Raw genomic sequence first — 115,343 nt, 5'->3', positions numbered from 1 at the left:
GAAATCCCAGACTCCTCACCCAACAATTAATTATTAATTTTGGCAACTATATAGGAGTTGGGACAAGAGTTAAAATGTTATGTTTTTATTATTTGATAAGTATTGCTCCTTTGATACTTCGTTAATACTGGCAAAAACGATTTCTATCCTTTTTGCGTTTGGGTGTTTCTGTTTTAGACTTCCTTTAAGATTGTCCTTTACACTTTGTTGATGGTTATTGTTATCCGATGAATGAACACCAATTTGACCGCTACCGGTTTGCACACCATCTACCAATTCTGAGTATGTAAAAATGAAATAACCCATGTTTTTTATTTAAAAGTAACAAAAAAGGCTGCAATTAGCAGCCTTTTAATATTGGATAATGTTGATTTACTTGCCGGTTAATGTGTCATAAGTTAATCTTTTTGAGTCTGCACCTTTAACGGCTGTTTCAAATTTCTCTACACCGGTGTCTTGCCTGTTATTATAGCGGTACTCAAACTCGGTTGCATAGCGTTGTAAATGCTGTGGGGAAACATAGTGGTAGATGCCAATTATCCCCCTTTTAAATGTACTCCAAAAATTCTCCATATTGTTTGTAGTAAAGCATCCGCTTGCATACTGTCCTTCACTGTGGTTTATTGAAACGTGGAAGAAATCTGCATCTAATGATTTGTGATACTGCCTCGCTTCATCTGTTACCATAATGCTACCCTTGTCAATCCATTTTTGAACAACTGGAAGTATAGTACCTATTTCAGTGTTAGGAATAACTAAAGTCTTTACTTTGCCAGTAATGCTTCGCGCACCAAATACAATAGACTTTCCTTTGCCGCCCTGTGTATTTTTATGCTTCTTATCAGCATGTCTATTTTTATTCAATCCACCTACAAGCGTTTCATCTATCTGTACAACATCAGCAAATTTTTCATTTGCACTATCTGTGAGCATAGCACGAATACGGTGATTTAAAAACCAAGCTGTTTTTTGTGTGACACCTAATTGCTCTGCAAGCTGTAAAGAACTAACACCCTTTTTAGAAGTGGATATTAAATACATAGCACCAAACCAAAGACGTAAACTGATTTTAGTATTCTCGAATATTGTTCCGCTAATAACAGTAAACTTCTTAGTACATAGCTTTTCCCCACATTTAAACCCCCTGTTAGTGCGGTATATCTTCCCGGCATTGCCGCAATGAGGACAAGCCACATTACCACCCCAACGTTGTTGCTCATACCAATCTTTACAGGTTTGTTCGTCCTTAAAGAAGTCTAATAGTTGTTGTAAGTTCTTGAATTGTGTTTCCATCTCAATTAATTGTACAGTAAACATACAATTAGTCCCAATATCTATCTAATTTAAACTAAAAATGTTTACAAGTTTTTTAAATTTCATTTGCAATTTAAAACATATTTTCTGTGTAATTAATTGAAAATCAATATTATAAGAATTTGTATAACATTTGTAAAATAATTTGTTGAATTTGTTGTTAGTATTTCCATTATCTTTATGGTGCGAAAACGTTAAAAAATGAATAATGATCAATCTCAAGTAGAACAATCTTCTACTGTCAAGCCTAAAAAAGTAATTGAAAGAAGTGCAGCATACCCTTCAATCTCCATTGAAGAAGCAGTGCAATTTGTGGAAGGTATTGCCAAAAACTTTCCTGGTTCGCCATTCATTAGTAGAGATGATATTGCTGCCGTTTTAAAAACAAAGGCAAATTACATTCATAGGGATATTGCAGCCGCCTCACAGTACGGACTATTAAATAGAAAAAAAGAGTCATACCAAGTTTCGGAATTATTTAAAACCATTTACAACCATCTCTCTGAGGCAGAAAAACGAAAATGCTTATTGGAAGCGTTTGGTTCCCCAAAGTTATATCAAGATTTAATAAACAATCACGATGGGCATGTAGTGCCTCCAGAACTAAAAACAATCTTAATTAGATTTCACAGGATTGCCGAAAAGGCAGCACCGGATGTTGCTGCCCTATTTCTTGAAAATGCAAGATTTGTAGGAGCAGCAAATGAGCACAATATTTTAAATTATAAACAACAGTTGGAAAAGGTAAGCGCTCCGGGGTTTGAGTATGCAGAAGTAATTACAGAAACTCCTGTACAACAAAATAATAACAATAATCAAATAATTGATTTACCCCCAGAAAAAGAGCACCCCAAAAAAGAGCAATTACGTCTTCCTGATTTGCCTAATTCGGAAGATATAAAAATACCATTATCGGGAAAGCAATTTGCTTTCTTACGATACCCAAGTGATATTAAGAAAAAAGATATTGAAATTTTAAGAAAACAACTTGATCTATTAGAATTATTAGCAGAATAAAATAAGGGGAAATAAAAATTCCCCCTTGTAATTCTTCGTTTGCGAAAACGTTAAGAATAAAGATATAGACCAGCAAAGTTTCGGCATCAATATATGTGCCGTTAACCCTTCAGCACCGCTCTCTCATCAGGAGTTTCTCATTAGACGTAAGGTGTGCTGCGGGGGCTTTGTTGTTATTACGAAGGTACGCATATATATGTATATAGACAAGCTAAAAATTCGTAAATTTATCACATGGCAAAGGAAATAAAAGGCGGTAAACCTGTAAAAAAAAGAGATGCTAAATACGAACCGAAAGTTACGTTCAACGGTACTTTTGAGCAAATGATAGCCATATCTACAACTGGTGCTGGTGCAAAGAAAAAAGAAGCTAACCCACCCAAAAAATAAGTATATGAACGAGGATTTAAAAAAAGAGGCAATTAGCGTTTTCAAGGAATTAACCGAAGAAACAGCGAAATATTTTAAAGAAGATAAACTGATTGACGCTTCTGTACTTCTTAATGTTATTGATATTGTTAATTCAAATGATAAAGAAAGATTAGAAAAATATATACGACTAACTAGGTTTTATATTGATAGTCTTAAAATTGATTGATTTTTTTATTTCACCTTGTCCCAACTGCTATATAGTTGCCTTAATTTTTAATTGCTAATTCTTAATTAAAAATACTGCCGGCACCGCTCTCTGCCCCTCCTTATCACTGGGCGTAATGGTTTGTTTCCCGTTCACGAGTAAACAACTGCTGCCACCGCCATCGAGGTTCAGTGCTTCTATGCAACCGATCTGCTGCAGCATCTGTGCGGTTTGTGTAAGTGTGGCACCCTCAGCTTTTCCGGGGAAACGGCCTTGTATAGCGAGAAAAATCAACTGACCATCTGCCGTATAACCCATGGCAGAGCGGGGATGTTTGTCGTTGATAGCTTTACCGGCAAATTTCAGTTCTTCGTTATTAGTGATGTTGATCGCTCCGTTCTGTACCAATACCGGGCCACCACCAACTGCCGTTTCCATTTTCCATTTGGAAAATTTACCTGACTGCAACATTTGTTGCAGACTGTGATGCGGAATAGAATCTTTCCATGGTTTAACGGGCTGCTGACTGGCATACGCATACCTGGCAGCTGAATCAGTATATAACCAGGCCACATCAGCCCTGCGTTTTTTGGAGATACCGATAGCGCTGCCGAATACATGCCGGTAAGTAAGCGTGTCTTTGCCTTTCAGCGGAAGTGTGTGTACCTGGTAAGCACGCAAACTACCGTCTTTGATCACCACATTCAGGTTGCTGTTGTGCACAAACTCAAAAAAAGTAGTATTCATTACCAGCAGCGGCTGGTTTTCCTGTTCATAGTATTGTGTGGGCGTTAATCTTTTCCCGTTTCCTGTCTGCGTAGAAAACTGCAGGGATTTTTCATGCAGGTCAGCACTTACATAGTAGGCAATATTGGGTTTGCCTTCTGTTTCATCCGTTGTTTTATACACATGCACTCCTTTCGGAAGCGGCTGGTATAATGAGTCCACATTTTTCCACTGCCATTGGGCCTGCGAAACCAGGCTGGAGAACAAAATGCTGATGTAAAAAATGATCCATCTTTTCATATTGCAATGATAAAAAGAAACGCCCGGTTAAGCCGGGCGTTCAGTATAATTAAAGAGTTACCATTTGTTTTTCTTCTTCCCATTTAGCTTTGCCATATCCGGGAATCACATGTTTTTCGCTGTGATAGGACGAACGTACCAGCGGACCGCTTTCTACATAATCAAATCCCAGCTCATAACCAATGGTCCGCAGTTCGGCAAACTCGTCCGGATGCACAAATCGTTGTACGGCTAAATGTTTTTTAGTGGGTTGCAGGTACTGTCCGAGTGTTAATACATCGGTACCTACGGCAACCAGGTCTTTCATACTCTGGATCACTTCTTCCTTGGTTTCGCCCAGTCCCAGCATAATACCCGTTTTGGTACGCATACCTCCTTTTTTCAGGGTATGCAATACTTCCAGGCTACGGCGGTATTTGGCCTGTATGCGTACCTGGCGTGTCATACGCTCAACGGTTTCCATATTATGGCTAACCACATCAGGGGCTGCGTTGATGATGCGTTGGATCTGGTCTGCCTTACCCTGAAAATCTGGGATCAGGGTTTCCAGGGTGGTTCCCGGATTCAGTCCTTTCACGGCTTCAATCGTATTGTACCAGATGATCGATCCGCCATCTTTCAGTTCATCACGGTCAACACTGGTGATCACCGCATGTTTCACTTTCATCAGGTGAATGGCTTCTGCCACACGCTGGGGTTCATCCCAATCAACGGCTTCCGGTCTGCCGGTAGCCACAGCACAGAATCCGCAGCTGCGGGTGCATATATTACCGAGTATCATAAAAGTGGCAGTACCCTCTCCCCAGCACTCGCCCATATTGGGGCAATTACCGCTTTCGCAGATGGTGTGCAGTTTATGGGTATCTACCAGACCTCGTACATGTTTATAGCTTTCGCCCAATGGCAGTTTTACACGAAGCCAATTGGGTTTTTTCAGGGCGGGTTCCGCAGCGTTCACTTTCGCTACCACAGGTAATTCTTGCATGGGCACTGATTCAGTTAGGAGTTAGGAGTTGGGGTCTGGAGTTGGAATACTACTTTATAGCACTCATCATCCCTGACGCCGGACACCTGACTTTTTTGCAAAAATAGCTTACTTTCTCTTACCAAAAACAAGGGCGATATAGGCGTTGAAAAAGAACTTCCGTTCCTTGTTCAACAGCAGGATGGGCATGGTTTTGGAGTAATATTCGGCGTTGATGCCCACTTCCATGGCAGAAAGTACTTCATTATACCTGCCATAGTCGAAACGCAGGGCCGCACGGGCATGGGCGCCGGGTACAAACTGGATCTCGTTAAAACCTTTGGTGAGGCCTCCTTTTCCGATAATAATACTGGGGTCGAGGAACAGGCTCTCGTTGCTAACATCGTATTTGATCTGTTCCCGGGCATTGGTTGAAGGGTTCTGGATTTCGATATAATAGGGCTTCAGCAAACCAGCCGAAAAACCGCCACCGTAAATGGCAGATACCGCCACACCGTTTTTATTGCCTTTACCGCCAATCAGTAATTGCTGGCCAAGGCCACCTTTGAGGTAGTAGAAATTATTCCGTTTGCCGTAAATATAACTGGAGATCACCAGGAAGCCCTGCGAAGCGCTGAGGGTGGGAACTTTCTCTTCTTTCCGGTCTTTTCTCTCGCCCAGTTCCAGCCACCAGAGATTGGTTTTGTTGATGGTTTTATACTTGCCATGTTCATAGAACATACTCCAGGCATCGGTGTTGAATTTAAAACCAAATGCACCCTGCTTCTGGAAGATCAGGGCTCCTTCTTCTTCCTGTTTGATCAACTGGTTGATCTTTTCGCGACGCTCTGCTTTTTTCAGCTGTCTGGCATCAGCATTGGCAGACTTTACATTCTGCTGTGCAGAAACAGAGAGCATACCCAGCATACCTACGATTAAAAATAGCTTCTTCACTTCCATTTGGTTTGTTACTTGTAAATTTATGGCAAAATGATTCAATGACTTCACAAATTATTTATAAAGGTGAGCTCCGTACAGCCGCTACTCACCTGCAAAGCGGCTCCGTTATCGAAACCGATGCGCCCACTGATAACCAGGGTAAAGGCGAACTCTTTTCGCCCACCGATCTGGTAGCTACCGCCCTCGGCGCCTGCATGATCACCACCATGGGCATCAAAGCCCGCACCATGGATATTGTGCTCGATGGTACCCGGCTGGATGTAACCAAAGTGATGGCCAGCGATCCCCGCCGGATCAGCAAGATCGTCGTACACCTTTTTTTCCCCAACACCCTGCAACTCGACGACAAACAAAAAGAGATCCTCGAAAGAACCGCCCGTACCTGTCCCGTTGAAAGGACATTACACCCGGATGTGGAACTGGACATGCAATTTAATTGGTGAGTAGTCAGTATTGGGGTGAGTAGTGAGTAGGGAGTAGGGAGTACCTGTTTCTCACTATATACTCACTACTCACTACTCACTACTCACTACTCACTACTCACTACTCACTACTCACTACTCACTACTCACTACTACAAGACGTCATTTCTCAGTATTCTGTTGCCTACTGCACAATCTAAACATCGCCTGTGCAGGCAATAATGGTTTGTTAATTCTATCAATGCCTGCGAATCGGTGGCGGCGCGGAGCGGGATGCCCATTCTTTGCCACTTGCGGCTGATCTGGTTTTGTTCTGCCGGTAAGGCATACATCCATTGCATCGCTCTTTCCTGGTAGCTATCGTTCCGGCTATATAAGCCATAGGCAAATAACAAAGGTAACACCGTGTTGATGAATATATTCTCTGCCATCTGTTTACCAAGGTGTTTGGGCTGGTAGGCGGTTTCTTCATCAAAACGGTAATGATAGTGCCAGTAATCATTGGCCGTAACCATGAAACAGTTCTGCAGTTTTTCCAGCCTTTCCGTTTCTTTAATGGTAGCGAACAGATGCGGAAGGGTATGTATCAGCATAGCCAACTGTGCCAGCCGCACGGTAGGAAATGAAGCGGGCCGCATCCGCAAAAAAGCGGGCGCTTTTTGTACGGGCTGCAGCCGGTATTTCTTTTTCAGAAAGCGATATTCACGCTGCAGCAACAGTGCATAATCATCCTGATACTTCCCGCTTAACAGGTTGGCCTGCCCCAGTAAAAGCGCTTCCAGTTGCTGCAGCTGGTTTTTATGTCTGGCCAGTAGCTGCACCGGAATACTCCTGGCCACCAGCTCAAACAAACTGCTGTTTACTTTGGTACCGAAATTAGCAGCCAGTAACCACCAGCAAATCTCTTCCCAATGGCGGGTGTTCCCCTCCAGCATGGCCAGTATCTGCCGTGCCTTGCGTTCCAGTCTTTCTGCCGCCAGCCTTTCCTTCCAGGCAAACCAGCCCAGTTGATCCAGTGCGGGCAAAAAACTATGACAGGGTATCACTACCATCGCTTCCATCATCTCACGGTAACGTTCCAGTAATAGTTTGGGGATCAGGGATTGCAATACCAGTGTGGGTACCCGGTTGCCAACCTCATCAAATACCGGCCTGTCGTCCACCCACACCACATGCAGAATAATATTACGATAATGATTGTCGGCACCATGCCGGTGTTTAACCCAGTCTGAAGAAGTGATATGGATCTCTACATTGCCGATCCACCGGGTATTTTCTATGCGGATAGCGGCTTCTGAGAAATCGGGACCCTGGTGGTGGTTCCAGACACCGGGTTTATCTATCTGTAATTTTTCGCCGGCAGTGGTAACCAATGCCTGTTTCTGGAAATACTGGAACTGCCAGATGAACTGTAGTAATCTTTCATTCATATACTACCGCTTTTGTTGCGGCCAAATGAAAAATTACAAAGGAAAACTACGGTATAAATACCTGATTTTCGTTCAGGAATTTATTGTATGTAATGCATGCACCACCCGACTTACCGGTAACCCCATCACGTTATAAAAATCGCCCTTAATGGAAGCAATGCCTACCACGCCGATCCATTCCTGAATAGCATAGGCGCCGGCTTTGTCGTAAGGTGCATATTTATCTACATAAAAAATGATCTCTTCTTCTGTCAGCGGATGAAAGCTTACTTCCGTACAATCGGCAAAAGTGATTTCTCCTTCTTTGTGCAGTAACACCACACCAGTGATCACCTGGTGTTGTTGTCCGGATAACGCACGCAGTATCGCAATGGCATCTTCCCTATCGGTGGGTTTGCCAATCACACAGTTGTCAAGTACCACAATAGTATCTGCTGCCAGAATGGTTTTTCCCTGGTATTCGCCATGAAAAGCATCTTTCACATGATCTTTCACCGCCAGTGCTTTGTTACGGGCAATATGAATGGCTGTATCTTCCAGACTGATCCCTTCCGGATAAGATTCATCGGTGATCTGTACGATCACTTCAAACGGAACCTCGGCCCATTCCAGTAACATTTTACGCCTGGGCGATTGGGAGGCTAGGATGATATGCTGCATATACAACGACTGATTTAGTGGGAGAAATAAATCCTGAAAAAGAACATGGAAAGAATTCCGGTGAACATGACCAGTTTTACGACGGTACTGAGTTGATGAAAGTCGTCCGGTGTTTTGGCCCTGAACAGTTTCCGTAACACCCAGAGCAGGGGAAAGATGATCAGCAACAGGCAGTACAAAGCACTATGCCACCAGCCAAACGGGATCACATACACCTGCAGAACACTCAGCACGGCTACCAATACGATGATCCATACCGCCACAAATACTTTGCTTGCATTCATTCCCCAGAGAATGGGCATGGTACGGCAGCCGTATTTGCGGTCGCCCTCCACGTCTTCCATGTCTTTTACCACTTCACGGATCAGCGAAATAATAAAGGCGAAAGATGCATACAATACCGCAAAACGGAAGAACCGGATTTCGTTATGATCTGCCAGTAACAAAGAGCGGATGTTGAGTGGATATTTTGCAAAAAAGATCACCAGTATTACCCATGCGGTTAATACCGAGATCAGCACATTGCCGATCAGCAATTGTTTTTTCAGGTTGGTGGAGTAAAACCACAATAAGATAATACTTGCAAAGTTGGCGAGTACCAGGTGCCAGTAATCGGCTATGGATAATGCAGATACGGTGAAGAAGAGTCCGAGCAAACTCAGGAACATATGCCAGAAAATAACCCAGCGGCGACTGATAATCACATTCACCACCACTTTATCCGGTTTGTTTACCTGGTCTATGTTCAGATCAAAATAATCATTGATGATATAACCTGCAGCAGCAATCAATACAGATGCTGATAGAAGAAAAATAAACTGCCTGGTTTCTCCAGGGGTATTTCCCACAGGCGCATAAATTCCCCGATAAACACAATACTCGAACAGCACCTGCGTAAGTGCAATAAAGACCAGATTAGGCCAGCGAACCAGCCGGAAGAAAGCAGCGAGTATTTTCAAAATCTGCATTTAACGATATACGATCACCGCGTAACCGCGATAGGGTTTATTGTGCTCTTACACTACTGTCTTCTCCCCAATCGCCACGCAGTTTCATTACTTTTTCTATCACATCCCTTACACAACCCGTTCCTCCCGTAAGATGGGAAATATAAACCGATTTTTCTTTGATCTCCTGTACAGCATCTGCCGGGCAGCAGGGCAGACCTGCCAGCTGTATCACCTGCAGATCAGGCATATCATCACCCATGTATAAAACAGCTTCCGCAGCCAATTCATGCTTTTGCATATATTCCTTTAATACAGCAGGTTTATCACTCACCTGCATCCAAACATTGGTTACACCCAGTTTTTCAAGCCTGTCTTTTACTTCGGGAGAATTACCACCCGAAATCACCAGTACGCGATATCCTTTTTTAACAGCAAGCTGCAACGCATAGCCATCCTTGATACTCATACTTCGTGCCATAACACCACCTGGCAAAACCAGCAGATTGCCATCGGTTAATACGCCGTCAACATCAAAAACAAAAGTGGTGATATGTTTAAATTTGTGCAGCAATCGGTTGCCTGGTTTATTAGGTTACTGGTTTTCTTGTTTATTGGTATATACTGCCACCAGTAAACTGAGAAACCGACTATTTCTGATTGTCTCTCCACTCGTACACCCAACTGCTCTGGATCATTTCCAGGTGCCCTTCGGTGCTTTGCTCGCGGGTGCCATCGAAGTTAGGGATCTCGAGGATCCACTCCAGCAGGTCGGTAAAACGGACCCGGTAAATTCTGCCTTCGTTAAACTCATCGCCGAAGCGCTCATATAATTTCATCGCAATATCTTCGTGGTCGTTCCAGTGTATCGGCGGTTCAAAATGGCTCATGTCGGGTTAGGGATTTGTGTTGGGTGTTTGGGTTTGCAATGCGCTTATTCGCCTAAGAATTGGGTCTGGTCGGGCAGGGTAATCTCCACTTCGCCGCTGCCGGCCTGTAACACACACTGGCAACCCAGCCTTGAATTGATGCGTGGATTAACGGCACGGTCTATAAAATCCTCTTCCCTGTCGCCCAGCTCTTCCAGGTAAGTCATGCCATTGTCTACATAAATATGACAGGTACTGCAGGCACAAACAGCTCCACAGTTATGGTGCAGTTCAATATTATTGTCTAAACACACTTCCAGCAGGCTCTGGTCGGGCGCGATATTGGTCAGGGTAACGGGTTCGAGCCCCTTTTCTTCAAATTTGATCTTAATCGTATACATACATCCGTGTTGGGTGGCAAAAGTATCTTAGAATCCTTATTTAACCATTCGAGTTACGGAAAAGTTTAAGGAAGGAAAGAAAACTGTAAACAATACTGCAAACAGTAAGCTAATTAACCAGCGATTATCAATATAAATAAATTTTAATGCATAGATCTCGCCTTTCTATTTTCCTCCGCCGCCTGAAAAAAGCCTTTGGCAGAAAATAGGAGCACTTTGGCAGAATGCGTTAGGGGGTATCCCCCTGACTTTTGCAATTTTACCCTGTTAATAACAAGAGCGTCTATAAAAATAGTTTTTCGGATAAAGCAGGTTGAATAATTCGGTGCCGGTTTCTACCGGCACTTCTTTTTGTGTTAACCCCGGAAGCTTTGGCGAATACTGTTGCTCAATACCTGGTACAGTTGTTTTGCCTGTGGGTACTGTTCCAGTAAAACCAGGTGTTTTTCTTCCGTTTGCCGGTCGCCGCGAAAAGCCGGTCCGGCCTGTGCCTGTGCCGGGTGCTGCTGCAACAGATTCTGTACCGTAGCTTCAATGATCGGATAAAATAAACCGAAATCAATCTTTTCTGCTGCACAGAAATCTGCCGCCAGGTGGTACAAATGGTTGCTGAAATTAGACGTAAAAGCCGCTACCAGGTGCATTTTCAAACGCATCTCATCATCTGCCCTGACAATCGTATCAGTAAAAACCGCCGCCAGTTCTTCCACCTGCCTGATCACTTCATCCGAGCTCCCATCCACTACCATCGTTACCGGCCCAAGCGCGGGCATATCTTTCCTGATCATTTTCATGGGCCAGAGTACACCATAACGGGTACTCACATGCTGTAACAGTGTTTTCGGAACCGAACCTGCTGTATGAATCACCAGCCGGTCCTGCAGTGCCAGGCGGGCCGCTATTTCCGGTAAAGCTTCATCCGTAACGGCTACCAGGTAAAGATCCGCACTGCCCTCCAATCTGCCCAGATCAGTAATAGCTTCCGCCCCCAGTTCCACTGCCAGTTTGTTGGCACTCACTGCATCTCTTGCATATACCTGCGCTACTTTGTATACTTTATTTACTTTATTTACTTTATTTACTTTATTTACTTTATCCACTTCATTTACCCTACACAACTCCCTCCCCAGCACCGTGGCAACATTACCCGCACCTATGATACTAACCTGCATATCTTTGATCTTATGAAGATGAAATTAGCACAAAGGCTGCTCATAGGGTATTATAAAAACAAACTCAAACTGATTGGCCTGGTTTCGCCGCGTAAAGCTGCCGAAACCGCTTATAAGATCTTCTGTACCCCTTTCCCCGTTAAACTCCCCAAAAAATCACCACCGGTATTTCACAAGGCGGAGAAACTGTCTTTTGAGATGGATGGCCTTACCATCCGGGGCTTTCGCTGGTTACCGGAACATCCCAACGGGAAAAAGGTCCTGATTGTACATGGTTTCAGCAGTTATAGCTACAAATTCGAGAAATACATTCAACCCTTGAAAAAAGAAGGGTTTGAAGTGCTGGCTTTCGATGCCCCCGCCCATGGTACCAGTGAGGGTAAACTGATCAATGCCTATATATATAAGTGCGCCCTGTTAGCAATAGAAAAACTGTTCGGCCCCCTGTACGGCATCATGGGACATTCGCTGGGCGGATTAGCCGCTGCTCTGGCTTTTGAGGTTTTGCCGGGTAATGAAAACCGAAAACTGGTATTGGTGGCCCCGGCTACCGAAACCAACCGGGCCATCGAAAATTTCTTTACCCTCATACCCGTAGATGATAAAGTAAAACTGGCTTTTACCGGTTTGATTGGCGAACTGACCGAACATCCTGTCAGCTACTATTCTGTGAGCCGGGCGGTAAAAGCCCTGCATGCCCCGGTTTTATGGGTACACGACCGGCAGGATACGATCTGCTCTTTTGAAGACGTAAAACCACTGCTGACGCAGGATCTGCCGCATGTACAGTTTGAAATAACCGAGCAGTTGGGCCATAGTAAAGTGTACAAAGACAACCGGATCTGCAGCCGGATCGTGCATTTTTTCAGTAACCCGGTTTCCTGATATTTTTTGTGTTTTGCCGGTTTCAACTAATATTGCAGGGTCAGACACCTTATTTTCTCCCCATCCGGGGAGACTTTTTTAGGGGGTTGGACATTTTCGAAGAACCATATAAAAGAACCGTCAGAGGCGGATGAAAAGGCTGTATGGCAAAGAACTTACTGATCGTTGAGTCACCGGCAAAAGCCAAAACCATAGAGAAGATCCTCGGAAAAGATTTTGAGGTGAAAAGCTGTTATGGCCATATCCGTGACCTGGAAAAAGATGACATGGGCATTGATGTAAACAATCATTACCAGCCCAGGTACAAAGTACCCGACGATAAAGAACGTGTGGTAAAAGAATTGCGTCAACTGGCCAAAAAAGCAGACGAAGTATGGCTGGCATCGGATGAGGACCGTGAAGGGGAAAGCATCAGCTGGCACCTGGCCGAAGTATTGGGTCTGGACCCAAAAGTAACCAAGCGGATCGTTTTTCACGAGATCACTGCACCGGCCATCCGCAAAGCGGTAGATAATCCCCGCCTTATCAATATGAACCTGGTGAATGCCCAGCAGGCAAGGCGCGTATTAGACAGGCTGGTGGGTTTTGAACTGAGTCCGGTACTCTGGCGCAAGATCGGCATGCAGCGCAGCCTCAGTGCCGGCCGTGTACAGAGTGTGGCCGTTAGACTGATCGTTGAACGCGAAAGAGAGATCAATCAGTTTATTCCCGAGAGCAGTTATAAGGTAGAAGCCTATTTTACTTCACCTGATATCAACGGCAAAACCGTTACGTTCAAAGCAGAAGGCCCCAATAAAATGCAGACCGAGACAGATGCGAAAGCTTTTCTCGAAACCTGCAAGGGTGCCCGCTATACCGTTACAGACATACAGGTAAAACCGGCCAAACGTACACCTGCTGCACCTTTTACCACTTCTACCCTTCAACAGGAAGCCTCCCGTAAAATGGGTTACAGTGTGAGTAAAACCATGTTGCTGGCGCAGAAACTATACGAAAGCGGTAAGATCACGTACATGCGTACAGACAGTATCAACCTGAGTGATACCGCACTTGATGATATCCGCAACCAGGTTACCAAAGCCTATGGCAGCGAATACCACCAGCCACGCAAATTCAAGAACAAAAACGAAAATGCGCAGGAAGCCCACGAAGCCATCCGCCCTACTTATATGAGCAATACTTCGGTGGAAGATGAAGATACCCGAAGATTATACGAACTGATCTGGAAGCGAACCATTGCTTCGCAGATGAGTGATGCCGAATTTGAGAAAACCACGGCCCGGATCAATGTTAGCAGCAATAACGAAACACTTTCTGCCAACGGCGAAGTGATGAAATTCGACGGTTTCCTGAAAGTATATCTCGAAGGTAAAGACGAAGAAGATGAAGAAAGCACCGAAGGTATGCTGCCGCCGCTGGCCGCAGGACAGGTGCTGGATTTTACCCGCATGACGGCCACTGAAAAATTTACCCGCCCGGCTGCCCGTTATACGGAAGCTTCGCTGGTGAAGAAACTGGAGGAACTGGGTATCGGACGTCCTTCAACTTACGCTCCTACGATCTCTACCATTATGAAGCGGAATTATGTAGAGAAGCGGGATAAGGAAGGTGTGAAAAGAGAGATCAGGTTACTCACCCTTACCAAAAAAGACGCGGTAGAGAAAGAGATTTTACAGGAAAACACCGGTGCGGAGAAGAACAAATTATTCCCCACCGACCTCGGTGCCGTAGTAACCGACTTCCTGAAACAATATTTTACCAAGGTGATGGATTTTGGCTTTACCGCCAAGATTGAGCAGGAGTTTGACCTGATTGCCGAGGGAAAAATTGCCTGGAGTAATATGATCGATGGCTTTTACAAGCCCTTCCACGAAACCATTGAGCATACACTCGAGAATGCGGAGCGTGCCAAGGGCGAAAGGGAGCTGGGTATGGATGAGGTCACCGGCAAAAAAGTGATCGCCCGTATGGGCCGCTATGGCCCCATGGTGCAGATCGGCGATACGGCCAATGAAGAAGAGAAACCCCGGTTTGCCAAACTGCGTCAGGATCAGAGCATTGAGACCATTACCATGGAAGAAGCCATGCAACTGTTCTCCCTGCCACGAACACTGGGCGAATATGAAGGACAGGAACTCTCTGTAAACGTAGGCCGTTTTGGTCCCTATATTAAACTGGGCGAGCAATTTATCTCAATCCCCAAAGGTGAGGACCTGCATACCATTGAACTCGACAGGGCCATCCAGCTGATCAACGAGAAGCAGCTGGCCGATGCACCGATCGCTTTCTACAATGAATTACCGGTAACCAAAGGCAAGGGACGTTTCGGGCCATTTATCAAGTGGAACGATATGTATATCAATATTCCACGGGCCTATAATTTTGATGCACTCTCGCAAAGCGATATCGATGAACTGATCAGTAAGAAAATTGATAAGGAAGCCAACCGCTTTATCAAACAATGGCCTGCTGAGAAGATCTCCATTGAAAATGGACGTTGGGGCCCCTTCATCCGCTTCAATAAAAAAATGCTGAAAATGGGCCGTAAAGCCGATGCGGGCAAATACACGCCGGAAGAACTGGCCGATGTGGAACTGGAAGAGATCAAAAAAATGATCGAGGCCCAGGTACCTAATGCATTTGCCAAAAAAAGCGCCGCCAAAAAAACGGCTACTAAAACGGTAAAAAAAGCAGCCAAAAAAGCGGCACCTAAAAAGGCGGCGAAGAAAAAATAACACTGATAAAATTCAAAAGACAAAATTAAAAAGTCAAAAGAGAGCGATTTCTTTTGACTTTTTAATTTTGTCTTTTTACTTATAAACCGTTTAGTGATTTAGTCGTATTTCCCCATCTGCCGCAGAAACCTGACGTGCGCCACTACTGCTCTGCGCATGGTAGGATACTCGATATACTGCAACTGGTATTCGCGGCATACATTTCTTACGATCTCGCTGATGGCGGGATAGTGTACGTGTGAAATCTTAGGAAACAGATGGTGTTCGATCTGGAAATTCAGTCCACCTACCAGCCAGCTAACGAGTTTGTTATTGGTAGCAAAATTGGCGGTTGTTTTGATCTGGTGAGCGGCAAATTCATCGGGCATTTTATGCGTATCCACATCTGCCACAGGAAAAGAAGTATGTTCTACCGTATGCGCCAGCTGGAATACAATACTCAGTACAAACCCGGCAAACAGGCTCATGGTTAAAAAACCTACTATCCAGCTTACCCAACCCACTGCAATGATGGGAATCACGATAAATACAGCAGCATGGTACACTTTCACGCTCCAGAATTCAAAATGATCTGCAAAGCTCATTTTCTTCAAAGGCACATTACCGATCTTTTTGGAAAAATATTTCTGGTAATCGGTGAAGAAGATCCAGAACACATATAACAACATATAGAGGAACCAGAAATAGAAATGCTGGAAACGATGCATTTTATACCGCTTCTGTGTGGGGGCCATCCGCATGAGAATGCCGATCTCGATATCATCATCCACCCCGTCGATATTGGTAAAACTGTGGTGGATCATGTTATGTTTCATGTTCCACATAAAATGGTTGGCACCGAGCAGGCTGATAGAAGAAGCCGCAATGCGGTTCATCACTTTGTTATTGCTGAAACTGCCGTGGCTACCATCGTGCATCACATTAAAGCCGATAGCGGCAACAAAACCGCCTAAAACAACACATTCCGCCAGGGCAACATACCAGACAGGTGTCCAGACGAGTAAATGAATATACACCAATACAAAACCGATCACCATGATGATGGCTTTGGTAAATAACTTAGGGTTTCCGGTAGAATCGATACCGCGTTCATCAAAATAAGCCTGTACTCTTTTTTTGAGGTCTGTGTGTAAGGATTGATTGGATTCGGTACTGGGGAATTTGGGAATGGCAAACTGTGACATAGATAACTTTACTGATAATGTGCAAAGGTACCTATTAATGAAGTATCGGGACTGTTAAACCCGCTTTTTTTTAGAGATGGGTTGCCCATAACGAAGCAAACAACTGTTTATTATGTTAAAGCTTTGCCATATTTCCACACCTGTGGGATAACTTCCTGCACACATATCCGAAAAAAATAATTTAGTTTGATGCTGAAAGCACATGGGAATCAACTGAATACCATACTGATTACCCCCATGTAGTAACATCTATGCAGGAAACCAGAGAGATCAACGCGCTGTTTACATTAATAGATGACCCGGATGAGGAAGTGTATTCCACCGTTTCGGAGAAGATTGTAGCGTACGGTAAGAATATCATTCCCAACCTCGAGCATCTCTGGGAAACCACGCTCAGTGAAGACGTACAGGAGCGGATCGAAATGATCATTCACCACCTGCATTTCACCGACCTGGAGCACGACCTGATAGAATGGCGCGACAGTGCTTATCACGATCTTTTATTCGGTGCCCTGCTGGTTGCCAAATTTCAATACCCCGATCTGCATACCACACCTGTGTTGCAGGATGTAGAAAAAATCCGCCGTAATGTATGGCTGGAACTGAACAGCTTTTTAACGCCGCTTGAACAGGCCAATGTACTCTCCAGCATCATTTATAATTATTACAATTTAAAAGGGGTGGAAGTGAATTACGAGCACCCCGACGAGTTCTTTATCCATAAAGTACTCGAAAGTAAAAAAGGGAATGCGCTGGCCAATGGCATCCTGTACCAGGTGATGTGCGATCTGCTGGATATCAATGCGAGGATCATCAATATCCCCAGGCAGTGTATCATTGCTTTTTATCATTCAGATTATGATGCGGCCACACATGTGGGTCATCCGCAGGATAAGATCCATTTTTATGTGGATGCTACTACCGGGCAGGCATTTTCCCATAAAGACGTTGAAAATTATTTCCAACGCTTATCGCTGCCCCCCTCTCCTTCCTATTTTAAACCGCAATCGCATATGCGGATCATACAGGTATTGCTGGAAGAAGTGGCCAAATGTTTCGACAGGCCATCGCATGCTTACAAACAGCAGGAATTACTGAAGCTGGCGGCTTTGTTTGATCAGTAGTGGTAATAGTAGGTAAAGAACTCTTCGTCTTTCTCCCATTTATTACGCTCATACACTCTTTGTGCGCGATGGTTATGATGGGCCGTTTGCAGTACCAGCCAGCCACTCGCTGTTTCGGCTCCCAGTTCCTGCGCCGCCTTGAGTAAAGCATCTGCAGCACCGGACCCACGTGTTTCCGGAACTACATACAGGTCGTTAAGCACCCAGGCCCGTTTCAGCCCGATAGAAGAAAAAACAGGATAGAGCTGGGTAAATCCTACCAGCTTCCCGTCCAGGAAAGCGAGGAAGATCACTGATTCGTTTTGCTGTATCCTTTCGGAAAGGAATTGTTTGGCAGCTTCCTTATCGGAAGGTTGTTGATAAAAGATCCTGTACTGGTCAAATAATCCGGCCAATGCATCAACATCTTCGAGCTGCGCTTTACGGATATTCATAAAAAGAAGTTGAGCAACATCATTTCTAACCAGCCTGAGAGTGAGAAATGATGTTGCAGGTATTCAAACTATAGTAAAATGGCTTCCAGGCTGATTTCCATATTGTATACTTTGCTCACCGGGCAATTGGCCTTGGCATCTGCCGCACATTCCTGAAATTTCTCCGGCGTTATACCAGGTACTCTGGCCTTAACAGATAGGTCGGATCTGGTGATAACACCTTCTTCCAGCGAAATGGCACAACTCGTTTCGAGTGCTTCCGGTGTAAACCCTGCGGCGCCCAGTACAAAAGAAAGTTTCATAGTAAAACAACCGGCATGGGCTGCTGCCATCAACTCTTCGGGATTGGTTCCCACACCTTCTGCAAAACGGGAATTAAAAGAGTATTGGGTTTTGTTCAGAACGGTACTTTGGGTAGAAAGGGTACCATTGCCTTCTTTGCCGGATCCGTTCCAAATGGCGGTTGCAGTACGTTTCATGTGTGTTTGATTTTAGATGAAAAAAATAATTTGAAAATGTGTTAATTTGAAAATGTATGCAGCCTATAGGTGGTCTCATTTTCAAATTTGCCTATTTTCAAATTTTCAAATTAACATATGATCAACTGGGATGATTTTGAAAAAGTAGAGATCCGCAGCGGAACCATACTGAAAGTTACTGATTTTCCGAAGGCAAAAAAACCGGCCTATCAGTTAACCATTGATTTTGGCCCCCTCGGTATCAAACAGTCTTCGGCGCAGATTACCCACCATTATACCCCGGAAGCGCTGCTGAACAGGCAGGTAGTGGCGGTGGTCAACTTCCCCCCCAAACAGATCGCCAACTTTTTTAGTGAATGTTTGGTCTTAGGTGTGTATGATGAAAATAATCAGGTAATTTTATTGCAGCCTGACAAACCGGTCCAAAACGGACAACGCATCGGCTAACCCACCCTGCCTATGAGCGAACTGCACTACACGTACTATGAGAGTCCCGTTGGGTTACTGCGGATCGGTGGTACCGAGCAGTATATCGGCGAGCTTAGTTTTGTAGACAATTCCGACCAGCTGGCCTATGGCGAGCCGGGTATTACCGAAGTGATGCACCAATGCACGGAACAGCTAATTGAATATTTCCATGGTACGCGCCGCAATTTTGATATCCCCATTCACCAGGAAGGAACAGAATTTCAGACAAGGGTATGGAGTGAGTTACTGGGAATCGCTTACGGCAAAACCATCAGTTATATGGATCTGGCCAAACGCCTCGGCGATCCCAAAGTGATCCGCGCCGCAGCCAGCACCAATGGTAAAAACAAAATAGCCATTATTGTACCCTGTCACCGCGTCATCGGCAGCGATCGATCCCTCACCGGCTACGGAGGCGGTATGTGGCGAAAAAAATGGCTGCTCGGACATGAGTTTAAGATCGCGCATGGGGTGCAGACACTGTTTTGAACAGAGGAACAGACGAACAAGGAACCGATGAACAGATGAACGGATGAAGCTTATATAAAATATTGCCTGTCTTCTGATCTTCTGTTCCTTGCTCATCTGTTCGTCTGTTCCTCTGTTCAAATTAACATTTCCTTGTCAAATCCTGCCCCAATCCAGAGGCGAATGCAATATTTTTACAGCCATGCGAGGTATTGGTAAGATCATATTTGTTGTAATAGCCCTGTTATTGTTTCATACAAAATCCTTGTCGCAGGCTTGTACGGCATTGGGACAAAATCCAACTACGGCATTCCCCGTATGTGGCGCCACTACCTTTACGCAGCGAACAGTACCGATCTGCGCCAGTGGCAATGTACCCGCCAAAGGTTGCACCAATGGCAGTTTTTCAACCGCTAATCCCTATTGGTATAAGTTCACCTGTTACCAATCCGGTACATTGGGATTTGTGATAACACCTTTAAATACTGTACCGGAAGATTATGACTGGCAGTTATTTGATATCACCGGCAAAGATCCGAATGATGTTTTTACGGACCCGAATCTGATCATAACAGCCAACTGGGTGGGAACCTATGGTCCTACGGGTGCTTCTGCAGCAGGCACATCTGTTTTTTCCTGTGCATCCTCTCCTTCGCAGAACCTGTCTGCTTTTGCCAAGATGCCGGATATCATTGCAGGGCACGAATACCTTTTATTAGTAAGCCATTTTCTGAATGCCGGCGAAACCAGTGAAGTCGGATATACGCTGGCTTTCTCAAACGGACAACCGGGAGGTGGGACTGCCAGCATAGTAAACCCCGTTGTGCCCAAAATTGCCAGCGCATACGGCATTTGCGATGGTACCCAGGTAATGATAAAATTGACCAGTAGAGTAAGTTGTAAAACTATTGCTGCCGATGGTTCTGACTTTTCTATAAGCGGACCGGTTACAAGAAATAATATTGCAGCTGCCGGTAATGGATGTGGAAGAGGCTTTGATTCGGATTCGATCCTGATAACACTCGACAATCCATTAACACCAGGTATTTATACCATTACAGCAAAAGTTGGCAATGATGGTAATACCTTAACCGATAACTGCGAAAATGCGCTGGTTCCCGGCGACAAAACCAATCTCCGTTTTATTGCCCTCGTACCAACCCCCATGGATAGCATAGTTCCGGTGGTCTGTATCAAAGATACCCTTGAGCTGGTGTTCAGCAAACCCATGGCCTGCAGTTCGATTGCCGCAGATGGAAGTGATTTTACCATTACCGGGCCCGCACCTGTAATAGTAAAAAGCGCATCAGGTATTTGCAGTAACGGGGTAAGTACCAGTATCCGCATTATTCTAACAGCCCCCATCCGAACCAACGGTACATTTACCATTCTCCTCAAAAACGGTTCGGATGGTAACCCATTGATAGATGAATGCGGACTAACCACACCAGCAGGTTCTACCCTTTCCTTCACTACTAAAAATATCACCACAGCCGATTTCACAGGTACCGTAAGTACCGGTTGCAAATCGGATACGCTTAGACTTTCGCATAATGGTTATGGTGGCACCACATCATGGCAATGGCATTTGGATAGTGTACCATTGAGCAACTTGCAGAATCCGGTTTACATTTCTAATGCATTTGGTACGTATAGTTTGCAGTTATTGGTTAGCAACGGCTTTTGTTCAGATACAGCAAGAGGCAGTTTTGTATTCGAGGATCATACGGTGAAAGCAGCTTTTGCGGTGGCAGATACACTTTGTCCCACAGATACCCTGCATTTCACAGACCTGAGTTCGGCCAATACGATCCGCTGGAACTGGATCTTTGGCAATGGCATTACAAGTAACCAACAGGTACCCGGCGCACAATCGTATCCTTTAACCGGGCGGCGAACCAATTATACCACCAAACTGATTGCCACCAACCCATACAATTGTTCCGATACGGCTTACAAGATCATAACCGTGCTCGCCAGTTGTTATATCGCCGTACCCTCCGCTTTTACACCCAACGGCGATGGATTAAATGATTATCTCTACCCGCTGAATGCATTCAAAGCAGATAATCTTGTTTTCAGAATCTATAACCGTTACGGACAAATCATCTTTGAAACCAAAGACTGGACCCGTAAATGGGATGGCCGCGTAAAAAGTCAATTGCAACCCAGCGGCACGTATGTATGGACGCTCGATTACGTAGAACGCGATGGTGGAAAACGAGTGTCTTTGAAGGGCACAACAGTATTGATCAGATAATTAGAAATTAGTAGTTAGTAATTGAATATATAGAGCCCCCTGCACTTTTATGAATAGCAACGTAAATAAAGGTGTTACAAAAGTTCAATCTTATAAAAGTAAAGCTCGCAAGTGAAGTTACAAATCCCTGAATTTTTAATTACTAATTGCTAATTACTAATTGCCTTCACCCAAGGTCATCTCCCGTAAACCCAAACGGCAATAACAAACCGGATTGCGGGATTACCCAGATCTTACCTTCTTTTCCGCCCAGTATCAAACGGATGGGGTGTTTGAAACGGGTTTCATATTCTACCAGTGTTTGCCTGCAGATACCACAGGGTGAAATAGGACGGTTACTGACAACCGATTCTCCCTGGTAACTGATAGCAATGGTATGGATGGGGATGCCGGGATATAAGGAAGAAGCGGCGGATAATAAAACACGCTCGGCACAAAGTCCGACGGGATAACTCGCATTCTCCTGGTTACTGCCGGTAACTTTTTTACCGTTGGCCAGCAGGGCCATGGCACCTACCTGAAAATGCGAATAAGGTGCATAGGCCGTTGAGGTAGCTGCCTGCGCATCGCGGAGTAATTCGGCATCGGCGGCAGATAGTTCGTTGATGGAAGGATATACTTCAAAATCGAAACTGTATTTTTCCGGGTTCATAACTGACTTATTTAGACAAAAAAGCCCTCATCGCTATTCGCCATGAGGACCCTTCCGTGTTTAAAGATAGTTATTTTATCCCATTGAACAACCGCTTCCAGCGGGGACCTTTTTCCCAGCTGAACCAGATCAGGGAAGCTTTACCTACCACATGTGTTTCGGGTACAAAACCCCAGAAACGGCTATCCTGGCTGCGATGACGGTTATCTCCCATCATCCAGTAATAATTGTATTTAATGGTGTACGTATTCGTCTCTTTTCCGTTGATGATGAATTTACCATTGACTTCCTCAAATGTATTCTGCTCGTAGTTCCCGATCAATCTTTTATAGAGGGCAATGTTCTGCGGAGTTAATGTGATCACATCTCCTTTTTTGGGAATGGTCAGCGGACCATAGTTATCAACAGTCCAAGGAAAATTGGCTTCATCATTCGGGAAAGTGGTTCCGATCTGGTTATCAGAAAAAGGAGCTACAGCTTTTACATTCGGCTGCTTTTTCACTTTCTGCACCTGTTCGGGGGTGAGGTTAAAGATCAGTGTGCCGGGTTTGTCGATAGGGCGCACCTGATCGCCGGGGTTATCAATATCAATGCCGAGCTCTTCGCGCAGAAAGTCTTCCGAAAAATTAGTACCATTGGTTTCAACGAGGTAATCAGTCTGCGAAGCCGGCGGTAATAAGGCAGGTTGGTTATTCACAAAAAGGGTTCCGTTTTTTACCTGGATAATATCACCTGCTACACCTACACAACGCTTGATATAATTGTCGGTCTTATCCATGGGATGCACCAGCAAGGGGAGACCGGATTGTGCAAAAGCTTCCCGATCGCCGCGGTACTGGAAGCGGAGTACATCATAATAGGGATTGGCACTGCCATAATCGGGCAGGTTAATAATGGTATCTCCCGCAGGAAAATTAAATACCACCACATCATTTCTTTTCACTTCTGTAAAAGCAGGCAGGCGCTTATAGGGTAACTGTACTTCTTTGATATAGGATGGAATGGTTTTGGAGAAAGGCATGATATTATGCACAAACGGGAACGACAACGGTGTTTGCGGAATACGTGCACCATAACTCATTTTGTTCACAAACAGGAAATCGTTGATGAGCAGGGTTTTTTCCATACTGCCCGTAGGAATTACATAGGCTTCAAAAACAAAAGTGCGGATAATGGTGGCCGCAACCACAGCAAATACGCCCGCATCTATCCATTCGCGCGAAGCGGGTTTGTGGTAATGTTTCAACACTTCGGCACCATACCATTTCTCTTTCTCCGAAAATCCGAGATAGGGGAAATACAAAAAGGGAAACAGAACGGTCAAAGCATGATCGATCACCGTTACCCGTTTGAAATGCATCACAAAAATGATGGTGATCCAGATGGTAATGAACTGACCCGCAATAGGGATCAGTTGTAACCAGAACCAGTATTTACGGATGGCTGTTTTCTCCACAATCAGCCAGGTATTATAAAAAGGTACCAGTGCTTTCCAGGGTTCAATGCCTGCTTTTTTAAACATACCATACATACCCGCATGCCAGCCAATGACTCCGATAATGAATAGAATTAAACCCATAGTTTGTAGTTAAGTAAGAACAAAAATATCTTTTTAGTACCGAAAAGGATCCAGGCCGTTAAAATAGTTAGCCAGTTGTTTTAACACACCCATTCACCCATTTACCCATTTACCCATTTACCTATTTACTTATTTACCTATATACTTATTTACCTCCCCCCAACACATACGCTGCCACATCTGCTGCCGAAATTTCTTTACCTGAAAGGATGATCAGCCGCTCTACCACATTGCGCAATTCACGGATATTACCCGTCCAGTTGTGTTTCTGCAGGGCATCCATGGCTTTTTTATCGATGGATTTTACAGCCTGCCCGTATTCTTCCGCAATATCTGCCAGGAATTTTTCTACCAGCAGGGGAATATCTTCTCTTCTGTCGTTGAGGGATGGTACATGTATCAGGATCACACCCAGACGGTGATACAGGTCAAGCCGGAAATTTTTTTCATTTACTTCCTGCAGCAGGTCTTTGTTCGTTGCCGCAATCACCCGTACATCAACAGCGATCTCTTTATCACCTCCTACCCTGGTGATCTTTCCTTCCTGCAGGGCACGCAGCACTTTGGCCTGTGCCGATAAACTCATGTCTCCGATCTCATCCAGAAAAAGCGTACCCCCGTTAGCCTGCTCAAATTTGCCGATACGTTGTTTGATAGCAGAGGTGAAAGAACCTTTCTCATGCCCAAACAATTCACTCTCAATCAGTTCGCCGGGAATAGCGGCACAGTTCACTTCTACAATGGATGCCCCTGAGCGGTTACTTTTTTCGTGCAGCCAGCGTGCCACCAGTTCTTTACCACTTCCATTTTCGCCCGTTACCAATACACGTGCATCGGTGGGCGCTACTTTGGTAATGGTATCTTTTACTTTGAGAATACCTTCGCTTTCGCCGATGATTTCCTGTACACGGGATACTTTCCGTTTCAGGACTTTGGTTTCTTTTACCAGCGTGGTTTTATCGAGCGCATTACGGATGGTGATCAGCAAACGGTTCAGATCCGGCGGTTTGGAGATATAATCAAATGCGCCTTTCTTTACCGCATCTACTGCCGTTTCTATATTACCATGTCCGCTGATCATGATCACCGGTGTTTCGGATTGGGTTTCCATTACTTTCTGCAGAAACTCCAGTCCATCCAGTTTGGGCATTTTGATATCACATAAAACCACATCATAGGTAGCGGCCGAGAATTTTTTCCAGCCCTCTTCTCCATCCGTAGCTTCCTCTACCACAAACCCCTCATTGGCAAGGATCTCTTTCAGCACATTGCGGATGGCTTTTTCATCGTCTATGATCAGAATATTCGGCATACTGCGTATTTATTGCTAAGATAAGTGTTCATTCCGGCTGAACTGTTACAGGAATAACTGTTAAGGTTTTGTTGCAGTCAGAACCGGTACCGGATCCCGGCAAACAAATTCCTGCCCGGTGCGGGATTATAGTACCTTCTTCCCAGTGCATTGATATCATTACCAAGGCTATAGCGCTGGTTCAACAGGTTATCTATCCCCGCAAAAAGATCCCATTGTTTTGACTGCCGCTTACTCCTGTAACCCCATTTTAGCTGACCGAGCCGGTACCCATCAGCATACACATCATTGGCATCGGTGAGGGGTAAAGCACCGGTAACATTGAGTGATACATTCAGATACCACCCTTTTTGCATCTCAAGATCCATGCCGGTTACCGAGATCTGGCGGGGCACACCCGTGAGGGCATTGCCTGTATAATCCATACTGCCCTGACGATAATCGGTAAAGCGATAGGGCTGGTAACTATAACTGCTCCAGACCTGCCAACGGGTGATGAATCTGCTGCCTGCATCTATCAGTTTGTATTTCAGCAAGGCCTCCAGTCCGTTCTGCCGGGTACTGCCAGCATTCACAAAATATTCCGCCCCTGCATTATTGGTTCTTCGTACAATCGCGTTCTGCAGGGTAAAAAAATAGGCGGCCAGGTCAAATTGCAGGCGGCTGTCTGCAGTTTCTCCCTTAATGCCCGCTTCCATATTCCATCCGTATTCGGCTTCCAGGTTACCATAATAATTTCCGTCAGAAGGTCTTAGTTCGGCTAATGCAGGGGGAGAGAATCCTTTGGCAGCCAGCAGGTATACAGAAATATCTTTGGATAGCCTGTAGGTCAGCGCTATCCGCGGAGTGAGTACCCCGCTGGTTTTCTTAGCTACAAAGTCTGTATTGGGGTCTGTGATGCGTTTGTACCGATAGGATTGGTTGTTGAGGCTGAGTCCGGCGGTGATCACCCATTTCTCTCCCAGACTCAGTTGTGCCTGCGAAAAAGCGAACCATTGAATGGCGTAGATATCATCCCTGAACTGTACCGTATCGGCTTTACCGCCGCGGTTCCCGAAATTATCGATCAGCGAATGGTTGTGTAACCATTCCACCCCATTGATCCATTGCAACCGGGTGTTGTTCTTGCGGATAGAATAAGCCAGTTGTGTACCTGCACCTATATTGGCTTCTCCCCTTTTTTCATAATTGGTAATAAAAGGATTGGCCAATAAAGTATGATTAAGACTGAGGAAATTTTTCCATACCAGTTGTTTACTGAGTTTGACTTCCTGCTGTACCGCACCCAGTATGGTTTTGTTATAAATAGCGGTTTGCTGCTGCACGGCACCGGGTAAAGCGCCTGCCGGTTGACGGGCCAGTTCCGGATTCTGTTGCATTTGTGCGAGGGTAATTCCTCCCGGCGTTTGATAAAACAAATCTGTGTACCATACCAGCCATGTCAGTTCCTGTGTATTTCCCTGCCAGCTGCCCTGCCACTTAATGTTGTCTTTCCGCGAAGCTGATTGCTGGCGGTAACCATCTGATTGCTGGTGACTTTGTTGCAGGGAAGAAGTGAAGTGTTTGGTACTGTATTCCCAGCCTGCCTGTTGCTGAAACAAACCATAAGAGCCACCCAGCAAACCAGCGGAAAATTGATGCATAGGTTGTGCAGTATACCCCATTTCTGAGCGGAACAGCACTGCCCCACCCGTACCGGCCCCATACACACTGGCTGCCGGACCTTTAATGATCTCCACCCCGCTAAGCTGGTTCAGGTCTACCAGGTTCAGGTACGTATTGCCCCCGCCATCTGTGAGGGGGATCTCATTCCAATATACTTTCACGTTACGAACACCAAAAGGCGAGCGTAACAGGCTTCCACGGATAGATAAGCGATAACTGGCAGGAGATCTTTCTTCTACTCGTATACCCGGTACCGTATTCATCACCGGTACCAGCGATGCGTTGCCATAACGGGCCAGATCAGCTCTTCCCAGTATGGCGATGGCCGCGGGTACTGCCTTCCACTGCAGATGGGATTGAAAAGCCTGTACGGCTACTTCCGGCAACAGGGTATCCGTGGTAAAGCCTTTGCCCAAACTATCCTGTTGCGAAAACAGCAAGACCGGGAACAGTACCATCAGTATCCACAAAAACAAGGGTGTCATTCTGCCCATATCGCTAAGTTAACCTGCAAACAAAAACCCGGAACTGTTGGGTCCGGGTTTTTACTATTTCGTTGAAGCTTATTTTTTCAGGTACATCACTTCTTTTACCAGTTTCACCGTGCGGGTTACATCCGGCATTGCCAGGGCCGCCAGGTTGGGTGCATAGTGCATAGGCGCATCGGCACTGTTGATGCGGCGGATAGGTGCATCCAGGTAGTCGAATCCTTCTTTCTGGATCCGGTAAGTAATCTCTGAAGAAACAGAGGCAAAAGGCCATTGCTCTTCCACAATCACCAGGCGATTGGTTTTCTTCACACTTTCCAGAATGGTCTGCCAGTCCAGCGGACGAATGGTTCTCAGATCAATCACTTCTGCACTGATCCCTTCTTTCTCCAGCTCTGCTGCTGCAGCCAGTGCTACTTTCATCATTTTATTATAGGAAACCAGGGTTACATCGCGGCCCTGCTTTTTTACATCAGCTTTACCAAGAGGGATATAATATTCCTCATCAGGTACATCACTTTTATCGCCATACATCACTTCGCTCTCCATAAACATCACCGGATCCTTTTCGTAACGGATCGCCTGTTTCAACAAACCTTTAGCATCATACCCATTGGATGGGGATACCACTTTGATACCGGGAATATTGGCATAATAGCTTTCAAAAGCGGTAGAGTGTTGTGCACCGAGCTGACCCGCACTGCCGTTGGGCCCGCGGAAAACGATGGGGCAACCGATCTGTCCGCCACTCATAGCCAGCATTTTAGAAGCAGTGTTCAGGATCTGGTCCATGGCCAGTACGGCAAAGTTCCAGGTCATGAATTCTACGATCGGGCGAAGACCGTTCTGGGCCGCACCCACTGCTACGGCTGTAAAACCAAGTTCAGCAATTGGGGTATCAATCACACGTTTACTTCCAAATTCGGCCAGCATTCCCTGGCTCACTTTATAAGCACCATTGTATTCGGCAACTTCTTCCCCCATTAAAAAGACTTTTTCGTCTCTTCTCATTTCTTCACTCATGGCTTCACGCAAAGCCTCTCTGAAAGCAATAGAACGCATCTGAACAGTTTTAAAATGAGCAGCAAAAATATAAGATTATCGGGTACAAAACCAAAAATGCTTGCTTTGAGTGGGCTGTGAGCTGTGGGTCATGAGCTGTGAGCTGCGAGCTGTGAGCCGTAAGCTATTAATTGTCCAAAATCTCAGCATTTCAGACATATATTATATAAACAACGATCCCCCGCCATTTCCGGCAGGGGATCGTTCATATTATTGAAATTGGTCTAAGCTCATCGCTCGCAGCTATCAGCTCAAAGCCTGCTCACTAAAACACATTCCAGCCATAGCTCACATAATACAATGCGCCAATCTGGGGATTGCCCCATCCTGTACGGTAGTATTTGTTGAAGATATTGGTACCGCCGATCTTAATCAGAGATTTGGTGGAAGGCAGTTTATAACTTACTGCTGCATCTACCGTACGGATCCATGGCACCATACCGGCACCGAAAGTTCCTTCATAGTAGAAGCTGTTGGCCCATCTGTACACGATGTTAAATCCGAAACGCTCGTCTTTTCCAAATCCGGAATTTGACAGGGTTGCATTGATCCTGTATTTAGGGGTATTGAAATAAGACACAAAACCGGGAGGCAGTGATCCGATCTCATCGTGGTAGATATTGGCACTTACCGAGAAGTTCTTAGGTAACATATACTCAGCAGAAGCACCCCATCCGGTCGTTTTTACATCACCCGGTGAATTTACAGAGATACTGTAGGCTATGCGCTTATTGGCATCCAGTACATCAAAGAAACTGGCAGGACCTGTAGGCGCTGTTCTTGCCTGAATAACGGTTACACCGCTCAGGAAGTCTTTATACTTGGCCCAGTATGCATACACATCAATCAATAACCTTTGTGCGATCAGGCCTTTGTAACCTACTTCGAATGACTGACTTGATTCAGGCTTGAATTCACCAAACTGCTGTTGTTGTAAAAGACCGGTGTTAGGTGCTCCGGCCGCTGCACTGGCTCCAAAAGCCTGTACACTTTCCAGGGTATAAGCCGGGTTAGTACTGAATTTATAGTAATCACGCAGTTGTGGCAAACCACCCATTAAACGGGTTCCGCCGCCCACCAGCAGGTTGATCCACTGGTTCTGGGTTGTTGGGAAACGATAGGCCTGCTGATAAGAGAACCGCAGGTTATGGTCTTTGGCCAGTTTCAATACGGCTGAAGCCCTTGGTGTAAAGCGGCCTTTGAAGTTGGAGTTTTTATCGTAACGGGTTGAAACAGTCAGTTTCAACAGGTCGTTGAACAGTTTCTGTGACAACTGTGCATAGGCCCCAAATTCATTGATTTTGATAGGAGAAGTAGTATCTGCAAACAGTGTTCCCTGTGAGTTCAGTTGGTACTGGCGTGCACTCAGACCAATCAGCAGGTCGGTTCCGCTTTTCACGAGACCGAGGTCTTCGCTGAGGTTATACTGTCCTTCAAATACATTCAGTCTGGATCTGTCTAAGAACAAACCACCGCCTTTAGAGATCGGGGTTTCTGCTACAGTTTTGAAGAGTGGGTTGGCGCCGATAAAACCAGTTGGCCTTCCCTGATCAGCTAAACCTCTGGCCGAGTTATGGGCATCTATATTTGCGAGACCTGCATCACGTAAAGTTGCGTAGGCTGCCATGTATTGAGGATACCAGGCACTACTTGCTTTCCATGCCTCGTTAAATAAACGGGTGGTAATGGTTGCGTTGAAAGAACTACCGGAATTCTCATGCGTAGTGTACGCTCTCAGATACCAGTTCTTGCTCTTCAATTCCAGTTTGAACTGGGCCATTTTCAGGTCTTTGAGAGAATAACGGTCGCTACCGGTATACACACTGTTACCGGTTCCGAAATTGGTCTGGAAGATGGCTTCTGTTCTGTCGGAGAGTTTGTAATGCAGGCTACCAGACAGTTTAAAGTTAATGGTGTTGGGATCTACCACATCAATCTCGTTGTAACCGGTTCTGCTCACAGCCTGGTTATTATACAAATTTCGGCTGGGAGATGCTCCGTAAAGAATCGGGGAAACACCTGCTGTAACCAGTGCACCTGCCCCGGCAGCATTCAGAAAGCCATTGAAGTCGGCCAGTTTAGCACCAGGGTTGGCAGCCAGCCAGCCATTAAACGCACCCAATTGGGGGCTACCTAAACCGGCAGCAGCAAACACCTGACTGGCAATGGTGCTGATATTCTGAGAAGTTTCATCACCATACACATTCACACCATCATAATTGGGATCGGATCCTCTCCAGCCTGGAATAGCATAACCATTGGCAGCGCCGGTACGGCTGTAGTTTTCTGTTTGGTTGGCCAGCCAGTCCTGCGCCTGTGTAAACTGCGCACCAATCTTGAAGGCAAATTTTTCTGACACTTTCTGTGCCCAGCGAACCGTCCAGTCGTAGAAAGGAGATTTAGGACGCTGGTAAGCATCAATATCCTTGATACCCTGTTTGATCTGGAAGCTGAGGCCCTGGTATTTAAAAGGACTTTTGCTGTTAATTAGCACAGTACCATTCATACCACCTGACCCGTACAATGCAGAAGATGCACCCGGTAGCAGTTCAATATTTTCTACATCCAGTTCAGTTAAACCGATGATGCTACCTACAGAGAAGTTCAGACCCGGAGCCTGGTTATCCATACCATCCACTATCTGGTTCAAACGCACGTTACCGCTGTTATTAAAACCACGGGTACCAACGCTGCGGAAAGTTAAGCTGGCGGCTACTACGTCTACCCCTTTCAGGTTAGTGATCATATCATAGTAGTTGGTAGCAGGTGTATTACGGATAGCAGCAGTACCGATCCTTTCAATGGATACGGGCGATTCCAGAATTCTTTCAGGAACCCTTGATGCAGCTACCACTACTTCATCACCCAGGGTGAAAGAAGCATCAATCTCTACATTCACGACCTGATTGTTGCTGTTTACAACCACTTCTTTGTTCAGGTAACCTACCGAAGAAAATACCAGTGTAAAGGGGAGTTTCTGCACTGTAGAAAACTTAAAATTACCCTTGTCATCGGTAAATGTTCCTGTAGTAGCACCTTTAACGGTAACAGAGACCGCTGAAATGGCTTCCTTGGATTTGCTGTTTTTTACACTACCGGAGACAGTAGTTGATTGCTGCGCCGTTGCAGATACACAGATCATAGCACCCACGGCCAACAACCCGTAATGGGTTAATAGTCTTCTCATATTAGGCAAGTTTTAAATGAATTGTAATTAAAAATAGCACTTGTTAGTTTTCTATAAAAATTTAATTTGTTCACAAATAACGACCGTCTGTTGAGAAAAATTATGTGCACTATCCCTTATTTATCAAGGCACTGGCTAATTTTGGGGCATGTCTTCCTTTCAATTCCCTTTTCAAACCAATGTTTACCACGGTAAAGTAAGAGATGTCTACACCATCGGAAACGATTGGCTCGTGATGATCGCCAGTAACCGGATCTCTGCTTTTGACGTCATCCTTCCCCGTCCCATCCCCTATAAAGGACAGGTTTTAAACCAAATAGCTGCCTATATGCTGGAAGCTACCCGGGATATCTGCCCTAACTGGCTGGTAGAAGTGCCTACCCCCAATTCGGCTATCGGCAAAAGGTGTACCCCTTTTAAGATAGAGATGGTAGTGAGGGGTAATGTAGTGGGCCATGCCTGGCGAACCTATAGCAGCGGCAAACGCGAATTATGCGGCGTAACCATGCCGGAAGGATTGAAAGAGAATGATTTCTTTCCAACGCCCATTATCACCCCATCCACCAAAGCAGATGCCGGGCATGATGAAGATATCTCGAAAGAAGAGATCATTGCCACCGGCCTTGCTTCCAGAGAAGACTGGGCCGTACTGGAACGATATACGTTGGCACTTTTTGCCCGCGGCAAAGAGATTGCCGCCGCGCAGGGGCTGATACTGGCCGACACCAAATATGAGTTTGGAAAAATCGGCGATACGATTTACCTGATGGATGAAGTTCATACGCCTGATTCTTCCCGTTATTTTTACGCAGATGGATTTGAAGAAAGGCAGGCCAGCGGCGAAAAACAAAAACAACTGAGTAAGGAATTTGTGAGAGAGTGGCTGATAGCTAATAATTTCATGGGTAAGGAGGGACAAACCGTTCCTGAGATGACCGATGAATGGATCCAGACCATCAGCCTGCGGTATATTGAACTCTATGAGAAAGTAATCGGCAAAAAATTTGTACCGGAAAATATCAGTGAAGCAGATACCCTCACCCGGATCTCTGCTTCTATTCACAAACTACTTAACCACTGATATAAGGGATAAAAAAACCGGGTGTTCACCCGGTTTTTTTATGTTAGAATCCTGCTTTCAAACTCACAATCACATTTCTGCCCGGTGCAGAAATACCACTGGCAAAATAACGGTAGTTCCTGTCGAACAGATTTTCTACCTGTGCCTGTAATGATACCTGTTTACCTAATTTGATCAGTCCACGGATATTCAGCGTATACCAGGCAGGCATGCCATCGGCCGTGGCATATTGCTGGTTGTCTTCTCCATCGGGATTGTAATCGCCGATTCTTTTCCAACCATTAAACAGCAGATAGGTTTCAGCCTGCCAGTTCTCTTTGCTGTGTTTCAATCCTACCCTTCCAAAAGCCGGAGGAATATGATCCAGGGGAACAGTAACACCGGCTGCGTTGGTAAATTTTCCTTTGGTGTATGTATAGGAAGCTTCCAGGTTGGTATAAGCCGCCAGTTTCCAGGATACATTCAGGTTAAATCCTGCTACATAGGCTTTGGCTTTGTTCTGCGGAGCAAATACACCACTGCGTATGTTCTGGTACATAATGCTGTCTGAACCGTTAAACTGAAATTTATCCACCACAATCGCATTGCGGAACCAGGTATAAAATACGGCTCCGCCAAAACTCAGGTTCTCTGCATACTGGTTCCAGTTAATCTCCGCATTGTAAGTGTACTCTGGTTTAAGATCCTTGTTGGGTACCACCACATAGCCGGTTTTGGTATCAAACACTTTGGTCAGATCGTCCACATTGGGCGATCGGAAGCCACTGCTTAACAGGAAAGCCAGGCGGAAGCGGTTGGTACTGGCATATACAAGCCCCAGGTTACCGGTAACCGCTGCATGGTTCTGTACCGCTTTGGTAAAAGGAAAATGCATCAAAGCCGTATCGGCAAAACGCGCATCCATGTTTACCAGGTTAAAACGCAGGCCATCGTTCAGTGTCCACTCATCGTTGATCTTATAGATATGCTGTGCGTAAATGGCATTGGAACTCATTTTGGTAGGACCATCGCTGTAGCGCGTGGTTATTCTACTGGTAGCACCACTCAGTATATTCATCCGCTCTGCGGTAGAACGAACATAGTTGGTATAAGATTCCATTCCCAGATGTAATTCATTTTTACCACTGTAATGTTTTGCGTCCAGATTGAACCCGAAAACATTCACCCGCTCCCAACGCGAATCGCGGTTATTGTTTTTGAAACGGCGGGTGATCCGGCTTTCTTCCACATCCTGGTAGCTGGCCACCAGACGGAGCTCTTTAAAGAAACCTGTCATTTGATTAACTGAATATTGATACGACAGCATATTCCTGATCTGCGGACCATAATACCATTCTGCATATACCGGTGCATTGGCCGCAAATTCAGATAACCGGTCGTAACGGTTTACATTACCCGAATTACTCAACTGGATATTGAGTATATGCTGTGTATTTTCTTTGGGTTGAAAAAGAATTTTTTGTGTGATATCAGTTTGCCAGTAATCACTACCCGTTTGTTTATCCGGATCCGGATTTACAAATGCGCTGTCTGTATTTCCATAACGGCCTACGGTAAATTTTTTCTTGCCAAAATCAGGATAAGCCGACTGGCGGTTGGCCCCCTGACGCATATTACCAAAATGCCCATAGGTTACCGATGTAAGCGAGGCCCATTTGCTGCCACCTATGGTAAAGTCGACATGCCCCCTCGTCTCTTCGGTTGCAGTGGCATAGCGCATGGCAGCAATACCAGATACATTTGTTTTACCGGTAGTACTTAGCAGCGGATTCTTGGTATACATATTTACTACCCCACCCAAGGCATCGCTGCCATAGAGGGTAGAAGAAGGTCCGTATAACACTTCCATCCTGTCCAGAACCATATTATCTACGGTGATCACATTCTGCAAATGCCCTGCGCGGTAAATGGCATTGTTCATCCGAACACCATCCACCATCAGCAATACCCGGCTGGCTTCAAAACCGCGGATCACGGGACTGCTACCTCCCTGCTGGCTTTTTTGTACAAACACCGCGCCTGTATTCAATAATATATCACCGGTATTGGCCTGGTTGTTCAGTGTATTTTTATCGTTAATAACTTTAACAGATTGAGTAAGGTGTTTCAGTAATTCAGGAAATTTATTGGCATACACCACTACATTCCTGAGTGTGACGGGGTCTTTCTGGAAGGTATCCTGCACTGCTTTCTGCTGTGTATAGGATATGATAGGTAACGTCATGGCAAAAACCATGACATATATAATTCGTTTCATGTCATTTATTAAGTTGGAGAATAGCTATATCTGATTCCTATAAAATATAGCCACATTCGGGTGGAGGAGAAAGGATATCTGTTACCGGGTTATCCCATTGGCTCAGTTTCTGTAGAATCGTTTTTTTTGCTGTCACCACCAACATGGCAGTATCCGGTTCTTCCTGCAGATCGAAAGCTGTTACCAGTATTTTCCGGAAAACGGATTTGGCGCCGGTACTTTCTTTGCTGTGTTTCTGCCGTAACTCCTCTGCCAGCTTTGACAGTTTGTTTTCTTCTTGATCGTTGATGCAGTAAACAGTGGCTTTTCCATTGGCATATTCGATAGATACCACATCATACATACTTCCTTTGTAATAAAATTCTTCCTCTTCCCATATAACCGAAGGGTCAGAGATCGTTTCATTGGCAGCCGTAAAACTGAACATAGTAGTGTACGCATTCTCCCGGTGCTGGCGCAGCCAGACCTTCATATCAGCTTTGATGCCCAGCTGGTAGCCAAACATGATTAACTGATAACCTCCCATGTAGATCAGCAGGCAGCACAATACAAGTATGGTAGCAGTTCTTTTCACAGCAGTTAATGCCGAAAGATAGGAAATGTTTACCACCACATTCGGGGAATATGATAAATGCCGAAGGCCATATTCTGTTTACCGATGCAGATATCTATTTGACCGGTGGAGAGATTCTTGGTCTAAGCCTGGCCTGGCTTTTATTGAAAATATGCTGGCCCTTGTCCACTCCTTTGCGGATCTCCTTTTGTCTTTCTAGCGGCATGTGAATCGTATCCTTACAAGCGGTACTGCAACAACCATCCATTTCGGCCGCGCATTCCTTGCACTGTATAAAGAGCAGGTGACAACCATCATTTTTACAATTGGTATGATCATCGCAGGGTTTACCGCACTGGTGGCAGGTGGCAATCACATCTTCCGTAATACGCTCTCCCAGCCTGTCGTCAAATACAAAATTTTTACCGATGAACTTACTGGGAAGCTCTTCGCTTTTGGCCTGACGTGCATAATTGATGATGCCTCCTTCCAGATGAAATACATTCTGGAAACCTTTGTGCAGCATAAACGCACTGGCTTTTTCGCAACGGATACCACCGGTGCAGTACATAATGATATTTTTTTCTTCGTTTCCTTTCATCATATCCACAGCCATAGGTAATTGCTCGCGGAAAGTATCGGAAGGGATCTCAAGTGCATTTTCGAAATGCCCCACTTCGTATTCGTAATGATTCCGCATATCGATGACGATAGTACCCGGGTCCTTCAGCAGTTCATTCATCTGTTTCGCATTCACATATCTGCCTTTCCGTTCCATACTGAAAGCCGGATCATCGATCCCATCCGCCACGATCTTTTCCCGCACTTTGATCTTCAACACCCAGAAACTTTTACCGTCATCATCTACCGCAATGTTCAGGCGTAAGCCATCCAATGGTTTAATGGAATAGAGGAATTCTTTAAAAGAGTCAACGTTATCAGTGGGCACACTTATCTGCGCATTAATACCTTCTTTGGCTACATAAATACGGCCAAATACCTGCAGCGCATGCAGGTGTTTATAGAGGTAATCCCGAAACTCCTGCGGATTTTCGATCGGGAAATAACAATAAAAACTGATGGTGGTTCTGGAGAAGGTTTCTTCCATGAGTCGCTGCTTCAGCTCCTCGTTAGACACGCGGTTGTGCAATAATGCCATAGATGTTCATTTTAGACATCCCCTTCCAGGAATGTTCCGTGATTAATGGAGCCACTTGCAGGGTGGCCAAAATTTCGGAACAAAGATAGGGAATCGTGAGACGTGAATCGTGAGTCGTCAGACGTGAGTGGTGAGTAGAGAATTCGTTTGGTATTACTATAAAATGCGATGTATTGAATTTCCCAAAGGGCAAAACTCATTGTCCATTCACCACTCACCATTCACCACTCACCACTCACTACTCACTCCTTAAAAGAACGGCACCGACACCCTGAACCCGCTGGGTCGGCCACCGCCTGATTCGAAGCCCTGCACAAAATCGACACGGATCACTTTGAGGATGTTTTCGATCCCGAATAGGAGTTCGTAATAATCACTGCTTTTGTTAATGTGTAAAGCATTTACACCTGTAACGAAGAACCAGTTTAATTTTTTGAAACCGGGGATCTTATTACTGATCAGCCCATTGAGGTGATATTCTGCATGTGCCGCCACAGTAAAGCGGGAAGTGTTACTGTATTTATAATAAGGAGCCAGTTGAAAACTGCTTAACTCACGCGAAGCAAAAATGGTTTGGTTACCCAGGTAATGCTGCCAATCGGGGATAAAGGTTTTGGCAGCATCAAAAAAACCGGAAGCGGCGATATTGTATGAAAATTTACCGGCCAGTTTCAGGTCCAGATCATCGTTGATGCCGAAACGCCACCTGGTATAATCCACATCGCTTCCCAGTAATCCGTTAATGCCTTTGCTGATCGAAGCTGTAAACGTGGGATAGTCAGAACCTATTCCAATTTTCCGATCGGGGAATTCAATATAGTCCGCACCCGGCCGCCAGATAATGCCGGCTGTAAAAATACTGGCCTGGTTCCGGGGCATATTACCGGTGGCGATCTCTGTTGGATAGTTGGGTGTAAAACTCCTGTCGGAACGGTTTTTCCAGGTTACGGGATCTGCCAGGTTATCTAATGCAAACCTGTCCTGGAACTGAAAACCGGCACTGATACTTAAGCCGTTTCCGATGCCGGTACTATATCCCAAACGGAAGAAATTGGCTTCATATATTTTCAGATAATTGGCCTCAGATAACAAAGTGGACAGGGTATTGATGCGGGGTGTAATCGCGCCAGCGTTATTGAACTGCAACACCGTTCTGCCGCCGGAGAGATTTATGTTCTGGAAATATTTCTTTCCGAAATTTCGGCTGATGCTGATGGACGGATTGATATGCCGGTTAGCTAACCCAAAACGGATATCCGGGTTTACCGTTAATAGATTCCTTCCCTCAAATCTGCGGGTGTAGCGGGGAGAGAAACTGATCACACCGCCTTCCACCGTATTATAGTTAAGCGTACTTAACAGAGAAGGGATATTCACACTTTCTTTTCTTTTCCGGACGGTGAATGTTTGTCCGGAAAATAATAATCCACTTAACCGTATTTTATTCCTTCTTGCATCCAGCGAATCCAGATAACGCGGATCCTGCCTTACCTGTTCCAGACTGTCTTTCTTTTTGTAATCACGGATTTCTTCGGGCAGTAAAGGTAATGGGCGGATACTATCCCAGTAAGCCATCGTTTTTTTATTAGAACTGTCGTAGAATTTAAGAATAGTATGGTCAAAAAATTTAGGCTTGAAAGCAGGTGTCATATCAAACTTATCATATACCTGTACAAAACTGCCGAAGAAATCGAAACCGAATATTTTACCGGATGGATAAATGACCTGGTTTTTGATCACCCATACTTTTCCCGAGGGAACATACAACTGCTGTATGCGCAAAGTATCCAGCAACTGCATCTGCTGCGCGCGAAGTAATAAGAGATCCACACTTTGTATACGCCAGTCGTTTTCCAGAATATTGATATACCCGCTGAACACGGGCTCGTAGGCGCGTTTAGGGATTACTTTGATGCGGCTCACTTCTTTTCCGTTCTCGAAAAAAGTACCTTCAAATCTGTACTTATAAAAATTGAGCGCTCCATTGGCGATGGGTGAGATAAAACCCCGCGGGTTCAGATCCTCGCCCACGGAAATATTATTCTCATAAAAAGAAATGATCTGCGGTTCACTTAATCCAAAGGCACCACTTCGTCCGCTTACCTTGGTAGAAATCACTTCTACTTTTTCTTTAGCCGGGCGCTGAACAGAATAGCGGGCCACGGTTTCAGACAAAAAGATCATTCTGCGTTTGCTTGTATCGCCATCCTCAAAATCGATCTTCCTGCCCATGAAAGAAGCAGGAAAACTGCGCAGCTGCATTTGTCCCTTGATATATACTTCGCACTGAAACTGCGCAATCTCTTTCAGGTGCCGCTCCCTGTTGGCAATGGCTTTGCGGATAATGGCATAGGCCGGATCCTCACCCCCGCTTTTCACTTCCACATCAGCCAGACTGTATTGTTGTACTTCCAGTTCAAAATCAATTACCTGATCCGTTTTGTTAACCTGAATTTTTTTCTCACTTGATTTGTGTCCGATATACTGGCAAACAAGGGTATACGAACCCGGTTCCAGTTGCAGAAAATACATGCCCTTGCTGTTGGCCGAAACACCCTGTGTGGTTCCTTTTACGAGAACAGAAGAAAAAGCCAGAATATTCCCCTGCTTATCGCGGATGGTTCCGCTGATGGTGGCACCCTGTACCATGAGCAGGCTTGCACTGAGTAAAACAAATAAGCAGAGTTGTTTCATATAGTCTGGTTACAACGAATTTATAAGCAAAAAGTTGGGTTTTGCTTACCGGTTAACAAATGCGTAAGAGTTTAACGTAATGTTAAGCGTTGGGCAGGCACATAAAAAAGCCGTTATTACAAAGAGAAAGCAGCGTAAATCTCCTTGCAACAACGGCTATCTGTTTGCATTTATTTCCGCAGGTAACTGCCTGCCAAGGCTGCAAAACCGCTTACCAACCCACCCACGATACCCGTTACCAGAATCAATACCAGGTAAGAACCTCCCAGTGGTAGAATGGTGGCCACTTTGGCGGAAAGAATATGTTCATTGGCCGAGTCTTTGAGAAAAGCCATCCCGCCCCACAACAGAAAAAGACCGAGAAAACCCGACAGAAAAGATTTGCCCGGCTGTTGGTGAATAGCTACCGATACCAGCAGCGAACTGATTGTAAAACTCCACCAGGGAATGGTACTGTAAATACCCAGCACATAGGCGAGAAAGCCGGTTAATATGATTGCGGTGATTGTTTTATTCATGATCATTTGTTTAGCTGTTAGTAAAAGTCATGTGCCATTTAATGCGTTCGTGTTTGGCCGCCGCCGCCTGTTGCAGAAAAAGGATGCGGTAATACTTGCCGGCAGCCCAATAATCTACAAATGTGTCGTAATACTTGCTGCCGGGGTTACCGCTTTGTCCGCCGGGATACACCCCATATGCTTCGATCTCATCTGTCAGATGCACGATCATGCGCCAGCTGGGTCCATGGGTTTCTTTGGTAGCATTGATGATATGTTCGCCACCGCCAATGGGCAGGCGCAGTCTGCTGAGGCCGGGAATCTTGAGCAGGTGATTCACTTTGGTATCTTTCATCTTCGCCCATTCCAGTTTATTTTCCGCTTCCAGTTGTTTCAGGCGCGGAGCTGCTTTTTTGATGGCAGTCAGCAGATCCTCGGCAAAGCTTTCTGTTTTACCGGGCGTATTAATATCATCCATAAACCGGAAACTGGAATCGCCCCTTAATACGGTTTCCAGCAAAGTAGATGCATCGGGTTTGGGTAAGGGCAGTTTACTTTTCCGGATCTCATCGCCCCAAACAACTGCTTCCAGACTATCCCAGATACATTTGAAAACAGTGGCACCCTTTGCATTTACATCGTTACGCAGGTCCCAGTTTTTGAAAATATCTACATACTTTTTCTCATCCGCCGTTAACCCGCTCTCATCCAGGTTTCGCAACAATACCGGTCTCGCCATTTCTGCAAATACGTTGTAATTATCTGCCTGCAGGCGCTGCATATCTTCGGGAGTAATCATATTCATTTCCGCCAGTTTGCGGTTAATGATGATACCCCGGTACAAAGGAAAATTATTGGCTGCACCCAGGTAATAAGGATAAGTAGAATCGGTAGACATCTGGTTGGCACTGCTCACAAAACCTCTCACCGGGTTTATCATCAGCGGATTTTCTGTTACCGGAATCATTCCCTGCCATGCATAGGCGGTATCGGTACCCGGCTGAATAAAATCTCCCTGCCGGTTCCAGCGGGCCACAAAAGCCCCTTGCTGTTTGATAGCAATATCGCCTGTTTTGGATGCAAAGGCGAAATTCTGTCCCGGACATTCCCAACGCGAAATCGCATCCAGGTAATCATTGTAATTTTTTGCCCGGTTTAACTGATAAAAAGTCTGTAGGCCGGTTCCTGCTTTGTGGGCTGTCCACCTAATGGCGAGGTATTTGCCTTCGGTACTGACATTCTTGTAAGACTGGTCATACATAACCGGACCAAATACCGTCATGGCAATATTTTCTACCAGATCGGGTTTGCCTTTGATCCGGATCACTTCTTGCCTGTGTCCTGCTTCTACCCATTCTCCGTTATAATAATAGGAAGATAGGGTACTGTCTTTGAATTTGATATCATAGTAATCCAGTACATCCCTACCTGCATTGGTTACCCCCCATGCAATACTGTCGTTAAACCCGATGATCACCGCCGGCGATCCCGGAAAACTGGCTCCATAGGTATTGTGGGTAGGTGTATGGATCTGCATTTCATACCAGAGCGAGGGCAGGTTCAGACCCAGGTGCGGATCGTTGCTTAAAATAGGTCTGCCGCTTTTGGTTTTGGTACCACCTACTACCCAGTTATTACTGCCATTGTCTTTATCGGGCACCATGGGTAAGAGGACGGTACTGTTATTGGTTCCTTTACCGAGGTACAAAGAATCTTTACTGGCAGGTGCCTGCGGAACAATGGCGGCAGCGCCATACGCTGTTCCTTTCGGAATGATGGGATCCAGCGAATCCTGTACATTAGGATACAGTTTATCAAAATCATCGAACCCGAAATAATTTTTGGCATTGGTCATCTGCAGGTCCGCCGTAGCACCTCTTGCGGTAAGGTCGTACGACATAAACATCAGGAACAGATAAGTTTTCAGCGGTGTCCATTTTTCTGGCTTATAATCCAGCAATTTATATTCGAAAGGGATTTCCTGTGGTTTCAGCGAACTGATATAGGCGTTCACCCCTTCTGCATATGCTTCTACAGTGGCTTTCATTTCCGGATTCTTCTCCATATTGGCGAGGGTTTGCTCAGCCCCGTATACCATACCCATTCGACGGAACATCCGGTCTATCGGCAGCCGCTCTTCACCAAGAATTTCACTCAGCCTGCCACCCGCTACGCGTGTCTGAAACTCCATCTGCCAGAGGCGGAATCTGGCGTGTAAATACCCCTGCACATAATACGCATCCAGATCGTTGGCCGCATATACATGGGGTACCAGCCTGTCGTCCACATACACATCTACCTTATCTTTTAACATTGGCAGTTTCAGCTCACCATCAAAACCGGCATTCACTGGCTCGGCATTCTGCCAGAAACCCAGTTGCGGAGAAAGGAAATAACCCAGGCGCGGTGTTTTGCTGCCACCCGCCGGCAGCTGGGTATTCAATGCCACTACCAACCCGGCTGTACAGATGCCAGAGAGCAGAAAAGGAAAAATTCGCATAGCAGTCGTTTAAGTGATGAAAATACTGAATTTTTAAGTACCAGCTAAAGAAGCAGGAAGCGTGCTAATGAAAAAATCAAAAGTCAAAAGTCAAAAAATTGTCATGAGATCAACAAATAGGGCAGTTAGGTGTTTTAGCTAGAGGATGCTGGTATCTATCAATTTCGGCTCCGTCACAGCCTTCTCATTTTTAATTTTTAATTTTTCTTACCCTCGCCCTCCCGAACTTCGTAATTTCGCTCCACCATGAAGCAATTCAATGTACCCAATATATACCGCAGTCCACTGATCAGTGCCATCAAACAGCAACGGAAGCAGTCGGATAAACTGAAGAAGGATTTCAGTCCTACCCTGGTAGACCTGGGTCCGATACAGATCTACCTCGCCCGCCACTTTGGTTTTTGTTATGGGGTGGAGAATGCCATAGAGATCGCCTTTAATACCATCGATTCCAATCCCGGCAAGCGTATTTTCCTGCTCAGTGAGATGATCCACAACCCGCAGGTAAACAAAGATCTGGCTGAAAGAGGTGTGCAGTTTCTGCAGGATACCTATGGTAAACAGGTGATCCCGTTTGAAGAGATCACGGGTGATGATGTGGTGATCATACCCGCTTTTGGTACCACACTCGAAATTGAACAACTCCTGATCGATAAAGGTATCCCCACCGCTCAATACAATACTACCTGCCCGTTTGTAGAAAAAGTATGGAACCGTAGTGAGCAGATTGCAGAAAAAGGATATAGTATTGTGGTACATGGCAAACCCAAACATGAAGAAACCCGCGCTACTTTTTCGCATGCTTCCTCGCATACGCCTACCATTGTGGTAAATGATATGGAAGAAACCATCGCACTGGCAAAATATATTACCGGCGAAAAACCTGCGGAAGAATTTTATACCGAATTCAAAGGACGCTATTCGAAAGATTTTGATATTACCCGTGACCTCCAGAAGATCGGCGTAGTAAACCAGACCACTCAGCTGGCCAGCGATACCCAGGCCATTTCTGATTACCTGAAAGCCGTTTTTATCCGGCATTTTCAACTAACGGCCGATACCATCAGCGAACGTTTTGCCGATACCCGCGATACGCTTTGTTATGCCACTAACGATAACCAGACAGCAGTTACCGGTATGTTGAATACAGATGCCGATATGGCCATTGTGATTGGCGGACATAACAGCAGTAACAGTTCTCACCTGGTTGAACTCTGCGAAAATGAACTCACTACTTATTTTATTGATGCTGCCGATAGATTACTCAACAAAGCAACTATTGAACACCGCAACTGGCAAACCAAGGAATTAAGCACCATTTATGGCTACCTGCCCGATAAACAGCCCTTGCGAATCCTCATTACCAGTGGTGCCAGCTGCCCTGATGCGGTGGTAGAAAAAGTGGTTCGTAAACTGGCATCGTTTTATAGTGTGGAATCGAGGGTGGATGAGTTCAGTCAGCAGATCGTTAATATGTAAAGCAGATACTTTCCCAAAAAGTAATGCCGCATTACTGCAGCATTACTATTCACTCAACTATTGTGTTATCCAAAAACAAACAGATTTTTTGTTACTATAATTTTACGCCTACACCCAGACCAATCACCAAAGGATCTACTTTTACACCGGAGAGAACGGTAGGTGTGGCACCTTGCAGGGTAACATCCGTTTTAAGGAAGATTTTTTTGATATCCAGATTAATGAACCATTTATCACTGATCATACAATCCAGTCCGAACTGGGTAGAGAATCCGGCTTTATTTTTATATGCCAGCGATGCACCGGCATCTTTTACCCCATAAAAAATGCTGTAGTTCAGTCCTGCTCCGATATAGGGCGTAACAGATTTACCCGGAAAATGATACTGAAGATTTAAGGTAGGTGGCAGGAGCCATACATTACCCAGATCGGTAGAACTGCTGCTGCTTTTTAACTTAACCGTATGCTTGGTAGTACCGAGAATCAACTCTGCAGCCAGGTTTCTGGAAAAAAAATAAGTGAAATCAATTTCAGGCACAACAGAGGTAGAAATGGTAACATCCGAAGTACCCAATTGATAACTGCTGGAAGGTGGAATGGCTGCGATACCACGAAAGCGGATCTTCCATTGTTGCGGTTGGGCGTTAGTCACTTTTTTCTCCTGGGCTACCAGGCTGGCTCCTACCGGGAGTAACAGGCATAAAAGCAGGTATTTTTTCATTTGATTCATTTTTAGTGGGCCAAAACTACTGTTGCCGGATAGCGTACAACCTGATATATATCATACCGGCACATGATTTTATACAACTGTTACGCGACCCACTGTACTGATCTTTATATTTTTTTCTTTCGGATTTCCGGGAATTTGAAGAGCGGTATCCCGGCCGGGTTTCGGACAGGTATCTTTGTCTGCTAAAGCAATCTTCCTATTATGAGCAGAAAAAGAATCGTATTTATTGCCGCAAGCCTGGATGGTTTTATTGCAGGCCCTGACGACAATCTTTCCTTTCTGGACCTCGTGACCAAAGAAGGAGAAGATTACGGATATGCCGCTTTTATGAGTGGTGTAGATACCGTGATCCTGGGAAGAAAGACCTACGACTGGGTAATGAAACAGGTGCCCGTATTTCCACACGCAGATAGGGAGAATTATGTGATCACCCGTACAGCAAAACCGACGCTGGGCAAAACGGTATTTTATACCGGCAACCCGGTTACACTGGTGAAAGAACTTGCCCAAAAAGAAGGAAAGAATATCTTTATAGACGGAGGCGCCGAGCTCGTAAATAGTTTGCTGAAAGCGCAGCAGGTGGATGAAATATATCTTTCCTTAATTCCGGTAATACTGGGTGATGGGGTGCGTTTATTTCATACCGGTAACCCTATGCAGACAAGTACACTGGTCAGCGTCAAACAATTCAGTACCGGACTGGTACAACTTCATTATGTATTGGCAAAGCCGTAAATAAACATCCTTATGCAGCTGATTGTGCTGGAGATCCCTTTTCATTTTGAGGGAACTACTAACAAACTCTACCCCGTGATCCTGCAGCACAAAGAAGAAATGATACTGGTAGATGGTGGGTATGCCGGTTTTCTTCCCTTACTGGAAGAAGCGGCTTTACAGAAAGGATTGTCATTGCAACAACTAACCGGCAGCATCATCACCCACCATGATATTGATCACATGGGTGTGCATGATGAACTGCTGCAAAAATATCCATCGGTAAAGATCTACGCACATCACACGGAAGTCCCTTATATCAACGGAACCCAAAAATCTTTACGGCTGCAGCAGGCCGAAGCTATGCTGCCTTCGCTACCACCGGAATACCAGTTGGGCGCGTTGGGTTTTATCGAATTATTGAAAACCATGCAACCTGTACCGGTACATGCGGTATGGCAGGAGGGAGAAGAGCCAGCCTTTTTACCCGGTCTACAGATCCTGCATACACCGGGGCATATGCCCGGCCATATCTCTTTATACCATTGGCCCTCCCAAACCCTGGTCACGGCAGATGCCATGGTAATAGAAAAAGGCGCACTCAATATCGCCAACCCGCATTTTACGATGGATATGCCCGCAGCGATCGCTTCTATTCATCGGCTGGCAGCAGTTCCCATACGAAAACTCATCTGTTATCATGGGGGCATCATGGATAATGAGATTGAAGCCAATATGCAGTCTTTACTGGCCCGTTACCCGCTTTCTGAGGCATACTGATATTTATCATAGCTGGTATTTATCCATTTTAGTAATTTACTGCCAGCCTGTATACTGTTCTTAATCTATTTCTATGCCTGTTACCCAATTCAATATTTCCGGTTTAACTGATGAACAGGTGACGGAAGCAAGAATTTCGCATGGACAGAATAAACTGGTTTTCAAAAAAGAAAGTGGTTTTCTTGATGCGGTAAAGAGTCTGGTCAAAGAGCCGATGGTGATATTGTTGCTGGTGGCTTCTTCTGTTTATTTTATCAGCGGACAATCAGGCGATGCAATCTTTCTTGCACTTTCCATTGTACTCGTAGCTACCATTTCACTGTACCAGGATTCGAGAAGCAGGAACGCATTGGAAAAACTGAAAAGTTTTACGCAGCCCAATGCCAAAGTGATCCGCAACAGCGAAGTAGTTGACATTCCCTCAGAAGAACTGGTGATGGGTGATTACCTGCTGATAGAAGAAGGCAGTGCCATTGCCGCAGACGGCACCATTGTACACTCGAATGATTTTTCTGTGAACGAGTCGATCCTTACCGGAGAATCCTTATCGGTATATAAAGATGCTGCCAAAGAAGATCCTTTTGTATTCAGCGGTACCACTGTCTCCAGTGGATTGGGGATTGCGGTGATCACGGCGATTGGCAATGAAACCAAACTGGGAAAGATCGGCAAGAGCCTGGAAAGTATTGCAGAAGAAGCCACGCCTCTTGAACAACAGATCAGTTCTTTTGTAAAAAAAATGGTACTGTTGGGGACCTTTGTATTTCTGGTGGTGTGGGGTATTAATTTCTATCATTCCAGACAACTGCTGGATAGTTTACTCAAAGCCCTTACGCTGGCTATGAGTATTTTACCCGAAGAAATTCCGGTAGCATTTACCACTTTTATGGCACTGGGTGCCTGGCGGCTGATGAAGATGGGCATCCTGGTAAAACAAATGAAAACGGTAGAAACACTGGGCAGTGCCACGGTGATCTGTACAGATAAAACGGGTACCCTTACAGAGAATAAAATGAGTCTGGCCAAAACATTTGTACTCGCTACTCAGTCCATCGCAGATGCTGATGCAAACAGTAGGGAACAACAGGAACTGGTTCGCCTTGCCATGTGGGCCAGTGAACCCATTCCTTTTGACCCGATGGAACTGGCTTTACACAACTCCTATATTTCCAGCAGCAAAGAAGATGAACGTCCGCAGTTCCGGATGATACATGAATATCCCCTGGAAGGTACACCACCCATGATGACGCATATCTTTGAAAACAGGGAAGGAAAACGGATCATCGCCGCCAAAGGGGCACCGGAAGCGCTGGTCAGCATTTCAGCTCTGAGCAGTGCCGAAACAACCGCCATTGAAAATGCCATCGAAGCAATGGCGAGGGATGGATACCGCATTCTGGCAGTAGCTGAAGCTGATTTTGAAGGAACAGATTTTCCTGAAAAACAGCAGTACCTCTCTTTCCGTATCAAAGGACTCGTTGCCTTTTATGATCCACCCAAACAGAATATACAACAGGTATTACAGGATTTTTATACAGCCGGAATACAGGTAAAAATTGTAACGGGGGATAATGCGGCTACCACTACTTCTATTGCCAAGGAAATCGGTTTCAGGGGTTGGGAAAAAAGTATTACCGGCGAAGCGTTGATGAAACTCAGCGATGCTGAATTACGTGCAACAGTCAGTAACACCCATTTATTTACCAGAATGTTTCCCGATGCCAAACTAAAAATCATCAATGCCTTAAAAGAACAGCAGGAGATTGTGGCCATGACAGGTGACGGGGTAAATGACGGGCCTGCTTTAAAAGCCGCGCATATCGGTATTGCTATGGGACAGAAAGGAACCGAAATAGCCAAACAGGCAGCTTCGCTGATCTTACTGGAAGATGATCTCTCTAAGATGGTGGAGGCCGTTGCCATGGGCCGGCGGATTTATTCTAAACTGAAAAAAGCGATCCAGTATATCATCTCCATCCATATCCCGATCATATTAACCGTATTTCTGCCACTGGCATTGGGCTGGATCTATCCGAATATTTTTACACCGGTGCATGTCATTTTTCTGGAGCTGATCATGGGTCCAACCTGCTCCATTATTTATGAGAATGAACCGATGGAACAGAATACGATGCAACAAAAACCAAGACCCTTCTCCACTACTTTCTTTAACTGGAAAGAACTCACTACCAGTATCGTGCAGGGAATTTTTATCACAGCCGGCACTTTGTTTATTTACCAATACGCTGTTCAACAGGTAAGCAACGAAGCTGTTACCCGCTCTATGGTATTCACTGTACTGATCGCCTCCAATATCTTTCTCACACTGGTAAACAGGTCGTTTTATTATTCCCTGCTCACTACGCTCCGTTATCGCAACAACCTTGTACTGCTGATCATCGGCATCACCATCGCCATCACCGGCTCGCTGCTTTTTATCAAACCACTGGCAGCTTTTTTCCAGTTCGAACCCCTCTCCCTCACCCAACTGGCCACCTGCACCGCCACCGGCTTTGTATCCGTAACCTGGTTCGAACTCATCAAATGGCAAAAACGCCGCAGCACTCCCGCCTGAAAAAAAATTCCCCCATTCACATTCACATTCACTCATTCACTCATCCACTCATTCGCTCATTAATTCCTGTCGCATTCACCCCTCAAATCGTCGCTTTTATACTTTTTTTGTTTAATATATATGCTATATTTTTGGGTATACACTACACAACCAATACCCATGATCTACCTTATCCTCCTGTTGGCCATTCTGGCCATCCCGCTGGCGGCGGCTGCTTTTATGGACAAACATTTCACCATCGAAGAGCAGGTGGTTATCAATAAACCGCTGCATGAAGTATTCAGTTACCTGAAACTGTTACGCCATTCCGACCAGTATAATAAATGGGTGATGACGGATCCCAACCTTACCAAAGAATTTTCGGGTACGGATGGCACACCGGGTTTCACCTATCGCTGGAACAGCGAGATGAAACAGGTGGGCCAGGGCGAACAGGAGATCAAACAGATCATTGAAGGGGAAAGGATCGACTATGAGATTCGTTTTATCAAACCCTTTACCGGCACTTCCTTTTCTTCGCTTATTACCCATGCCACCGATAACGGACAAACGCAGGTTACCTGGACTTTTAGCGGTGAAAGGAATTTTATCATGTGCCTTTTTCATCTGCTCCTGAACCTTTCGAAAGCATTGGGCAAAGACCTGCAGACCAGTTTGCAGAATATGAAAACGGTATTGGAGAAAAACGTATAACACTATCCCAAATGATGGTCGAAGTTTTTAAAACCAATGTAGAAGCTCACGATGAATCTGCCAGGATCATCGAAGAGCTGTTGCAGCGTTATCCGCAGAGCAGGATCAATTTTGACCTGTCTGATTGCGACAGGATTTTACGCGTAGAAGGAGAAAACGTTCATGCAGGCGGTATCATAGAACTGATGGCAGCGATCGGGTACGAATGTGAAATCTTACCTTGACTATACACAGACGCGCTACAACGTTTTCGCAAATAAAAAACGCATAAATAGGTATCTGCAGCGCTGATAAGAGTAATTTAAGACCAACAAAATTGCTCCATATGAAAGATCTGTTCTCCAACCGTCGCCGGTTCCTTAAAAATACAGCCACTACGGCTGGTGGTTTGTTACTGTTGTCCTCCTTACCCAGGAAAACGATCGCCGGTTTCAGTGCTGAACCCAGGATCCGTTTTTCGGTGATCAATATCAACCACAGCCATATCTTTTCCATGGTGCAGGCCGTGATCAGGGGTGGCGGGCAACTGGTAGCCGTATATGCCAAAGAGGCCGATCTGCTGGCCGGTTTTACCAAACAGTTTCCACAGGTAAAAGTGGCGGGCAGTGCCAAAGAGATTCTGGAAGATAACAGTATACAACTCATCCTCAGTTCCGGCATTCCGGATGAACGGGGGCCATTGGGTGTGCAGGTGATGAAACACGGGAAAGACTATCTCGTAGACAAACCCGGTATTACCACACTGGAGCAACTGGCCGAAGTGCGCAAAGTGCAGAAAGAAACCAAACGTATTTATTCCATCATGTACAGCGAGCGTTTCGAGAACCGCGCTACGGTAAAAGCAGGTGAACTGGTACAAGCAGGCGCCATCGGGAAAGTGATACAGACCATTGGCCTGGGACCACACCGCATGAATCCCCAATCAAGACCCGAATGGTTCTTTGATAAAAAACGTTTTGGGGGCATCATCACCGATATCGGTTCTCACCAGTTTGATCAATACCTTTATTTTACCGGCACCACAGAGGCAAAAGTGGTGGCCTCCCAGATCGGCAATGTGAACCATCCGCAGTATCCGAAATTTGAAGATTTCGGGGATGTGATGTTACGGGGTAATGGTGGTACGGGTTATATCCGGGTAGACTGGTTCACACCCGATGGATTAAAAACCTGGGGCGATGGACGCCTTACTATTCTCGGAACCGAGGGATATATCGAGATCCGTAAAAACATAGATATCGCCAGCCCACATAACGGCGGCAATCATTTATACCTCGTAAACCAGAAAGAAACCCAATACATCGATTGTAATAAAGAGCCCCTGCCTTTTGGAGAACAGTTTGTGAACGATGTAGTAAACCGTACAGAAACAGCCATGACGCAGGCCCATTGTTTACTGGCAACAGAACTGGCATTACTGGCACAGAAAAATGCACAGGTCGTTACGGCCTTACCCAAATAATCCCCAGCAGGTTTTGTGCTTTGGCAGCTAATTCTCACGCTAAAGAGCAAAATCTGCTTATATTTCAGCAACTACCTCAACGGCAGAATCTTTTGTATATTGTTGCACAAACCTGCTTATGCAAAAACAGCTATTATGGCTTTGTGTATTTTTGTCTACGCTCTATACCGGCCATGCGCAGGATGCAGTTACTGCTGCCAATCTTTTCCTCAACACACTCAGTAACGAACAAAAGCTCGCCACCGTTTTTCCTTTTGACGGAGAAGAACGCTACCATTTTCATTTCGTACCCATGGAACGGAAAGGCATCACGTTCAATGAAATGAATTCCACACAGCAACAGGCGGCCCGACAACTGATGATGACCAGCATGGGCAAATCAGGATATGAAAAATCAACTGCGATCATGCAGCTGGAAGAAGTACTGATCGAACTGGAAAAAAGAGCCTCAGACGATCATTACCGTGATACGGGTAATTATCATATTTCCATCTTCGGCGTACCATCTCCTGCTACCATCTGGGGCTGGCGTTTTGAGGGGCATCATATCTCCTTTAATTTTTCTTATAACAAACAACAACTGGTATCGGGTACCCCTGCTTTTCTGGGAAGTAATCCGGCCATTGTACCCAATGGCCCGGCACAAGGCAAACAGGTGCTGGCAGATGAAACAAATACTGCATGGGCATTGCTGCAATCACTCAGTCCGGAACAAACAACCAAAACCATTTTTGCTGCACAGGCCCCCAAAGAGATACTGAGTTTTAATAACCGGCAGGCTTTGATCAACGCTGAGGATGGTATTCTATATGCAGAACTGACACCCTCACAGCAGGAATTATTACGGCAACTGGTCAACGTATATGTGAACCGTTTTACCCGGCTGTTTGCGGATGATATGCTGAAAGAGATCCAGGCGGCGGGTGTAGACAAACTCCGCTTTGCCTGGGCAGGCGATCGGGTTACCGGTCCGGGGCACCCCCATTATTACCGTGTAAAAGGTCCTACCATCCTTATCGAATACGACAACACGCAGAATAACGCCAATCACGTACATTCGGTTCTCCGCGATCTGAAACATGATTTTGGCGGGGATCTTCTGTTACAGCATTATCAAACCCAACACCAGCAATAAAAATTAAAATATGAAACAGTTCTTTACCTGGATTACCTGTTTGTGCATCTCTACCGCCGTATGGGCACAGCAAAAACCTGCGTATATCTTATACGATGCAAAAGGCAAGCAGGTGAAGTATGAAAAGATGATCAGGATACTCGCAGAGAAAGACATTGTGTTATTTGGCGAGTACCATAACAATCCTATTGCACACTGGCTGCAACTGGAAGTAACTACCTCGCTTAAAGAAAAACGCGACCTGATACTCGGTGCCGAAATGTTTGAACAGGATAACCAGGAAGCACTGAATCTGTACCTGCAGGGAAAAATCAAAGCCAAAGGACTGGATTCGATGGCCCGCCTCTGGAAGAACTATCCTACCGATTATGCACCGTTGGTCAACTTTGCCAAAAACAATCAATTGGTATTTGCTGCCACCAATGTACCGCGTAAATATGCATCGATGGTAGCCAAAGGTGGATTTGGTGTATTGGACACGATCTCTGCCCGCGAAAAACAATGGATCGCTCCCCTGCCCATTGCCTATGATGCGGAACTGCCGGGTTACAAAAAAATGATCGAAATGATGGGTGGCCATGGCGGAGAGAATCTGCCCAAAGCGCAGGCCATCAAAGATGCTACCATGGCACACTTTATCCTGCAGAATCACAAAGAAGGCAGTCTCTCTATTCATTACAACGGTTCCTATCATTCTGATAACTATGAAGGCATTGGCTGGTACCTCAAAAACAAGAGGCCGGAACTGAAGATCGGCACCATCACTACCGTATCGCAGAAAGATGTAACCACTTTGCTCGAAGAAAACAAAGGCCGGGCTGATTATATCATCTGTGTACCGGATAATATGACAACCACTTATTAAGCTGTATTTTGATAGCCGGATAACACTGGCACATTCTCCAGATATCGAAAAAATAGTACCTTACTTCAGTAAAAACTGCGCATGTTCCGTAACTGTTTCTTAGCTGTATGTTTCTGCTGTACACTGTTTACCAGCCTGTACGCGCAATCCGGTACGGTTAATGGATACACCCATCAATTGCTGTTTAATATCTATACCAACCAGCCGGATAATGCAATCAGTGGCTTTTTACGTTCGTATGCACCTTCGCTTTATGATAAAAAAAATATACCTGCTGCCAGTGGTACGGCTACCGAAACAGTAACCAGTAATATAGAAATTCACAGTTTTGTATTCGGCAAACACCCCTACTTTGCCACCCCTTTTACCAGTGGTAAACTGGAACTGTATTGCCAGCATTTCAGTGATGCCAAGGGAGTGCAGGTATTTGATGTAAAACTCTGGTTCGAATTTGATAACCAGCTGGAAGCTGAAATGGCATTTTCGAAACTGGTAGATGTATTTCTTCCCATCAGCACCAATAAACGGTTCAGCAGCACCAACGGTGCACAAAAAGCGGAATTCTCAGATAATAAAGGAGAAAAGGGATTTAATAAAATCCAGTTCCGGCTTACGGCCGATAACCTTGACCGCCGCAGGTTCAAGATCTTATTCGAAACAGCTAATGATCTCTGAACTCTTCTCAGGAACCGATCTTTTCTTTTGCCCATTCCAAAGCCATCGCTAACTGTTCGTCGCGGGTAAGGTTGGTATTGTCAAGGTCAACAGCATCGGCTGCCCGGCGCAGTGGACTGAATTCGCGGTTGCTATCGATATAATCCCGCATTTCCAGGTTATTCTTCACTTCTTCCACCGTGATAGCAGGATTTTTGGCATAGAGTTCCTTGAACCTCCGCTCAACCCGGATAGCCGGATCGGCGGTAACAAATATCTTGAGTTCCGCATTCGGGAATACAGTGGTACCGATATCACGTCCATCCATCACAATGCCTTTCTTCTCTCCCATTTTCTGCTGTTGTGCCACCCCAAACTCGCGCACTTCTTTTAAAGCGGCTACTTCACTCACATGTTCGCTAACCAGCATGTCGCGGATCAGGGCTTCTACATTCTCATCATTCAGTAACATATCACTCTGCCCCGTTTGTTCATTGTATTGAAAATCGAGCGTAATCTCACCAAGCGCTTTGTGAATAGCTTTTTCATTGCGCCAGTCTACATGCTGCCGTAAAAAATACAGGGTAATGGCACGGTACATGGCGCCGCTATCGATGAAAACATAGTTCAGTTCATTGGCCAGCTGGCGGGCCAGGGTGCTTTTTCCGCAGGAGGAATAGCCGTCGAGGGTGATGATGATTTTCTTCATAATCTTTGCTAACCCTACCCGTCGGGGCGCTAAAACGACCTGACGGGTAGGGTTAGCAAAGTTGCACCAAATATTACCGAAAGCAAAACCTAAGTTCCCAAAACAGCAAAGCCGGCATCAACAATACCGGCCTGCATGGCTTGCCCCAAAACAGATTAAGAAGGTAATACCACAGTATCAATCACATGGATCACCCCATTACTTTGATAAACGTTTTTAATTGTCACCGTAGACATGCCACCCTTCTCGTCTGTTAACACCAGTTTATTGCCCTGCATACTCGCTTTTAAAGTACCCCCAGATACCGTTTTCAGCACAGCAGTACCATTGCCCACCTTGATCAGCTGGGCAATGGCTTTGGCATCCAGTTTACCGGCTACTACATGATAAGTGAGAATTTTTGTCAGCGTGGCTTTGTTCTCCGGTTGTACCAGACTGGCTACGGTACCTGCGGGCAGTTTATCAAATGCTGCATTGGTAGGCGCAAATACGGTAAACGGACCTGCATTCTGTAAAGTTTCTACCAGACCCGCTGCTTTTACCGCCGCAACCAGGGTAGTATGGTCTTTGGAGTTTACTGCATTCTCTACAATGTTTTTAGTGGCATACATGGCCGCACCACCCACTTCTACGGGTTTCTGTGCATAAGAAGCCTGCAATACAAAAGCAGACATAATAACCATTACGATCTTTTTCATGATTTTCTGTTGAAATAAGGTTGATGAATTTGTTTACCCCATCACTTACGGACACAGAAGGATCATGGATTGCAGAAAAGAAAAAAAATCGTCTGAACACCAAAAGCTACTGCCATAGCGCTGTGTAAAAGAATTTATACCGGCATCAAACAATTCAATGACCGGTATGTTTTGTGGTTGTAACCCCTCAAACCTATACCCTGCGGCTACATGATGTTAATAATTTATAATATCCAGTTCAGGCGGGTAAGTAAATTGAGATTGTCGTAATTTTATCCATTGAACCAATTTTGTAAAACATAGATTATGGGAAATAATACAACACCTGGCAGCGGCGAGGGCAAATGCCCTTTTTCCGGTGCAACACTTACACAAACAGCCGGTGGCGGCACCAGAAACCGCGACTGGTGGCCTAACCAGTTAAAATTGAATATCCTCCGTCAGAATTCAGTCCTGTCTAACCCCATGGGTGAGAAGTTTAATTATGCTGAAGAGTTCAAAAGTCTGGACCTGGCTGCTGTTAAAAAAGATATCGTAGACCTGATGACGAGTTCACAGGACTGGTGGCCAGCCGATTTCGGTCACTATGGCCCTTTATTTATCCGTATGGCCTGGCATAGTGCCGGTACCTACCGTACTGGCGATGGCCGGGGTGGTGCAGGCTCGGGTACCCAGCGTTTTGCACCTTTGAATAGCTGGCCCGATAATACCAACCTCGATAAAGCCCGTTTACTCTTATGGCCTATCAAACAGAAATACGGGAAAAAACTTTCCTGGGCCGACCTGATGATCCTGGCAGGAAATTGTGCCCTAGAATCCATGGGCTTTAAAACTTTTGGTTTTGGTGGTGGAAGGGAAGATGTATGGGAACCCGAAGAAGATATTTACTGGGGCTCCGAACGTGAGTGGCTGGGCGATAAACGCTACACCGGCGACCGTGACCTCGAAAATCCATTGGCGGCTGTACAGATGGGATTGATTTATGTGAACCCGGAAGGACCTAACGGCAACCCCGACCCACTGGCCTCTGCTCGTGATATCCGTGAAACCTTTGCCCGTATGGCAATGAATGATGAAGAAACCGTAGCACTGATTGCCGGCGGACATACATTCGGTAAAACACATGGTGCCGCAGATCCCGGTAAATACGTGGGTCCCGAACCAGCAGCTGCCGGTATAGAAGAGCAGGGACTTGGCTGGAAAAATACATTTGGCAGCGGTAATGCCGGCAATACCATTACCAGCGGACTGGAAGTAACCTGGACCACAACCCCTACCCAATGGAGTAATAACTATTTCGAAAACCTGTTTGGGTATGAATGGGAACTGACCAAGAGTCCGGCCGGTGCACACCAGTGGCAGCCTAAAAACGGAGCAGGTGCCGGTACGGTTCCGGATGCACACGATGCTTCCAAAAAGCATGCTCCCGCTATGCTTACTTCTGATATTGCGCTGCGCGTAGATCCGGTTTACGAAAAGATCTCCCGCCGTTTTTATGAAAACCCGGCAGAATTTGCAGACGTGTTTGCCCGTGCCTGGTTCAAATTAACGCACCGCGATATGGGACCGATTGCCCGTTATCTCGGGCCGGAAGTACCCAAAGAAGAACTGATCTGGCAGGATCCGATTCCGGCAGTTACCCATCCATTGATCGATGCGGCTGATATAACTGCGCTGAAAACCAAGGTCCTCGCTTCCGGCCTTACGGTTTCTCAATTAGTAAGTACCGCCTGGGCTTCTGCCTCCACTTTCCGTGGTTCTGATAAACGTGGAGGTGCCAATGGTGCCAGGATCCGTCTTACCCCACAGAAATATTGGGCAGTAAATAACCCGACGCAACTATCTAAAGTGCTGGATACCCTGGAGAATATCCAGAAAGAATTCAACGCTGCACAAACAGGTGGCAAACAGGTTTCTTTGGCCGATCTGATTGTACTGGGCGGATGTGCCGGTATTGAGCAGGCCGCTAAAAATGCAGGACATGCTGTTACCGTACCCTTCACGCCCGGCCGTGCCGATGCTTCGCAGGAGCAAACCGATGTAGCGTCTTTCGCAGTACTGGAACCGGAAGCAGATGGTTTCCGTAATTATGCAAAAGCCAGATACACTTTATCGGCAGAAGAAATGCTGATTGATAAAGCACAACTGTTAACTCTTACAGCTCCTGAAATGACGGTGCTGGTAGGGGGTATGCGTGTGCTGAACACCAACTTTGATCAGTCGCACCATGGCGTGTTTACCAAACATGCCGAAGCGCTCAGCAACGATTTCTTCATCAACCTGCTCGATATCCGAACTACCTGGAAAGCAGCAAGTGATGCACAGGATGTATTCGAAGGCCACGACCGTACCACCGGCGAACTTCGCTGGACCGGTACCCGTGTTGACCTGATCTTCGGTTCCAACTCAGAACTGAGAGCACTGGCAGAAGTATATGGTTGCACCGATTCAAGAGAGAAATTCATCAACGACTTTGTAGCCGCCTGGACCAAAGTAATGAACCTCGACCGTTTCGATCTCGTTTAATCACTGCTGTATCGATACATAAAAAGGTGGCCTGGTAACGGGCCACCTTTTTAAATTTCAGCTATGGGGGATGCTTTGTTCTTAGACTATGCTTACTGTTTATTTCAGTCTTTTCAGCACCCCTCTCCGTTTCACGATATTTTTATAGTCCCATTGTATCAGTTCCGCTTTTTTCAACCAGCGTCTAAGGTCTTTGGGCTTTACCTGAGCTGCCGATGTATACCGGATCTCTGCCGCTTTAAAACTGCCTTCATTCTGCAGGCCGGGTTCTTCAAACGACTGGCCACTCCAGAACAATAGCCTGATACAGTTTTTCAGTTTACCATATCCCACAACGGGATTCCCTTCCAAAAACCAAACGGGTTGTGCATGCCAGATCTTGTATTCTGCTTCTGGTAAACTTTCACAGATCAGTTTGGCAAGCAGATCGCAGATGGCGGCATCGGCGGGTGTTTGTTTATCATGGTAGACCTGGATGTCTGGATGCATGGGGTGGTGGTGAATGGGCAATAAAAGAAAACTTTAAGTTACATAAAAGATATCGCTTTTAATAGCAGCAAGCGGTTTCATCGAAGTACAAAATTGCAGTTCTTTCCTCTTTTTTCTTGTTCTTCGCTTATTAAACCCTCATACGTATTCAGCGATGTTACTGATATACAGGGTGTTTCACTAAGAGAAGAACAAAGAGAAGGGTAAAAGAGAGAATCGAAGTGGCACCGGAGAAAAATTAAAAGAAAGGCATTTTATTAACCCCATGCTTTAGCATGGGCAAAGTATACTCACATACCAGCGGGCTTCAGCCCTGACATGGAGCTAAGGCCCGGAGGAAGAAGGGGTTCAATTGCCCCGGCCTGGGAGCTGGGGTTAAAAAAGAAGAAGACAGATGATTATCATTCAGGAATGCCAACCCCACCAGACTGATATTATCAATCTTTCTTTTGCAGCACGGCTTCGATTTGATTGTACAATATATCTTGTGAACTCGGCCTAGCGGCGTCTGCAAAAGCAATTTTCCCATTTCGGTCAGCAATGATATAGTGTGGAATCAGGTACATATCTTTTTTGTTTACACTATCCCGGATACTGTTCCAGATATTCATATAAAACTTAGCTGAAATAAACATATTGTATCCAATGAGGTTCTTAGCTTGTATCATTTTTCGCCATAAATCATAATCGTCTTTGTGATCGTAATCTAAAGAGAGATATAAAAAAGCTACGTCCTTACCGTTAAACCGATTTTTCAGAGGCTCGTTGTAAGCAAACTCTTCTATGCAGGGAATACAATGAACACCCCATATATCAATATACACTACTTTTCCGGCAAACTCCTTTTGCATAAGCACAGAATCTAATGAACTGATTCCGTAGCCCTTAATTGTTTTGACTTTAGCTGACTGAGAGGATACAGGTTCGGGGAAGAAACTAATAGAAAACATCATCAATGTTACTATAATTGATCCCCCTTTATAATTTTCCATTAGATGGTATTTATGAAAAGTATAAAAGCCAGTTGCAGCAGTAAGTTTGGGGGATATTCCTTAGACTAATCCCGTCTCCGTAACTAAGTGCCTCATATTTTACTTAAGTGAATGATCCCTAAATTAAAGAGAATAGTTGAGAACCCTGTCAGATAGATATTTAGTCTACGAAGAAAGTATTGTTAAAAAATCTCTATCCCATAGCAACTTGATATCTCAATTATAGATGTTTACTAAAATGTTTAATTCTACTTTAGGAAACCGGAGTATCATCTGCTCTTTTCTCTTGTTCTTTTTATAGTGAACCTTCTTATCTATTCAGCCATGTTGCTGAAACACAGAGTGTTTGACTAAGAGTTCAAAGAGAGCGTATCAGCTAAAACCCGGTTTTAGGGAAGCTCAAAGAACTGAACATAAACACCGAGCAGAATATGCCAGAGCAAATAATGTCCGAGTCGTACACTAATGGAGGCAACAAAACCAGCTTTGGTGAAATAAAAAGCCTGCAAGGCATTCATCAGTAATCCGGTGATTAGTGAATACAGGATGAAAGCCAGATTTCCATCCGGGAATTGTTCCAATGGCTCCCGTAAGGCTGTTAGCAGAATACCGGCCCATACAAAATAAGTATAGTACTGCCCGTTTTTAAGCCACTTACCCAGTAACAGGATCAGCGTAAGGGGGATTAGTCTATAAAATACTTCTATCTCAAATGCACCCGAAACATATAGAAATACGGAATAAGGAAAAGGTTGCAAAAAAGGAGGAAGTTCAGTGTAAGGGGTCGGGTGCATAATCACTTTTACAATCAGTATATCCAGCAAACCAAAACAGATACCGATCAGCAGTGGATAAAGAATTCTTTTCTTATGGGAGATAGTACTGTCCCAAAATTCCGGTAACCCAGCCCTTGACTGAAGAAACAAAAAAGGTATACCAACCAACATCAATACCAGATTGGTAAAATCCCACGCGCGTACAAATGCATAACTATGGGTAATGGCTCTACCATAATAAATACCTGCCAGTGCAATGGCTAAGAACACAGCATAGGTAAACAGATTTTGTTTAGTGCCAATAGTTAGTTTCATAGTTGAACAGTTGAATAATACACTCCCGTATTTTGTAGTGAATTCAAATTTCGATCTCTAAATTATATATAAATGAATCCGGAAACCATCTAAAATGAAAAAAAGGTGCTATAGGATGTCTAACGGCACAAACTGTTCTTGCAAAACAACTGATGAGAATACAATATCATTTCTTATTAAGACCACGCTTTAGCATGGTGTCTGTATGCCGGGTAGCAGTGGAGCTACAGCCCTGATTGTCTGCTGGTTATAATCCCTTAAACAGATTGGGATAATCAGTAATAACCCCTGTAACTCCCATTTGTTTCAACTCTTTTATTCTTACAGCATCATTTACTGTCCAGGGCACCAGACCCACAGCGGCATCGCGACATTGTTTTACGAGCAAAGGAGTTACCAATGTATGTTCCGGACTATAAATCGTTGGTATAAAACCCAGGTCGCGCAGCTGCAGGGCAAAGGGTTTGGGGTCGTTGCCTTCTACCAGTAAGGCCGTTTTGATGGATGGATATTTTTCGTGCAGGTATTGCAAGGTACCCGGATCAAAAGATTGGATGATGACCCGTTCTGTTATGTTTTTAGCTTTGATCACTCCCACCAGTAATTCTACAAACGCTGCCGGTTTGGGATGGTACTGATCATCTGTAGCCGCCTGGCTCTTGGTTTCGATATTGTATTGAGGTAAGGGCTTCTGGTTATTGCGGCAATAGGTTTCTACCGCATCAATCATATCGGCCAGCAGGGGTTTCTGTACCGCCATTTTTTGCTGCTTCGGAAAACGTGGGTGCGGGCGTTGGCCCACATCGTAGGTCTTGATCGCTGCATAATTCATCCGGTACATATTGAGACTTTTTTCCTCCGCTTCGGTTACCGGACTGCCATCCGGCTTTGTAGTGATCTCATGGTTGAAGAAAGGTTCATGGCTCAGCAATACCTGTTGATCCTGTGTGATGACCGCATCGGTTTCCAATGTAGTTACCCCCAGGTCAATGGCATGCAGCATGGCGGGAATAGTATTCTCCGGCATCAGTCCGCGGCAGCCGCGGTGCCCTTGTTTATCGAAATTTTGCACTTGCAAACGCTGGGTTTTTAAACCACCGGTACAGGCAGTCAAAGTAAGGAAGCTTATTACTGCAATCAGAGTTCTCATTACGCAAACAGCTGATCCTTTCTTTTGCGCATCTCATGGGCCACGCCCTGTGCATTAGGATCACCGGCCTCCAATTTAGCCAAAATATTCTCATAACTTTTCTGATCGCGGTTCTGGCTCAGTTTAAACACATGTTCGAGCGAACTCACTTTGATCTCGAATGCCACAATGGCTTTGGCCATCCGCTGCACATATTCTGATGACATCCCTTTATATAGAGATGGCGAAGAAGGATTGTTCTCGTAAAAACTGGTGGTATCGTCCAGCACCTGCAACAGTTCCTGATCAGACAAAAAACGCAACTCTCCACGGGCGTGCACCGACATATAATTCCAGGTAGAAGCCGTTTGCTGGTGTTTGGGTTCGTACCAACTGGCACTGATATAACAATGGGGACCGGTAAATACTACCAATACCTGCTTATTCTGTTCTATGGCTTTGTGGTGATCGTTACCCTTCATAATATGTCCGCGCAGGTACAACTGTCCCTCCCGCTCCGCAAACAAAAAAGGAATCTGCGTAGCCACGGGCCGCTGCTCCGCATCCACGGCCATCAGCATGGCAAAGGAATGGGTTTTCATGAATTCGAGTATAACTGCGGTGTCTTTTTCTTTAAAAGTGGATAAAGTATACATGGATTGAAGGTAAGAAAACTCCATTTGTATGCCCAGCCCAATAAGATGAATGGAAAATTTCCTATATAAACGATTTGACAGCAGGCATGAGAGGATCCTACCCACACTGAAGGAACACAAAAACAGCCTGACAAAAACCCTTTGCAAAATGATTGTTTCTGACCTTGATCAGCTCCCACAAAACGCAATCACAGTAACAACTGCTCACCTACTATTGCGCTGGTAACGCCCTGTTCCGGGATGAAAGGTTTGCCAGGAATGCCAGAACTCCTGATAAACCTGTACAGAATGTAACTGTGCCCCTTTCAATGGCCCGCTGATACTTTTACCATCAGCATTCCATACTGAACCGGTAGCAATATCTTTCCACAGTTCAGTGGTATCTTTTGTAAAATGAAGGTTTTGTCCATTCAGTGAACGGTTATATGCATGAAAAGATGTGCTATCCTTTTCCAGTATAATCATCAATGGCAAACCCGGAAGTGAATCTTCGATGATTTTTGTTCTAACCAATTGATTCCAGTCATATGCACGCGAAACAGCCCCCTGTTGCAAACCCAACACCCACGACTTTGCATTCCACGATGAGGCATCCCTTTTTGTAAGTTTGCTTTTGGATAAGCCTTTATCATAGCTATCCATTTTTTCATACTTCTCTTTGAATGTACTGTCGGGCTGCATCACTTGTGATGCAGGATATTTTCTGAGCCAGGCAGCCAGGCTCATTTGTTCCGATGGAATCTCGGCAAGTTGTTTTCCCTTTAATGTGCCGGCAATGGCAACGCCAGTAGCCTGTTGCCACCAGCTCCTTGTAGTGGCATCTTCAAACATGGCATTAAAATGATCCATACCCACCAGGCGGAACAGTTCCATTTTCCCATTTACGTCAGGGTTATATACACGGCCTGTTCTGCAAACAGTACAATACGTAACCATCACCGGTTGATTGCCCACCGTATCTGCTACCTGGTGATGATATCCGATCAATTGAATAGGATACGCTTTCGACACGCCATTAACCGTTACACCCAAAACCAGTTTATGGGCACCAATTGTATTGGCGGCACCTGTTGCAAAATGTTTGTACCCGGGCTGGTAAAACATCTTATCCGCTTCCATACTAAAATTAACAAGATAAACCACTGCACCATACAGCATCAGCAATAACACAAGACCCGCTCTTTTCCAGGCTCCTGACCGATCAAAAAACACCACGGCAGGATATGCTATCAATAGCAAACCCGCTATACGGAACCACCAGATATTTCTGGCGATAAAATAGGCGATATCGATGGTATCCGCCTCCTGGCTGCCCGGGAAAGGCATGATAAAATACACACGCAGAATCTCTGCTGCAAATAACACAAGCAGACCTGTAATAAATGCGAAATTTTTCATACTTGGTTATGTTAATTGGTCAATTTATTTGTTCAGATCAAAATCAAGATACCCTTCTGCCGCTCTTTTGGGTGCACGGTTGATATAAAAATTACGATCCGGCGGTGCCCATGTACCCAACCCGTCTACATAACGGTTGAACATACAGAAAGCCGCGGCAATCAGCACTATATCATGCAGTTCCCTGTCTGTGGCACCTTGTTGTTTTGCGGCATCAATAAACATCTCCGATACAGCTTTCCCGCTCTGCTGTACCTGCCGGGCTATGGCCAGCAAAGCTTTCATTTTGGGTGAGATCAGTGTATTCTCCGGACCTTGTTTGACTGCATCAATCTGCTCTATGGTACATTGCAGATAATGTCCTGCCAGTGCGCCATGCACATTCTGACAGAAAAAACAATCGTTCAGGTAAGATACATAAGTACCAATCAATTCGCGCTCTCCGCGTGACAAACTGTTGTTATCATCGCGGAGCAACAGCTCAGCCAGTTCATTTAAAGGTTGGGCAGTATCTGGTCGGTACAACATCAACCCCCTGATACCGGGTAATTCATTTCCAAGATCGATATAAGCCATGTTTGTGTTTTGTTTATGTATGATTGGTTTGTGGCAAAACATACCCCTGTTCAGCCATCCGTTTACCCATCTCCGCATAAACAGCAGGATCCTGTGGTGTGAGTGATGCCAGCCCATCTACATAACGGTTGAACATGCAAAATGATGCGGCTATCAAAACCGTATCATGGATAGCCCTGTCTATTGCGCCCGCTGCCCTGGCCATATCAATGTCTTCCTGTTTTACTTCTTTACCAAGTATCTGTACCTTACCTGCTATGCGTAACAATGCTTTCATTTTATTACTAACAGATGACTGTTCCATGTTCTCCAACACTTCATCTACCAGTTGCTGATCGGTTTGATATAAACATCTTGCCGCTGCTGCATGACTACTTTTACAAAACAGGCAGTCATTTCTATGAGATACATAAGCAGCAATCAATTCGCGCTCCGCTTCGGATAAAGGTGATGGGCCGCGAAGTAATACCTGTGCCAGATCGTACAAGTGTTTTCCTGTTTCCGGCCTGAACATAACCAGGCTTCTGATGCCCGGTACACCTTCTGTTACCTGAATATGTGCCATAATGGTTTAGTTTGTTTTTTTGTGTTTGATAAAAAGTATCACCAGCAACCCCGGTATAAATACCAGCGAAAAAATAAAAATGGCATTGCCATAACCACCTAAAGTATGCACCAGTATCCCCACCGACAACACAGCAGCCGCTGTAAACAGTCTTCCTATATTAAAGCAAAAGCCGGTAGCAGTTGCACGAATGGTGGAGGGAAATAACTGTGGAATATAGGATGACAACACACCCTGGCTGGCACCGAAGAACAAAGCAAGCCCTGCTATCTGGGGATAGATAACAGGGCTGAACACTTTGTTGGTTTTAAATAATACAAAGGATAATACCACACAGACGCTGAAACAAAGGATCATACTTTTACGCATCCCGATAGCTTTGGCCAGCCAGCCCGAAAAAAATCCTCCGGTTAAACCTGCCATTCCCAACAGCATCATACTGAGTCCACGTTCTTTCTGTGCATCTGCCGAACCACTGATACTCTGCACCCAGGTAGGTAACCAGGAAAAGATAGCCCATAACCCGATAAGCATGGTACCAAAAGTGAGGGAGCCCAGCAACAGGTCGCGGCGATAAACAGCGGAGAATACTAACCGCACAGAATTACCTGACAAACGAGTGCCGGTTGATTTCCAATGAGTTGATTCCTGCAAAAAAAATATTCCACTAATGGACATTGCCAGCGGGATCAGCCCTATCAAAAATCCTTCCCTCCAGGAATCAACAAAATAATTGATTAGCCCTGCAGAAAAAATACCTACCGGGAATGCGATGGAAAGGATGCCGATAAATATGGCTTTGCTTTTATCCGGCCATACTTCAGTAAGCAGCGTAACAGATGTCACCAACACCCCACCCACACCAAAGCCGCTCATAAACCGGCAGAGCAACACTATTCCCCAGTTGTCTGCCATACCCGTTGTTACTGTAAACAACCCGTAACAGGCAATGGATAATAATAATGCCAGTTTTCTTCCGCCTGTATCACCGATCATTCCCCAGATAAAACCACCCATGGCCCAGCCTACAATAAAGAGTGCGTTTATATAAGCACTGATGGTATCTATATAACCCTGTTCAGTAGTTCCCAACAAATCTTTTACTGCTACAGGAAGATACACCGACATCAAGGTAGAAACAGCTCCTCCCATAGCGTTGCTGATGAAACAAAGCAGAAATAACCCTATATGATAACTTCTGATGGCAGACATAAGATTTATTTAAAAAGAGAATCAAAAGTGTATGACACATAATAGATACCGCCAATCACGGGCGAACCGTAGGCAGTGTAAACCCGGTGATTCAACAGGTTGCTGGCACCCAGTTTAATGGTGGAATGCATTTTTGGCAGTTTCTTGTTGAACTGCAGATCAATGAGCGAATACGCATCAATCCTGCCGGGACGTGTGCCATTAAAAGTACCGTACCAGTCGAACGAATTCTGCCAGTGCCAGGTAAGATTAAATCCATACCCTTTACCCACATTACTGTTACCAAAACTGAAATTGGTGCTCCATTCAGGTGTATTGAAAGCTGCAATATTACTCGGATTGGCATTACGCAGATTAAAAGAAGCCCAGGTAAGATTACTTCCCAGTGTATACCCGTTGTGCATCATCCAGGTCAGCCCCAATCCGGCACCTTGCGACGACACCTTATCTTCTGCATTGGTGTACAATTGGAAGGCTGGTGCTTTGCCACTTAAAATATCGGTAGCAGCTGCAGCATTAACAGATCCATCCGCTGCCAGAACCGTATTCTCCGGGCGCAATACCACCGTGTTCAGAATAAAGTTGGTGTAACTGCTGTAATAATAGTTCACATCAAGTACCAATGCGTTGCTGATGATTCCCTTGTATCCGATTTCAAATGCTTTCTGTTGTTCTGGTTTGATATAAGCCACAGCTGATTTCTGTAACAGTGCTTTGTTGTTGGCTACAGCAGTAGGAAACGGTGTTCCGGCTGCAACGGCTGCACCAAAAGCTGCACCAAAAGCGCCTACTGAAGCCGCAGTAAATGAATTCTCATACACATTCATCCCTTTACTGTTATTGGGCGCCCCTCCCAGAATTGTAATAGGGCCTACATTCAGTTTGATGTACTGGTCAACGGGTGTTGGATTCCGGAACCCTGTTTGATAGGATACTCTGAAATTATGGTTACGTGCTGCGGTATACACTGCTGAAAAACGTGGTGTAAAATTTCCGCTGAAGTTTTCATTTTTATCGTAACGGATCGAAGCTGTCAGTTTCAGGCGATCATCCCATAACTTTTTACTCACTTGTGTAAACGCACCATATTCTTTGATGGTTACTTTACTGTTTTTATCATCAAACAGACTGCCATTGGTAAACATATCATAGTAACGGAAACTTCCGCCCATCAGCCATTCAACCACTTTGGTGAATCCGGAAAAATCATACTGGCCTTCTGTATGATAAAATTTGCTGTTACTGAAAACGCCGGCTCCCTGTAATCCATAATTATGGATCAGGTTGCCCTTGGCTGATTCATATTCACTACTGCCGGGTAATAACCTGCCTATATCGGCAAATCCCCTCGCCGCTGAATGGTCATTGGCCGAAACTCCGGCAATGGTTCCGTTATAGGCTGCTGTATACCGGGTAAACCATGTATCATCTGCCAGATTAGGCGCAACGGTTGCACCCGACAAATCCTTCACCCAGGTACGGTTGATAAACTGTGCAAGGGAACGGGTATTATACGAATCGTGTGAATTTTCCGTTACTGCATAACTACGAATAAAAAAACGACTGCTTTTTAATTCCAGCCTGTGTGTGCTGAGTACAAAATTGTTCAGATCAAAACGGCTGCTTCCTGTGTAACTGGCGGTTCCTTTCCCATAGTTGAACTGGTAAATTAATTCGAGATTATCTGAAACCCTGTAATGCAGTGCAGCATTGGTTTTCAGACTATACACCTGATAGTTCATCAGGTTTTTTTCTTCATAACCGGTGCGACTTACCAAACCAATGCCGGGTAATGTTCTGGACACTTCGTCTCCATAAATATTCAAGCCATCCCTGCCAGGATTGGATGGTCCACGCTGGCCGGGGGGAGTTTGCGCACTTACATCTTCGTAGTTATTGGCATACCAGTCAAGACCTGTTAAATAAGCTATATTGAATTTAAATGCAAAGCGGTTATTAAAGGCTTTGGCATAACGCAAAGAAAAATCGTAAATACCTTGTGCTTTGGGATCAGTTGAACCAATATGGTTAACACCGGTTTTTACCTGTGCAGACAATCCCTGGTAGTGGAAGGGGTCTCTGGTCCGCATCATCAGCAACCCATTAAAGGCAACGGGACCATATAAAGCTGACGCCGCACCTGGAATGAGTTCTGCACTTTCTATATCGAGATCGGAAGCTCCAAACTGATTCCCCACTGAAAAATTGAGTCCAGGTGTCTGGTTATCTACACCATCCACCAATTGCAGAAAACGTGAGTTACCTGTACTGTTAAACCCTCTTGTGTTAACCTGTTTGTACGTGATGCTGCTGGTCACCACTTCCATCCCTTTCAGGTTTTGTAACCCATCGTAAAAAGTAAGTGAAGGATTTTCTTTGATAGCCTTCTGATTCATTTTTTCTATACTCACCGGTGAGCGAAGGATATTCTCATTTACCCTTGATGCGGCGAACACTACTTCATCAAGTGTATTGGTTTTTTGTGAAAGAGTAACGGAAACCTGTTCTCCATTTGTTTTTACGATATATTCTTTGCTTTCATGTGCAACTCCTGAAATGATCAGGGTAAACGGTATTTTCATTTTTGAAAGAACAAGCGTGAACTTCCCGTTCTCATCGGTAGTAGCTCCGGACAGTTTCCCTTTTACGGTAATGCTGGCTCCGGCTACCGCTTCTTTGCTTCTGGCATCGGTAACGATTCCCGATATTTTTATTTCCTGCGCAAAACCTGCTACAGTGAGTAATATCAGTATGATTGAAAACATATATTTCATAATGGTCGGTTGTAGGTAATAAGATGAGTGATTATTTTTTTAAATGATCATATCCTTGCGGCAAACGGGTATACCCATGTGTTACCAGCCGGTTGGCCAATACATCATAGTACTGATCATCGGAGGGCAGCGAAGTGGCCAATCCGTCAACATAACGGTTATACAGGCAGAACAAAGCCGCAATCAGAACCGTATCATGTATCTCCAGGTCTGTTGCACCTTCTTTTCTGGCCGCTTGTATCGCAGCTTCTGTAACGGCTTTACCACTCTCTCTTACAAGTACAGCTATATGCAGCAATGCTTTGATCTTAGAGCTCACATCCGCTGAAGTAATGTCTTTTTTAACCTGCGTGGTGGTAGCAGTTTCACCCAGCAGTTTATCTGCGGCTGCCGTATGTGCCGTAGTACAGAACGTACATTGATTGCCTGAGGAAACAACAGTAGCAATCAGCTCCCGTTCTCCTTCACTGAGTGTATTTGGGCCGCGCAATAAGTATTGCGTCAGATAACGTATAGGCTCAGCAGCCTCCTTATGGTATTCCAGCAGTCCGGTAATACCAGGAAGATGCGATTCAAGTGGTATGAATGGCATAACAATACAATAAAATGTAAACAATAGTAAATGAAGTGTTTTAGCACAACTGCATTACTGGATTGAACAGTAGCAAAAACTGTCGATTTGTGATACTGAATTAACAGTTTGCAATTGAGAGAAGAGAATCAGGCGGTTGTTCCTGTTTGGCAATCAATAATTCAGGAAGCGAAGGCGTTTTGTAAAAACATTTTTGTTTTACTGGTACTGAAAAAACAAAAATGGCATAATTCAGTTCGATATTTTTGTACTGTGTAGATTGGGAACCTTTCTTCTCAGCAGGTTCTTTCCCTTTTTTATCACCAGGCAGATCAATCAGCTGTTTGCCATATTGTTTTTGGGCGGTCAGTAGTTTTGTACCTTGTTCATTAGGCAAACAAAGCAGGTACAGGGTATCGCTGGTGATCTTTCGTTTTACATAGTTATAGACAACTCCTTTCCATTCCAATTGTCCGTCAAATCTTTCATAACTGTTTTTACCTAAGGAATAAGGGAGCTGCATGGGTAGTTTAATCTCAATCAACCCTGATTCTTCGAAATCAACAGCGTCTAATTTTGCCACCAGTTTTTGATTTGCCTTATCCATTAAATGATCAAATAATAATGGATATCCCACCAGGTTGAACAGGTAGAGAACAAGCATGGATATGGCAAAGATTTTTTTCAATCGTGTGTTTCTTACCCATTAAATATAAGTTTTTAGACAAATATTTTTCAGAAATATTATTTCTGCACAAAAAAACCCAATGAATAGCGGTCTGAAACCTGTACTCATTGGGTTTTACTATACAAGGAAAGTGGTATGATGCATTGCTATCCAGCCATTTCTATCACCTGTGTTTGAGGCATGTTGGCATTACGCATGGCTATATTACGAACCGCTGCGGATACAAAGGCTCTGAACGACTGCTGGCTAACCGCGTCAGTGCCTACCATGGCCGGCACACCGTTATCACCTCCTTCGCGGATAGATTGTACCAGCGGAATCTGACCCAGGAAAGGCAGTTCATATTCTTCGGCCAGACGTTTGCCGCCTTCCTTACCAAAGAGATAGTATTTGTTTTCAGGTAATTCTGCCGGGGTAAAATAAGCCATGTTTTCTACCAGTCCGATGATGGGCACATTGATCTGCGCCTGTCCAAACATGGCAATCGCTTTTTTGGCATCGGCCAACGCTACATTCTGCGGGGTGGTAACAATCACTACACCAGTTACTGGTACGGTCTGCATCAGGGTTAAGTGAATATCGCCGGTGCCGGGTGGCATATCAATCACGAGATAATCCAGCTCGCCCCAGTCTACATCGGTAATAAACTGGCGGATAGCACTGCTGGCCATGGGACCACGCCATACCACCGCATTTTTCTCATCTACCAATAACCCGATACTGATGAGACTAATGCCGAATTTCTGCAACGGAACAATCATTCCTTTGCCATTCACATCCTTCATCAGGGGCCGCTCGCCACGTACGCCGAACATGATGGGTACACTGGGGCCGTAAATATCCGCATCCATCAATCCCACTTTGGCGCCGCCCTCGGCCAGGGCCAGGGCCAGGTTGGCCGATACAGTACTTTTACCCACGCCTCCTTTTCCACTCACTACTGCGATAATATTTTTTACACCGGCCAATACCTGTTGGTTGTCTTTACGGGTAGTAGACGTATTGGCAGTAAAGTTCACCTGTACTTTGGCTTCTTTATTGACCAGTAATTTGATCGCATTTTCGCTGGCCGTGCGCATCATGTCCTTCATGGGGCAGGCCGGAGTGGTTAATACAATGGTAAAACTTACCTCATTGCCGTTAATGGCCACGTCTTTTACCATGTTCAGGGTTACGAGGTCCTTGCCCAGATCGGGTTCCTGCACATTGCTCAGTGCCTTCAATATATCTGCTTCTGTCATCACGAAAGTTTTTGTTAAAAAAGAAATCAGGCTGCAAAGTTAACAGTTGGCAACCTTACTTTGTTGGAAATAGCAGGAAACCCGCTACCGGGAGCCCGGATATTGGATTTTATGTACAAACCCTTTGTATTTTTGAACCGCATGAGGAAACCGATACAATACCTTCTTTTACTGGTAACATTGCTTTGGGCGCAGAAAAGCTGGTCGCAGCAGACCAGTCCCTACCGCGATTCGGTAGTGCAGTTATACGGGGTGGTAATGACGGCCGACAGCTTACAGGGTGTTCCCTCCTGTAGTGTGATTGTGGAGGGCAAGGGCCGCGGGACCATTACCAGCTTCGACGGTGTCTTTTCCATTGCGGTATTGAAGGGCGACAAGATCACATTCTCCAGTATCGGCTTTAAAAACCGCAGTATCCAGATCCCGCTGAACCTGGATGGCAATCAATACAGTGTAATACAGTTATTGGTGAGCGATACGGCTTATTTGCCCGCCACCATCCTGAAACCCCGTCCTACCCGCGAGCAGTTTGAACGCGATTTTGTGAATAACAAAGTGGCGGATGATCTCTATGAAACCGCCCGCAAGAATACCGATGAGGCCCAGCGCCGCATCCTCATCAATAGCCTGCCCGCCGATGGTAAGGAAGCTATTAATTACCAGCTTCGCCAGCAAGCCAGTAAAGCCTATTACAGCGGACAGGTGCCACCCATGAATATCCTGAACCCTGCTGCCTGGGCAGACTTTATCAAAGCCTGGAAAAGGGGCGATTTCAAGAAAAAGAAATAACTGTTGGGCGGGTTGAAGAAGCGAAAAGCTCCTGCTCATTCCGGAAGCACATAATTTCTTTGGGGCCAACCGCCCCATATCGGCCACTGCCTTTACCTTTGCTGCCAACGATTGCCAAACCAAACTATTTGAACATGTCATTGAAGAACATCACCGTTATTGGAGCGGGTACGATGGGTAACGGGATTGCCCATGTATTTGCCCAGGCTGGATTTACCGTAACCCTGGTAGATGTAAATGTGATGCAGCTGGAAAAAGCGCTGCAGACCATTGATAAAAACCTGGACCGCCAGGTAACCAAGGGTACCCTTACCGCCGAACAAAAGAAACAAACACTGGCCAACCTGACCACCCAAAGCGATCTGGCCAGGGGTGTGGCCCATGCAGACCTGGTGGTAGAAGCGGCCACCGAGAACATAGACCTGAAACTCAAAATTTTTGCACAACTGGATGAGGAAGCGCCCAAACATACCATTTTAGCGAGCAATACTTCTTCTATTTCCATCACTAAAATTGCTGCTGCCACCCAGCGCCCGGAGAAAGTGATCGGTATGCACTTTATGAACCCTGTACCGGTGATGAAACTGGTGGAGATCATTAACGGGTATGCAACCTTACCGGAAATAACCGGGCAGATCGTGGCTTTGAGTAAGGAACTGGGCAAAATACCCTGTGTAGTGAATGATTATCCCGGTTTTATCGCCAACCGCATTTTAATGCCTATGATCAACGAAGCCATTTACAGTTTGTATGAAGGAGTGGCGGGTGTTGAAGCCATTGACAGCGTCATGAAACTGGGTATGGCCCATCCCATGGGGCCTTTGCAGTTAGCTGATTTTATCGGGTTGGATGTATGCCTGAGTATATTGAACGTATTGTATCAGGGCTTTGGTAATCCCAAATACGCGCCTTGTCCTTTGCTGGTGAATATGGTAACCGCCAAAAAATTAGGCGTTAAAAGCGGGGAAGGATTTTACATGTATACACCTGGCAGCAAAGAACTGGTGGTGAGTAAAAGTTTTACAGGGTAAAAATCCTGCCTCACCTGATTTACCCGCGCCTTTGCGCCTTTGCGAGAATATTTGCTCGCAAAGGCGCAAAGGCGCGGTTGTTTTTTATTAGAGCTGACAAATCATGTGCTATTACGGCCCTACCTTACCTAATGGAGCTTATCCTAACTATCGGACTATATGGTAAGAATATTTTATCTTGTTCCAAATACGGTATATGTTTTTTATCCTCTCCAAAATTCTGTTTTTTCTCCTGATTCCTTTCTGGTGGATGGTGATCCTGTTATTAATGCGTGCTGTAATCAGGAATGCAAAATGGAAAAAGATATTGGGCGTAACAGCCATCCTGATCGGGATACTTTTCACCAACCCCTACTTATACCGGGTAGCCAATCTGGCCTGGCAACCCATACCCGTTGATCTGCCTGGCAATAAAACGTATGAAGCGGGTATTCTGCTGGGCGGATTAGCAGGTTATGATAAAAATGATAGAGGGTATTTTGGTTCGAGTGCAGATCGTTTTATTCAGTCTGCCAATTTATATCACCAGGGTATTATCAAAAAGATTATTGTAAGTGGCGGAACAGGTACGATCAGACAAAAAGAACCAGCCGAAGCCATTTATCTGAGATCACAATTAATAGCAAACGGGGTGAAACCGGAAGACATCATTATGGAAAGTCGTTCTCGAAACACCTATGAAAATGCGATATATTCGAAAATACTCACTGATTCACTCCACTTGCAGCCTCCTTTTGTACTGATTACTTCTGCGCAACATATGAAACGTTCTATCAGCGTTTTCAACAAAGCTGATTTCAAAATCGTTATTTTTCCCTGTGATTATAAATCCATCCCCATTCGTGAAACTTTTGAAAACACCATACTTCCTGAAATAAGTCTGCTTAACGACTGGTCGTATCTTATCAAAGAGATTGTAGGGCTCTATGTTTATCGGCTCACCGGTAAAGCCTGAATATAGAAAGGTTATTTTTTAGGAACAGGTATCAGTTCCAACCCGCGGATATCATTGAGTTTATACAATACTTCCTCCAACCGGGCTTTGGGAATACCTATCTGCAGTAAGCAGAACAACTGCATTTCCTGGGAGCTGATACTGCAGCTCGTTTGTTTGATCACCATCATCACATCATTCATCAGCGTATAATCAAAATGCAGTTCATACAATACTTCAATCGGTTTCTGCACAATGGGCACCAGCTGCAAAGCCATGGCCGTTGCTGATTTATACGCCTGTATCAGGCCCGGCACGCCTAATAAGGTACCACCGAAATAACGCACTACCACTACCTGGGTGTTGGTGAGCTGTTTACTGTCTATCTGCCCCAGAATAGGTCTGCCGGCGGTGCCCGATGGTTCACCATCATCACTTACCCTGAACTGGTTACCCTCCCAACCGAGGCGGTAGGCAAAACAATGATGCACGGCTTTGGGATGTTCTTTCTTCAGTTGCTGCAAGTTCAGTTTACAATCATCCGGCGTTTGTACCGGATAGGCAAAAGCCAGGAACTTACTGCCCCTGTCTTTGTATTCGGCCATGGCCGTTTTTTCGATGGTAAGGTAATAATCCGGTTCGCTCATAAAGTATCACCAAATGCAATGAGGTAAATAGCCAGCAAAGATAATGCGATACCAACCCAGTTGAGCCGGGAGAGTTTTTCTTTGAATAACAGCCAGGCCACCAGCGAACTGAATAAGACAATGCCCATATTGTTAACCGGTATGCTGGCACTGCTTTGCCAGGGACTCTCTTTCAGAAACCTCACGAGACACCAGATCGAAAAATAGTTGGGGATCCCGATAATGATACCGGCCAGTAGATTCTTCAGCGAAAACTGCTGTTTACCGCGGGTATACTGCACCAGCAATATCGTAGTGCCGATTGTACCCGCCGATAAAAATCCGCTGATGAGGTAGGCATTGTAATTGGCATCGGTTACATAGGTTTTCTGTACATGGTTAATCAGTGAATCCAGTAACCCACTTCCCACAAACAGGATCAGGGGCAGCAAATATTCCCATTTCCGGTGTGTCGGGTGATGATCTTCCGTTTTTTTCTGCTGTGGATAACAGGTTAATACCACCGCCAGCAACGCCAGCAATACACCCACCAGTTTCCAGCCCGCTACTGTTTCGTTATAGAGATATACGGATAACACAACCGGAATAATCAGTGATAATTTATTGGCCACCGAAGCCACCGCCACACTGATTTTCTGCGCGGTAATACCCACCACATTAAAAATTGACACAAATAATACCCCCATTACACAGGCCCAGCGAAACCAGGGTGTCTGCATCACTTCTGCGTTTACAGGGAACGACCCATTTACCACAGAACCCGTGATCACACAGGTGATATAATTGAACACGATAGCCTGAAAAATACTGACCCCGTATTTCTCACACATTTTAAAAGCCAATGTAAGGTAACTGGTGAGGATGATACTGCCGAGGAGGTAGAGCATGGTGGGTTCTGGTTACAGGTTACTGGTTGCTTGTTACTGGTTTGTTGATATAGATGGATAGGATATCTGTTGTGATATGTTCAGTTTTTGCAGGAATCGCTATTGGTAAAATGGGTGACGGCAGGCCTTCAGGTACTGTTAGCTGTGGGTTGGTGATGATGCGGGCTTCGTCCCAGAGACCTTTGTTAATAAAAGATTGGAGCAGCGCAGCGCCACCTTCCACGAGGATACTTTGCAGTTTCTCTTTGTATGCCACTTTCAGTATGGCATCAATCGTATCGTCAGTTGCTGCTATTTTTTGGTAGCTAAGGTTTTTTCTTTCTTCCGCTTTTATGGTATTGATCACAATGGTTTTCTGTTGTTGATCAAACAAGTGCAGGCTGGTTGGTAAACGCAGGTTCCTGTCTACTACCATTCTTACCGGGTGCTTGCCTGTCCACAAGCGGTTGGTCAGTGAAGGGTCATCTGCCAGTGCGGTATTCGTACCCACCAGCATCGCAGCTTCTTCGCTGCGCCATTGGTGTACCAGACGGTTGGTGTAGGCATGACTGATCAGTAAACGTTCTTCGCCCTCTCCCGCTATCAAACCATTGGCCGTTTGTGCCCATTTTAGAATAATATAGGGGCGATGCTGTGTAACAAAAGTGAAAAAACGCTTATTCAGTTCCCGGCACTCTGCTTCCAACACACCAACAGTTACGGTAACGCCGGCATGCTGCAGTTTCTCAATTCCTTTTCCATCCACTTCCGTAAAAGGATCCCGGCAACCGATCACCACGGTTTTGATCTGATTACGGATGATCAGGTCGCTGCAGGGCGGGGTTTTACCAAAATGGGCGCAGGGCTCCAGTGATACATAGAGGGTTGACAGGGGAATCAGCAGTTGGTCTGTCCCGGACACACTATTCAGGCAGTTTACTTCGGCATGCGCCTCTCCATACACCTGGTGGTACCCCTCCCCAATGATCCGGTTCTCATACACCAGTACCGCCCCCACCATGGGATTGGGGGCCACAGAACCTGCACCCAAACGGGCCAGTTCCAGGCAACGGTGCATATAGGTCTGATCAGTCTCTTTCATACAGAATTGGCAAAAATAACCAAATGGTGCTAACATTGCAGCATGACCCTCTCCGAAGCACAGGTTACCACCCGTACCGCACTGTTATCTTACTATGATATCCGGGAAGCCGCCCAGATCTGCGATTGGGTGCTGGAGCATGTGAGTGGTAAAAGAAGGATCGACCGGCTGATAGATAAAGAGGCTGTGCTAACCGCAGATCAGGAGTCGCGCCTGGCACAAATACTGGCAGAATTACAATCACACCGTCCTATCCAGTATGTATTGGGGGAAGCCTGGTTTACGGGCATGCAATTCTTTGTGAACGAAGCCGTACTCATACCCAGACCGGAAACAGAGGAACTGGTGGAGTGGATTGTAGAAGATAGGCTTAACGCAGAACGCGGAACAGAGAAGCAAGAACAGGGAACACCGAACACCGAACACCGAATATCGAACACCGAACAAAGAACAGAGAACAAAGAACAGAGAACAAAGAACCTGCTCGATATTGGTACGGGTAGCGGTTGTATTCCTATTTCACTGGCTAAGAAATTACCGGATTGGTCTGTTAGTTCAATTGATGTGAGTGAAGCCGCTTTAACAGTGGCCCATAAAAATGCTGCCGACCTTGAAGCGGACGTACAGTTTCAGCAAACTGATTTTTTAGATGAGTGGCAGTGGCCGCATTTGCCTGTTGTTGACCTGATCGTGAGTAACCCTCCGTATATCAAAGTGGCTGAACAGGAAACCATGGCCAGACATGTGTTGGACTTTGAGCCCTCGCTCGCTTTATTTGTGCCCGATGAGGATGCTTTGTTGTTTTACCGGAAGATCGCCCAATTTGGCAAAACCCATCTCCGAGAAGGAGGTGCTGTTTTTGTTGAGATCAATGAAGCGCTAGGCAAGGAAACTGTTTACTTATTTGAGCAGCTGGGTTATACGGTTATGCTCCGAAAAGATTTACAGGGAAAAGACCGGATGATCAAAGCCACCCTATCCCATTAACCCTCTGTGCCCCTCTGTTCCTCCGTATCTCTGTGTTGAAAATAATGACTGTACCTAGTGATGATTTTTTCAACACAGAGATAGGGAGTTAAACAGAGAAGATTCAGCATTATTTCTGACCGCCATTGTCTACAGCCATGACAGGTGTGGCGCCTAATTTTTTGATCACCTGCATCACCCGGATAGCCGTACCGAGATGTGCGGTGCTATCGCCATTGATTACCACAGAAGGTTTATCGGTTTCTTTGGCGAGATAGGCTTTTAGTTCTTCTTCAAGCGCCTCGATGGTGATGGGCTTCTGGGCAAGGAACAGGTGCTGGTCTTTGTCTACAGTGATCACCACTGTCTGTTTAGACCGGGTATCGCTTTTGGCCTTGGGATTGGAAACCTTGATCACATTGGGATTAGCCAGTGTAGAAACGATCAGGAAAAATAACAGCAGGATGAACAGAATATCATTCAGCGCGCCGGTATGCACTTCGGGGTGCGTTTTTAATCGTTTCCTGATATTCATGTTACTTAATTCAAAAGTAAAAATTCAAAATTCAAAAATGACTTTCTCAAGTTGCTGCGTAATGGTCAGAACCCTGAAGTGTGCGACGCAACGAAGCCACTACTCTGTTCTGCAGCCCGGCTCATGCTTCTTTTCATTACTAATTACTAATTATTAATTGCTAATTTTTAATTAGTGCGTTGGCTCCTGCAGTATATCCATGAACTCCGCACTGGCCGCTTCCATTTTATTGGCTGTTTTATCAATCTGTGTGGTGAGCGCATTGTGTCCGATATAAGCCAGCAGACCAATAATGAGGCCCGTACCGGAAGTGATCATTTTTACATAGATTCCACCGGCAATATCGTTCAGGGTAAACTGGCCCGAACTGGCAATGCCATAAAACAGTTGGATCATACCGATAATGGTTCCGAGAAATCCGAACATAGGTGCAATACCGGCAATGAGGGAAAGAATGGAAAGATTTTTTTCCATGGTATACATTTCCAGCTTGCCTACATTCTCCATGCTTTTTTCAATGGCATCGATGGGTTTACCGATGCGCTGCAGACCTTTATCAATCATGCGGGCCACGGGGTTATTGGTATTCCGGGCCAGGTTACGGGCCGCAGCTACATTTCCACTGACAATATTATCACGGATAATGTTCATGAAATTGCCTTCAATGCGCGATGCTTTGCGGATGGCTATGAGGCGTTCGATGAATACAAATACCGCCGCTACAAAAAGCAGGTATAGCGGATACATGATCCAGCCCCCTTTTTCGAGCAATGACCAGAGGGATATTTTTTCTGCCGCAGCCGGAATAGCAGCCGCTGCTTTCTGTAGGGTGTCTATCTGGAGCAGATCGAACATCTGTAATAAGTTTAGGTGAAGCTAAAATTAGATGCTTCTACAAAAGAACAGTATGGTTGTGAATAAATATGCCAATAGCTTGCTTTTTAGGAAAGCTTTTACACATCTGGTTATAGCCATCCATTGTTAGAACAGCAAACTGCCAGAAAGAGGTTTCATCCATATTATTCCCCACATACCCGTTCAACTTTGGCCATTTCGGCGCTTACAATACCCTGATATATTCCATTTTATCGAGCCACTGCGTGTTACGGGTAGAGCCGTCCGCAGCAGCAATATCAAAAATAGGCCACTCGGCAAAAGCCAGTATAATCGTCTGACCGGTAGTTCTTACCACCTCGAACAAAGGGTAAGTACTTTGCGTATAGGACCATGATGGGGTAATCTTAGCCGTTCTGTTCAATCGTGTAATTGACCGGATATCTTTCAGCATCAGGGTAATCCGGGCTCCTTTTTCCGTCATACAGGTAACAGGCGATGTAGCAAGACTGCCTGCAATGCCCGTGATGGTTCCGTTAATCACTTCTTCATTCAGTTTATACTGCACCTGTGCATTAACTGCCAGACCGGCATTGGTAGAAACGGCTGTCGTACCCATTTCAATCCATTCCAGTTTTTCGAGCCATAGATTGGCTGCCAGTGAGCCATCGGAGAGACTGATATCCCAGACAGGCCATTGATAAATGGCTAATAGCTGGCTTTGTCCGTTGATCCAGGTAAACCTGAATACCTGGTAACTGCTTTCGGTATAGGACCAGGAAGGCGTAACCTTCCATTTCTCTCCTGTTCTTTCAATTCTTTGGATCTCGCGCATAAAAAATTTCACAGATTTTCCGGTCTGCGATAAAGTGGTAAGGGTTTCTTTTTCACCGATAGTCAGTTTCACTACGGTACCAGAGAAACGAACACCTTCTTTGCTGTAAGTAACACCCGAGCCTACACCGAGGCCTTGTGAGAATAAAGAAATGGCGGGAACTAAGAGAAGAAAAAATAAAAAAACACTTACGGAATGGAGCGGGAAAAAGCATTGTCTGTTAACAGGAGTAACCCTGCATACGGGGTCTTCTTCCGTATCTTTTGCGGATAAAATTTCGTTTTTCATAACACATACTTTTAGGTGAGAAAGAGCTACCCTAAAGGTACGAAAAGCCTATCCGCCCTGCAGCCAGTGGAAGAGAATTAACCGGATAACAACCATCGCAACAACCGGTTAACCAAATCGCAAATAACTAACGTTTTACCAACTGTTTCCTGCAATAAAAACACAAAAAAAAGTGGCCGTATCAAACAACCACTTTTCACTTTTAACTTTTGACTTTTGACTTAACTACCCCTTATTCATCTCCTTCATCTTCACCATCGCCATAATCTGTCGCATATTGTTTTCCATACCTTCCGGACTTCCATCAAGGAAAATGATATTCCCCTTGCCGATCTCGGCAAAATTCTTAATGGCTTCTGTCCACATACTGAATAGGATCACATTGGTATCCAGGTTGGCCTGTTTCATCTGTTCAGCGGCCTGGCTCATACCTTTAGCCACTTCTTCGCGGAAGAGGGCCACCCCCTGGCCCCGCAAACGGGCCGCTTCTTTCTCGGCATTGGCGGAGATCTTGATAGCATTACCCTCGGCCTCTGCGGCTTTGGTTTTGGTGATCAGCAGTGCCTGTCCTTCATTTTCGGCGGCAGCTTTCAGGTTATTGCTGGCCACTACCCGGCTCATACTTTCCATGATCAGTTGATCAAACGTAATATCGTTGATCTGTAGATCCTGCAAATGATATCCCCAGCTTTCGAGCGACTGATCGATCTGTTCTTTAACAAACTCCACGATCTCTCTGCGGAGCAGCAGGATCTCGGCTTGTTTCTTCGTGGCCACAAAGCCCCGGATACTACCTTCTACCGTGCGGATCAGGGCCTGCATCAGGTCTTTATCGCTGATGAATTTGAATGCCACATTCTTGATCGTTTCTTCTTCGTGGTTTACCACGGAATACAGCAACATGCTTTTAAAATACACATTGGCCTGATCGAGAGTTACCGCTTGGAATTCCAGTTCCACAGAACGGTTCTGGATACTCACGGTTTTGAACACCTGCTCAATCAGCGGGATTTTTACACTCAGTCCCGGCCGCAGTATGCGCCTGTATTTACCAAACATGGTAATCACCCCAATGGTTCCCTGGTTAACCGTAACCAGCGATGCAAAAAGCAGCAGCAGCAAAGCCAGCAACCACCAGTAATCTGCAATGATATTCATAACAAATAATTTTAAGTAAGGTACGTATTATACAAGGTTAGTAGCTTAGAAAAGAAGAATATTACAGGAACGCAGCTGCCAGCTAAGAATTTCCTGTTTCTTCAATGACTTCCCCCTGTTCTTGGGTCTGTGTTCTATGTTTTTGGTTCTCAGTTCAGTATTCCGTTCATCTGTTCCTTGCTCGTCTGTTCCTCTGTTCGATATTCGATATTCCTTGATCGATATTCGAAATTCTACACCTCCCTCTCTTCCCACACCCCCACCAACTGCACCAGCATTTCCACCGCTTTCTCCATATCTCTCACCCCAATCCATTCCTGTTTGCTGTGAATAGCCTGCATACCGGTGAACAGATTGGGGCAGGGCAATCCCATAAAACTCAGCCTGCTGCCATCTGTGCCGCCCCGGATGGGTTCTTTAACTACGGTCAGCCCGGTACGCGCATACGCTTCTTCGGCATGGCTGATGATCTGTGGATGCAGGTCCAATACTTCTTTCATATTCCGGTATTGTTCCTGTACCATAAACTGCATGGTGGCCTGGGGATGAGCAGTCAGCACCTGTTCTGCCAGTTGCCGAAGCCTGTTTTCATGTACGGCTAATTGCGAGGTTGTAAAATCACGGATAATAAATTCAAGGGTAGCTTTTTCGGCCGATCCTTCCAGTCGCAGGGGATGTACAAAACCCACTTTTTTGTCGGTGGTTTCCGGCGACCATTCATTTTTGGGTAAGGCAGCCAGCAGTTCTCCGGCTATTTTCAGCGCATTCACCATTTTGTTTTTGGCATAACCCGGATGCGAGATCACGCCATGCAGGGTAATGGTAACACCATCGGCACTAAAGGTCTCATCTTCCAGCGTACCCAGCTCACCACCATCCAGTGTATAGGCATAATCCGCACCCAGTTTGGCCAGGTCAAGTTGATCTGTTCCCCTGCCCACTTCCTCATCTGGCGTAAACAACAGTTTGATGGTACCATGTTTGCTATCCGGATGCGTTACCAGGTAATGCGCCAGATCCATGATCGCTGCCACCCCGGCCTTATCATCGGCGCCCAGTAAAGTAAGTCCACTGGCTGTGATGATACTATTACCGATATGCTCTTTGAGATAAGCATGCTCTGTCAAACGGATTACCTGCGAAGGATCATCAGGTAACACAATGTCTTCTCCCTGGTAATTACGATGCAGTATTGGTTTCACGCCTGTGCCGCTGCAATCCGGTGCCGTATCTACATGACTGCAGAAACAGATCACCGGTATGTTTTTCGCCGTGTTGGGTGGAATAGTGGCATATACATATCCGAACTCATCTGTATGCGCATCAGTCACCCCAATCGCCTGCAGTTCCTGCACCAGCAACCGCGACAATATTTTCTGTTTTTCTGTACTGGGAGATGTATCACTCTGCGGATCGCTCTGCGTATCTACCTGCACATACCGCATAAAACGCTCCACTACTGTATAAGTATAACCGGCCAACATAACTCTAATTTTCAGCAAGATACGGGAATCGTGAGACGTGAATCGTGAGTGGTGAATGGTGAATGGGCAATATGCCAGCACCTTCCCTATTCACCATTGCCCATTGACCATTGACGACTGACGATTCACGATTCACGTCTCACGATTCACGTCTCACGATCCTCCCCCTTCCCTACTGACTACTCACCACTCACAATCTCCCCCTTGCAAATACAGAAACCATTTTTTATTTTGTTCCCTCAACCAAAATCCGCTATATGAAAAAATCATTGATTGGTGCTATTGTTGGAGGGCTGCTCATTTTTATCTGGCAAACCCTTTCCTGGACCGTGCTGGATCTGCATCGGCCCTCCCAGAACTATACAGCCAAACAGGATACCATCCTGCAATTGCTGGGTACACAGTTAGAGAAAGAAGGTGGTTACCTCTTACCCACAGTTCCTAAAGGCTCTTCTTTTGAAGAGGCTAACAAACTGGGAGAGCAAAGCCAGAACAAACCCTGGGCCACTATTCAATACCACAAATCGCTTAACAGTTCTATGAATGAAATGTATATGAACATGGTGCGCGGACTGGTAGCCACTGTATTCATGGTTTGGCTGCTTTGCTGGATGTTATCTAAATGGGGCAAAGCCAGCTTTGTGAACATTTTCCTCGCCTGTATTTTCACCGGACTGATCGTTTTCATTAACGAACCCTACAGTCAGTTCATCTGGTATAAAATATTCGACGTACGCGCCCACCTGATTGATGCATTAGCAAGCTGGGGATTGTGCGGGATCTGGTTGGGTTGGTGGATGAGGAAATAATTAAAAATTAAGAATTAAAGGCTTTACGCAAAGAGTCCGATAGTAATCTATCGGACTCTTTGCGTAATTCAATTGTTAATTGTTAATTTTTAATTACTATGGCATAATGATCAACGGCGCACCGCCACTGATCTCTACCAGTTCCAGGTCAAAGATCAGGTCTTCGCCGGCGAGGGGATGGTTGGCATCCAGGATCACTACTTCCTCTCTTACTTCAACAATCACAACAGGAAAATTTTGTCCCTGGCCATTGCTCATATTCAGTTGCATACCTGCCTCAGGTACCATATCTGCAGGAAAACGTTCTTTCGGAAATTCCATGATCATCTCTTCCTGTTTAGGTCCATACGCTTCATCGGCAGGGATCTGGATCGTTCTTTTTTCGCCGATGGTCATACCGGTAACACCCTGGTCAAAACCCGGGATCACCATACCACCACCTACTTCAAATTCCAGCGGTTCGCGACCTTCAGAACTATCAAATGTGGTACCGTCTGTTAACTTACCATGGTAGTGTACTTTTATCGTATCACCTTTTTTTACTTGTTGCATGTTGCATTTTTGAATGTAAATAATGTGGGAGCCAGCTTAGTATCTTTCCTCAGCATCCGTTGCGTCGCACCCTTCAGCTGAAAAATACGCATCAACAAGAAAAGAAAATCACCGATTTCCGGCGCCAAAAGTACAATCCAAAATCAAGAACCGGTAAGTTTTTTGGTTAACTTTCGCACCTGCAAAGCCCCTCATATGAAAAAAATAACCCCTGTATTCCTGATTTGGCTGCTATCCAGCCTTTTTATCGCCCAAAATGTGGCTGCACAAGCCCCCATCCTTCCCGCAGCCTACCGCACCCAGGTATATGTGCCTCTGCTGAAAGGAAAACGGGTGGGTGTTTTTGCCAACCATACCGCCACGGTGGGTAATCGTCACCTGGTAGATACTTTGTTAGCCCTGGGCGTAAAAGTCACCAAAGCTTTTGGTCCCGAACATGGCTTCCGGGGAACCGCCGATGCCGGTGAAAAAATTGAGAATTACACCGATCCCGCCACAGGCATTCCCGTGATCTCCCTCTACGGCAAAAAAAGAAAACCCGGTGCCGAAGACCTGGCCGATGTAGATGTACTTGTATTTGATATCCAGGATGTAGGCACCCGTTTCTACACCTATATCTCCTCCCTGCAGGAATTTATGGAAGTGGCTTTTGAGAACAGCAAACCTCTCATGATTCTCGATCGGCCCAACCCCAATGGTTTTTATGTTGATGGACCGATACTCGATACTGCATTCCGCAGTTTTGTGGGCATGCAACCCATTCCCATTGTACACGGTATGACCATGGGCGAATACGCTTTTATGCTGGCCGGCGAACGCTGGCTCACCCCCAAAGCCAATGAAAAACACGATTATTACAAACGCGCACAGAACAGTGCCGATACGGCTTTTCATTTTCAGGTAATCAAGTGTGCCAATTATACACACAAAAGCCTGTACCAGTTACCCATTGCACCATCGCCCAATATTCCGGATATGGCTTCTGTATACTGGTATGCCAGCACCTGTCTTTTCGAAGGCACTGCCCTCAGCGAAGGACGCGGCACAGACCATCCCTTTGTGATTTTCGGACATCCTTCACTTCCGAAAGATTTATATGCATTCACGCCTACCAGTCGTGCCGGTGCCAAAGAGCCCAAACTGAAAGACCAGTTATGTTATGGCTGGAACCTGTATGGCGATAATGCTTCCATCCTGCAAAAGATCAACAACAAAGTACAATTGAAATACTTGCTGGAGGCTTATCAGTATTTCCCGGAGAAAGAAAAGTTCTTCCTCGTACCCAAAGCTGGCAATATCCAGTTCAGTTCCTTTAACCGCCTGGCCGGTAATAATGAACTGATGCAACAGATCAAAGAAGGCAAAACAGAAGCCCAGATCCGCCAGAGTTGGTTACCCAAACTGGATCAGTTCAAACAGATCAGGAAAAAGTATCTGTTATACACTGACTTTGAATAGTTGATTGGTTTATTCGTTCAATGGACACTGTATATTTCGCCAGTATCCATAAACGAATAAACCAGTAAACAAAAATCTATCTTTGCCCCATGACTCTGCAAGAACTCCGCATCGTATTTATGGGCACCCCTGATTTTGCTGTAGCATCGCTGGATGCATTGGTACAGGCAGGTTGTAAGATTGTGGGAGTGATCACCGCGCCCGATAAACCTGCCGGCCGAGGCATGAAAATGACGGAGAGCGCTGTAAAAAAATATGCGGTCGAAAAAGGCCTGCACCTGTTACAGCCTGAAAAACTAAAGAACCCTGTTTTTATAGAAGAACTGCGTTCCTTACGGGCAGACCTGCAGATCGTGGTGGCCTTCCGCATGTTACCCGAAATTGTCTGGAATATGCCCCCGTTAGGCACTGTTAACCTGCATGGTTCCCTGTTGCCGCAATACCGGGGTGCCGCTCCTATTCACTGGGCCGTGATCAATGGCGAAAAAGAAACAGGTGTAACCACTTTCAAACTCAAACACGAAATTGATACGGGTGATATTCTACTGCAGAAAAGTTTCCCGATCGGCGAGGAGGAAACCACCGGTGAAGTGCACGACCGGATGAAAATGATCGGTGCCGATCTGTTGGTGCAAACAGTGAAAGGGTTGGCTGAAGGAACTTTGCAAAAAATTGATCAATCGGCCATGGTGAACGGAGAATTGTCAATACTGAAACATGCACCTAAACTGTTTACTGAAAACTGCCAGGTAAACTGGAACGATGAAGCAACTAAAATACATAACCTGATACGCGGACTCTCCCCTTTTCCGGGAGCGTTGAGTACTCTCGATGGAAAAATTCTGAAAATATACCGCGCCACAAAAGAATTGGTGGCCCATACACAGCCCGCAGGCAAAGTACTCTCTGATGGTAAAACCTTTCTCAAGTTTGCCTGTGCAGATGGGTATATCCACATCAAAGACCTGCAGCTCGAAGGCAAAAAAAGAATGCTGGCAGAAGACTTCCTCCGCGGCTATAGATTGCCTGGTTAATCTTTGCTCAAAAAGTACTTCCCTCTTTTGCTCTTTTTCTCTTGTCCTTCTCGTAGCGAAACTTTTACACTGTCAGTGATTTCGATAACAAAGAAGCATATTTCAATAAAAGGTAACCAAGAAAATCAGACTCATTGCCAAAGCATCTTTACAAAAAAATCTCTGTACTTCTATGTTGTTATTTTCAACACAGAGGTACAGAGATACAGAGTTACACAGAGAGAGAATTATTTACCGAGCTTCTCCTTTAGTTCAGACAGCTCAACCACACCCTGTTTACGCCAGGTTTCTTTGCCGTTTTTATAGATGATGAATACCGGCAGACTTTCTACCTGCTGTGCTTTCATCACATCCACATCCATCCCACCATCTACTTTCACCAGTTTGAACTGACCGGCCAGCTCTTTTTGCAACTGGTTCAACACAGGTTCCATTTTTTTGCAGGGCGGGCACCATTCGGCACCAAAATCAACCAGTACTACCTCTGCAGAAACAGTGAGTGTTTTGTACGCATCCAGCGTCATCTGTGTGGCATCGGCGGGTTGCTCTACTGTTTTTCCTTCCAGTTTCCAGGCAGTCAATCCCCCTTTCAGGTTTTGTACGCTGGTAAAACCCTGTGCCAGCAGGAATTTGGCAGCAGCAGCACTGCGTACACCGGATGCACAGTATACCAGTAAAGGCTTTGATTTATCAAGGTATTTGGTCCGTTCTGCAAATTCTTTGCTATTGAGCCAGTCTGCCTGCAGGGAATTTTTCAGATGGCCCGACTGAAACTCACCGGCCGTTCTTACATCCAGCAATTGAGATCCGCCTGCCTGGATGCGTTTTTCAAATTCAGTGGCGGTTAATCCATCCTGTGCCTGGCTCTGACAGGATACCAGCAAAGCGGATAACAGTATGAAAGAAAGTAATCTTTTCATCATAAACGATTTATATTATTCAAAATAAGTAACGGTAACGGTAAATTTCTGATCCGAAATACCCAATGCAGAAGCAGCAGAATTACTGATACGTAATAATACACCTGAAGCTCCTTTGGTTTCCTGCAAAGGACCGAGCACCATGGCACAAACACTTTTATTGCCCGGCCCGGTAATACGAACAATAGTTTTAGGGGCAATCTCATTCATCAGCACATAATACTTACGATCTGTCCAGCCACTGATGGTTTTGAATGTAGCTGCGTCTCCCGAGCGGAACTGTTGTACGGCAGCTTTATCATGTTCCATATATCCTGCGGCAAAATAGCCTTCATCGCCTTCTCTGGGTGTATAAGTTATATCCGGTGTTGGCTCCGGTTTCTTTTCTGCCGCTACTGTTTTTTTCTCCTCAGTTGGTTTGGCTTTTTCGGTTTCCAGTATAGGTTGAGGTATGGGTGTATCTTTTTTTGTAACCAAAGAAAGTACTGTTGCCTGTTTCTTTTCCGGTACCTTCTGGGAAATTTCTTCCGCTACTGTTGCAGGAACTGTAACCGGTGGCGGCGTTTCTTTAACCATCACCGTCTTTTTATCTGCCGTTGCAGTAACAGGTTTTGCATTCACCATATACCCGATAATCACTTCCTGACCACTTTTCACTACATCGTTCTTCAGCTTATTCCATTCACGCAGGCGGGCCATGGGTACTTTGTTGTACAGATTACTTAAGCGGTACAGGTTATCACCCTTTCGTATCACATGTACCACTGGTGCACTGTTTTCGCTGGGTTGCTGCAGTAAATTATTGGAACTAAGAGGTATTTTAATAGCCGTACCTCTGGGCAATACCGCAGCAGGATTAATATTAACCGCATTAAACGTACTCAGCTTTGCTACCGAAAAACCAAACTGGTTGCTCACTGTCTGCAGGGTTTCAGTGCCGGTAGACACATATAACACATAGATATCCGGGAACTTACCTTTTACTTCTAATGTTTGCTGCGCTCCGGCAACAAGACTAAGCAGGCAGGCAAGGAGAAAGGGGTATATCTTCATATTCATCCGCATTGAGTGCCGCAAAATTACTCTTTTAATATTCTCCATTCGGCGGGATAATAATTATTGACCCGGTTTGGCAAAACTTTCACCCAACCCAGGGGCAGCTCTTCAAAAGCCACCAGTTGCCAGCCTTTGGGAGAATCGGGTAATACCAGGTCTTTTCGGCGCAGATATTGTAAAGCCTGCTCCCGCGTAAGGGGCAGTGGCGTAAATTGACCTTTCCATAAACCACTCAGGGCCAGTTCGTGCTCTGGTATCACATCCTTGCCTTTAATGGTACCGATACCAGTACCTGCTTTCTTGATATACAAAACTTTGGCCAGGATCTGCAGGTCCTTCCACCAGCGGGTAGGAATAGTACGAATGGTTTCTCCCTGTTTGAATAAAGAGTATCCTTCGGGGAGGGTTATAAATGACTGTATCTGTTGTATTTCCTGTTTGGATGGAAGTGAGAGAGTCAGTTCCTTCCAGCGGCTCTCTGCAGTTGCTGTTTTCTTTTGAAACACCGCAATAAAAAAACCTTCTCCTTTTACCCTGTCAGGATAAAACCGATATCCATGGGCGCCCTTTTCCGGCGAACGCGTTTCTACGATTCCCCATTCGTCAGGAACAGACAATGGTTTCGACTCCATGCCCATTTCCGTTACCAGCCAGTCGGCAATGGCTTCATCTTCTTCTGTTGAATAGGAGCAGGTTGAATACAACAAGAGTCCCTCTTCTTTCAAGGCCGGCAATACATCTGCCAGGATTCTTTGCTGGCGCTGGCTGCAGAGCTGCACATTGTCTTCGCTCCATTCTTCAATAGCAGCCGGATCTTTGCGAAACATACCACTGCCACTGCAGGGTGCATCAATCACCATCACATCAAAATAGCCCGGCAAAGATTGAAAATGCGAAGGATCATTATTGGTAACTACCACCTGCGTACTACCCCATTTGGTAAGATTCTCTACAAGGATAGCGGCCCGTTGTTTGATCACTTCATTGGCTACTACCAGTCCTTCCCTGAAAAAAGAAGCGAGTAAAGTACTTTTACCACCGGGTGCGGCACAGAGATCCAGTACTTTTTTTTCTGTGTCATTTCCCAACAGTTCCTGCAATGCTTGCCAGATAAACATACTGCTGGCTTCCTGCACATAATAGGCACCTGCATGAAAAAGCGGATCGAGTGTAAAAGAAGGCCGTGAGGGAAGATAGTAACCATGCTGACACCAGGGGATACCGGAACTGGTTTCCGGTGCATTTACCATCGGTTTTTCAGGATTTAGTCTGATCGATGTTACCTGCTCGCCGGAAGCATGAACGGCTTCAAATGCAGCACGGTTAAATCCGGCAACAGGGTTCAGCGATTCCAGTAATGACAGGGGTAACGACATCCGGCAAATATACAACAGCCCCCTCACTCACTACTCACCACTGACCACTCACTTCTTCAACTGCGCAAATAACCAGCTCATCAGATCGGGCTCGGTAAAAGCTTTGGACCAGCAATTATGTTCCACACCGGCATATTCGGTATACCTCACAACCGAAGCGGCTTTTTTTAAACGCCGGTAATATTGTTGCGAGAAGTAGGGAGGCACAACAGGATCTTTATCGCCATGAAATAACCAGAGAGCCGATTTGCCGGCAAAATATTTCGCAGTAGCCGGATCTCCGGCACCACACATCGCAATACCTGCCGCAAAAGTTTCTGGATAACGGGCCAGCAGATCAAGCACACCCATGCCGCCTTGCGAAAGTCCGGCAATATAAATCCGGCCGGCATCCACTTTACCCGAAGCCACCAGACTATCCACCAGTTTTTTCACCAGCATGGCAGGCAGGGTGGGTTCGTTACGGAAAGGGAAAACCCAGTCTTTGGCATAACCGGTGGTCAGATCCAACTTGTTTTCAAAATAAGCCCAGGCATCCTCCGGTCCGCATTGCGGAAATAACACATAGGCCGGATAATTTCTGCGCACAGAATCACGCATAAAGAAACGCCCGCCAATAGATAATTGTGCTTCGTTATCAGTCCCTTTTTCAAAAGCTCCATGCAAAAAAACAAGCAATGGATATTTTTGCGTGAGGTCGCCGGTCGGGGATAATAAACGATAAGGCAGTTCCGACTGCTGGTATTCGAAATAGTTTTTACTGTATACAGAGAAATCCTGTGCCGGTACAAACTGCACCGAAAACAAACTGATCAGTATCCATACCAGGTAACGCATATTAAAAACGGATGGTAAAATGCTGTTTTACTTTTTGTTCTTTCCGGAAGAAGACCAGTCCGATAAAAAACAAATCGATACTTAAAGTTACGGCAGGATACTGTTGAATCTCTGCCCATGCCTGCTCCATTTCGGCACTCCAGTGAATATCGTCGAAGATGAGGATGGAATATTCATGCATGGCCGGTAAGAGCTCCCTGAAATAGCGCAAAGTGGGTTCATACCGGTGATTGCCATCTACAAATGCCAGATCAATACTGCCCATCTGCTGCACAGTAGTGGCGAGGGTTTCATCAAAATTTCCTTCTACCAAACGGATATTCTGTAAACCCAGTTTGGCAAAATTTTTTCTGGCAACTGCCGCAACGGTAGAGGCCCCTTCCATAGTTACTACCTTGCTTTGTTCATTGGCAGCCGCCATATATGCGGTGGTGATACCCAAAGAAGTGCCCAGTTCCAGTATATTGGCCGGAGAATAATGATCCACTATCCGGAATAATAACTGCCCAAATCGTTTCGGCTTCAGCGAAGAGCGCGCAATATCACAGACTTTACGCGTATTTTCTTTCCGCACCCGTGAGCCCGCACCAAAATCCTGGATCAGCAATGTTTGTTGATCAATCAACAGTAATTGCCTGAGATTTTCGATGGTGCGATACGCATAAAAAGCCCTGTCATCATTCATGACCTGCGTAATGAATGAAAATACAAAGGGAGAATGCATACCATGGCCTTTACTGTTCGAAGCAGTTATATAATATTTTGCATACCGCGCCGCTAACTGTAAAGGCGAATACATGATTCTTTACGGGATTGATGAGGTAATTGTTTCAGCAGCCAAAGTAACGCATAACCGGACGAAAACAGGCTGAGGTAAACAGGTATCTTGGTAAAAAGATCATAATCATTCCAGGAATACAAGGAATTGTTCCAGTACAGCAGAATCAGTATTATCCATGTCAGTGGCCTGCTATGGCGCAAAGGCTTGTATAGAAACAAAACGGGTAGAATAATAACAAGCATTAGTCGTACAGCAGGCAGGTCCATTGTAAACCTTCTTGCCGTATCATTGACCTGAAATTGTTGTGAAAGCTGATATAAACCCACCAACTGGCGTATCAGGAAAAGAGAATAACCGATCAGCAGAAAATTGGAAACAGCTAATATATTCAGTAATAAGTTTCTGTATGGCTTACGGGTTACCCACTGCGTAATCAACAACAAGGGTACCGTAGTGCAATATGCCACCTGTATAAACTGCATGGGTTGCTATGTTGTAGATTTCTCCCATACCTGGAAATGATACCCGTAAGCATGTTTTGCATCCGGCGCAAATGATTGTTCCGATTGAAGATGCCATTCTGCCGGATCCATCTCCGGGAAAAAAGTGTCGCCGGGCAATTCCGCTTCTACGCGGGTTAGATAGATCCGCTTAGCCAGCGGATAAGCTTCCCGGTAAATTTCTCCTCCGCCTATCACCATCAGTTCTTTATAATGAGCCGCTTCGGCCACCGCTATGGCTTCTGTTAATGAATGTACCACTACCACATTTTCTGCCTGCCAATCTGTTTGCCGGGTAATCACAATATTCAAACGTCCTTGCAAAGCTTTACCCATGGATGCATAGGTCTTACGCCCCATCACCACCGGCATGGCCCAGGTAGTACTCTTGAAAAACCTCATATCATTCGGCAACGACCATAACAACTGGTTGCCTTTTCCAATGGCATTGTTTTTGGCAGCAGCAACTACTAATGAAATCATCATAGCCAGCCCAGGCATTTAATTGATAAATGGAGTAAATACAAAAGTATGACATTTCTCCCTTCGGGGAGTTAGTGGATCATCACACCGCCACCGGTGCTTTGATGGGTGCGTGGTGCTGGTAATTTTCCAGTGTAAAATCTTCGAACCGGAAACCAAAAATATCTTTGACTTCTGGATTGATCCGCATCGTTGGTAAAGCAAAAGGCTCACGCGTTAACTGCAGCTGTGCCTGTTCTATATGGTTATTATACAGATGCACATCGCCAAAACTGTGCACAAAATCACCATATGCCAGATCGCAGACCTGCGCTACCATCATGGTAAGCAACGCATACGAAGCAATATTGAAAGGAACACCGAGAAATACATCTGCGCTTCGCTGGTACAGCTGGCAGCTTAGTTTTCCATCGGCCACATAAAACTGGAAGAGTGTGTGACAGGGCATCAATGCCATTTTCGGCAGCTCTGCTACATTCCATGCACTCACAATTAACCTCCTGCTATCCGGATTTTTTTTGATCTGGCTGATCAGGTCGGTGATCTGGTCTATCGTAGTACCATCTGCTCCCTGCCAGCTGCGCCACTGTTTGCCGTACACAGGCCCCAGATCGCCATTGGCATCGGCCCACTCATCCCAGATACTTACTTTGTGATCGTTGAGGTATTTGATATTGGTATCGCCCTGTAAAAACCAGAGCAACTCATACACAATACTTTTCAGGTGCAGCTTTTTAGTCGTTACCATCGGAAAACCTTCCTGCAGGTTAAAACGCATCTGGTAACCAAAACAACTGATGGTACCGGTTCCGGTACGGTCGGTTTTCCGGGCTCCTTTTTCTATGATATGCCTGAGTAATTCCTGGTATTGCTGCATGACTGCAAAATACGCCTGAAAAAGCATGTAAGAAAGCAGGAATGCCTGCTGGGGAGAATCTGTGAATTGTTATCTCTGTTTTCTGCGCTTGAGTTCCTTCCTGATCAGCGAAAGTTCCCTGCCGGTTTGTCCGCTCATACTGCTGTTTTCCTGTGCACGGCGCATCAGGTAAGGAATAACATCGCGTATCGGACCAAAAGGCAGGTATTTACTCACATTAAACCCTTCTTTGGCCAGGTTGAAAGTGATATTGTCGCTCATCCCGTACAACTGCGAAAAATGTACATGCGGATGGTTATGCGGCAGACCTTTTTCTTCCATCAGGTTAGCGGCAAGCAGATTACTTTCATCATTATGCGAAGCTACAATCACAGAAATATCATTGATGTTGTCAATGCAATATCTCACAGAGTCATTGTAATCACGGTCAGTAGCTGTTTTATCCGGCTGTATCGGACTGGTATAGCTTTTTTCAAAAGCACGCTCTCTCTCCTTCTCCATATAAGCTCCCCGCACCAGTTTCATTCCCAGTTTAAAACCCTGTTGCTGGGCAATTCTGTGTGATAAACGGAGAAAATGTAACCTGTCGTGACGATACAGCTGTATGGTATTATACACGATCACTTTTTCTTTGTTAAAGATCTCCATCATTTCAATGGTGAGCCTGTCTACCGGATCCTGGATCCAACTCTCTTCTGCATCTATCAATACACCGATATTTTTTTCTGCTGCTGCTTCGCAAATGATATACATACGTTCGCGAACCCTGTCCCACTCTGCAATCTCTGCTTCATGATCATGGATACCGCTACGCAAACGGGGCGCTTCGTCCAGTGTCTGCAACAGGCCAAAACGTGCCAGCCCGGTTACTTTGATACTGATAAAGGGAATATTGGTTTGTGTTGCCGCATAATTGATTACACGGATAAATTCATCGGTAGCATGATCGTAGTTCTCTTCTCCTTCTTTTCCTTCCACACCATAATCCAAAATTACCTGCACACCATATTTGCCCAGTACAGCCCCAACAGCTGCCGTTTCCTCCAGTGTTTCACCACCCACAAACTGTTTGAAAATGGTTTTACGGATAATACCATGCACTGGTAAACCGGTCTTCATTACAAACGGGGTTAACCGTGTACCCACCTGTACAAACCAGGGAAATTCCATGGTTTTGAACAGGAACGCTGCTGACTTTAATTCCGAATCGGACTTGTAGGCGAAAGCGTTTTCAGTATTATCAAAGGAGATATTCATGCTAACAGATGTTCGTGATGCGAATATCGGTACAGCAGCGGTAAGTAAAAAAGGTTTTACCCGAAACTTCGGTTTATTTTTAAAAAAATCAGATGGCCTGGTGGTTAAAGGGCTGCAACACCATTTCACTTACTACCCCGCTTACCGGCTGCTGGCAAAGAAACCAGATGGCTTTGGCAGCTTCTTCGGCCATGATCATCTTATCACGCTGTACCCGCAGGTCTATCGTATCCCAGAACGGCGAATCCACCCCGCCCAGGAACAGGTTGGTGATCCGGATATCGGTTCGTTTCAGTTCTTCGCGGATGCTCTGCATCATGCCGGTAAGCCCGTATTTACTCGCGCTATAGGCTGCGGCCCCGGCCATAGGCACTTTGCCCAGCACGCCCGGAATGTTTACGATCAACCCTTTTTTCTGAGCTTTCATGGAAGGCAATACGGCTTTCACCAGGTAAAAAGCACCTATCAGGTTGGTTTGCAGCGTAAGCTGAAACTCTTCCGAACTCAGGGTGTCCATCGGTTTGATGATGCCAATACCAGCCGCATTCACCACGATATCTATGACCGGTGTCTGTGTCAATACCTGCCCGACTGCCAGGTTTACCGATGTCTCGTTACAAATATCCATCACCAGCGCTCTTTCTGCCGCAATACCTGCTTCCCTGGCCACCTGCTGCAGTTTGTTTGCCTCTCTTCCCATAATAAATACCGTGGCCCCGTTGCTGCTGATCAGTTTAGCCACCTTTGAACCAATTCCCCCGGTAGCGCCTGTAATCAATACCTGTTTACCCTTCAAAGTTTCCATATAGTTGGTTTGATGCTGGTAGTAACAATAGCGGCCGCTTTTTGTTGCAGGCACCTGTCTGTTTTATTCAGAAAAGAAACTGACCGGGAAGAAAAGTATTGAAGATAATTACGGAAATTCGCGCATGACTATCACTTCTATCGAAATTTATAAATACACCATCCCCATGGTGCCATTTACCATCGCTACAGGCACGATGGATTATGCACAGAACCTGTTTATCCGCATCCATACCAGCGAAGGCATTACCGGCGTAGGCGAATGTTCCGCCTTCCCCATGATCGTGGGAGAAACACAGGCCACTTGTTTTGAAATGGCTAAAGACTTTGCACGGCTCTGGAAAAACAAACCGGCCAGTGATATTGATGCAAGGTTACAGGAACTGGACCTGTTCACCGCGGGTAACTATACGGCCAAAAGCGCTTTCGATCTGGCATTGTATGATATCGCCGCTAAAAAAGCCAACCAGCCTTTGTATCAATACCTGGGCGGAGAAAGGAAGGTGATTGAAAGTGATCTCACCATCGGCATTGGCACTCCCGAAAACATGGCTCTGACAGCCCGGGAATTTGTAGCTAAGGGGGTCAACATCATCAAAGTAAAACTGGGAAAGAAACCTGCGGATGATATTGAAAGAATCCGGCAGATCAGAGAGGCCATAGGCTACCAAACGCAGTTACGCATTGATGCCAACCAGGGCTGGAGCTATGAGGATGCAGTAACTGCGCTTACGGCACTGGGACAATACGATATCCAGTTCTGCGAACAACCTATGCGCAGATGGAACGATGAATTATTACCGGCTCTGTGCAAGCTCTCTCCTATTCCTGTCATGGCCGATGAAAGCGTATTCACCCACCACGATGCGGAACGTATCATCCGGAACAAGGCTTGCGCCTCTATCAATATCAAATTTGCCAAAAGTGGTGGCATCCACGAGGCCCTGAAGATCAATGAAGTGGCCGAAAAAAATAATATACCCTGTATGATGGGTGGTATGCTGGAAAGTCGTGTGGCATTAACCGCAAAAGTGCATTTTGCCATGGCCAAAAACAATGTAAAATTCTACGACCTGGATACCTGCCTCATCGGGCATATCGAAGATCCCGTTACCGGTGGTGTCAGTTACCAGGGTATGCAACTGCAGTTAACAGACGCTCCAGGTATTGGCGCCGATGTAGACCCCGCCTACCTGAAAAAACTGGAGCAGGTGGTTATTTGAGTTCTGCCACTGTATCTTTGCCCCCAAATCAAGAAAAATGGAACCGAAGAAAGCAAGTGACAGTTTTGTGGTGATGAACGAACTGGTTTTACCCAATGATACCAATACTTTCGGCAACCTGATGGGGGGCCGTTTAATGTACTGGATGGATATCGCTGCCGGTATTGCGGCGGGCAGGCATTGTAATACCCCCAGCATGACCGCTTCTGTAGATAATCTGAGTTTTAAGAATCCCATTAAACTGGGAAACGTGGTTCGGATAGAAGCCAAAGTATGCCGTGCTTTCAATACATCTATGGAGATCAATATCCGGGTGTGGGGCGAGGACCTGCTGCATCAATATAAATACGAAAGCAACGAAGCTTTTTTCACTTTTGTAGCGTTGGATCCCAATGGTAAACCCCGCAAAGTGCCACCGGTAATTCCGGAAACAGAAGAGGAACAACGTTTATATGATGGCGCTATGCGCAGAAGGCAGTTACGACTGGTACTGGCCGGAAAAATGAAACCACATGAAGCCAGCGAATTAAAAGCGTTGTTTTTTAAAGACTAACCCTGTTCATTTATTTATCCAGCAGGTGCATGATATGGTGTTTGCTTTTGAGCATATAGGTTTTACTTTGCTCTATCGCTTCCATTACCTGTTCCAGGATTTCTTCTACGGGTTGGGTATAATCGATCACCATCGGCTCTTTAAACCGGATAGAGAGTTGAGATCCTCTTTTCTTGAAGGATAAACCCGTTTTACTGAAAGCCCGCCAGAACCCATTGATTACAACAGGCACTACCACGGGATGATTATTCTTGATAATATGCGCTGTACCTTTTCTGCCGGGCGCAAAAGGTTTGGTGGTGCCCTGCGGAAAAGTGATCACCCAGCTTTTATGCAATGCCTCATCAATTTTTACAGTATCTGATTCATCTCTTTCACGGTTAATATCTTTTCCCTCGGCACGCCAGGTACGTTTCACAGTCAGGGCTCCTGCCATTTTAAAGAAACGGCTGATCCAATTGCTGTTCATGGTTTCTTCTGCCGCTACAAAATACACATTGGTGAAAGGATTCAGCAGATAGTAAGGCAGTCCGAGGCGGTTCTCCTTCCGCCACTTAACCGCACAGAAAATATGTACAAAAGCAATCACATCGGCGAAATAGGTCTGGTGGTTACTCACAAAAAGCACATTCTGCCTGGGAAGTTTTTTGAGGTGTTCGGTTCCTTCAATCCGGATCTTATTAAACAGTACAAGCCCCGGATAGGTAATTATGCCCACGGTTCCGTAAACCAATGAACGGATGACCCTGATATATTTAAATCGTTCCACTAATTTCATATGAGGGGGTATTGCAAGCGTTGCAAAATAAGGAATTAGCGAATATTAGGTGGGATTGTTTAAAAATAACTGACCCTGCCACCGGTTACTACCTGCCGCGGTAATACATTTGCGGTCTGAAAACAGGTATATGGAATTGACTACAGTGATATTTGATATTGATGGGCTGCTTATAGACAGCGAACCACTCTGGAATGAAGCAGCAGCGGAAGTATTTAGCCAATACGGCGTAAACCTGACGGAAGAACAATACAAAACCACGACCGGATTGCGCACCAAAGAATTTGTGCATTGGTGGTTTTCCCATTTTAATATTGGTCACAAAGAACTGGCAAGAGCCGAAAAACAGATTGTATACAGTGTACTCGACAAAATAGAAAGAAAAGGCACCATCATGCCAGGTGTGCCTTATATCTTCGATTTTTTTGCCCGCAGGTCTTTCCGCATTGGCCTGGCCACTTCTTCCCCCCCGGCCCTGATCGACCTAGTGGTAAAAATGACGGGCATTGGCAAATATCTGCATGCCACTTCATCTGCAGAAGACCTGCCCTACGGCAAACCCCATCCACAGGTATACCTGAATTGTGCAGAACAATTGAAGAGCCCTCCGGTACAATGTATCTGTTTCGAAGATTCCTTTAACGGACTTATCGCCGCCAAATCGGCCCGCATGAAATGTGTTATCGTACCACATATCTCCCAGGCAAAAGAAGAAAAATGGGGAGCAGCCGATCTCAAACTATCCTCCCTCCAGAATTTCGGGGAGCTTCACTTCAATCTCCTCACCCCCTAAAAAATATAACGCATCAAAAACATTCACTCATTCACTCATTCACTCATTATAAAGAAAGAGCCCCGCTACTCGCAGGGCTCTTTCTTTATCGTTCACTAATCAGCGAAATCTGTGATTAGTTTTTGCTTCTCAGGTTTGGATGTGGGGCAGGAACGGTGTTAGGTCCTTCTTCCAGTGTACCCTGTAAATCTACAGTGTTGGCATCACCATCCTGTGCATATACAAATAATAATCTGCTTTCAGAAACACCTTGTTTCTCAACCAGGTATTTGATAACAGCGTTTACACGCTCCCAGCTCAACTGCTGCGCAGACTTGTTGGAAGCACCGTATCCGATTACTTTGATTTTGCAGGTTGGGTTAGCATTTACTTTAGCAGCTACAGAAGCCAGTGTGGCCTGCGCATCTTTGCTCAGTTTAGCATTGCCTTTGAACTGAATGCTTGGCAGGTTTCCAATAGCGCATTCTTTTTCAGCAGCAGGTTTCCAGTTAGCCATCATGTCTTTAATTTCTTTGCAACATGCTGGTTCAGGACAACTACCAACGCCATCATTGTTTACAGGGAAACAAGATTTAGCAGTTAATACTTCTTTGTCTTTGAAATCAGGAACACCATCACCATCGGTATCTTTAGAAACACCATGGCTGTCTACAGGAGCACCTTTAGGAGTGTTTGGCTCCAGGTCGAACTGGTCAGTTACACCATCAGCATCTGCATCAGGTAAAACCACTTTAGGCATTTTCATGTGCTTAGGTGAGTTCAGCTCGCTGTATACGAAGTTGTTGGGGTTAAGCCAGTAGAGAGGCTCCACTTTCTTGGCGTTACTACCCAGGTTGATATTCAGTCTTGCACTGGTGAAAGAATAGTAATCATTGCTGTTACCATCTTTCCATGCATCCAGGTAATCATACCCCGGAGCTGAGAAAGTGAATTTCTGCTCAAGCGCGATATTCGCTTTTTTAGACACTTTGAAAGCGATACCGGCACCCAGGTTAATACCATGGAACAGGGTATAAGCTTTTCTGTTATTTACAGTAGATCCACCGATAGTAGTGATGGTACCTGACTGGCTGTTCTGACCATTAGGCAGAATCTGACCATAGAAAATATTGTATCCGCCTGATTGTGCACCGGGAGCACCTTTGTACATAACCTCGGCGGCATTCAGACTGTAACCTGTTACCAGGTATACATTTGTTTTAGGGTTACCTCTGTAATTGCTGCTGGTATTCAGAGAAGTAAGTACATCAATACCTAACTGGTAGGTTTTGTTCTTATAGTCTTTCTGACCAATAGCAACACCGTACGCATTCGGCGCACCGGCATTCCATAATCCGGAAAGGCCTGCACGTACAGAGAAAGTGTGGTTAAGAGCTTTTCTCAGGGAAACTGTAGCACCAAAACCGGTTTTAGGTTTTACATCTCCGGTAATGGAGCTGAGACCTAATCCAAATCCCAGTTCCCACTGATCACGCGGGCGTGCAGGGTAAGGATACTGGTTGTTTAAAAACTCATTGTGCTGGGGCAGGTTTTTCACTGCAATCTTGGAAGTATCTTTCCAATCCCAACCCCAATCTGTTTGAGCGAACCCGACCGACTGTATCAGAACGATCAGTGCTGCTAATAAAAGGTGTTTTTTGCTTGCCATATAGATATTTATTTATTGTGTAAAAAAGTCGTTTCTGGGGGGAAACATTGCAAAATTATACATTATGAATCATTCTTGCAATTTTTGGGCCAAAATTATCAGGTATTAATCCTACGTAAAGACCGCAGGAAATCAATTAACGCTGCTTAAGGCTGTTATATTGCCTGTATCGGCCTTATATTGCAACATATTTGATCCATGAAATTAGCAAAACAGGTCATAGCAGCAGAACTTAACATGTTCGAATCACACTTTAAAGAAGCTGTGAAAAGCAGAATTGCACTGCTGGACAGGATCATGCAATATATAGTAAAGCGGAAAGGAAAACAGATGCGTCCCATGTTTGTACTGTTAAGTGCCAAATTGGGTGGGACTGTGAATGAAAGTACTTTCCGGGCCGCTTCTCTGGTAGAACTGGTTCATACTGCCACCCTGGTTCACGACGATGTAGTGGATGATTCGCTGGAAAGACGCGGATTTTTCTCTGTCAATGCTTTATGGAAAAATAAAGTCGCCATCCTGGTGGGAGATTACCTGCTTTCAAAAGGATTGTTATTGTCCCTCACCAATAAAGACCATATGGTGCTGGAAATCCTGACCGAAGCATTTAAGCTGATGAGTGAAGGCGAATTACTGCAGTTCGAAAAATCACGCAAGCTGAACCTGAACGAAGAGATCTATTACGATATCATCAAAGGCAAAACCGCTTCACTGCTGGCTTCGGCCTGTGCAGCCGGAGCCTCTACTACCTTCGAAAACCCGGAAGATGTAAACCGGATGAAACTGTTCGGCGAAAAAGTAGGCATGGCTTTCCAGATCAAAGACGATCTCTTTGATTATGGCTCTCAGGATGTGGGTAAACCCACCGGAAATGATATCAAAGAGAAAAAACTCACACTACCTTTAATATATACACTCAATCATTGTTCTCCCGACATAAGGCGGAAGCTGATCTATATCGTCAAAAACGAGAATACCCAAAAAGATAAAGTACAATTTGTACTGGATGAAGTGAATAAAGCAGGTGGTATCCGTTACGCCACAGATAAAATGAACACTTTTCGCGATGAGGCACTGGATCTCTTATACCAATTTCCCGATTCCGACGTTCGTAAAGCTCTCGAAGAACTTGTCCGCTACACAACCGACCGCGCCTATTAATGCAAAAACGCTGGAACATATTACAGGCCGGTGAAGAAAAGATTACTTCACTCAGGGACGCCCTGAAAATTAATACGGTCTTGTGTAAGATACTGGTGCAAAGAGGGATCGATAACTTCAACAAAGCCAAAACCTATTTTCGCCCGCAACTCAGCGAACTGTATGATCCCTGGTTGATGAAAGACATGGACAAAGCCGTAGCCCGTATCCTCTCGGCTTTTGAAAAGGGAGAAAAAATTCTGGTCTTTGGCGATTATGATGTGGATGGTACCACTTCGGTGGCCAGCATGTACCAGTTCATTAAAGCTATTTACAGCGATACAGATTTTTATATCCCCCACCGCTACCGCGAGGGATATGGTGTATCAAAACTGGGGATTGATTTTGCCAAAGAGAATGGTTTTACATTGATCATTTCACTCGACTGCGGCATCAAATCGGTGGATTTAATTACCTATGCAAAATCCATCGGAATCGATTTTGTTGTCTGCGATCACCATTTACCCGATAAAGAACTGCCACCTGCCGTAGCCATACTCAATGCCAAACAGGTGGATTGCCCTTACCCCTATAAAGAACTTTGTGGATGCGGTGTAGGATTCAAACTGATGATGGCTCTCGCAGAAAAACTGGGACTGCCGGATGAATCTTACCTTGTATACCTCGACCTGGTAGCCACTGCCATTGCCGCTGATATTGTTCCGATTACCGGAGAAAACCGGGTCATGGCCTACTATGGTTTACAGAAAGTAAATGCCGCCCCCTGTGCCGGCATCAAAGCCCTGATGCAATTGGCGGGTGTACAGAAACACATGCATATCAGTAACCTCGTATTTGTGATTGCCCCCCGGGTAAATGCTGCCGGCAGAATGGATGATGCACGCAAAGCCGTACAACTCTTTGTAGAAAAAGACTATAACAAAGCCCTTGCTTTTGCAGAAATGCTGCACAGCGATAATGCCGACCGGAGAGAAGCCGACAGCAGTATCACAACAGAGGCGCTCGCTTTAATAGAGCAGGATCCCTTGGCCGCTTCCCGGAAAACAACCGTGGTATTCCAGGAACATTGGCACAAAGGAGTGGTAGGTATTGTGGCCAGTCGTTTGATAGAAACCTATTACCGCCCAACCATCGTATTAACCCGCAGCGGCGATTATGCGGCAGGAAGCGCACGCAGTGTTGCCGGCTTTAATCTCTACGAAGCCATCCATGCCTGCCGCGAACACCTGCTGGGGTATGGAGGACATTTTGCCGCAGCCGGCATGACCCTTCTTCCTGAAAATGTAAAAGCTTTCGCAGATGCCTTCGAAAAAGAAGTGAGTGCACTCATCACCGATGACCTGTTGATTCCTGAAATCATCATCGATGCAGAGATCAGCTTCACAGATATCACACCCTCCTTCTTCAGTATACTGGCACAGATGGAGCCGTTCGGACCGGAGAATATGCGCCCGGTATTTATTGCACGAAAAGTAATGGATACAGGTTTCTCCAAAATTGTGAAAGAACAACATATCCGTTTTGTACTCAGGCAGAATAATATCACACTCACGGGTATAGGTTTCAACATGGCAGATAAGTTCCCCATTCTCCAGCAGCAGGAACCCATAGACATCGTATTCACCCTCGATGAAAACGTATGGAACGGAGAAACTAATTTACAACTGAAAATGATCGACCTGCGGATCAGTGGATCCTGGTAAACACCACTTTATATTCTCGCAAAGGCGCAAAGGCGCGGTTTTTCTTTTATGGATGCGTATTAATACGCTATGCTCGGAATTCTTTATGTAGTAATATTATGGCAAGAATAGATATTCTATGACAGAAAATGAGATAGCTACAGCAGCGATAAATACAGCCTTCAATATTCATGCTGAACCTGGGCCTGGTTTGTTTGAGTCTGTCTATGAATCAATCATGGAGTTTGAATTGATTCATACGCACAAATTATATGTAAAAAAACAGACTCCCCTTCCGGTAATCTGGAAAAATCAAAAACTTGATCTTGGTTTCAGAGCAGATCTTATTGTAGAAAACAAATGTATCATTGAGATAAAATCAATCGAAGCAATAGCAATGTGCATTACAAACAGGTATTGACTTATTTGAAACTAACCCACATAAAACTTGGTCTCCTTATCAACTTCAATGAAGAACTTCTTAAAACAGGTATCAGGCGTATCGTAAACAACCTCTAACCGCGCCTTTGCGCCTTTGCGAGCCAATAAATAATAAGGGGTGCCTGAACATAACAAGCACCCCTTAACCCTTCGTTATTTCTTACGCATTCACCTTAATCTCACCCTGCAACAACTCAACACTACGATTGATGAAATTGGTTAGCTCATTACCCTTTAATAATCCCTGAGAAAGTAAGGCAAGATCTGCCAGGTTACGCACCTGCTTCTGTTGGATAGCACTGTCTTTCTCTTTTAACAGCTGCTGGTATATCGGGTGGTTACCATTCACAGTCAGCGTTACTTCATCAGGCATCTGTGCATAAAAAGCAGTCATACCGCCGCCCACAGCACCCATATCTTTCATCCGGCGCATAAACTCTGGCCGCGTAGCAATCACAGGTGCAGATTCCGGACTCAATCCCTTGATCTCCGTGGTTACATGCAGGTTATCGATCTGCAGGTTAAAGAGTTCCGTCAGTTTACCGGCATCGTCTTTACTTAACACACTCTCATTGGTTTCCTGTTTATCTATCAGGTTATCTACAATATCTGCATCCACCCGTACAAAACTCACATTCTCCCATTTCATTTCCATCGTATTGATGAAAGCTGCATCCACCAGAGTTTCCATCTTCAACACCGTATACCCTTTCTGGGTGCAGGCCTGTATATAAGCATCCTGCTGAACAGGATTGGTGGTATACAAAATCACTTGTTTACCATCCTTATTTTTCTGTAAGGTTTCGGTAGCTGTTTTATATTCTTCCAGCGTATGAAACTTACCGGTGGTATCTTCCATCACCAGAAACTTATTGGCTTTTTCCAGGAACTTGTCGTCTGTCATCATACCATATTTCACAAACAGTCCCAGGCTCTCCCATTTTTCTTCCAGTGAACTTCTTTCGTTACGGAAGATCTCATCCAGTTTATCGGCTACTTTTTTAGTGATGTGTGCGTTGATCTTTTTTACATTCGGATCGCCCTGCAGGTAACTGCGGCTCACGTTCAGTGGAATATCCGGACTATCAATTACCCCCTGCAGCAACATCAGGAATTCCGGTACAATATCTTTCACTTCATCGGTTACAAATACCTGGTTGCAGTATAACTGAATTTTGTCTTTCTGAATCTCATAACTCTGTTTGATCTTGGGGAAGTATAACACACCCGTCAGATTGAACGGATAGTCCACATTCAGGTGGATCCAGAACAAAGGCGTTTCATTGAACGGATATAATTCTTTGTAGAATTTTTCGTAGTCTTCTTTACTTAATTCAGAAGGTTTTTTTACCCAGATAGGGTCTGTATTGTTGATGGATTTCTCCGCTTCTTCTTTCTTCTCACCTGTTTCAGAAAAATAAATAGCGATCGGTAAGAACTTACAGAATCTTTCGAGGATTCCTTTGATCCTTCCCGCTTCCAGAAACTCTTTGCTTTCTTCATTGATATGGAGAACGATCTTGGTTCCACGCTGGTTGTAATCAACGTCATATAATTCAAACTCCGGACTACCATCGCAGCTCCAGTAAACGCCACTGCCTTCTTTGTGACTCTTGGTAAAGATTTCTACTTTGTCGCTCACCATAAATGAACTATAGAAACCCAAACCGAAATGCCCGATAATATTGGCATCCTTGTATTTCTGCATAAACTCTTCGGCACCGCTGAACGCTACCTGGTTGATGTATTTATCTACTTCTTCACCCGTCATACCCACTCCGCGGTCAATGATGCTGAGGGTTTTTTCTTTGGCATCCAGTACCACATCAATACGCAATTCGCCCAGTTCTCCTTTGGCTTCGCCGATGGAAGAAAGGGTCTTCAGCTTCTGGGAAGCATCCACTGCATTACTTACCAGCTCTCGCAGGAAGATTTCATGGTCGCTGTAAAGGAATTTCTTGATAATGGGGAAAATGTTCTCGGTCTGTACCCGTATCTGGCCTTTTTGCATAGTACTAGTTTTGACTGCCAATGAACAAAGAAAGTACCAAACAGGCTCCTGCTGACAGGATGACAAGTCTCAAAACCCTCCCCTAACGACAGATTACCTTCTGACAGGAAAAAAATGCAGTCGCTAATTACCCCGGATCCGGATATTATCCAGCTGAAAACGGGTGGTACGGGCATCATTAGGATTGATGGGGTCGGCCCCTTCATATCGGAAAGCCAGGGAAATAGTCCCCGAAAACCCAGACAGGCTGATCTCGCCAGATGCTACCCATTTGTCAGCTACTGCCGAAACCGTACCCTTTGCCATAAGGGCCTTGAGCGGCGTCCATTTCGCTTTCCAGGGAGTATTGCCTCCATCGTAACTGGTTGATACCAGCACCTCTAATACCGCTCCATTGTCAAAACCATCCCGTGTATCGAAACTGAGTATCTCATTAGCTGAATTAGCCAGGTTAACCGGCGGGGTAATCAGCCAGGATACCAATACCGGTTTGCCGGTAGCAAATGCGCTGATCTCGGCATACTGGTTATTCAAGGTTTTGTTTACCAGAAAAGACTGGTCGCCCGTTTCTGCGATATTCTTCCAACCCGGTTTAGAGAATACGGTTTGTCCCTGCTGCTGTTCAAAATCTTCGGTCAGCAATTCTTTTGCGCCGGCAGCAGTACAACGCAATCCTGTCAGCGCTACATCGCCGGTATCCCTGAGTAATAATTGGCGGCTGGTACCAAACACACTGTATACGGCGGTAATGCTACCATTGCCCCTGGGTATCTTAGCGGCAGCAAAACGCGCAAATCCACTGGTTCTTACATACGCACTGCCACCCTTACAGGATTTAACAATGGCATTGGAGGATAATTTATTGATCGCATCTGCATAAGTACTCCCGGTATCTGTTACAGCAAACTCCAGCTGATCTATCTGCACCAGGCAACTCTGCAGCGAATCATCCAGCTCATCTAACCGAACACGATGAACAGCCACTGGCTGGTTCAGTGCTTTTTTTACGAAGAACCTGTTAAACAAAGGAACCGGTACAGGCAATAGTTCCGGGTACCGGGGGTCCGACCAATCCACGCCCCCTCCCAACTGCACCATCCGGGCATAATCGCCCAGGTATAATCCTTTCAGTTTTACAGCCAGTCTTCTGCCAACAGGATAATCTGCATATAAACCAAACCCATCCATCCGGATCATGATGCCTCCTGTGCTGTCCTGCAGTACAATCGATTTATAAAAATTATCCTTGCTGTCATCTGCAACCACAATGCCTTCAATGATCCAGTCTTCGGTAATATACCCGATACTTCCACTCACCTGTTTACTACGCAGGTCGCGGATGCTGAGATTGGCTGAAATATCAGGCCCCACATAAGCCGGTGGCGCATCAAACCGCTTATAACATTGCAAACCCGTAACCATCATCAGGCATATACAGCAGGTATAACCAATAGATATTGTCTTCATGATCATAAACGAATAGAGAGGTTAACAGAAAAATTCATTCCCATTGCATAAAAATATTTAGCAGGGAATTTGTCCGCATTTTTAGTGTCCATATCAAAGCGCAACTGTTCATACCCGCCAGCAATCATCCCCTTTCTGTTAAGCAGATTATTGATGCTGATATAACAAAGCACCGTAGGCGGATGTTGGGCATTCAGCCACCGCAGTCTCGCAGAACCACCCACCGAACAATCAACCGTATACTGCTCCGGCAGTTTTTCCTGGTTAATCATCCGGTACCACTGCTCAGAGCCTTCCGTTATATTTTCCATCGCCTGGTAGGTTCTTCGCAGCGGGTTAAAGGCCAGCCAATGTTCCCTGAAATAACTGGCAGACAAATTCATATACACAAAAGAACCCGGCTGGTAACTGATCCCCAAACCATACGCTTCCTGCGGTGTGCCTTCAATTCTGAAATTGTTCATATATACCTGTGTACGCTCCAGTTCATATGCATCATTATCGGCCGTAACAGACAATTGCGGCCTGCTGTTATAATAAAACCTCCCCACAGAAGCGCCTAACTGCAGGCTTAGCTTTCCCGTTGCTACCCATTCACCTCCCAGTTCCATTCCGGAATAAATTCTGCCGATGCCCCATAAAGCATCATTCACCAGTGCTCTGTAACCATCGTGGTAAAAGCTTAGCACATTCATGCCATCCCACTGCTGTGTAACAAACCCACTGAGCCGGAATTTTACTTTGGGTGCCTGAAAACGGTAACCGGCTTCCAGCGATCCGGTCTTTTCGCTGGAAATATGTTCCTGCCTGCTATCCCTTGTTCTGGGCGAGATAAACACATTATCAAAGAGTGGTGCTTTACTCATTACAATCCCTTGCAGATAAACATATTTCCTGCCATTGATTTTATAAGTAATACCTGCCTTGAGTGCCGGATTTGTAAACGACTGCACCGCAGATTTTCCGTACGACTGAAAAGGGAATAACCCATTCCTCGTTTTCCCCTCACGGTAATAACTCGTTGTTGATGCAGACAATCCTGCAAAACCATCCAACCGTTCTTTGCTGGCAGTAAAGAGAACAAAACCTTCCCCGCGGGTAGTATGCATACTATAATCATATCCGTAACGGTCTCCCACAGCTACCAAACGGTTGGGGCGATTCAGATCATTCTGCAGTACCCTTTGATTACCCGGAAAATCATTCTCCGCAAACATGTTCCAATCCACTGCATATTCAGCTCCCAACAGGTCTTTGATCCGGGTATAATAATCGCTTTGCTGTGCCAGCAGGTGAATCCCTCCTGTAAAAGAGAAAGCGTTATTTATTCTCGTATTCACCACCGTACTGAATACGATTCTTTTCAGATCCATCACTCTCTCAGCCAGCCAATAATGCGCACGCAGACCTGTATGATGATTACCCTGCATGCCATCTGCATTCAGAATCGTTTCCCTGCTGTTCCGGTTTACTTCGTACAAACGATCCCAGTTGATCTGTCTCACAGAAAACGCATCATGCCATGCATTCGTTACAGCTTCCCGTAATACCGAATCCATTTGATAACCCGGCAGGTAACGGTAATAATCGGGCCTGGGATCCGGTGCATCAAACCAATCCAGTGACGTGCTGCTTTTGGAACCTGTAATCAAACCCAGCGAGCTGATCCTCGTTGTATGATTATTCACACGATACTCATCTGTAAGGATCAACACGGGCTGATGCACAGTATTCATATTGGCATTTCTTTTCACACCCGATTGATAACCCCAATAAGGATTATAAAAAGCAGATCCATTTAATGCAACAGCCTCCTTCAGCACGGGCCCCTGTTTACTGTTCTGTGTATGATTGCCAAAAAAGATCAGCGATAACAGATGACCACCCGCCAGCTGTTTATCTACAGTTGCATAATAACTGCCACTCCGGTAATCCGTTCCCGGCATATAACTTTCCGATGCGTACCGAAAACTGCCGGATACCGAATAGGCCCAGCCCTTCCGGTTCATCGCCTGGCTATGGGTAAACTGATAACGGTGCGAGAATAAACGGTTGCTGCTCGTATAACCAAACTGTGTTCCCACCCTTTGCCGGGAGGCTCGCATATCCATTGCAGTAAGGCTTCCTGCATTACCAAATCCCAGTTCCGAAGCCTGTAATGCCAACACCTGCTGGTTATTGCGCGTAACTTCATTCAGGCCACTCCATAAGCTCCATTGGGTACTGCCATCATCCGGGTTCTGCATAGGCAACCCATTGATCTGCGTGCTGAACAGATCCGACGGGTATCCCCGCATCCGGAAACGCATCACCGAAAAATGAAAAGATGCCATCGATGCCAGTATATCCCTGTTGGCAGATAATGCAGACGGCACATACAAAGCGGCAGTCTCCGACCGCTCGGTTTCACTCAGTGTAATAATGGGTAATTCATATACCTGCTCCTCTTTCAGTAATGCAGCAGCAATACTGTCTGTAAACCTGTTTTTTTGTTTTTTGGTGGAATCAATTGTCTGTGCATATAGCCCCCCGCAAATACACAGCATGACCCCCAGGCAAGATACTATCTGCATGGTAGCTATTTTTCAATAAATAATGCGGGGAACAGACAGTAATAATGAAACAGAAAATAAAAATAATTCTTTGTTTTTTCTGCGCAAGAAAAACCATAAAAACTGCGGTAAATACGCTACCGCAAAAGGGTAACAAACGGTAGGTTTGTTGCAACTATTATTTATGAGGATAGTATTCTTTTCTACATTGCTGCTGCTGTTCTACCAGTCCGCAAAAGCGCAAACGCATCGTTACAAAGCCTGTATCATCGCTTTTTATAACCTGGAGAATTTCTACGACACTATCAACAATCCATTGGTGAATGATGATGACTTTACCCCCACCGGTACCAAACACTACACCAGAGAGATCTACCTCGATAAAATAGAAAAACTCGCCACCGTTATCAGCCAGATCGGAACAGAGATCAGTCCTGCAGGCCCGGCTCTTCTCGGGGTAGCCGAAATTGAAAACGATACAGTTTTACAGGCACTCACCCATCACCCCTTCCTCGTTCAAAGACATTACCAGCTCATTCATTTCGATTCACGCGATGCAAGGGGTATTGATGTGGCACTCTTATACAATCCATCTATCTTCCTCCCCGAAAAAGCCGACAAACTTTTTGTACCGCTTCCCGGCAACAGCAAAGAAGCTTACTACACCCGCGATATCCTGTATACAAGCGGCTGGCTGGCCGGCGAAAAAATTCATCTCTATGTAAACCATTGGCCCAGCCGCCGGGGTGGCGAAGAAAGAAGTTCACCCGCCCGTTCGGCCGCCGCCCGGGTTTGCAAAAACCATTTCGATTCCATCCTCCGTCAGGAACCGCAGGCCAGGATCATTGTCATGGGCGATCTGAACGATGATCCCGACAGTCCCAGCATCACCCAAACACTGGCCGCCAGCCCCTCCATCGCCCAAACCCGGCCCGGCCAGCTATTTAACCCCTGGACCCATTGGTACCGGAACGGCATCGGCACCCTGGCCAACCGCGACAGCTGGGGCCTTTTCGACCAGATCCTGGTATCACATGCCTGGCTGCCACCGAAGCAGCAAGGTTTTTTCTTCCATAGCCAGCACATTTTCCACCCCGCCTATCTCACCGAAAATACCGGCCGCTACAAAGGCTATCCCATGCGCACCTGGGACGGCAATACCTACCGCGGCGGCTACAGCGACCACTTCCCCACCTATATCGTATTACTAAAAAATCTAAAATAAAGGCTCATTCCAGCAAATAATAGGGTATCAGTGCCAAAAAACTCCAAACTCCTAACCCCAAACTCCAAACTTTCCCCTACCTTTGCAGCCCCAAATCTGTATTTGGCAGATTCTTTCCACCGGGCTTCCGGAGCGGATTGACCACTGGGATAAACCAATTTAAAACCTAAAAATTCAGGTAATGAACAGTTACGAATTGATGGTGATCTTTACTCCGGTACTGTCTGAAGAAGACTTCAAAGCTTCTCAGAAAAAGTATTCCGACCTGATCGCCGAACTGGGTGGTGCTACTGTGCACAGCAACCCATGGGGCTTAAAATCCCTCGCTTACCCTATCCAGAAAAAAACAACCGGTATCTACTGGTTACTGGAATTCCAGGGCCCTTCAGAACTTAACGAAAAACTGAAGATCCAGATGTTGCGCGATGAGCAGATCATGCGCCACATGATCACCCGTCTCGATAAATACGCCGTCGAGTACAATCACGTGAAAAGAAATGGCGGATTTGCAATGCAAGACAAACAGGAGGCTTAATCATGGCAAAGAACGAAATCAAATACCTGACCGCCATCAAACAGGAGAAGCCCAAGAAAAAATTCTGCCGCTTCAAAAAATATGGCATCAAATACGTGGATTACAAGGACATCGAATTCCTGAAAAAATTCATCAACGAGCAGGGTAAATTATTACCACGCCGCTTAACCGGTAACTCGCTGAAATACCAGCGTAAAGTACAGGATGCAGTGAAAAAAGCCCGTCAGATGGCCCTGTTACCTTACGTAACCGATTTATTAAAATAGCATTCATTAGTAACCTTCCCTAATCCCGCCAACGGCGGGAGACAGTCAACAAAGCGAAAGCCGACTGGGCTCTTGGGACTAAAACAATTATCATGCAAGTAATCTTAATTCAAGACGTAGATAACCTGGGTGGACGTAACGAACTGGTAACCGTAAAAAACGGTTATGCCCGTAACTACCTGATCCCTCAGAAATTTGCGGTAGAAGCCAGCGCATCTAACCTGAAGCAATACGAAGAGCGTCTGAAAGTGATCACCAAGAAAGAAGCCGCTATGCTGGCCGAACTCAATAAAGTGATCGATGTACTGAAAGCATCTGCAGTGTCTATCGGTGCCAAAACCGGTACCAGCGGCAAGATCTTCGGTAGCGTTACCTCATTACAGATCGCCCGCGCCATCCGCGACCAGAAAGGTTACGAGATCGACCGCAAGCGTATCGCCATCGTAGACGAAGTAAAAGAACTGGGTACACACAAAGCAACCATTGATTTCGGTAACGGAAACGTTGTAGAGATTGATTTTGAAGTAGTTGCAGAGTAATCGCACCCGAATCGCATAAAAAAAGCCTGTTCTCCGGAACGGGCTTTTTTGTGCCCGGGCCATGGCTTTCCAGGGCATCGCCTGTTGTGTCACTCACTTCAGGGTTCCGGGCATCGATCAGCAGGCTAAAAATGGCTTTCCCGGGCTTTTCCGAAAACCCCAAAAAAAATAGGGCAATTCAACAAAATCCCTATCTTCGGGAGTCCAATGACAGTTCTTCCATATTCCAGAAGGTTTTAAACGTAAATGCTTCCAGGTTTTTGGTTACTGTTTTACTCATTGGTTTTTGATCATTTAATTTTTTTAAGAACATGAACATTTACGTTGGAAATCTTAACTGGAATATGTCCAGCGAAGACCTGCAGAACCTGTTTACCCCGTACGGAGAAGTAACCAGTGCAAAGATCGTTACCGACAAATTCAACAACGACCGCAGCAAAGGTTTTGGTTTTGTTGAAATGGCTGATGATGAAGCTGCCCGTGCAGCTATCGCAGCATTGCACGACACAGACATTCTGGGTCGTAAGATCGTTGTTAACGAATCTACACCACGCCCAGAAGGCGAAAGAGGCGGCTTCAAGAAGAAGAGCTTCGGTGGTGGCGGCGGCGGAAGCCGTGGTGGTTACGGCGGCGGCGGTGGAAACCGCAGCGGCGGCGGTGGCGGATACAACCGCGATCGTGGTGGTAACGGCGGTGGCGGTGGATACAACAGGTATTAATCCCACACAACCAAAACTAACTCTCAAGTCCGGCCTTGCCGGACTTTTTTTATGTCCTCACTGCAACTTATTCACCAAACGTCTATGCGCATCCGGCTGGCGGCACTTCCTTATATTTGAATCATGAAAACCACCATTATCTCTTCTCCCGTAGCCGGCGTGATGCGCTGGGGTGTATGGGGTGCAAATTTCAGTACCGCCCAATACCGCGAAATGATTGAGACCTGCCTGCAATACGGCATCTTCGCTTTTGATCATGCCGATATATATGGCGATTATACCACGGAAGAAGATTTTGGTGCGGCACTCAAAGAAAATCCTTCTCTCCGGCAACACCTCAAACTCATTACCAAATGTGGTATACAGATGGTAACGCCCAACCGGCCGGCGCATACCATCAAATCATACAATACTTCCCGCGAACATATTATCCGCTCAGTGGAACAATCCTTACGAAATTTCGGTACCGACTATCTCGATGTACTGCTTATCCATCGCCCCGATCCCCTGCTCGATCCGGCAGAAGTGGCCGAAGCAGTAGAGCAACTGAAAGAACAGGGAAAAATTCTTTCTTTCGGCGTATCTAATTTTTTGCCGCATCAAACAGATCTCCTGGCCAGGTATACACTGGTAGAATATAACCAGCTCGAAATTTCTTTGCTGCAGTTCCAGGCATTAACCGATGGCAGCCTCGAAAACTGTATGAAGAACAAGATCATCCCCATGGCCTGGGCACCCCTGGGTGGCGGACTGTTTACAGACGATAGTCACCCCCGCTTCAGGGCCATTTCAACTACCGCCAATCAACTGGCTGAGAAATACAATACCGGTCTGAACGAGATCCTGCTGGCCTGGTTGCATACCCATCCCTCCGGTATCCAATCAGTGATCGGTACTACTAAAATCGAAAGATTACTGCAGGCCAAAGCGGCAGCAGCTATCCGCCTGGAAAAAGAAGATTGGTTTGCTTTATTACAGGCGGCTAAAGGAGAAGAAGTAGCCTGATTAATCAGGACCGATTTACGAAAAACCTATCAGGAATACAACGGAAGCTGTACAGAAAAACAACTGCCTTTACCCACTTCACTTTCCAGGTTAATCTTACCTCCATGAGCTTCTATGATCTCCTGGCAGATGGAAAGTCCCATGCCATAACTGATCTCACCTTCCGTACCCCGGCGCCGGGTATGTGTTAACATATCAAAAACCCGTTCCTGGTCTTCTTTCGGAATACCTATTCCCGTATCGCACACAGCGAAAACGGCATGGTTATCCTGCCTGTTGGTCTGAATACTGATAACAGATCCGGCAGCACTGAACTTGATGGCATTGTTAACCAGATTCGTTAGCACACGTATGATCCTGTGTTTATCTGCCTGAACCACCAGTTCACCCATCCAATAGTTTTCCGCAATCCGGCAGTCTTTTTTGGCGGCACTTACCTGTAACAAGGCAACTGCTTCTTTAATAAGCAGGTTCAGGTCCAGCGTTTTTAATGAGAGTTGGTGAACAGTAACACTATTGTTCTGCAGCAGTTCATTGATCAGTGTAAGTGAGGTATCAGAAGCATGTAATGCCAGTTGCACCAGTTCCTTTTGTGCCGGAGTGAATTCCTTATCAGAAAGCATGATATGACAGATCCCGGAGATATTGTTTACCGGGCTGCGCAGATCATGGGCCACTGTATTCAGGATCCTGTTTTTCTGTTCCTGTGCTACCGAAAGTTCTTTGTTAGTATTCTGCAGCTGTTCCAGGTTAGTGAAATAGATATGTTTGAAAAAAAACAAAGACATGGCAAATACAATCAGTGGCACCAGTATTTTAAGTACTTCTGCCAACTGCTGTAACACCGAACCCTGTACCAATAAAATATCATCCAGTCTGATGGAAACAAACACGGCCGATACCAATAGAGAAAAGCAGATATATTGCCAGTTCTTATCAAACACAACCACTGCAGCGATCATCATGACCAATAAACGGTACTCACTGCCGTTTCTGAAAAAATAAGCGGCGATACCGGCAATAACGGCCAGCAGCAACAAAAGCAGCGAACGTTGTTGCTGCCCTTTTTGCAGATACGAAATGCGGAAAGCCCATCCGAAGGTCAGCAACTGTAAAACATTCAGTATACCGGGCAACAGCGATGCGAAATAAATATTGATGACCAGGGAAAGAAAAGCAAAAGGAGCGGCTACCAGCAGAAACAGATTATACATATAGGTTTTCTGCTCCTCCACAAAACTGGCATCCTTGGGGATTCCCATACGCAGGAACTGCTGAAGGCCTTGCAATAGCCGATCTATCATGAATTTACAGGAATTGAATTCCCCTGTAAAATAGTAACAAAATACAAGAAGTGCTGAAGCAATTTAGAAGGAATGCGTTGTAGAAACGGATCGTTAGAAAGTAAAAAGATACCCATGCAGGTAACCTGTTCATTTTGAATGAACAGTGAGTCAGGGGCACAAAAAAAATAATCATTTTATTGATCGGCTTATAATAAATATCGCAGCTACCCACTCTCCCATCCCGCCATCGGCGGGAGAGCACCATCGGTACAACCTGATCAGTCAGTTTTCCTTCAGTTCCGGGCACAAAAAAACCCGATCATTTTATTGATCGGGTTATAATAAATATGGCAGCTACCTAC

The 115,343-nt window shown here is 45.4% G+C and carries 109 protein-coding genes and 1 pseudogene (1 of these 110 running past the window's edge); 42 read left to right on the top strand and 68 right to left on the bottom strand.

All coding sequences use genetic code 11. From position 1 onward, the window contains the following. Positions 1 to 37, top strand: the final stretch of a protein-coding gene (locus AC1RNB_RS02140; protein ID WP_493080289.1) for a four helix bundle protein. The gene continues 341 nt to the left of window position 1, outside the view; only the last 37 of its 378 coding nucleotides appear in the window; its start codon lies off the left edge, out of view; the stop codon is at positions 35 to 37. Between the two features lie 32 nt (positions 38 to 69). On the opposite strand, the gene AC1RNB_RS02135 is transcribed toward AC1RNB_RS02140, so the two are convergent. Together AC1RNB_RS02135 and AC1RNB_RS02130 are read right to left on the bottom strand one after the other, a co-directional pair. Beyond that, positions 70 to 306, bottom strand: coding sequence for a hypothetical protein (locus AC1RNB_RS02135; RefSeq protein WP_493080288.1), 237 nt, complete (start codon positions 304 to 306; stop codon positions 70 to 72). Between the two features lie 66 nt (positions 307 to 372). Then, positions 373 to 1,293, bottom strand: a complete 921-nt coding sequence (locus tag AC1RNB_RS02130) for an IS1595 family transposase (RefSeq protein WP_493080286.1) — start codon at positions 1,291 to 1,293, stop codon at positions 373 to 375. Positions 1,294 to 1,515: 222 nt separating this feature from the next. Here AC1RNB_RS02130 and AC1RNB_RS02125 point away from each other — a divergent pair, with 222 nt between their 5' ends. The 3 genes from AC1RNB_RS02125 (at position 1,516) to AC1RNB_RS02115 (ending at position 2,929) form a co-directional block, all read left to right on the top strand. Next, positions 1,516 to 2,331 (top strand): hypothetical protein, encoded by an 816-nt coding sequence (locus AC1RNB_RS02125; protein WP_493080284.1) that lies wholly within the window; start codon positions 1,516 to 1,518, stop codon positions 2,329 to 2,331. 234 nt (positions 2,332 to 2,565) lie between these two features. Beyond that, positions 2,566 to 2,721: a hypothetical protein gene (locus AC1RNB_RS02120; protein WP_493080282.1), complete on the top strand. Its 156-nt coding sequence runs from the start codon at positions 2,566 to 2,568 to the stop codon at positions 2,719 to 2,721. A gap of 4 nt (positions 2,722 to 2,725) precedes the next feature. Next, positions 2,726 to 2,929 carry a hypothetical protein gene (locus AC1RNB_RS02115; RefSeq protein WP_493080281.1) on the top strand — a complete coding sequence of 68 codons (204 nt, stop codon included), beginning with the start codon at positions 2,726 to 2,728 and terminating at the stop codon, positions 2,927 to 2,929. A 54-nt stretch (positions 2,930 to 2,983) separates the two neighbouring features. Here the strand turns inward: AC1RNB_RS02115 and AC1RNB_RS02110 are convergent, their stop codons facing one another. The 3 genes from AC1RNB_RS02110 to AC1RNB_RS02100 form a co-directional block, all read right to left on the bottom strand. Beyond that, on the bottom strand, positions 2,984 to 3,934 hold the full coding sequence (locus AC1RNB_RS02110) for a phosphodiester glycosidase family protein (protein WP_493080279.1): 951 nt from the start codon (positions 3,932 to 3,934) through the stop codon (positions 2,984 to 2,986). Positions 3,935 to 3,983: 49 nt separating this feature from the next. After that, the gene (gene lipA / locus AC1RNB_RS02105; RefSeq protein ID WP_493080277.1) at positions 3,984 to 4,919 is read right to left on the bottom strand and encodes a lipoyl synthase; all 936 of its coding nucleotides are present in this window, start codon (positions 4,917 to 4,919) and stop codon (positions 3,984 to 3,986) included. Between the two features lie 108 nt (positions 4,920 to 5,027). Next, positions 5,028 to 5,852: a hypothetical protein gene (locus AC1RNB_RS02100; RefSeq protein ID WP_493080276.1), complete on the bottom strand. Its 825-nt coding sequence runs from the start codon at positions 5,850 to 5,852 to the stop codon at positions 5,028 to 5,030. Between the two features lie 44 nt (positions 5,853 to 5,896). Between AC1RNB_RS02100 and AC1RNB_RS02095 the strand changes: the two genes are divergently transcribed. Further along, positions 5,897 to 6,301, top strand: coding sequence for an OsmC family protein (locus AC1RNB_RS02095; protein WP_493080274.1), 405 nt, complete (start codon positions 5,897 to 5,899; stop codon positions 6,299 to 6,301). Between the two features lie 131 nt (positions 6,302 to 6,432). Here AC1RNB_RS02095 and AC1RNB_RS02090 read toward each other — a convergent pair whose 3' ends face one another. The 7 genes from AC1RNB_RS02090 to AC1RNB_RS02060 form a co-directional block, all read right to left on the bottom strand. After that, the gene (locus AC1RNB_RS02090; RefSeq protein WP_493080272.1) at positions 6,433 to 7,710 is read right to left on the bottom strand and encodes a DUF2851 family protein; all 1,278 of its coding nucleotides are present in this window, start codon (positions 7,708 to 7,710) and stop codon (positions 6,433 to 6,435) included. 72 nt (positions 7,711 to 7,782) lie between these two features. Next, the gene (locus AC1RNB_RS02085) at positions 7,783 to 8,370 is read right to left on the bottom strand and encodes a Maf family protein (RefSeq protein WP_493080270.1); all 588 of its coding nucleotides are present in this window, start codon (positions 8,368 to 8,370) and stop codon (positions 7,783 to 7,785) included. Between the two features lie 14 nt (positions 8,371 to 8,384). Continuing rightward, positions 8,385 to 9,329 (bottom strand): geranylgeranylglycerol-phosphate geranylgeranyltransferase, encoded by a 945-nt coding sequence (locus tag AC1RNB_RS02080; protein ID WP_493080268.1) that lies wholly within the window; start codon positions 9,327 to 9,329, stop codon positions 8,385 to 8,387. A gap of 46 nt (positions 9,330 to 9,375) precedes the next feature. Then, entirely contained in the window at positions 9,376 to 9,891 is a 516-nt protein-coding gene (locus AC1RNB_RS02075) for a KdsC family phosphatase (RefSeq protein ID WP_493080267.1), read from the bottom strand. A 76-nt stretch (positions 9,892 to 9,967) separates the two neighbouring features. Beyond that, positions 9,968 to 10,207 (bottom strand): Fe-S cluster assembly protein IscX, encoded by a 240-nt coding sequence (iscX, locus tag AC1RNB_RS02070; RefSeq protein ID WP_493080266.1) that lies wholly within the window; start codon positions 10,205 to 10,207, stop codon positions 9,968 to 9,970. A gap of 44 nt (positions 10,208 to 10,251) precedes the next feature. Then, positions 10,252 to 10,587 (bottom strand): 2Fe-2S iron-sulfur cluster-binding protein, encoded by a 336-nt coding sequence (locus AC1RNB_RS02065; protein WP_493080265.1) that lies wholly within the window; start codon positions 10,585 to 10,587, stop codon positions 10,252 to 10,254. A 356-nt stretch (positions 10,588 to 10,943) separates the two neighbouring features. Beyond that, on the bottom strand, positions 10,944 to 11,759 hold the full coding sequence (locus AC1RNB_RS02060) for a Rossmann-like and DUF2520 domain-containing protein (RefSeq protein ID WP_493080263.1): 816 nt from the start codon (positions 11,757 to 11,759) through the stop codon (positions 10,944 to 10,946). Between the two features lie 12 nt (positions 11,760 to 11,771). On the opposite strand from AC1RNB_RS02060, the gene AC1RNB_RS02055 reads away from it, so the two are divergent. Together AC1RNB_RS02055 and topA are read left to right on the top strand one after the other, a co-directional pair. Further along, positions 11,772 to 12,644 (top strand): alpha/beta hydrolase, encoded by an 873-nt coding sequence (locus AC1RNB_RS02055; protein ID WP_493080261.1) that lies wholly within the window; start codon positions 11,772 to 11,774, stop codon positions 12,642 to 12,644. A gap of 143 nt (positions 12,645 to 12,787) precedes the next feature. Then, positions 12,788 to 15,379, top strand: coding sequence for a type I DNA topoisomerase (topA, locus tag AC1RNB_RS02050; protein ID WP_493080260.1), 2,592 nt, complete (start codon positions 12,788 to 12,790; stop codon positions 15,377 to 15,379). A gap of 98 nt (positions 15,380 to 15,477) precedes the next feature. Here topA and AC1RNB_RS02045 read toward each other — a convergent pair whose 3' ends face one another. Then, positions 15,478 to 16,563 (bottom strand): fatty acid desaturase family protein, encoded by a 1,086-nt coding sequence (locus AC1RNB_RS02045; RefSeq protein WP_493080259.1) that lies wholly within the window; start codon positions 16,561 to 16,563, stop codon positions 15,478 to 15,480. Between the two features lie 251 nt (positions 16,564 to 16,814). Between AC1RNB_RS02045 and AC1RNB_RS02040 the strand changes: the two genes are divergently transcribed. Then, entirely contained in the window at positions 16,815 to 17,687 is an 873-nt protein-coding gene (locus tag AC1RNB_RS02040) for a transglutaminase family protein (protein WP_493080258.1), read from the top strand. Here AC1RNB_RS02040 and AC1RNB_RS02035 read toward each other — a convergent pair. Beyond that, positions 17,681 to 18,121, bottom strand: coding sequence for a GNAT family N-acetyltransferase (locus AC1RNB_RS02035; protein ID WP_493080256.1), 441 nt, complete (start codon positions 18,119 to 18,121; stop codon positions 17,681 to 17,683). The two genes, AC1RNB_RS02040 and AC1RNB_RS02035, sit on opposite strands and share 7 nt — an antisense overlap. A 68-nt stretch (positions 18,122 to 18,189) precedes the next feature. After that, positions 18,190 to 18,600, bottom strand: coding sequence for an OsmC family protein (locus AC1RNB_RS02030; protein ID WP_493080254.1), 411 nt, complete (start codon positions 18,598 to 18,600; stop codon positions 18,190 to 18,192). Between the two features lie 117 nt (positions 18,601 to 18,717). On the opposite strand from AC1RNB_RS02030, the gene AC1RNB_RS02025 reads away from it, so the two are divergent. From AC1RNB_RS02025 to AC1RNB_RS02015, 3 genes are all read left to right on the top strand, one after another. Then, positions 18,718 to 19,047, top strand: a complete 330-nt coding sequence (locus tag AC1RNB_RS02025; protein ID WP_493080252.1) for a tRNA-binding protein — start codon at positions 18,718 to 18,720, stop codon at positions 19,045 to 19,047. A gap of 12 nt (positions 19,048 to 19,059) precedes the next feature. Next, complete coding sequence (locus AC1RNB_RS02020) at positions 19,060 to 19,557, top strand: methylated-DNA--[protein]-cysteine S-methyltransferase (protein ID WP_493080251.1); 498 nt, start codon at positions 19,060 to 19,062, stop codon at positions 19,555 to 19,557. Positions 19,558 to 19,738: 181 nt separating this feature from the next. Next, positions 19,739 to 21,796, top strand: coding sequence for a T9SS type B sorting domain-containing protein (locus AC1RNB_RS02015; RefSeq protein ID WP_493080249.1), 2,058 nt, complete (start codon positions 19,739 to 19,741; stop codon positions 21,794 to 21,796). 166 nt (positions 21,797 to 21,962) lie between these two features. On the opposite strand, the gene AC1RNB_RS02010 is transcribed toward AC1RNB_RS02015, so the two are convergent. The 6 genes from AC1RNB_RS02010 to AC1RNB_RS01985 all read right to left on the bottom strand — a co-directional run bounded on the left by AC1RNB_RS02010 (position 21,963) and on the right by AC1RNB_RS01985 (position 31,741). After that, positions 21,963 to 22,448, bottom strand: coding sequence for a cytidine deaminase (locus AC1RNB_RS02010; protein WP_493080248.1), 486 nt, complete (start codon positions 22,446 to 22,448; stop codon positions 21,963 to 21,965). Positions 22,449 to 22,518: 70 nt separating this feature from the next. Further along, the gene (gene lepB / locus AC1RNB_RS02005; RefSeq protein WP_493080246.1) at positions 22,519 to 24,027 is read right to left on the bottom strand and encodes a signal peptidase I; all 1,509 of its coding nucleotides are present in this window, start codon (positions 24,025 to 24,027) and stop codon (positions 22,519 to 22,521) included. Between the two features lie 145 nt (positions 24,028 to 24,172). Next, a complete protein-coding gene (locus AC1RNB_RS02000) occupies positions 24,173 to 25,339 on the bottom strand; it encodes a sigma-54-dependent transcriptional regulator (RefSeq protein WP_493080244.1) in 1,167 nt (388 codons plus the stop codon). A 77-nt stretch (positions 25,340 to 25,416) separates the two neighbouring features. Continuing rightward, positions 25,417 to 27,498 (bottom strand): TonB-dependent receptor, encoded by a 2,082-nt coding sequence (locus tag AC1RNB_RS01995; RefSeq protein WP_493080243.1) that lies wholly within the window; start codon positions 27,496 to 27,498, stop codon positions 25,417 to 25,419. A gap of 69 nt (positions 27,499 to 27,567) precedes the next feature. Next, positions 27,568 to 28,554: a pyruvate dehydrogenase complex E1 component subunit beta gene (locus tag AC1RNB_RS01990; protein ID WP_493080241.1), complete on the bottom strand. Its 987-nt coding sequence runs from the start codon at positions 28,552 to 28,554 to the stop codon at positions 27,568 to 27,570. A gap of 265 nt (positions 28,555 to 28,819) precedes the next feature. Beyond that, complete coding sequence (locus tag AC1RNB_RS01985) at positions 28,820 to 31,741, bottom strand: TonB-dependent receptor domain-containing protein (RefSeq protein ID WP_493080239.1); 2,922 nt, start codon at positions 31,739 to 31,741, stop codon at positions 28,820 to 28,822. A gap of 148 nt (positions 31,742 to 31,889) precedes the next feature. Between AC1RNB_RS01985 and AC1RNB_RS01980 the strand changes: the two genes are divergently transcribed. Continuing rightward, positions 31,890 to 32,822, top strand: coding sequence for a phosphoribosylaminoimidazolesuccinocarboxamide synthase (locus AC1RNB_RS01980; protein WP_493080237.1), 933 nt, complete (start codon positions 31,890 to 31,892; stop codon positions 32,820 to 32,822). A 43-nt stretch (positions 32,823 to 32,865) separates the two neighbouring features. Here AC1RNB_RS01980 and AC1RNB_RS01975 read toward each other — a convergent pair whose 3' ends face one another. From AC1RNB_RS01975 to AC1RNB_RS01950, 6 genes are all read right to left on the bottom strand, one after another. Continuing rightward, positions 32,866 to 35,079: a TonB-dependent receptor plug domain-containing protein gene (locus AC1RNB_RS01975; RefSeq protein ID WP_493080235.1), complete on the bottom strand. Its 2,214-nt coding sequence runs from the start codon at positions 35,077 to 35,079 to the stop codon at positions 32,866 to 32,868. 37 nt (positions 35,080 to 35,116) lie between these two features. Beyond that, positions 35,117 to 35,653 carry a hypothetical protein gene (locus AC1RNB_RS01970; protein ID WP_493080233.1) on the bottom strand — a complete coding sequence of 179 codons (537 nt, stop codon included), beginning with the start codon at positions 35,651 to 35,653 and terminating at the stop codon, positions 35,117 to 35,119. A gap of 94 nt (positions 35,654 to 35,747) precedes the next feature. Further along, entirely contained in the window at positions 35,748 to 36,791 is a 1,044-nt protein-coding gene (trhO, locus tag AC1RNB_RS01965; RefSeq protein ID WP_493080231.1) for an oxygen-dependent tRNA uridine(34) hydroxylase TrhO, read from the bottom strand. Between the two features lie 249 nt (positions 36,792 to 37,040). After that, positions 37,041 to 39,485 carry a DUF5686 and carboxypeptidase regulatory-like domain-containing protein gene (locus AC1RNB_RS01960; RefSeq protein ID WP_493080229.1) on the bottom strand — a complete coding sequence of 815 codons (2,445 nt, stop codon included), beginning with the start codon at positions 39,483 to 39,485 and terminating at the stop codon, positions 37,041 to 37,043. Positions 39,486 to 39,655: 170 nt separating this feature from the next. Beyond that, complete coding sequence (locus AC1RNB_RS01955; RefSeq protein ID WP_493080228.1) at positions 39,656 to 40,003, bottom strand: hypothetical protein; 348 nt, start codon at positions 40,001 to 40,003, stop codon at positions 39,656 to 39,658. A gap of 10 nt (positions 40,004 to 40,013) precedes the next feature. Continuing rightward, entirely contained in the window at positions 40,014 to 42,482 is a 2,469-nt protein-coding gene (locus AC1RNB_RS01950) for a penicillin acylase family protein (RefSeq protein WP_493080226.1), read from the bottom strand. Between the two features lie 246 nt (positions 42,483 to 42,728). Between AC1RNB_RS01950 and AC1RNB_RS01945 the strand changes: the two genes are divergently transcribed. Continuing rightward, on the top strand, positions 42,729 to 43,961 hold the full coding sequence (locus AC1RNB_RS01945; RefSeq protein WP_493080224.1) for a 4-hydroxy-3-methylbut-2-enyl diphosphate reductase: 1,233 nt from the start codon (positions 42,729 to 42,731) through the stop codon (positions 43,959 to 43,961). A gap of 94 nt (positions 43,962 to 44,055) precedes the next feature. On the opposite strand, the gene AC1RNB_RS01940 is transcribed toward AC1RNB_RS01945, so the two are convergent. Beyond that, positions 44,056 to 44,682 carry an OmpW/AlkL family protein gene (locus tag AC1RNB_RS01940; protein ID WP_493080223.1) on the bottom strand — a complete coding sequence of 209 codons (627 nt, stop codon included), beginning with the start codon at positions 44,680 to 44,682 and terminating at the stop codon, positions 44,056 to 44,058. Between the two features lie 210 nt (positions 44,683 to 44,892). On the opposite strand from AC1RNB_RS01940, the gene AC1RNB_RS01935 reads away from it, so the two are divergent. From AC1RNB_RS01935 to AC1RNB_RS01895, 9 genes are all read left to right on the top strand, one after another. Further along, positions 44,893 to 45,426, top strand: a complete 534-nt coding sequence (locus AC1RNB_RS01935; RefSeq protein WP_493080221.1) for a dihydrofolate reductase family protein — start codon at positions 44,893 to 44,895, stop codon at positions 45,424 to 45,426. 12 nt (positions 45,427 to 45,438) lie between these two features. Continuing rightward, the gene (locus AC1RNB_RS01930) at positions 45,439 to 46,185 is read left to right on the top strand and encodes an MBL fold metallo-hydrolase (protein ID WP_493080220.1); all 747 of its coding nucleotides are present in this window, start codon (positions 45,439 to 45,441) and stop codon (positions 46,183 to 46,185) included. Positions 46,186 to 46,258: 73 nt separating this feature from the next. After that, a complete protein-coding gene (locus AC1RNB_RS01925) occupies positions 46,259 to 48,760 on the top strand; it encodes a cation-translocating P-type ATPase (RefSeq protein WP_493080218.1) in 2,502 nt (833 codons plus the stop codon). Between the two features lie 159 nt (positions 48,761 to 48,919). Beyond that, positions 48,920 to 49,453, top strand: a complete 534-nt coding sequence (locus tag AC1RNB_RS01920; protein WP_493080216.1) for an SRPBCC family protein — start codon at positions 48,920 to 48,922, stop codon at positions 49,451 to 49,453. A gap of 11 nt (positions 49,454 to 49,464) precedes the next feature. Further along, positions 49,465 to 49,677: a hypothetical protein gene (locus AC1RNB_RS01915; protein WP_493080215.1), complete on the top strand. Its 213-nt coding sequence runs from the start codon at positions 49,465 to 49,467 to the stop codon at positions 49,675 to 49,677. A 101-nt stretch (positions 49,678 to 49,778) separates the two neighbouring features. Next, the gene (locus AC1RNB_RS01910; protein WP_493080213.1) at positions 49,779 to 50,915 is read left to right on the top strand and encodes a Gfo/Idh/MocA family protein; all 1,137 of its coding nucleotides are present in this window, start codon (positions 49,779 to 49,781) and stop codon (positions 50,913 to 50,915) included. A 118-nt stretch (positions 50,916 to 51,033) separates the two neighbouring features. After that, complete coding sequence (locus tag AC1RNB_RS01905; RefSeq protein ID WP_493080211.1) at positions 51,034 to 52,050, top strand: DUF3500 domain-containing protein; 1,017 nt, start codon at positions 51,034 to 51,036, stop codon at positions 52,048 to 52,050. A 10-nt stretch (positions 52,051 to 52,060) separates the two neighbouring features. Further along, a complete protein-coding gene (locus AC1RNB_RS01900) occupies positions 52,061 to 52,915 on the top strand; it encodes a ChaN family lipoprotein (RefSeq protein ID WP_493080209.1) in 855 nt (284 codons plus the stop codon). Between the two features lie 81 nt (positions 52,916 to 52,996). Then, the gene (locus AC1RNB_RS01895) at positions 52,997 to 53,590 is read left to right on the top strand and encodes a hypothetical protein (RefSeq protein ID WP_493080207.1); all 594 of its coding nucleotides are present in this window, start codon (positions 52,997 to 52,999) and stop codon (positions 53,588 to 53,590) included. Between the two features lie 7 nt (positions 53,591 to 53,597). Here AC1RNB_RS01895 and cmk read toward each other — a convergent pair whose 3' ends face one another. After that, positions 53,598 to 54,278 carry a (d)CMP kinase gene (cmk, locus tag AC1RNB_RS01890; RefSeq protein WP_493080205.1) on the bottom strand — a complete coding sequence of 227 codons (681 nt, stop codon included), beginning with the start codon at positions 54,276 to 54,278 and terminating at the stop codon, positions 53,598 to 53,600. A 155-nt stretch (positions 54,279 to 54,433) separates the two neighbouring features. Then, complete coding sequence (locus AC1RNB_RS01885; protein ID WP_493080203.1) at positions 54,434 to 54,976, bottom strand: fasciclin domain-containing protein; 543 nt, start codon at positions 54,974 to 54,976, stop codon at positions 54,434 to 54,436. Between the two features lie 306 nt (positions 54,977 to 55,282). Here AC1RNB_RS01885 and katG point away from each other — a divergent pair, with 306 nt between their 5' ends. Further along, positions 55,283 to 57,502 carry a catalase/peroxidase HPI gene (gene katG / locus AC1RNB_RS01880; RefSeq protein WP_493080201.1) on the top strand — a complete coding sequence of 740 codons (2,220 nt, stop codon included), beginning with the start codon at positions 55,283 to 55,285 and terminating at the stop codon, positions 57,500 to 57,502. A 99-nt stretch (positions 57,503 to 57,601) separates the two neighbouring features. Here katG and AC1RNB_RS01875 read toward each other — a convergent pair whose 3' ends face one another. The 13 genes from AC1RNB_RS01875 to AC1RNB_RS01815 form a co-directional block, all read right to left on the bottom strand. Beyond that, a complete protein-coding gene (locus AC1RNB_RS01875; RefSeq protein WP_493080198.1) occupies positions 57,602 to 57,991 on the bottom strand; it encodes a DUF1801 domain-containing protein in 390 nt (129 codons plus the stop codon). 437 nt (positions 57,992 to 58,428) lie between these two features. Next, the gene (locus AC1RNB_RS01870; RefSeq protein ID WP_493080196.1) at positions 58,429 to 58,983 is read right to left on the bottom strand and encodes a TlpA family protein disulfide reductase; all 555 of its coding nucleotides are present in this window, start codon (positions 58,981 to 58,983) and stop codon (positions 58,429 to 58,431) included. 389 nt (positions 58,984 to 59,372) lie between these two features. Further along, entirely contained in the window at positions 59,373 to 60,074 is a 702-nt protein-coding gene (locus tag AC1RNB_RS01865; protein ID WP_493080194.1) for a hypothetical protein, read from the bottom strand. Positions 60,075 to 60,321: 247 nt separating this feature from the next. After that, the gene (locus AC1RNB_RS01860) at positions 60,322 to 61,146 is read right to left on the bottom strand and encodes a glycerophosphodiester phosphodiesterase family protein (RefSeq protein WP_493080455.1); all 825 of its coding nucleotides are present in this window, start codon (positions 61,144 to 61,146) and stop codon (positions 60,322 to 60,324) included. A 77-nt stretch (positions 61,147 to 61,223) separates the two neighbouring features. Further along, positions 61,224 to 61,859, bottom strand: coding sequence for an FMN-binding negative transcriptional regulator (locus tag AC1RNB_RS01855; protein ID WP_493080193.1), 636 nt, complete (start codon positions 61,857 to 61,859; stop codon positions 61,224 to 61,226). A 204-nt stretch (positions 61,860 to 62,063) separates the two neighbouring features. Next, positions 62,064 to 63,257: a DUF3179 domain-containing (seleno)protein gene (locus tag AC1RNB_RS01850; RefSeq protein ID WP_493080192.1), complete on the bottom strand. Its 1,194-nt coding sequence runs from the start codon at positions 63,255 to 63,257 to the stop codon at positions 62,064 to 62,066. Positions 63,258 to 63,281: 24 nt separating this feature from the next. Then, the gene (locus tag AC1RNB_RS01845) at positions 63,282 to 63,833 is read right to left on the bottom strand and encodes a carboxymuconolactone decarboxylase family protein (protein WP_493080190.1); all 552 of its coding nucleotides are present in this window, start codon (positions 63,831 to 63,833) and stop codon (positions 63,282 to 63,284) included. Positions 63,834 to 63,846: 13 nt separating this feature from the next. Then, complete coding sequence (locus tag AC1RNB_RS01840) at positions 63,847 to 64,398, bottom strand: carboxymuconolactone decarboxylase family protein (RefSeq protein WP_493080188.1); 552 nt, start codon at positions 64,396 to 64,398, stop codon at positions 63,847 to 63,849. A 6-nt stretch (positions 64,399 to 64,404) separates the two neighbouring features. Further along, entirely contained in the window at positions 64,405 to 65,610 is a 1,206-nt protein-coding gene (locus AC1RNB_RS01835) for an MFS transporter (RefSeq protein ID WP_493080187.1), read from the bottom strand. 5 nt (positions 65,611 to 65,615) lie between these two features. Beyond that, positions 65,616 to 68,384 (bottom strand): TonB-dependent receptor, encoded by a 2,769-nt coding sequence (locus AC1RNB_RS01830; RefSeq protein ID WP_493080185.1) that lies wholly within the window; start codon positions 68,382 to 68,384, stop codon positions 65,616 to 65,618. A gap of 31 nt (positions 68,385 to 68,415) precedes the next feature. Further along, the gene (locus tag AC1RNB_RS01825) at positions 68,416 to 68,976 is read right to left on the bottom strand and encodes a carboxymuconolactone decarboxylase family protein (protein WP_493080184.1); all 561 of its coding nucleotides are present in this window, start codon (positions 68,974 to 68,976) and stop codon (positions 68,416 to 68,418) included. A gap of 100 nt (positions 68,977 to 69,076) precedes the next feature. Next, on the bottom strand, positions 69,077 to 69,643 hold the full coding sequence (locus AC1RNB_RS01820; protein ID WP_493080182.1) for a hypothetical protein: 567 nt from the start codon (positions 69,641 to 69,643) through the stop codon (positions 69,077 to 69,079). A 146-nt stretch (positions 69,644 to 69,789) separates the two neighbouring features. Further along, on the bottom strand, positions 69,790 to 70,884 hold the full coding sequence (locus AC1RNB_RS01815; protein ID WP_493080181.1) for an Mrp/NBP35 family ATP-binding protein: 1,095 nt from the start codon (positions 70,882 to 70,884) through the stop codon (positions 69,790 to 69,792). 141 nt (positions 70,885 to 71,025) lie between these two features. Here AC1RNB_RS01815 and AC1RNB_RS01810 point away from each other — a divergent pair, with 141 nt between their 5' ends. From AC1RNB_RS01810 to AC1RNB_RS01800, 3 genes are all read left to right on the top strand, one after another. Then, positions 71,026 to 71,673, top strand: a complete 648-nt coding sequence (locus AC1RNB_RS01810) for a carboxypeptidase-like regulatory domain-containing protein (protein ID WP_493080179.1) — start codon at positions 71,026 to 71,028, stop codon at positions 71,671 to 71,673. 134 nt (positions 71,674 to 71,807) lie between these two features. Further along, complete coding sequence (locus tag AC1RNB_RS01805) at positions 71,808 to 72,704, top strand: 3-hydroxyacyl-CoA dehydrogenase family protein (protein WP_493080178.1); 897 nt, start codon at positions 71,808 to 71,810, stop codon at positions 72,702 to 72,704. A gap of 196 nt (positions 72,705 to 72,900) precedes the next feature. Then, positions 72,901 to 73,659: a YdcF family protein gene (locus tag AC1RNB_RS01800; protein ID WP_493080176.1), complete on the top strand. Its 759-nt coding sequence runs from the start codon at positions 72,901 to 72,903 to the stop codon at positions 73,657 to 73,659. Between the two features lie 11 nt (positions 73,660 to 73,670). Here the strand turns inward: AC1RNB_RS01800 and AC1RNB_RS01795 are convergent, their stop codons facing one another. From AC1RNB_RS01795 to ribD, 3 genes are read right to left on the bottom strand one after another with little or no spacing between them, the layout of a single operon-like run. Next, positions 73,671 to 74,285, bottom strand: coding sequence for an IMPACT family protein (locus AC1RNB_RS01795; protein WP_493080174.1), 615 nt, complete (start codon positions 74,283 to 74,285; stop codon positions 73,671 to 73,673). Then, positions 74,282 to 75,172: an EamA family transporter gene (locus AC1RNB_RS01790; protein ID WP_493080172.1), complete on the bottom strand. Its 891-nt coding sequence runs from the start codon at positions 75,170 to 75,172 to the stop codon at positions 74,282 to 74,284. The genes AC1RNB_RS01795 and AC1RNB_RS01790 overlap by 4 nt, the downstream gene beginning before the upstream one ends. A 19-nt stretch (positions 75,173 to 75,191) precedes the next feature. Next, positions 75,192 to 76,253: a bifunctional diaminohydroxyphosphoribosylaminopyrimidine deaminase/5-amino-6-(5-phosphoribosylamino)uracil reductase RibD gene (ribD, locus tag AC1RNB_RS01785; protein WP_493080171.1), complete on the bottom strand. Its 1,062-nt coding sequence runs from the start codon at positions 76,251 to 76,253 to the stop codon at positions 75,192 to 75,194. 42 nt (positions 76,254 to 76,295) lie between these two features. Here ribD and prmC point away from each other — a divergent pair, with 42 nt between their 5' ends. Then, entirely contained in the window at positions 76,296 to 77,240 is a 945-nt protein-coding gene (prmC, locus tag AC1RNB_RS01780; RefSeq protein ID WP_493080169.1) for a peptide chain release factor N(5)-glutamine methyltransferase, read from the top strand. A gap of 109 nt (positions 77,241 to 77,349) precedes the next feature. On the opposite strand, the gene AC1RNB_RS01775 is transcribed toward prmC, so the two are convergent. The 5 genes from AC1RNB_RS01775 to pepT form a co-directional block, all read right to left on the bottom strand. After that, entirely contained in the window at positions 77,350 to 77,754 is a 405-nt protein-coding gene (locus AC1RNB_RS01775; protein ID WP_493080167.1) for an ExbD/TolR family protein, read from the bottom strand. 171 nt (positions 77,755 to 77,925) lie between these two features. After that, the gene (locus AC1RNB_RS01770) at positions 77,926 to 78,609 is read right to left on the bottom strand and encodes a MotA/TolQ/ExbB proton channel family protein (RefSeq protein WP_493080165.1); all 684 of its coding nucleotides are present in this window, start codon (positions 78,607 to 78,609) and stop codon (positions 77,926 to 77,928) included. Between the two features lie 205 nt (positions 78,610 to 78,814). After that, entirely contained in the window at positions 78,815 to 79,711 is an 897-nt protein-coding gene (locus AC1RNB_RS01765; protein WP_493080163.1) for a hypothetical protein, read from the bottom strand. A 225-nt stretch (positions 79,712 to 79,936) separates the two neighbouring features. After that, positions 79,937 to 80,869 (bottom strand): SPFH domain-containing protein, encoded by a 933-nt coding sequence (locus AC1RNB_RS01760; protein ID WP_493080162.1) that lies wholly within the window; start codon positions 80,867 to 80,869, stop codon positions 79,937 to 79,939. Between the two features lie 233 nt (positions 80,870 to 81,102). Then, positions 81,103 to 82,353, bottom strand: coding sequence for a peptidase T (pepT, locus tag AC1RNB_RS01755; protein ID WP_493080160.1), 1,251 nt, complete (start codon positions 82,351 to 82,353; stop codon positions 81,103 to 81,105). Positions 82,354 to 82,610: 257 nt separating this feature from the next. Here pepT and AC1RNB_RS01750 point away from each other — a divergent pair, with 257 nt between their 5' ends. Beyond that, the gene (locus tag AC1RNB_RS01750) at positions 82,611 to 83,162 is read left to right on the top strand and encodes a hypothetical protein (protein ID WP_493080158.1); all 552 of its coding nucleotides are present in this window, start codon (positions 82,611 to 82,613) and stop codon (positions 83,160 to 83,162) included. Positions 83,163 to 83,258: 96 nt separating this feature from the next. Here AC1RNB_RS01750 and AC1RNB_RS01745 read toward each other — a convergent pair whose 3' ends face one another. Beyond that, entirely contained in the window at positions 83,259 to 83,714 is a 456-nt protein-coding gene (locus AC1RNB_RS01745; protein WP_493080157.1) for an FKBP-type peptidyl-prolyl cis-trans isomerase, read from the bottom strand. 195 nt (positions 83,715 to 83,909) lie between these two features. Between AC1RNB_RS01745 and AC1RNB_RS01740 the strand changes: the two genes are divergently transcribed. Together AC1RNB_RS01740 and fmt are read left to right on the top strand one after the other, a co-directional pair. Continuing rightward, positions 83,910 to 85,172: an exo-beta-N-acetylmuramidase NamZ family protein gene (locus tag AC1RNB_RS01740; RefSeq protein ID WP_493080155.1), complete on the top strand. Its 1,263-nt coding sequence runs from the start codon at positions 83,910 to 83,912 to the stop codon at positions 85,170 to 85,172. A gap of 89 nt (positions 85,173 to 85,261) precedes the next feature. Next, positions 85,262 to 86,206 carry a methionyl-tRNA formyltransferase gene (gene fmt, locus AC1RNB_RS01735; protein WP_493080153.1) on the top strand — a complete coding sequence of 315 codons (945 nt, stop codon included), beginning with the start codon at positions 85,262 to 85,264 and terminating at the stop codon, positions 86,204 to 86,206. 227 nt (positions 86,207 to 86,433) lie between these two features. Here fmt and AC1RNB_RS01730 read toward each other — a convergent pair whose 3' ends face one another. The 10 genes from AC1RNB_RS01730 to AC1RNB_RS01685 all read right to left on the bottom strand — a co-directional run bounded on the left by AC1RNB_RS01730 (position 86,434) and on the right by AC1RNB_RS01685 (position 95,098). Continuing rightward, positions 86,434 to 87,129, bottom strand: coding sequence for a rhodanese-like domain-containing protein (locus AC1RNB_RS01730; protein WP_493080151.1), 696 nt, complete (start codon positions 87,127 to 87,129; stop codon positions 86,434 to 86,436). 12 nt (positions 87,130 to 87,141) lie between these two features. Next, positions 87,142 to 88,179 carry a LysM peptidoglycan-binding domain-containing protein gene (locus tag AC1RNB_RS01725; protein ID WP_493080149.1) on the bottom strand — a complete coding sequence of 346 codons (1,038 nt, stop codon included), beginning with the start codon at positions 88,177 to 88,179 and terminating at the stop codon, positions 87,142 to 87,144. 26 nt (positions 88,180 to 88,205) lie between these two features. Next, entirely contained in the window at positions 88,206 to 89,558 is a 1,353-nt protein-coding gene (locus AC1RNB_RS01720) for a methyltransferase RsmF C-terminal domain-like protein (protein WP_493080147.1), read from the bottom strand. Between the two features lie 48 nt (positions 89,559 to 89,606). Beyond that, positions 89,607 to 90,395 carry a carboxylesterase family protein gene (locus AC1RNB_RS01715; RefSeq protein ID WP_493080145.1) on the bottom strand — a complete coding sequence of 263 codons (789 nt, stop codon included), beginning with the start codon at positions 90,393 to 90,395 and terminating at the stop codon, positions 89,607 to 89,609. Between the two features lies 1 nt (position 90,396). Further along, positions 90,397 to 91,194, bottom strand: coding sequence for an O-methyltransferase (locus tag AC1RNB_RS01710; protein ID WP_493080144.1), 798 nt, complete (start codon positions 91,192 to 91,194; stop codon positions 90,397 to 90,399). Further along, complete coding sequence (locus AC1RNB_RS01705; RefSeq protein ID WP_493080142.1) at positions 91,173 to 91,658, bottom strand: hypothetical protein; 486 nt, start codon at positions 91,656 to 91,658, stop codon at positions 91,173 to 91,175. The genes AC1RNB_RS01710 and AC1RNB_RS01705 overlap by 22 nt, the downstream gene beginning before the upstream one ends. A 6-nt stretch (positions 91,659 to 91,664) precedes the next feature. Beyond that, positions 91,665 to 92,162 (bottom strand): dihydrofolate reductase, encoded by a 498-nt coding sequence (locus AC1RNB_RS01700; RefSeq protein ID WP_493080141.1) that lies wholly within the window; start codon positions 92,160 to 92,162, stop codon positions 91,665 to 91,667. A 79-nt stretch (positions 92,163 to 92,241) separates the two neighbouring features. Beyond that, positions 92,242 to 93,036 (bottom strand): thymidylate synthase, encoded by a 795-nt coding sequence (locus AC1RNB_RS01695; protein WP_493080139.1) that lies wholly within the window; start codon positions 93,034 to 93,036, stop codon positions 92,242 to 92,244. Between the two features lie 69 nt (positions 93,037 to 93,105). After that, complete coding sequence (locus tag AC1RNB_RS01690) at positions 93,106 to 94,293, bottom strand: proline dehydrogenase family protein (RefSeq protein WP_493080138.1); 1,188 nt, start codon at positions 94,291 to 94,293, stop codon at positions 93,106 to 93,108. 88 nt (positions 94,294 to 94,381) lie between these two features. Further along, positions 94,382 to 95,098: an SDR family oxidoreductase gene (locus tag AC1RNB_RS01685; protein ID WP_493080136.1), complete on the bottom strand. Its 717-nt coding sequence runs from the start codon at positions 95,096 to 95,098 to the stop codon at positions 94,382 to 94,384. Positions 95,099 to 95,222: 124 nt separating this feature from the next. Here AC1RNB_RS01685 and AC1RNB_RS01680 point away from each other — a divergent pair, with 124 nt between their 5' ends. Next, entirely contained in the window at positions 95,223 to 96,320 is a 1,098-nt protein-coding gene (locus AC1RNB_RS01680; RefSeq protein ID WP_493080134.1) for a mandelate racemase/muconate lactonizing enzyme family protein, read from the top strand. Between the two features lie 37 nt (positions 96,321 to 96,357). Next, the gene (locus tag AC1RNB_RS01675; protein WP_493080132.1) at positions 96,358 to 96,873 is read left to right on the top strand and encodes an acyl-CoA thioesterase; all 516 of its coding nucleotides are present in this window, start codon (positions 96,358 to 96,360) and stop codon (positions 96,871 to 96,873) included. A gap of 10 nt (positions 96,874 to 96,883) precedes the next feature. Here the strand turns inward: AC1RNB_RS01675 and AC1RNB_RS01670 are convergent, their stop codons facing one another. Then, positions 96,884 to 97,651, bottom strand: a complete 768-nt coding sequence (locus tag AC1RNB_RS01670) for a lysophospholipid acyltransferase family protein (RefSeq protein WP_493080131.1) — start codon at positions 97,649 to 97,651, stop codon at positions 96,884 to 96,886. A gap of 130 nt (positions 97,652 to 97,781) precedes the next feature. On the opposite strand from AC1RNB_RS01670, the gene hxpB reads away from it, so the two are divergent. Continuing rightward, positions 97,782 to 98,444 (top strand): hexitol phosphatase HxpB, encoded by a 663-nt coding sequence (gene hxpB / locus AC1RNB_RS01665; protein WP_493080129.1) that lies wholly within the window; start codon positions 97,782 to 97,784, stop codon positions 98,442 to 98,444. A gap of 115 nt (positions 98,445 to 98,559) precedes the next feature. On the opposite strand, the gene AC1RNB_RS01660 is transcribed toward hxpB, so the two are convergent. Further along, complete coding sequence (locus AC1RNB_RS01660) at positions 98,560 to 100,092, bottom strand: OmpA family protein (protein WP_493080127.1); 1,533 nt, start codon at positions 100,090 to 100,092, stop codon at positions 98,560 to 98,562. Between the two features lie 198 nt (positions 100,093 to 100,290). Here AC1RNB_RS01660 and AC1RNB_RS01655 point away from each other — a divergent pair, with 198 nt between their 5' ends. The 3 genes and pseudogenes from AC1RNB_RS01655 (at position 100,291) to AC1RNB_RS01645 (ending at position 103,454) form a co-directional block, all read left to right on the top strand. Next, positions 100,291 to 101,253, top strand: coding sequence for a polyprenyl synthetase family protein (locus tag AC1RNB_RS01655; RefSeq protein WP_493080125.1), 963 nt, complete (start codon positions 100,291 to 100,293; stop codon positions 101,251 to 101,253). Continuing rightward, positions 101,253 to 102,956, top strand: a complete 1,704-nt coding sequence (gene recJ / locus AC1RNB_RS01650; RefSeq protein ID WP_493080123.1) for a single-stranded-DNA-specific exonuclease RecJ — start codon at positions 101,253 to 101,255, stop codon at positions 102,954 to 102,956. Before AC1RNB_RS01655 ends, recJ begins: the two co-directional genes overlap by 1 nt. A gap of 118 nt (positions 102,957 to 103,074) precedes the next feature. After that, a pseudogene (locus AC1RNB_RS01645) lies at positions 103,075 to 103,454 on the top strand (GxxExxY protein). 82 nt (positions 103,455 to 103,536) lie between these two features. Here the strand turns inward: AC1RNB_RS01645 and htpG are convergent. The 3 genes from htpG to AC1RNB_RS01630 all read right to left on the bottom strand — a co-directional run bounded on the left by htpG (position 103,537) and on the right by AC1RNB_RS01630 (position 109,427). Further along, on the bottom strand, positions 103,537 to 105,387 hold the full coding sequence (gene htpG / locus AC1RNB_RS01640) for a molecular chaperone HtpG (RefSeq protein ID WP_493080122.1): 1,851 nt from the start codon (positions 105,385 to 105,387) through the stop codon (positions 103,537 to 103,539). Between the two features lie 123 nt (positions 105,388 to 105,510). Continuing rightward, positions 105,511 to 106,854 (bottom strand): DUF5689 domain-containing protein, encoded by a 1,344-nt coding sequence (locus AC1RNB_RS01635; protein WP_493080120.1) that lies wholly within the window; start codon positions 106,852 to 106,854, stop codon positions 105,511 to 105,513. 2 nt (positions 106,855 to 106,856) lie between these two features. Next, a complete protein-coding gene (locus AC1RNB_RS01630; RefSeq protein WP_493080118.1) occupies positions 106,857 to 109,427 on the bottom strand; it encodes a TonB-dependent receptor in 2,571 nt (856 codons plus the stop codon). Positions 109,428 to 109,590: 163 nt separating this feature from the next. On the opposite strand from AC1RNB_RS01630, the gene AC1RNB_RS01625 reads away from it, so the two are divergent. The 6 genes from AC1RNB_RS01625 to AC1RNB_RS01600 all read left to right on the top strand — a co-directional run bounded on the left by AC1RNB_RS01625 (position 109,591) and on the right by AC1RNB_RS01600 (position 113,695). Beyond that, complete coding sequence (locus AC1RNB_RS01625; RefSeq protein WP_493080116.1) at positions 109,591 to 110,631, top strand: endonuclease/exonuclease/phosphatase family protein; 1,041 nt, start codon at positions 109,591 to 109,593, stop codon at positions 110,629 to 110,631. Positions 110,632 to 110,812: 181 nt separating this feature from the next. Next, positions 110,813 to 111,166, top strand: coding sequence for a 30S ribosomal protein S6 (gene rpsF / locus AC1RNB_RS01620; RefSeq protein ID WP_493080115.1), 354 nt, complete (start codon positions 110,813 to 110,815; stop codon positions 111,164 to 111,166). A gap of 2 nt (positions 111,167 to 111,168) precedes the next feature. After that, the gene (rpsR, locus tag AC1RNB_RS01615; RefSeq protein WP_161819566.1) at positions 111,169 to 111,432 is read left to right on the top strand and encodes a 30S ribosomal protein S18; all 264 of its coding nucleotides are present in this window, start codon (positions 111,169 to 111,171) and stop codon (positions 111,430 to 111,432) included. A gap of 92 nt (positions 111,433 to 111,524) precedes the next feature. Beyond that, positions 111,525 to 111,971, top strand: a complete 447-nt coding sequence (gene rplI, locus AC1RNB_RS01610) for a 50S ribosomal protein L9 (RefSeq protein WP_493080113.1) — start codon at positions 111,525 to 111,527, stop codon at positions 111,969 to 111,971. Positions 111,972 to 112,282: 311 nt separating this feature from the next. Continuing rightward, positions 112,283 to 112,690, top strand: a complete 408-nt coding sequence (rbp, locus tag AC1RNB_RS01605; protein WP_493080111.1) for an RNA-binding regulator — start codon at positions 112,283 to 112,285, stop codon at positions 112,688 to 112,690. Positions 112,691 to 112,813: 123 nt separating this feature from the next. Next, positions 112,814 to 113,695, top strand: coding sequence for an aldo/keto reductase (locus AC1RNB_RS01600; protein ID WP_493080109.1), 882 nt, complete (start codon positions 112,814 to 112,816; stop codon positions 113,693 to 113,695). 29 nt (positions 113,696 to 113,724) lie between these two features. Here AC1RNB_RS01600 and AC1RNB_RS01595 read toward each other — a convergent pair whose 3' ends face one another. Next, positions 113,725 to 114,999, bottom strand: a complete 1,275-nt coding sequence (locus tag AC1RNB_RS01595) for a sensor histidine kinase (protein ID WP_493080107.1) — start codon at positions 114,997 to 114,999, stop codon at positions 113,725 to 113,727. Between the last annotated feature and the right edge of the window lie 344 nt (positions 115,000 to 115,343).

The organism is Sediminibacterium sp. GW821-FHT12F12 (genome assembly GCF_058806635.1).
This window is presented reverse-complemented; position numbering and strand designations above follow the sequence as displayed.

Coding starts and splice junctions, on each gene's coding strand:
- AC1RNB_RS02135 (WP_493080288.1), bottom strand. CDS start 306: ATGGGTTATTTCATTTTTACATACTCAGAATTGGTAGATGGTGTGCAA.
- AC1RNB_RS02130 (WP_493080286.1), bottom strand. CDS start 1,293: ATGGAAACACAATTCAAGAACTTACAACAACTATTAGACTTCTTTAAG.
- AC1RNB_RS02125 (WP_493080284.1), top strand. CDS start 1,516: ATGAATAATGATCAATCTCAAGTAGAACAATCTTCTACTGTCAAGCCT.
- AC1RNB_RS02120 (WP_493080282.1), top strand. CDS start 2,566: ATGGCAAAGGAAATAAAAGGCGGTAAACCTGTAAAAAAAAGAGATGCT.
- AC1RNB_RS02115 (WP_493080281.1), top strand. CDS start 2,726: ATGAACGAGGATTTAAAAAAAGAGGCAATTAGCGTTTTCAAGGAATTA.
- AC1RNB_RS02110 (WP_493080279.1), bottom strand. CDS start 3,934: ATGAAAAGATGGATCATTTTTTACATCAGCATTTTGTTCTCCAGCCTG.
- lipA (WP_493080277.1), bottom strand. CDS start 4,919: ATGCAAGAATTACCTGTGGTAGCGAAAGTGAACGCTGCGGAACCCGCC.
- AC1RNB_RS02095 (WP_493080274.1), top strand. CDS start 5,897: ATGACTTCACAAATTATTTATAAAGGTGAGCTCCGTACAGCCGCTACT.
- AC1RNB_RS02090 (WP_493080272.1), bottom strand. CDS start 7,710: ATGAATGAAAGATTACTACAGTTCATCTGGCAGTTCCAGTATTTCCAG.
- AC1RNB_RS02085 (WP_493080270.1), bottom strand. CDS start 8,370: ATGCAGCATATCATCCTAGCCTCCCAATCGCCCAGGCGTAAAATGTTA.
- iscX (WP_493080266.1), bottom strand. CDS start 10,207: ATGAGCCATTTTGAACCGCCGATACACTGGAACGACCACGAAGATATT.
- AC1RNB_RS02065 (WP_493080265.1), bottom strand. CDS start 10,587: ATGTATACGATTAAGATCAAATTTGAAGAAAAGGGGCTCGAACCCGTT.
- AC1RNB_RS02060 (WP_493080263.1), bottom strand. CDS start 11,759: ATGCAGGTTAGTATCATAGGTGCGGGTAATGTTGCCACGGTGCTGGGG.
- AC1RNB_RS02055 (WP_493080261.1), top strand. CDS start 11,772: ATGAAGATGAAATTAGCACAAAGGCTGCTCATAGGGTATTATAAAAAC.
- topA (WP_493080260.1), top strand. CDS start 12,788: ATGGCAAAGAACTTACTGATCGTTGAGTCACCGGCAAAAGCCAAAACC.
- AC1RNB_RS02045 (WP_493080259.1), bottom strand. CDS start 16,563: ATGTCACAGTTTGCCATTCCCAAATTCCCCAGTACCGAATCCAATCAA.
- AC1RNB_RS02040 (WP_493080258.1), top strand. CDS start 16,815: ATGCAGGAAACCAGAGAGATCAACGCGCTGTTTACATTAATAGATGAC.
- AC1RNB_RS02035 (WP_493080256.1), bottom strand. CDS start 18,121: ATGAATATCCGTAAAGCGCAGCTCGAAGATGTTGATGCATTGGCCGGA.
- AC1RNB_RS02030 (WP_493080254.1), bottom strand. CDS start 18,600: ATGAAACGTACTGCAACCGCCATTTGGAACGGATCCGGCAAAGAAGGC.
- AC1RNB_RS02025 (WP_493080252.1), top strand. CDS start 18,718: ATGATCAACTGGGATGATTTTGAAAAAGTAGAGATCCGCAGCGGAACC.
- AC1RNB_RS02020 (WP_493080251.1), top strand. CDS start 19,060: ATGAGCGAACTGCACTACACGTACTATGAGAGTCCCGTTGGGTTACTG.
- AC1RNB_RS02015 (WP_493080249.1), top strand. CDS start 19,739: ATGCGAGGTATTGGTAAGATCATATTTGTTGTAATAGCCCTGTTATTG.
- AC1RNB_RS02010 (WP_493080248.1), bottom strand. CDS start 22,448: ATGAACCCGGAAAAATACAGTTTCGATTTTGAAGTATATCCTTCCATC.
- lepB (WP_493080246.1), bottom strand. CDS start 24,027: ATGGGTTTAATTCTATTCATTATCGGAGTCATTGGCTGGCATGCGGGT.
- AC1RNB_RS02000 (WP_493080244.1), bottom strand. CDS start 25,339: ATGCCGAATATTCTGATCATAGACGATGAAAAAGCCATCCGCAATGTG.
- AC1RNB_RS01995 (WP_493080243.1), bottom strand. CDS start 27,498: ATGGGCAGAATGACACCCTTGTTTTTGTGGATACTGATGGTACTGTTC.
- AC1RNB_RS01990 (WP_493080241.1), bottom strand. CDS start 28,554: ATGCGTTCTATTGCTTTCAGAGAGGCTTTGCGTGAAGCCATGAGTGAA.
- AC1RNB_RS01985 (WP_493080239.1), bottom strand. CDS start 31,741: ATGAGAAGACTATTAACCCATTACGGGTTGTTGGCCGTGGGTGCTATG.
- AC1RNB_RS01980 (WP_493080237.1), top strand. CDS start 31,890: ATGTCTTCCTTTCAATTCCCTTTTCAAACCAATGTTTACCACGGTAAA.
- AC1RNB_RS01975 (WP_493080235.1), bottom strand. CDS start 35,079: ATGAAACGAATTATATATGTCATGGTTTTTGCCATGACGTTACCTATC.
- trhO (WP_493080231.1), bottom strand. CDS start 36,791: ATGGCATTATTGCACAACCGCGTGTCTAACGAGGAGCTGAAGCAGCGA.
- AC1RNB_RS01960 (WP_493080229.1), bottom strand. CDS start 39,485: ATGAAACAACTCTGCTTATTTGTTTTACTCAGTGCAAGCCTGCTCATG.
- AC1RNB_RS01955 (WP_493080228.1), bottom strand. CDS start 40,003: ATGAATAAAACAATCACCGCAATCATATTAACCGGCTTTCTCGCCTAT.
- AC1RNB_RS01950 (WP_493080226.1), bottom strand. CDS start 42,482: ATGCGAATTTTTCCTTTTCTGCTCTCTGGCATCTGTACAGCCGGGTTG.
- AC1RNB_RS01945 (WP_493080224.1), top strand. CDS start 42,729: ATGAAGCAATTCAATGTACCCAATATATACCGCAGTCCACTGATCAGT.
- AC1RNB_RS01940 (WP_493080223.1), bottom strand. CDS start 44,682: ATGAAAAAATACCTGCTTTTATGCCTGTTACTCCCGGTAGGAGCCAGC.
- AC1RNB_RS01935 (WP_493080221.1), top strand. CDS start 44,893: ATGAGCAGAAAAAGAATCGTATTTATTGCCGCAAGCCTGGATGGTTTT.
- AC1RNB_RS01930 (WP_493080220.1), top strand. CDS start 45,439: ATGCAGCTGATTGTGCTGGAGATCCCTTTTCATTTTGAGGGAACTACT.
- AC1RNB_RS01925 (WP_493080218.1), top strand. CDS start 46,259: ATGCCTGTTACCCAATTCAATATTTCCGGTTTAACTGATGAACAGGTG.
- AC1RNB_RS01920 (WP_493080216.1), top strand. CDS start 48,920: ATGATCTACCTTATCCTCCTGTTGGCCATTCTGGCCATCCCGCTGGCG.
- AC1RNB_RS01915 (WP_493080215.1), top strand. CDS start 49,465: ATGATGGTCGAAGTTTTTAAAACCAATGTAGAAGCTCACGATGAATCT.
- AC1RNB_RS01910 (WP_493080213.1), top strand. CDS start 49,779: ATGAAAGATCTGTTCTCCAACCGTCGCCGGTTCCTTAAAAATACAGCC.
- AC1RNB_RS01905 (WP_493080211.1), top strand. CDS start 51,034: ATGCAAAAACAGCTATTATGGCTTTGTGTATTTTTGTCTACGCTCTAT.
- AC1RNB_RS01900 (WP_493080209.1), top strand. CDS start 52,061: ATGAAACAGTTCTTTACCTGGATTACCTGTTTGTGCATCTCTACCGCC.
- AC1RNB_RS01895 (WP_493080207.1), top strand. CDS start 52,997: ATGTTCCGTAACTGTTTCTTAGCTGTATGTTTCTGCTGTACACTGTTT.
- cmk (WP_493080205.1), bottom strand. CDS start 54,278: ATGAAGAAAATCATCATCACCCTCGACGGCTATTCCTCCTGCGGAAAA.
- AC1RNB_RS01885 (WP_493080203.1), bottom strand. CDS start 54,976: ATGAAAAAGATCGTAATGGTTATTATGTCTGCTTTTGTATTGCAGGCT.
- katG (WP_493080201.1), top strand. CDS start 55,283: ATGGGAAATAATACAACACCTGGCAGCGGCGAGGGCAAATGCCCTTTT.
- AC1RNB_RS01875 (WP_493080198.1), bottom strand. CDS start 57,991: ATGCATCCAGACATCCAGGTCTACCATGATAAACAAACACCCGCCGAT.
- AC1RNB_RS01870 (WP_493080196.1), bottom strand. CDS start 58,983: ATGGAAAATTATAAAGGGGGATCAATTATAGTAACATTGATGATGTTT.
- AC1RNB_RS01865 (WP_493080194.1), bottom strand. CDS start 60,074: ATGAAACTAACTATTGGCACTAAACAAAATCTGTTTACCTATGCTGTG.
- AC1RNB_RS01855 (WP_493080193.1), bottom strand. CDS start 61,859: ATGTATACTTTATCCACTTTTAAAGAAAAAGACACCGCAGTTATACTC.
- AC1RNB_RS01850 (WP_493080192.1), bottom strand. CDS start 63,257: ATGAAAAATTTCGCATTTATTACAGGTCTGCTTGTGTTATTTGCAGCA.
- AC1RNB_RS01845 (WP_493080190.1), bottom strand. CDS start 63,833: ATGGCTTATATCGATCTTGGAAATGAATTACCCGGTATCAGGGGGTTG.
- AC1RNB_RS01840 (WP_493080188.1), bottom strand. CDS start 64,398: ATGGCACATATTCAGGTAACAGAAGGTGTACCGGGCATCAGAAGCCTG.
- AC1RNB_RS01835 (WP_493080187.1), bottom strand. CDS start 65,610: ATGTCTGCCATCAGAAGTTATCATATAGGGTTATTTCTGCTTTGTTTC.
- AC1RNB_RS01830 (WP_493080185.1), bottom strand. CDS start 68,384: ATGAAATATATGTTTTCAATCATACTGATATTACTCACTGTAGCAGGT.
- AC1RNB_RS01825 (WP_493080184.1), bottom strand. CDS start 68,976: ATGCCATTCATACCACTTGAATCGCATCTTCCTGGTATTACCGGACTG.
- AC1RNB_RS01815 (WP_493080181.1), bottom strand. CDS start 70,884: ATGACAGAAGCAGATATATTGAAGGCACTGAGCAATGTGCAGGAACCC.
- AC1RNB_RS01810 (WP_493080179.1), top strand. CDS start 71,026: ATGAGGAAACCGATACAATACCTTCTTTTACTGGTAACATTGCTTTGG.
- AC1RNB_RS01805 (WP_493080178.1), top strand. CDS start 71,808: ATGTCATTGAAGAACATCACCGTTATTGGAGCGGGTACGATGGGTAAC.
- AC1RNB_RS01800 (WP_493080176.1), top strand. CDS start 72,901: ATGTTTTTTATCCTCTCCAAAATTCTGTTTTTTCTCCTGATTCCTTTC.
- AC1RNB_RS01795 (WP_493080174.1), bottom strand. CDS start 74,285: ATGAGCGAACCGGATTATTACCTTACCATCGAAAAAACGGCCATGGCC.
- AC1RNB_RS01790 (WP_493080172.1), bottom strand. CDS start 75,172: ATGCTCTACCTCCTCGGCAGTATCATCCTCACCAGTTACCTTACATTG.
- ribD (WP_493080171.1), bottom strand. CDS start 76,253: ATGAAAGAGACTGATCAGACCTATATGCACCGTTGCCTGGAACTGGCC.
- prmC (WP_493080169.1), top strand. CDS start 76,296: ATGACCCTCTCCGAAGCACAGGTTACCACCCGTACCGCACTGTTATCT.
- AC1RNB_RS01775 (WP_493080167.1), bottom strand. CDS start 77,754: ATGAATATCAGGAAACGATTAAAAACGCACCCCGAAGTGCATACCGGC.
- AC1RNB_RS01770 (WP_493080165.1), bottom strand. CDS start 78,609: ATGTTCGATCTGCTCCAGATAGACACCCTACAGAAAGCAGCGGCTGCT.
- AC1RNB_RS01765 (WP_493080163.1), bottom strand. CDS start 79,711: ATGAAAAACGAAATTTTATCCGCAAAAGATACGGAAGAAGACCCCGTA.
- AC1RNB_RS01760 (WP_493080162.1), bottom strand. CDS start 80,869: ATGAATATCATTGCAGATTACTGGTGGTTGCTGGCTTTGCTGCTGCTG.
- pepT (WP_493080160.1), bottom strand. CDS start 82,353: ATGTTGGCCGGTTATACTTATACAGTAGTGGAGCGTTTTATGCGGTAT.
- AC1RNB_RS01750 (WP_493080158.1), top strand. CDS start 82,611: ATGAAAAAATCATTGATTGGTGCTATTGTTGGAGGGCTGCTCATTTTT.
- AC1RNB_RS01745 (WP_493080157.1), bottom strand. CDS start 83,714: ATGCAACAAGTAAAAAAAGGTGATACGATAAAAGTACACTACCATGGT.
- AC1RNB_RS01740 (WP_493080155.1), top strand. CDS start 83,910: ATGAAAAAAATAACCCCTGTATTCCTGATTTGGCTGCTATCCAGCCTT.
- fmt (WP_493080153.1), top strand. CDS start 85,262: ATGACTCTGCAAGAACTCCGCATCGTATTTATGGGCACCCCTGATTTT.
- AC1RNB_RS01730 (WP_493080151.1), bottom strand. CDS start 87,129: ATGATGAAAAGATTACTTTCTTTCATACTGTTATCCGCTTTGCTGGTA.
- AC1RNB_RS01725 (WP_493080149.1), bottom strand. CDS start 88,179: ATGAAGATATACCCCTTTCTCCTTGCCTGCCTGCTTAGTCTTGTTGCC.
- AC1RNB_RS01720 (WP_493080147.1), bottom strand. CDS start 89,558: ATGTCGTTACCCCTGTCATTACTGGAATCGCTGAACCCTGTTGCCGGA.
- AC1RNB_RS01715 (WP_493080145.1), bottom strand. CDS start 90,395: ATGCGTTACCTGGTATGGATACTGATCAGTTTGTTTTCGGTGCAGTTT.
- AC1RNB_RS01710 (WP_493080144.1), bottom strand. CDS start 91,194: ATGTATTCGCCTTTACAGTTAGCGGCGCGGTATGCAAAATATTATATA.
- AC1RNB_RS01705 (WP_493080142.1), bottom strand. CDS start 91,658: ATGCAGTTTATACAGGTGGCATATTGCACTACGGTACCCTTGTTGTTG.
- AC1RNB_RS01700 (WP_493080141.1), bottom strand. CDS start 92,162: ATGATGATTTCATTAGTAGTTGCTGCTGCCAAAAACAATGCCATTGGA.
- AC1RNB_RS01695 (WP_493080139.1), bottom strand. CDS start 93,036: ATGCAGCAATACCAGGAATTACTCAGGCATATCATAGAAAAAGGAGCC.
- AC1RNB_RS01690 (WP_493080138.1), bottom strand. CDS start 94,293: ATGAATATCTCCTTTGATAATACTGAAAACGCTTTCGCCTACAAGTCC.
- AC1RNB_RS01685 (WP_493080136.1), bottom strand. CDS start 95,098: ATGGAAACTTTGAAGGGTAAACAGGTATTGATTACAGGCGCTACCGGG.
- AC1RNB_RS01680 (WP_493080134.1), top strand. CDS start 95,223: ATGACTATCACTTCTATCGAAATTTATAAATACACCATCCCCATGGTG.
- AC1RNB_RS01675 (WP_493080132.1), top strand. CDS start 96,358: ATGGAACCGAAGAAAGCAAGTGACAGTTTTGTGGTGATGAACGAACTG.
- AC1RNB_RS01670 (WP_493080131.1), bottom strand. CDS start 97,651: ATGAAATTAGTGGAACGATTTAAATATATCAGGGTCATCCGTTCATTG.
- hxpB (WP_493080129.1), top strand. CDS start 97,782: ATGGAATTGACTACAGTGATATTTGATATTGATGGGCTGCTTATAGAC.
- AC1RNB_RS01660 (WP_493080127.1), bottom strand. CDS start 100,092: ATGGCAAGCAAAAAACACCTTTTATTAGCAGCACTGATCGTTCTGATA.
- AC1RNB_RS01655 (WP_493080125.1), top strand. CDS start 100,291: ATGAAATTAGCAAAACAGGTCATAGCAGCAGAACTTAACATGTTCGAA.
- recJ (WP_493080123.1), top strand. CDS start 101,253: ATGCAAAAACGCTGGAACATATTACAGGCCGGTGAAGAAAAGATTACT.
- htpG (WP_493080122.1), bottom strand. CDS start 105,387: ATGCAAAAAGGCCAGATACGGGTACAGACCGAGAACATTTTCCCCATT.
- AC1RNB_RS01635 (WP_493080120.1), bottom strand. CDS start 106,854: ATGAAGACAATATCTATTGGTTATACCTGCTGTATATGCCTGATGATG.
- AC1RNB_RS01630 (WP_493080118.1), bottom strand. CDS start 109,427: ATGCAGATAGTATCTTGCCTGGGGGTCATGCTGTGTATTTGCGGGGGG.
- AC1RNB_RS01625 (WP_493080116.1), top strand. CDS start 109,591: ATGAGGATAGTATTCTTTTCTACATTGCTGCTGCTGTTCTACCAGTCC.
- rpsF (WP_493080115.1), top strand. CDS start 110,813: ATGAACAGTTACGAATTGATGGTGATCTTTACTCCGGTACTGTCTGAA.
- rpsR (WP_161819566.1), top strand. CDS start 111,169: ATGGCAAAGAACGAAATCAAATACCTGACCGCCATCAAACAGGAGAAG.
- rplI (WP_493080113.1), top strand. CDS start 111,525: ATGCAAGTAATCTTAATTCAAGACGTAGATAACCTGGGTGGACGTAAC.
- rbp (WP_493080111.1), top strand. CDS start 112,283: ATGAACATTTACGTTGGAAATCTTAACTGGAATATGTCCAGCGAAGAC.
- AC1RNB_RS01600 (WP_493080109.1), top strand. CDS start 112,814: ATGAAAACCACCATTATCTCTTCTCCCGTAGCCGGCGTGATGCGCTGG.
- AC1RNB_RS01595 (WP_493080107.1), bottom strand. CDS start 114,999: ATGATAGATCGGCTATTGCAAGGCCTTCAGCAGTTCCTGCGTATGGGA.